Here is a 115,343-nt window from a genome sequence, read left to right on the forward strand (position 1 = left end):
GTGAGGTTGGCGAAGCCGGTGAGGTTGGCGAAGCCGGTGAGGTTGGCGAAGCCGGTGAGGTTGGCGAAGCCGGTGAGGTTGGCGAAGCCGGTGAGGTCGGCGAAGGCACCCCAGCCGACCCCGCGGACCCGACCGGCTCAGGCTCAGCCGCCTCGGGCGACTCAGACGCCTCGGCCGATTCGGGCACCTCAGCGGGCGCCTCCGACCCACTCGACACACCCGACCCACCGGGCTCGACTGCTTCGGCCACCCCGGCCACCGCGGCCACCGCGCCCGCTCCAGCGGCCCCGGCAGTCCTGGCGCCCCCAGCAGCCCCGGGCACCTCGGCAACCTCCCCCACCTCGGTCGCCTCCAAAGGCTCAGCCGTACCCGTCCCCCCGCCCACTCCCGCGGGCCCCCCGCCCGCCTCCGCGGCCTCGGTCGGCCCGCCGGCCGTACCCGTCGTCGTCCTCGCCATCTGCACCCTCTCCGACACCGCCGCGTCCGCCGCCACGTCCGTCGCCCGGCCCGCCGCGTCCCCCGCCACGTCCGTCCTAACGCTTCGTCGCGCCGCGCCCGGTCCGTTCGTCGTCTCCCCGGGGCCGCCGTCAGCCGGCACTGCGCTCTGCCGCCTCGACCACGTTGACGAGGAGCTGGGCCCGGGTCATGGGGCCGACGCCGCCGGGGTTGGGGGAGATCCAGCCGGCGACCTCCGCGACGCCGGGGTGGACGTCGCCGACGATCTTGCCCTCGGCGGAGCGGGAGACACCGACGTCGAGGACGGCGGCGCCCGGCTTCACGTCCTCGGGCCGGACGAGGTGGGCGGAGCCGGCCGCGGCGACGATGATGTCCGCCTTCCTGAGGTGCGCGGCCAGGTCACGCGTGCCGGTGTGGCACTGGGTCACCGTCGCGTTCTCGCTGCGCCGGGTGAGCAGCAGCGGCATCGGGCGGCCGATGGTGACACCGCGGCCGACGACCACGACCTCGGCGCCCTTGATCTCGACGCCGTACTGACGGAGGAGGGTGAGGACACCGTTCGGGGTGCAGGGCAGCGGCGCGGGCTCGTTGAGGACGAGGCGCCCGAGGTTCATCGGGTGCAGACCGTCCGCGTCCTTGTCGGGGTCCATCAGTTCGAGGATGCGGTTCTCGTCGATGCCCTTGGGCAGCGGCAGCTGCACGATGTAACCGGTGCACGCGGGGTCCTCGTTCAGCTCCCGCACCACCGCCTCGATCTCCTCCTGGGTGGCGGTCGCGGGCAGTTCACGCTGGATGGAGGCGATACCGACCTGCGCGCAGTCGCGGTGCTTGCCGGCGACGTACTTCTGGCTGCCGGGGTCCTCGCCGACCAGGATCGTGCCGAGTCCGGGCGTGACGCCCTTCTCCTTCAGCACCGCCACGCGGGCGGTCAGATCGGACTTGATCGCGGCTGCGGTGGCCTTGCCATCGAGAATCTGGGCGCTCATGGCCCCAATCTTCGCGGATGACCCGCGCCCGGTTCCAATCCGGTCACCTGACGGACGCCCCCACGCCCTCGCCACGCCCTCGCCGAGTCCTCCCCACGCCCTCGCCCCACCCTCCCCGCGCCCCTCCCCACAAGATCGGATGTGTTGCACTTGCACAACACCCGATGAATCTCCCTGGACATCCGACCGGGCATATAAAACGATTGGGGCACAGTGCCGCGGGCACTGCCGGGGGGCGTGACCATTTCAGAAGATTCAGGGCATTCCTCCGAACCGTGCCGCGCGTCCCCGCACCAGGCAACGGAGGAAACCCCGCATGAGCTTCGGCGACCCGAACAACCCGTACGGCCAGCCCCAGCAGCAGCCGCCCGCCCAGCCGTACGGCTACCCGCAGCAGACCCCGCCCCAGCAGCCGGGCTACGGCGGCTATCCGGCCGCCCCGCCGGTCTCCCAGGGCTACGGCGGCTACCCGAACGCACCCGAGACCATGCCCAGCACGGTGAACGCGGCCCGCATCATGCTCTGGGTCATCGTCGGCCTCCAGGTGATCGGCGTGCTCCTGTACGGCATCGGCGCGATCGGTGTGGCCGCGGCCAGCGACAGCGCCGAGGACCCGGCCCTCGCGGAGGCGCTCGGCGACATCCCCACCGGCCAGATGGTGGCGATCGCGATCTTCGCCACGGCCTGGCTGGTCTACGCGATCATGCTGGCGGTCAAGTTCAAGTCCGGCGGCAACGGCGTACGCATCGCGGCCCTGGTCTTCGGCATCATCACCGCGATCCTCGGCGTCTTCCCGTTCTTCCTGATCGGCCTGGTCCACCTGGTCCTGGGCATCCTGATAGCCGTCTTCGTCGGCAACGCGAACGGCAAGGCGTGGTTCAACCGCCCGCGTTACTGAGCCGCCGCCCAATCGACGTGAACCGGCGGAGCGTCAGCGGGAAGGCCCCGGCCACCCGTGCGCGCTCCGCCCGGCGCGTCCGATCCGCCCGATCCGCCCGGTGCGCCTGATCCGCCCGATCCGCGGACGCGAGGCCGGTCACCGGTGTCACCGCGCGTCGGTCGACGCGTCCGCGGCGGCCCGCAGCATGGTCGCCCCCGCCGGTGTGAGGGTGTGCAGCATGGTCGCACCGCGCCGGACGCTGGTGATGAGGCCGGCGTCCCGCAGCGTGGTGGCGTGTCTGCTGGCGGAGGATGTGGCCATCCCCGCCCCCCGGGCGATCTCACCGGTCGTGGCGCCGGCCGCCGCCACGGTGCACAGGGCCGCCGCCCGCGCACGCCCCAGCAGGGCCGCCAGGGACGCCCCGGCGAGATCGGCCGCCCCTCCCGGGCTGTCGGCGGGCCGGGGGGCCGCGGGCTCGCGGCACAGCGGATAGACCAGGACCGGTGGCAGCGTGGGGTCGGCGAGAGTGACCGGTCGCTGCCAGTTGAAGTACGACGGAACCAGGGTGATCCCGCGGCCGTCCAGACGCAGATCGCGGTCCACGGCAGGGCTGTAGTCGACGTGCAGGACGGGGCGTTCCCAGCGCATGGCGGGGCCGAGGCCTGCCAGCATGCCCTCGACACCGCTGTTCATGAGGCCTCGGCAGCGCGCCGCCCGCTCGGCGTCGACACGGGCCTGAATCAGGTCCTCGTACGGGGCTACGGCGGCCCTGTGGTAGGCACGCAGTACCCGGACCAGCTCCCTGCGGGCCGACGGCCCGGCCAGTTCCGCCGCCCACGAGGGCGCTCCGACGACGCGGTCTAGGTGGGCCATCTCCCGCAGGACCCTGCGCGGAGGGGTGGCCAGGATGCCTTCCAGGCCGGCGTCGAGCCCGTCTGCGGCCTGGAAAGGTGTCAGGAAGTCCGGGAAGTAGGCGGCCCGCGGGAACAGCGGCAGCAGCACGTTGCGTACGGCTGGTTCCAGGCCCGTCTCCCGCAGCCGTCGCCGGGTCGTGCGGTACCACTCGGCGTAGGCCCAGCGCCCCTGTCGGCTCTGAAGCCGGTGCAGACTGGCGGCGATCTCCCAGAGCGGGTCCGGCGCGGCGGACAGTCTGGTTCTGGCAAGGTCGGCATCGCTGAAATGGACGCGTAGCACCTCGTTCTCCCCCGATGAACTCAGCTCGTGCGGTCCTTCGACGGTAACGCGGCCTTTCTGCGCCGATGTCCCTGAAGAGTTCCAGGTACCGCCACCGGGGCGGCTGACGTACGCGCCGGACACGGACCCTCCGCTTCCGCCCCGTATCGCCCCCCTCTCCGCGCTGAGCTGCTCCTTTGCGTCCAGCCGCAACAACGTGGCCGGGCGGGACGTACCTCGGTCATCGTTCTCGGCATGCGCCGGCCACGGGGGGCCGCGCCGGACGAACGGGGTCGCACCACCATGAAGCGAGCATCCGCCGCCGTCTGCGTGAGCGCCGCCATCGTCGCTGTCACCGCGGCCGGCTGCACGACGGACGTGAGCCGTCAGCCCGGCGCCGGCGCCCCCACGCGGCAGAACACCGCGTCCGTGGGCCGGGAGCTGACCGACGCCGAGCGGCTCCTGGTCCGGCGCGCCGAAGGACTGCTCGTCAAGAAGTGCATGGCGGCGGCGGGTTTCGCGTACTGGGTGGAGCGGCAGCCGACCGCCGACGAGCTCAAGGGCGGCGGTTACGTCCTGACCGATGTCGACTGGGCGAAGCGGAACGGCTACGGCAGCCGGATCGACCGGAGACTCCAGGACTTCCAGCGCGACGACCCCAACACCGCGTACGCCAACGCGCTGCCGGACAAGGAACGCGTCCGCTACGGCAAGACGCTCGAAGGCGGTCCGTCGGTCGGGATGCTGACGGCTGAACTGCCCGGCGGCGGCACCGTCCAGACCCCCCGCGAGAGCTGCCTGGCCGACGCCAAGAACGAGCTCTACGGCGACTTCGAGACCTGGTTCAAGGCCGAGAAGACCGCCACCGGCCTCACCTCGCTGTACGTACCGGAACTCCTCAAGGACAAGCGTTTCGTCGCCGCGGTCGAGAAGTGGTCCGCGTGCATGCGCGAGGCGGGCCACGACTACACCGATCCGCCGGCGCTCCAGAAGAAGCTGCCGCGGCTCACCGAGGGGCTGGGCGTCGACGAGGCGTACGCGGTCGAGGTACGGCTCGCGGTCGCCGAGGCCACCTGCGCCACCGAGACCCCGCTCGCCGCCACGGCCTGCGCCCTGGACACCGAGTATCGCGAGAAGCAGCTCGGCACCTACGGCGAGGAGGTCGCCGCGTACCGCCGCATGAGCCTCACCGCCCTGGCCCGCGCCGAGGACATCACCGGCTCGACCGTGTGAAGGACGGCAGCCGGCTGCCGACTCCCCCGCGCACCCCCAGACTTCCGCCGCATCTCAGCCGCGGACGATCCAGCACCACAACCGAACGACACGCCACACACGACACCACACGACAAGGAGCGATCCACCATGCGCAAGATCCTCGCCACCGCCGCCACCCTCGGCCTCGCCGGCCTCGGCGTACTCGTCCCCGTCAGCGGCGCGCAGGCCTCCACGGCATGCGACAACGCCTGGAACGCCGCGGATTCGGGCTACTTCTACGCCTACAACGCCGACAACTGCAGCGGCTACATGGGCAAGACCGAGGGTGCCGACACCCACTGGGCCGACAGCGTCGGCCCGTTCCAGGGCGCCGAGAACGACGACGCGGAGTCGATCCTGCACAAGGGCACCTCCGGCATGGCCGTCAAGGTCTACCAGCACGCGAACTACGGTGGCGGCCACAGCTGCCTCAAGAAGTCCGAGTTCTACATGAGCAGCCTCGCCGGACAGACCTACACCAACGGCGTCAGCGTGGACAAGAGCATCAGCTCCCACAAGTGGGTGTGGGAGTCGGAGTGCGACAAGTTCCTGGACTCCTGACCCGACCGGGTCCATCCGCGGCCGACCCCGTGTGAGCACCGTGGCCCGCCGTCTCCCGGCGGGCCACGGCCCGTTAGGCGATTCCACGACACAAGGAGCGATCACCATGCGCAAGATCCTCGCCACCGCCGCCACCCTCGGCCTCGCCGGCCTCGGCGTACTCGTCCCCACCACGGGGGCACAGGCCTCCACGGCTTGCGACAACGCCTGGAACGCCGCGGTCCCGGGCTACCTCTACGTCTACGACCTCACCGACTGCAGCGGTCTGCTCGGCCGCACGACGAGCTGGGACTCGGACTGGGGCGACAGCACGGGCCCGTTCCAGGGCAGCGACACCGACAGGGCGTCCGCCATCCTGCACAGAAGCACAGCCGGCACGGCCGTCATGGTCTTCAACGGTACGGGGCAGGACTGGGGCGGCGGATCCGCGTGCGTCCGCAGGTCCGAGGGCCACATCAGCGACCTCTCCGAGCACACCTTCTCCGACGGGACCGACATGGACAACGCCATCAGTTCCCACAAGGGGGTGTGGGAGTCGGAGTGCGACAAGTTCCTGGACACCCAGGGCGCGTGACCGACGGTGCGGTTCGCCCGGTCGGGCAGGCCACTCCAGTACACCCTGGGGCCGCCCCATCCGGGTAGACACGCCCTTTTTTACATACTCTTGGGCGGCTCATGCTCCGTTCCTTACCCTGATGTCAGTTTCCGTCGGGGGAGGCCCACAGCATGCACAGCATCATCGTCGTCCCTGCGCACAGCGTCGGCCCGGAAGACCACATACGTCTCGGTCCGTGCGAGTCCCTGCCGTTCGGCCGTACGCCACAGTCGAACGGCCCCCACCTCACCATCGCCCACGAAGGTGTGTCCCGCGAGGCCGGCGAGATCACGGCGGCGGGCGCCTACTGGAGGCTCAGCAACCTCAGCCGTGGCCAGACCTATGTCGTCGAGAACCCGGAAGGCGCGGGTGAACACGTCAAGGTCTCGCCCGGACGGCTCGATGCCCCGGTCCCGTTCGAGTTCTCGCGTGTGGTCCTGCCCGCGGGGAGCGATCTGCTGAGTTTCGAGGTATGGGCGCCACGCCACGACTTCCTGGACCACACGGGCCCACGGCACGGCGCCCCCACCGAGTGCGCCTTCCCGCTCGACCGCGGCAAGCGGTACTTCCAGGTACTCGTCGCCCTGTGCGCGCGGCGTCTGCGCGACGAACCGCATGCCGCGCCGCCCACCGCCGACGAACTGGTGAAGTCGCTGCGGCCCAGCTGGCCGACGGTCTCGCGGACGTCGGTGCAGTGGAACATCGACTACCTCGCGGTCAAGCTGCGGCTGAAACCGATGCCCGACACGACACCGGGCGGCGGCCCGCGCCTCAACGGCAAGAAGGACCGTCTGGTCTCCCTGGCCCTGCGGTTCGACCTCGTCCGGGAGGACGACCTGGCGCTGTTGAAGGAGAGGGCCGCACCGTGAACGAGTGGACGACACACGCCGTACCCGTTCCGCACGGATACCGCGTCGGAGCCTGGGAAATCCGCGAACCCATCGCCTCCGGGGGCTTCGGCACGGTGTACGCCGCCCGTCGCGTGGAGCCTGCCGGGGGACTGCCGGCCGAGGCCGCCCTGAAGTTCCTGCCGACCGGTACCCGCACACCCCGCCAGCTGCGCCATCTCCAGGAACTCGCCGAACGGGAGACGGAGCTGCTGCGCCGCCTTCAGCGCCCCCGGCTCATCCGCATGTACGAGGCCCTGACCGTGGACGATCCGTCCGAGCCGCTGCTCGACGGAGCCACCGTCCTCGTGCTGGAACGCGCCGAGGGTTCCCTCGACCAGTTACTCGAACGGCTCGGGAAGCAACGCCCGGGCCGGTCCGACCGCGCGGTCGCCGTCCCCGGTGGCCCCTCGCTGCTCGCCCAGATCTGCGAGGGGGTGGCCCACCTCCACCACGCGGGGTGGGTCCACGGCGACCTCAAGCCGGCCAACGTCCTGCTGATGGCCGACGGTTCGGTCCGGCTGGCGGACTTCAACCTGGCCGCCGAGATGCAGGGAACCCACGCCTATTCCCCCGCGTTCACCACCATCGACTGCACCCCGCCCGAGCTCCTGTGGGCAGAGATCGGCGAACACGGCCACCGCACCCGCCCCACCGCCGACATCTGGGCCTTCGGCGTCCTCGCCCACCTGGTCCTGACCGGCGGTCCGCCGTTCCCGGGGGCGACCCAGGCCGCCCGCCGTGATGCGGTCCTGCGCTACGCCAAGGGCCATGAGGAGCTGCGTCTGTCGCCCGAACTGCCGGGCCTCTGGCGGCAGATCGTCACCGACTGTCTGGCGCCCACGCACGAGGCCCGTGCCGTCCACACCGCCCAGTCCCTGCTCCGCAGGGTCGAACCCGCCGCCGACGCCGCCCGCTCCCCCCGGCTGCCCCGGCTCCAGCCGCGACGCGGCCCCCATCCGGCCCTGCTGGGCGGACTGGCCGCGATCACGGCGGTCTCCCTCGTCACCGCGGGCCTGCTGGCGATGCGCGAACCCGCCCCACAGGGGTGGGCGCGCTGTGCCCGAGGGGACATCTGCTTCTTCTCAGAGGCGGACGGACAGGGCGACATGTGCAACTGGTACGACTACGACCTCGACTGGCACGACGAGTTCATCCCCTGTGCCTGGGCGAAGGACAGCAGGCCGGAGTCGGCCTTCAACAACGGCTACATCGACCCCGAGTTCATCGTCGTCCAGCTCTTCAGCGACCCCGACTACAAGAACCCGAGCGGCTGCGTCAGGGACCAGGCCAAAGTCAACTACCGGGGCGACGGCCCACTCGTCCGCTCCCACAAATGGGCCCCCGAGTGCATGCCGGGCACGTCCTCCTGAACCTCCGCCTGAACGAACGCCAAGGGGGCGCGGCGCTTCGAGTGCCGCGCCCCCTTGGCGTACGAGCCGTCGACGGGGCGACGGGGCCCCGTCGCCCCGTGGCGCGACTCAGTGGAAGAAGTGCCGCGTCCCCGTGAAGTACATCGTCACGCCCGCCTTCCGCGCGGCCTCGACGACCAGCTCGTCACGGACCGAACCGCCCGGCTGCACGACGGCCTTGACGCCGGCGGCGGTCAGGATCTCCAGCCCGTCGGGGAAGGGGAAGAACGCGTCGGAGGCAGCGTACGAGCCCCGCGCGCGCTCCTCCCCGGCCCGCTCGACCGCGAGCTTCGCGGAGTCGACGCGATTGACCTGCCCCATGCCGACGCCCACGGAGGCGCCGTCCTTGGCCAGCAGGATCGCGTTGGACTTGACGGCCCGGCAGGCCTTCCAGGCGAACGCCAGCTCGGCCAGCTCGTCGGCGGAGAGGGCGTCCCCGGTCGCGAGGGTCCAGTGGGCGGGGTCGTCGCCGTCGGCCTGGAGCCGGTCGGTCACCTGGAGGAGCGCGCCGCCGTCGACCGGTTTGAGCTCGACCGGCGCGGCGGGCGCGCCGGGGGCCTTGAGCACCCGGATGTTCTTCTTCTTGGCGAGGGCCTCCACGGCCCCCTCCTCGTAGTCGGGCGCCACGATGACCTCGGTGAAGATCTCCGCGACCTGCTCCGCCATCTCCTTGCTGACCGGCCGGTTGACGGCGATCACACCGCCGAACGCGGACAGCGGGTCGCACGCGTGCGCCTTGCGGTGCGCCTCGGCGACGTCCGCGCCGACCGCGATCCCGCAGGGGTTGGCGTGCTTGATGATCGCGACGGCCGGCTCGTCGTGGTCGTACGCGGCACGGCGCGCGGCGTCCGTGTCCGTGTAGTTGTTGTACGACATCTCCTTGCCGTGCAGCTGCTCGGCCTCGGCGAGACCGCCGGTCCCGGAGACGTACAGCGCGGCCGGCTGGTGCGGGTTCTCGCCGTAGCGCAGGGTGTGCGCGCGCTCCCAGGTGGCCCCGAGGAAGTCGGGGAACTGCGAGTCGTCGGCGGGCGCGTAGGACGAGGCGAACCAGGAGGCCACGGCGACGTCGTACGCGGCCGTGTGCTGGAAGGCCTCGGCCGCGAGCCGCTTGCGGGTGGCGAGGTCGAAACCGCCGTCCTGGACGGCGTTCAGGACATCGGCGTACCGGGCCGGGCTGGTGACGACGGCCACCGACGGGTGGTTCTTCGCCGCCGCGCGGACCATCGACGGGCCGCCGATGTCGATCTGCTCGACGCACTCGTCGGGGGTGGCACCCGAGGCGACGGTCTCGCGGAAGGGGTACAGGTTGACGACGACGAGATCGAAGGGGGCCACGCCCAGCTCGTCGAGCTGCTGCCGGTGGCTGTCCAGCCGCAGGTCGGCGAGGATGCCCGCGTGCACCTTGGGGTGCAGGGTCTTGACCCGGCCGTCCAGGCACTCGGGGAAGCCGGTCAGCTCCTCGACCTTGGTGACGGGGACGCCGGCCGCGGCGATCTTCGCGGCCGTGGAGCCGGTGGAGACCAGCTCGACACCGGCCTCGTGCAGCCCGCGCGCGAGCTGCTCCAGCCCGGTCTTGTCGTAGACGCTGACGAGCGCCCGGCGAAGGGGCCGCTTGTTGCTGTCGGCGGTCACTGGATAACTACCTTTCGTCCCTCAATGCGATAGCCGTTGCGGGCGAGCCGCCCCACGACATCGACGAGCAGCCTTCGCTCGACTTCCTTGATGCGCTCGTGCAGAGCGCTCTCGTCGTCCTCGTCCCGGACCTCCACCACGCCCTGCGCGATGATCGGCCCGGTGTCGACGCCGTCGTCGACGAAGTGGACGGTGCAGCCGGTGACCCGGGCGCCGTACGCGAGCGCGTCCCGCACCCCGTGGGCCCCGGGGAAACTGGGGAGCAGCGCCGGGTGGGTGTTGACGAACCGGCCGCCGAACCGTGCCAGGAACTCCTTGCCCACGATCTTCATGAACCCGGCGGACACGACGAGATCCGGCTCGTACGCGGCGACGGCCTCGGTGAGCGCCGCGTCCCACTGGTCGCGGGTCTCGTGGTCCTTGACCCGGCAGACGAAGGTCGGCAGCCCGGCGCGCTCGGCACGGGCGAGCCCCTCGATGCCACCGCGGTCGGCTCCGACGGCCACGATCTCGGCCCCGTAGGCCTCGACTCCGATGGTCTCGATGCCGTCCAGCAGCGCCTGGAGGTTGGTGCCGGATCCGGAGACCAGCACGACGAGGCGCTTGGCCACGGGCTTGGCGGCCACGGTGGGGCCCTTTCTACGGGTACCCATACAGGTACGGGTACGGGGACTTGCACTCTTGTACGTTCATACGAATGCTTCGCGTCCCTCGATACGGGGAAGTCTACGAAGCGGCCGACCGTCAGCAACGATACCGGCACACCGGACGGCCCCCGTGGGACGGGGGCGTGGCCGGAAGGTAGCGTTCGCGAGGAGTGGGCTCGGGAACGCGGTCGATGTGCGGGGCGTTCACGGAGTGACAGCTCATGCGCCACCAGTAGATTTCACCGCCGAGCACACTTCCTGGTTCCTAGATCGCCTAGTTCCTTCATCGCCGTATTCACCACCTCGCCGTATTCACCAAGGGGAAGACGCACTCCTGATGCCGGACCGCAGCCTCCGCTTTCCTTCGCTCCTGTCGCGCGAGCGGAGTTCCTCGCCCACGCCTCCGCGCGAGAGCGAGGACGCCCCCGAGCAGTCCGGGCAGCCCGGGCGGGGCCGGGGCGCGGGCTCCTCGGACGACAATCCGTTCGCGCCGCCGCCCGAGGGCACGCCCGACCGGCCCTGGCAGCCGCGCCGGCCCGACGGCCAGGGTTCCGACGACGGGGCGGGGCGGGGCGGTGGTCATTCGCCGTGGGGCAGTCAGTGGAGCGACCGGCAGCCCGGCCGCTCCTCCGGCGGACCCTTCGGTCAGCGTCCCGGTGGCCAGGGCGGACCGGGTGGACCGGGTGGTTCCGGTCAGGGGCCCGAGGGCGGTCCCGGCAGCGGACTGCGCTGGGACCCGACGGACCCCGCCCAGCGCCGCGCTCGGTACTCACTGCTCTGCGGCATGTGGGCCTTCTTCTTCGCGCTCTTCGCCTGGCCGTACGTCGCCCTGCTGCTCGGCTCGCTGGCCGTGTACTGGGCGGTCAGCGCGCTGCGGGCCAAGCCGCAGTCGCCGGACCCGTCCCGGCCCGCGGCGCCCGAGCCGAGTGGGCGCCCCCAGAGGACGGCGGCCATCAGCGGGCTGGTGACCTCCACGATCGCCCTCGCCATCGTCGCGATCACCTTCACGGCCCAGTTCGTCTACCGCGACTACTACACCTGCGTCAACGACTCCCTCACCACCACCTCCGCGAAGTCCTGCAAGGACCTCCTCCCCGAGGGCCCCCTCCGCGAAATCCTGGGCGCGCAGTAGCCTCACGCCCCCACCACCCCCGAAGACGCCCCGAATCCCCGGCAGCACCTTCACCCCGTCAGGGGGCTTCGCCGGGGGTGGGGTCGGGGGCGGCTTCGGGGTTGCGCGCAGGGGCCGCGTCGGGGCGCTGATGCTCTCGCCGGTCGGCCGAGTCCGCCTCACGCAGTGCCGCCCAGCGGGCCGTGCGGGAACCCGAGTCCCAGGCGGGCGGGGGTGCGGGTGTGGGAGCGGTGGACTTGTAGGCGTACGGGTCGAGGGCGTCGTACGGCGTGAGGGCGTCGGTGGGGTCGCTGCCGGAGCCGTGTGGGGCGCTTGAGCCGGGGGTGGTCCCTTGCCCACGGCCGCTGCTGTGCCCGACTCCGGTGCCGTGCCCGATGTTGGTGCCGTGCCCGAGGTCAGGCCCCAGACCCGTGCCAGGACCACGACCGCCGCCAGGCCCTAGGCGAGTGCCGGTACTGGTGCCGTGCGCGAGGCCGGTACCGGAGCCATCGCCAGTGCCGGGCCCGGGGCCAGGCCCCACACCCGCGCCAGGACCACGACCGCCGCCAGGCCCTAGGCGAGTGCCGGTACTGCTGCCGTGCGCGAGGCCGGTACCGGAGCCATCGGCAGTGCCGAGCCCGAGGCCAGGCCCCACACCCGTGCCAGGACCACGACCGCCGCCAGGCCCTAGGCGAGTGCCGGTACTGGTGCCGTGCGCGAGGCCGGTACCGGAGCCATCGCCAGTGCCGAGCCCGAGGTCAGGCCCCAGACCCATGCCGGGACCATGATCGCCGCTGGCCCCGAGGCGAGGGCTGGCGCTGGTGCTGTGCGCAAGGCCGGTGCCGGGGCCATCGCCGCTGCCGAGCCCGAGGCCGCCGACCCCGACCCCAGCACCGGCTCCGCCAGCACCCGCCGCACCTGGTCCAGATGCTGGCCGGGAACCGGTGTTCGGGCCGGTGTTTGTGGTCGGCGTCGGAGTTCCCGGCGTTGGCCGCTCGGCGGGGCGCCCCCTCGCCTTGGAGAGCCATGCCGGGAACCGGCGCGAGCGTCGCGGAGGAGGTGGGAGAGGTTGCGGCTGCGTCGGGGAGGTCGATGTCGTGGGCCGTTCGGGCGCCCGGGAGCCGGTTCGGGGCTCGTCTGGTGTGCGCTTCGACGTCACGCCGTTCGCACCGCCGACCCCACTCCCCGGGACGGCCCCGGCAGTCGTCCCCCGCAGGTCAGCGGAGGCATCCCCGGGCCTGGCCCCCCGCCGGAACACCCTCGCCACGATCGATCTCCCCCACCCACCCCCAGCCCTCTTCCCAGAACCCGCCCCAGCCCCCGTCTCCGGCCCGGTGTCCGCAGCCGCCCCCGCCCGCTTCTCCCCCCGCCCGGCACCCACGCGCACCTCCGCCTGATCGGTCCCCCGCGCCCCAGGCACCCCACCCGCGCCCGTCCGCCGGGCCCCCACTGTCACGTCCGCTCTCGCGCGCGCCCGCACACGCCCCCATCGCGCCCCGAGGGCCACCGGCACTCCCACCGCACTCACCCACGCCCAGGTCGCACCGCCCGTCTGCCACCACACGGGGCCGAAGTCGGCCAGGGCGGCGAGGCCGAGGGGGCCGCCGGAGAGGACGGTGAGGAGGGCGAAGGCCGCGGCGCAGAGGAGGCCCGCGAGGAGGGTCGCACCGGCCGTCCGCCACGCGGACCACGGCGCCACCCGATCGGCCGCGGCCCGCGCCGCGGTGAACCACCCGACCGTCACCCCCGCGGCCAGCGGCACCGCCCCCACCGCCCAGTACACCGGCGTGCCCCCACCCTCCGGAACCGCCGCGAGCAGCGGAAACGGCGGCAGCAGGACCGCCGCGGCCGGAGCCGCCACCTCCAGCGGCGCGACGGTGTGCCCGCCGCCCAGCACGAACCCGGGACCGAGCGCGTAGGCCGCCGCCCACAGCGCCGCGTTCGGCACGAGGGCGAGGCAGAGCAGCAGTACGGCGAACCGCCCGGACAGCGCCTCGGTCAGCTGGAGGAAGGAGTCGCGGGCCGCGCCCCCGTGCCAGACCAGGGACACGGCCACCAGCAGCGCCCCACCGCCCGCCAGCACGAGCACCCCCGCCCCGGCGGCCCGCCCGGCGGCGGCCACGAGATGCCGCCGCCACGCCGTCGCCGGGGTGCCGCCGAGGAGCGCGGGCAGGGGCAGCCGGGGGCGCCCGCGTCCCGCCCACACCCCCGTACCCGCCGCGAGCGCCGCGAGCAGCGGCACGCACAGCGCGGCCCACCACCACCGCGGCCGCAGCACCCCACCCGAGGCGTACAACGTGACCACCGCGCCGACCGCCGCGTAACCGATGACGAGCCCCGCCCACATCGCACGGGCGCTCACCGCCGAGCCCTCGCCCGCATGGTCACGGGCCGACCGGTGCAGCAGCACCGTCGGGAGGGCGAGCAGGAAGAGAGGGACGAGGCCGACCGGGGCGGGGGCGCCGGAGAGCGTGTCGGTACGGATGAGCTCCACGCCATGGGAGAGCAGCCACAGCACCGCCGCCACGTGCAACGCCCCGCCGGGCCCGCTGTCCGGGTACGGCGAGCTGATCCACAGCATCATCACCAGCGCGACGAACGCCCCGAGCCCGAGCCCCGCCGCCAGGGCCCCGCCCAGCATCCCGGCGACCAGCTTGGACGACCGCCGGCGCGCCCGCCTGATCAGTGGCGACAGCGGAGACCTCGGCGAGGACGCGTAAAGGGACGCCGTCGGTGCCATGGCCCTCGGCTCGTTCGGCTCGTTCGGCTCATTCGGGTCGGTCGCGTGAGTCACGTCGGCCATGCTCCCAACGACACGCGCTTTACCGGCGTAACGAAGGTTTCGTGCACGTGTCGCCCAATATGTGCTTATGTGCTTTTTCGTACGAAAGTTGCTCCGACAGAGGTCGCTACGGCGGGAGGCGATCCGGTGACCGGGCCTGGGGCCGGGACCACCGGGACGGGGACCGGGGCCGAAGCCGGGCCCTCCGGGCAGCCGTACGAACCACACGAGCTGCACGAACCGCACATGCCACACGAGCCGCACGCTTCACACGCGCCGTCCGCGCCGTCCGCGCCGAGCAGTACCGAGTGGTACCAGCAGCCCCTCGGCACCGACTGCGCCACCGACAACGGCACCGACAACGGCACCGACAACACCCCAGCCCCCCGTACCGGCGCCCATCCCACCACCGGCGCCGACGATCCGACCCGGCCCCGCACCCCGGCCCCCCTGACCCCCGCCCAGGCCTTCGACGCCCTGTACGCGTACTGCGCCCCCACCCTCGTCCAGCAGACGTACCTGCTCACCGGGCGGCGCCACCTCGCGCGCGAGGCCGTGGAACGCGCCTTCCAGCTCGCCTGGCACCGCTGGCCGGAGGTGGCCGTCGACCGCGACCCGGCGGGCTGGGTGCGGGCCGCGGCCCACGACTACGCCCTCTCCCCCTGGCACCGTCTGCGCCCCCGCCGGCACCCCGAACCCCAGCCGGCCGACCCCACCGGCCGCGCCCTGCTGACCGCACTGCTCGAACTGCCGCCCCCGTACCGCCGCACCCTGCTCCTCTACGACGGTGTCGGCCTCGACCTTCCCGACACGGCCGCCGAGACCGAGGCCAGCACACCCGCGGCGGCGGGCCGCCTTCTCTACGCCCGCGCGACCGTCGCCGCACGCCTCCCCGAGCCGGTCGCCCCCGACGACCTCAACCGCCTCCTGGCCACGCTCCCCTCCGGCATCCGCCCGGGCCCCACGAGGCCCCCCGCCCTCCGCGCCCGGGCCGACCTGCGCGCCCGCCGCTGGATCCACGCCGCCATCGCCTTCACCACCGTCCTCCTCACCACCACCGCCCTCACCCTCCACACCGCCCCCGACCACTACGAACCCCCGGTCCCCCCGGGCGCCCCCGTCCAGGGCATCCCCCCGAAAGCGGCCCCCGGCCCCCTCTCCAAAACCGAACAGAAACTCCGCACCAAACTCAGATCGGCGACGGCAGCGGGCCCGGAACGCCTCCACCCAGAACCCCACTGAGCCGCTACACCCGTACCCCCGAGAGACGCCAACGGGCCCGCACCCCACCAAGGGGTACGGGCCCGTGAAGGCTCGGCCGAGCCGAAGAGACGATCAGCCGTTGAGGATCTCGCGCGCGAGCTTCGCCGTCTCGGTCGGGGTCTTGCCCACCTTGACGCCGGCGGCCTCAAGGGCCTCCTTCTTCGCGGCGGCCGTACCGGAGGACCCGGAGACGATGGCACCGGCGTGGCCCATGGTCTTGCCCTCGGGCGCGGTGAACCCGGCGACGTAACCGACGACCGGCTTCTTCACGTTCGCCTTGATGAAGTCCGCGGCCCGCTCCTCCGCGTCGCCACCGATCTCACCGATCATCACGATCAGGTCGGTGTCGGGGTCGGCCTCGAACGCGGCAAGCGCGTCGATGTGCGTCGTACCGATGACCGGGTCGCCACCGATGCCGACGGCCGAGGAGAAGCCGATGTCACGGAGCTCGTACATCATCTGGTACGTCAGCGTGCCGGACTTCGAGACCAGACCGATGCGGCCCGGCTTGGTGATGTCACCGGGGATGATGCCGGCGTTCGACTGACCGGGGGTGATCAGACCCGGGCAGTTCGGGCCGATGATCCGGGTCTTGTTGCCCTGCGACACGGCGTACGCGTAGAACGCGGCCGAGTCGTGGACCGCGATGCCCTCGGTGATGACGACCGCGAGCGGGATCTCGGCGTCGATGGCCTCGACGACGGCCGCCTTGGCGAAGGCCGGGGGTACGAAGAGGACGGACACGTTCGCGCCCGTCTTCTCGATCGCCTCGGCGACCGTGCCGAACACCGGGATGTCGGTGCCGTCGATGTCGACCGACGTGCCCGCCTTGCGCGGGTTCACGCCACCGACGATGTTCGTGCCGTCGGCCAGCATGAGCTTGGTGTGCTTCATGCCCGTGGCACCGGTCATGCCCTGGACGATGACCTTGCTGTCCTTGTTCAGGAAGATAGCCATGGCTGTTCTGTCCCTCTTCCCTTACTTCGCAGCCGCGAGCTCGGCGGCCTTGTCGGCCGCGCCGTCCATGGTGTCCACGCGCTGGACCAGCGGGTGGTTGGCGTCGGAGAGGATCTTGCGACCCAGCTCGGCGTTGTTGCCGTCGAGGCGGACGACGAGGGGCTTGGTGACTTCCTCACCCTTGTCCGCGAGCAGCTGCAGCGCCTGCACGATGCCGTTGGCGACCTCGTCGCAGGCGGTGATGCCACCAAAGACGTTGACGAACACGGACTTGACGTCCGGGTCGCCGAGGATGATCTCCAGGCCGTTCGCCATGACGGCGGCGGAGGCGCCACCGCCGATGTCGAGGAAGTTGGCCGGCTTGACGCCGCCGTGGTTCTCACCGGCGTACGCGACGACGTCCAGGGTGCTCATGACGAGACCCGCGCCGTTGCCGATGATGCCGACCTCACCGTCGAGCTTGACGTAGTTGAGGTTCTTCTCCTTGGCGGCGGCCTCAAGGGGGTTGGCGGCCGCGTGGTCGACCAGTTCCTCGTGGTCGGGGTGGCGGAAGTCCGCGTTCTCGTCCAGGGAGACCTTGCCGTCGAGGGCGAGGACGTCGCCGGAGGCGACCTTCGCCAGCGGGTTGACCTCGACGAGGAGGGCGTCCTCGTCGATGAAGGTCTTCCACAGGGTGACGAGGATGTCGGCGACCTTGTCGGCGACCTCGGCCGGGAAGTTCGCGGCCTCGACGATGCCACGGGCGACCTCGGGGGTCACACCCACGTTGGCGTCGATCGGGGTCTTGGCGACGGCCTCGGGGCGGGTGGCCGCCACCTCCTCGATCTCCATGCCGCCCTCGACGGAGGCGATGGAGAGGAAGGTGCGGTTGGTGCGGTCGAGGAGGTAGGAGACGTAGTACTCCTCGACGATTTCCGGAGCGGTCTCGGCGATCATCACCTTGTGGACCGTGTGGCCCTTGATGTCCATCCCGAGAATGTCCGTCGAACGGGCGACAGCCTCGTCCGGGGTGGCGGCGAGCTTGACGCCGCCGGCCTTGCCTCGACCACCGACCTTCACCTGAGCCTTGACGACAGACTTGCCGCCCAGCCGCTCGGTGATCTCGCGCGCCGCCTCAGGCGTGTCGATGACTTCACCGGCCAGCACCGGTACACCGTGCTTGGCGAAGAGGTCCCTCGCCTGGTACTCGAACAGGTCCACGCGCTTCCGTCCCTATCAGTGATCGCGGTTCGTCTGATGCGTGGGCGTGCCGCGAAGGGCAACGTGACGTCCGCCGAGAGTCACAAGGGAGGCGCACACGGTGTCCGAGCGCGCGGCATGTCCGTCTCGCAGGTTATCGCTGCTTCCGGAGGGCCCCTAAATCGAGGGTCACACCTGAGCGGTGATACCTGTCACATGATGCCGCGCTCACTGGCACCGCGTGCCGCGCGTGCGGGACCTCACCGGACGGGGGTACGTCCGGTGAGGCCCCTCCGAGGCCCTTCACCTCTTCCGACACCTCTTCCGAAGGGCCCCTCGGCGGGTGATCTCCTCCCCATTGGGAGACCATCCGCCACCGCCCCCACGCTCCCACCCGGACCAGGCCGACGGCTTTCGGCCGTCCGGGTTTCAGCCGCTGGGACGGTCGTCCACAACCGCCCTCGGGCAGCCGCCCGTAGGCAGCCGCTCGTAGGCGACCGCCGCACGGGGTCAGGGCCCGCGGGCGGCACGGCCGATCGCCATCACGCCGGGGCGGCGGAGGGCACGGGAAGCATGGGGAGCGCGGGGGGCGCGGGGGGCGCGGAGGGCGCGGAGGGTGCGGGAAGCGCGGGGTTCGTTGTTCATGCGGGCGTCAGTTCCTTGGGGGATCCGAGTGCTGGGGAGCCGTACGGGACCGGGACCGGCGGGTGCGCGGTCGGCGAGACCGGCGCTACCGGCGGTGCCGGGCCGTCATGCCGACGAGGTCGCGGCCGTGGCTCCGAGGGGCTGGCGTCCGGGCCTCCGGGACGGCGGGCAGGCCTGTCCCGCCCCCGCGCGAGCGTGCGGCGGGGGTGGAAGAACCGGCTCTAGCCGGGGAACTCGGGGATGTCCCGGTGCCGGTCCCGGGTTCCGTCCGGGGCGTCGGCCACGGGGGCGCCGGGCACGAGGCTCAGCGGCGCCCGGTCGAAGGAGGCGACGGTGTACGGCTCGGCGTGCCGGGGCCCGCCGTTGTCGACGGCGGAGTGCCGGCCGAGGGCGCCGGTCGGAGGACCGTCGGGGTTCTGCTGCGCGGGCACCCGCACGAGGGACGGGCCCCCGACACTGGTGTCCCGGCGAGGAGCCGATACGTCCACCGCGCCACCAGCGGCGGCATGCGGGCCGTATCCGACAGCGGCATGGGACCCGGGGGCCCGCTCGCCATCACGCCCGCCCTTGCCGTCGGTCGCTGCGGCCCGGCCCGGCCTCTCGGCCGCCGCCCGCCCCGGCTCCAGCGGTGTCACCGCGACGGGCGCCGTCTCCACCGGCAACGTGGTCCAGCCGGGCAGTTCCGGCAACTCCGGAAGCCCCGGCACCCCGGGCAGCGACGGCAACCCGCTCACCGGCGGAAGCTGCGACGTCACCCCACCGAGCCCCTCGGTCACCGACTCCACGACCTCCCCCACCGGCACCACGACATGCTCGGTGACCGGCCGCACCACCGGAACGACGACCGAATCGACGACCGGAGCGACCACCGACTCCACCACTGGATCGACCACCGGATCGGTGACCGGTCGGACGATGTCCTCGACGACGGGCGCGACGACGTCCTCGGCGACCGGTCGTACGGCCTGCTCGGCGAGCGGCTGTACGACGCCCCCGGCGACCGGTCGCACGACGCCCCCGGCGACCGGCCGGACGATCCTTTCGCCGGCCGGTGCGACCACATGGCGCCCGGCCGGGGCGACGAGGCGCTCCTCGACCGGAGGCACCACGGCGCCGACCTGACCGGCGCCCTGACCGGCGACCGCGCTGACGCCGGCGGTGACGGCGGACAGGGGTGGTGACGAGGTCGAGGCCGGTGTGCCCTCCGCCGCGTTCGCGCGGGCCCCGCAGAGGACGCCCAGGACGAACAGCCCGCCCACCAACAGCGCGACCCGCACCGAACGACGCCCGACGGCCCCGCGCGTCACGCGCAGGGCGGCACCGGCACCGGCACCGCGCAGCGCGGCTGCTGACGTCAGGACGGACAAGGCGGGCGAGACGGCCAAGACGGGGAGGACCCTCCCGTGCGGCGGAACGGCGGAGTACGCGGCGGAGTTGCGGAAGTTGCGCGAGATGCGAACACCCGTGTGAAGGGTGTGAAGCGTTGCCGATCCTCGCACGGGACTCCCGCCCTGGCGCAAGCCCCGGGTTACCGATGCGCTGTCATGTCCTCTTTTCAACCTCCCCTGTCCGGTTACCGACTGCCGTCAGACGGAGTCCGGTATCGGCAACGGCCGCTTCTCGATCGCCGCCGCCATCACCTCCGGGAACAGGTCGGGCGTGCAGGCGAACGCCGGTGCGCCGAGGGCCGCGAGAGCCGCCGCGTGTTCCCGGTCGTACGCCGGCGCCCCTTCGTCGGAGAGCGCCAGCAGGGTCACGAACTGCACCCCCGAGGCCTTCATCGCCGCCACCCGCTTCAGCATCTCGTCCCGTATCCCGCCCTCGTACAGGTCGCTGATCAGCACGACCACCGTGTCGGCGGGCCGGGTGATCCTCGACTGGCAGTACGCGAGCGCCCGGTTGATGTCCGTACCGCCGCCGAGCTGTGTGCCGAAGAGGACGTCGACCGGGTCGTCGAGCTGGTCGGTGAGGTCGACGACGGCCGTGTCGAAGACGACGAGCCGGGTGCTGAGGGACCGCATGGACGCCAGCACCGCCCCGAACACGGACGCGTAGACGACGGACGCCGCCATCGACCCCGACTGGTCGATGCAGAGGACGACCTCCTTCTTCACCGACTGCGAGGCCCGCCCGTATCCGATGAGCCGCTCGGGCACGACCGTCCGGTACTCCGGCAGGTAGTTCTTGAGGTTGGCCGCGATCGTGCGGTTCCAGTCGATGTCGTGGTGGCGCGGCCTGCTGACGCGGGCGCTGCGGTCGAGGGCACCGGTGAGCGTGGCCCGGGTACGGGTCGCGAGCCGCTTCTCCAGGTCCTCGACGACCTTCCGTACGACGGCCCGCGCGGTCTCCTTCGTCGTCTCCGGCATGGCCTTGTTGAGGGAGAGGAGGGTGCCGACGAGATGGACGTCGGCCTCCACGGCCTCCAGCATCTCCGGTTCGAGGAGCAGCGCGGAGAGGCCCAGCCGGTCGATGGCGTCCCGCTGCATGACCTGGACGACGGAGGAGGGGAAGTACGTCCGGATGTCCCCCAGCCACCGGGCTACGGACGGCGCCGACGCCCCGAGCCCCGCCGAACGGTCCTGCCCCGCCCGCGCCTTGTCCCCCTTCCCCTTGCCGTTCCCGTACAGCGCGCCCAGGGTCTGGTCCATCGCCGCGTCCCGCGCGCCCAGCGTGCACCCCGTACCGTCGGCCGCGTCCCCGCCCAGCACGAGCCGCCAGCGCCGCAACCGCTCGTCGGCGGCGTCCCCGCCCGCGCCCAACTCCGACCCCGCCTCCGTCGTCATCCTTCGCGTCATCCGCGCACCCCCGCGCGAGGCCGGGCCCAGAGGGGCATCACCGTCACGGTCGTCGGGCGGTCGCCCGGCCGTGCCACGCGGCCACGCACCGGCCCGTCCCCGGCGTCGATCGTCTCGGTGGTCCGCCTCGGCTCACGCGAGCGCAGTCCGTCGGTCGTCATCCCGCCACCCCCACAAGGTCGTTCACCAGGTCGTTGTCGTCGGCGGTCGCCCGCCCCTCACCGTCCAGGCCCAGCAGCAGCCGCACCACCGGCAGCACCGCGTCCGCGCGGTCGGCGTCCAGGTCGTCGGCGTAGCCCGGTATGCCGCCGGACCCGACGGCCATCGCGCCGCCCCGCCGCGCCGGCCCGCGCCGCACCAGCTCGCCGAGCGTCCGCCGCACCCCCGGCTCGTACGCCGAGAACGTCCGCCGCAGCAGCGGCAGTACGTCCGTGAACGCGTCCCCCGGCACCCCGGTGAGCCAGGCGTCCACCAGGCCGAGGAGCCGTTCGTCGTGCACGAGCAGCATTCCGCCGCCGGAGCCGCCGCCGACGAAGCCTTCGATCCACGCCGCCGCGTCCGCCGGTTCCGTACCCGGCGACAGCACGAGCCCCATGAGCCGCGCCGCCTCGTCCTGCGCCAACTCCCCGTCGTCCAACAGCAGTCGTACGGCCCGCCCCCGGATCACCCCGGGCACCGTGTCCCGCGCGGTGAGGACATGGAGCACCGAGTGCCAGCGGCCCCGTATCCCGCCCCTGGTCCCCGGCCCTGCCCCGGTCCCGCTTCCGCCGGCCCGTGCGGTGTCGTCCTCCGAGACGTTCGAGGCGGTCGGGACAGTCGGGGCGGTCTCGCCGAGCAGGCCCACCGCCCCGTGCACGGCCTCCACATGACGGCGCATCTCCTGGGCCGCCTCCGCGTCGAGCGCGGCGCACGCGGGCGGCAGCCCGACGAAGACGCGCTCGGCGAGCCCGGCGGCGACCTCGGCCAGTGCCCGGGTGTCGGTGGCGCGGACGTCGCCGTAGCGAAGGGAACGCACCAGGGCCGGGAGTGCCTGGGCGAGGTGGCCCACGTCGGCGTCGAGGGCGGCGCGGTCGGCGAGCACCCGCACCACCACGGGGAGGACGTCGGGGAGTCCGGCCAGGAGGCAGTGCTCGGCGAGGCCGGTGATGTCGGCGAGGGACCGGGCCGTGACGGCGTCCGCCTCGGCCTTGGCGGTCGCGGCGGAGAGCACCGTGGTCCCCCACACCCCGGCCTCGGCGACCCGCACCGACAGCTCCGGCTCCCAGCGCAGCCGCCAGGTCTCCCGGAACGTGCCGGTGCTGCCGCGCGAGGTCGTCGGCTCGCCCCATCCGACGCCGAGCAGCCGCAGCCGATGCAGCAGCCGGCTGCGTTCGGCGTCGTTCTCCTTGCGCAGGTCCAGCTCCACCTCCCGCTCCAGCGCCTCGGGCTTGAGCCGCAGCCGCCGCTGGAGCCGGGTGAGGTCCCGCTGCAGGGGCACCGCCGGCGCCGACTCGGGTACCTCTCCGAGGACGTCGCCGACCACCAGCCGGTCCCGCACCAGCGACAGCGGTACGTCGGAGCCGTCGCACATCACCGCCCGTACGGCGTCGGTGGTCTCGGTCAGGCCCGGCAGCGGGCGCCCGCGCATCGCGGCGAGTGTCTCGGCCAGCCGCACCGCCTCGATGACATGGGCGGAGGAGACGATCCGGTCCTCCTCGCGCAGCAGTCCCGCGACCTTGGTCAGCCACCGCTCCACGGGACGGTCCGGGGCGTCGAACAGATGCCCGTACCAGCCGGGTGAGTCGATGCCCGCGCCGTAGCCACCGGCCCGGGCGAGCCTCCGGTTGGTCCATGGCACCCAGGTCATGTCGGTCCTGACCTTGGGCAGCCCCTTCAGCAGTGCCCGGTCGGCGGCCACGGTCCGCTTCTCCCGCAGCGCGGGCACATGCCAGGCCCCGCACACGACGGCCACCCCGTTGTCCCCGAACTCCTTCTGCGCGGCCCGCAGTTGCAACCGCATGTACGCCTCGCGCGCCGGGTCCCGGTCGCGTCCCCCGGTCCCGTACACCTCCCGGAGCGCGCCCATGGCCTCCTCCAGCACGGTGAACGGGGCGAAGACGTCCTCGCCCGTCCCCCGGTGCTCGACCACGTCCTCCCACCACCGCTCGGCATCGTCATACCCGGCGGCCTCGGCGAGCGCGGCCAGCGGATCACCCCGGACCACCTCGCCCGACGCCGCCTCTGCCTTCGTCGCCTCCGCCTTCGCCCCCTCCGTCTTCGGCCCCTCGTCCTCCGCCTCCTCGGCCGGGGCCGCCTCCTCTTCCTCGTCCCTCCCCCAGGCCAGCGTGTGCGTCGCCGGAAGGTCGATGAAACGGGCCGGAACGCCATGGGCGAGGGCCCACTTGAGCGCCACCCACTCCGGGGAGAACTCGGCGAACGGCCAGAAGGAGCACCGCCCGGGCTCGTCGACCGCGTGGGCGAGCAGCGCGACCGGCGGCCGCATGCCCTCGTCGCAGGCCAGCGCGATCAGCCCGTCCGCCTCCGGCGGCCCCTCGATCAGCACGACCCGGGGCCGGGCCGCCTCCAACGCGCCCCGCACGGCCCGCGCCGACCCGGGCCCGTGATGCCGCACCCCGAGCAGCAACGGCCCGCCCCCGGCACGTGCACCCACCCCGTCGGCCCCGTCGGCCACCGCACCGCCGCCGGACTCCGCCGTCTCCTCCCCCCTCCCCCTCACGCGCTCGCCTCGCGGCAGGCCCGGTAGAAGTCGGTCCAGCCGTCGCGCTCGCGGACGACCGCTTCCAGGTACTCCTGCCAGACGACACGGTCGGCGGCCGGGTCGCGGACGACGGCGCCGAGGATCCCGGCGGCGACGTCGGAGGCCCGCAGGACGCCGTCGCCGAAGTGGGCGGCGAGGGCGAGCCCGCCCGTGACGACGGAGATCGCCTCGGCGGTGGACAGCGTGCCGCTGGGCGACTTGAGCTTCGTACGGCCGTCCGTCGTGACGCCGTCGCGCAGTTCGCGGAAGACCGTGACGACGCGGCGGATCTCGTCGACGCCGTCGGGCACGGCCGGCAGGTCCAGGGAGCGGCCGATCTGGTCGACGCGGCGCGAGACGATGTCGACCTCGGCGTCGGCGCTCTCCGGCAGCGGCAGCACCACGGTGTTGAAACGGCGGCGCAGCGCGCTCGACAGGTCGTTCACCCCGCGGTCGCGGTCGTTGGCCGTGGCGATGAGGTTGAAGCCGCGGACCGCCTGTGTCTCCTGACCCAACTCCGGTATCGGCAGCGTCTTCTCGGACAGGATCGTGATCAGCGTGTCCTGGACGTCGGCGGGGATGCGGGTCAGCTCCTCGACGCGGGCCGTCATGCCCTCCGCCATGGCCCGCATGACGGGGCTGGGCACGAGCGCGTCGCGGCTGGGGCCGTGGGCGAGCAGCTGCGCGTAGTTCCAGCCGTACCGGATCGCCTCCTCCGGGGTGCCCGCAGTGCCCTGTACGAGCAGGGTGGAGTCGCCGCTGACGGCTGCCGCGAGGTGCTCGGACACCCAGGTCTTGGCGGTGCCGGGCACGCCGAGCAGCAGCAGGGCGCGGTCGGTGGCGAGGGTGGTGACGGCGACCTCGACGATGCGGCGCGGCCCGACGTACTTCGGGGTGATCACCGTGCCGTCCGGCAGCGTGCCGCCGAGCAGATAGGTGGCGACGGCCCACGGCGAGAGCTTCCAGCGGGCCGGCCGGGGCCGGTCGTCCTGGGCGGCCAGCGCGGCCAGTTCCTCGGCGAAGGCGTGCTCGGCGTGCGCCCGCAGCACCTCACCGCCCGTGCGCACGCTCTCACCGCCCGCACAGGCGTTCGCGGGCGCGGACTGGTTGTGGCTCGGGTCGACAGTGGTCGTTCCAACGGACACAGGCATGGCTGAGTCCCCCTCCAGCTCGGCCGGTTCGGATCTGGTGACCACCCTGCACCACGCCACTGACAATCCAGTCTGACCTGCGGAAATTGGATCGCGCAAGCCAATTGTCAGTGGTGGGATCTACCTTCAGAACATGACTCAGCAGGGGGTGCGCTGGACGGCTGAGCAGGTGCTGGCATTGGCACCTGACGCAGCGTCGCGCAAAGCCGGAAGCAAACTCGCCGTGGCAGGGCCGTGGTCGAGTGCTGGCAGTTCGGACGAGGGGACGGTGTGGGGACTGTGCAAAGGAAGTGGCAGCAAGCCGTATCAGACGATCATCGACGTGGCGGACTCCTCCGGGCCTGCCTACAACTGCAGTTGTCCGAGCAGGAAGTTCCCGTGCAAGCATGCGCTGGGGCTGCTCCTGCTCTGGTCGGGCGACGACACCGCGGTGCCGCCCGGACCGGTGCCGGACTGGGCGGAGCAGTGGCTGTCAGGCCGCCGCACGCGCGCAGCGGCGAGGACGACGAGGACGGACGCGGCATCTGGGGCCACGTCCGCTGATCCCGAGGCGGCGCGCCGACGAGCGGAGCGGCGCGCCGACCGGATCACCGCGGGCGCGGCGGAGCTCGAACAGCGTCTGACCGACCTGTTCCGCGGCGGCCTGGCCGCCGCGGAACAGGCGGGGTACGGGCTATGGGAGGAGACGGCGGCCCGGATGGTCGACGCCCAGGCCCCCGGACTGGCGGCGCGAGTGCGGGAGTTGGGCGCGATACCGGGCTCGGGTCCGGGCTGGCCGGTCCGGCTCCTGGAGGAGTGCGCCCTGCTCCACCTTCTCGACCAGGGCTGGCTGCGCCGCGCTCTGCTCCCGGACGGCCTCGCGGCCACGGTCCGTTCCCGTATCGGCCTGACCGGCTCCCCGGACGGCCCACCGGTCCGCGACCGCTGGCTCACGCTGGCCCAGTACGACACGTCCGACTCCCACCTCACCACCCGCCGCATCTGGCTGCACGGCACCGGGTCGGGCCGTACGGCGCTGCTCCTCTCCTATGGAGCCGCCGGCCGCGCCCCCGAGCTGTCACTGCCGGTCGGGCTGGCGTTCGAGGCCGAGATGTCGGCCTACCCGGGCGCGGGACAGCCGCGTTCGGCCCTCGGTGAGCGTTTCACCGCGCCCGAGCCCACCGCCGTACGACCGCCGGGGATCACTCCGGCCGAGGCGGCGGCCCGCTACGGCACGGCCCTCCGGGACGACCCCTGGCTGGACTCCTCCCCGGTCACGCTCACCCGCGTCATCCCCACCCCGGACGGCGACTCCTGGCAACTGGCCGACGCCGACGGCGACCTGGCCCTCCCCCTCACCCCCTCCGCCCGCTCCCGCCCCGGCCTGTGGCGCCTCATAGCCCTCTCCGGCGGCACACCGGTCACGGTCTTCGGCGAGTGCGGCCACCGCGGCTTCACACCGCTGACGGCGTGGGCGGAGGAGGACGCGCGGCACTCGGCGGGGCAGGCGGTGTCGCTGTGCTGAGGGGGAGAGCGGAGGCATCGGCGGAAGCTGTCGCCCGAGAGACGACGGCGACGACAGCGGTGGCAGCGGTTCACGCCCAGACGGCACACGGAAGGAACCTCATGACCGGTACCTCTGAGGCTTCGGCGGGGCTCTCCTGGGAGGAGTTGGTCACGACCGCGCTGCTCGGGACGGACCGGCGTACGCCGCCGGGGGCGACGTCGGGCCGGGAGGCGCCCGTGGCGTTGCTGGACGCGGCGGCCGTGGAGACCGTGCGGCGCCGGGCGGGCATCCGGCCGGTGCGGGCGGCGGCGCGACCGGAGCCGGCGGCGCCGGACCTGCGTTCCCCGCTGCCGCCCGCCGCGGCACGACGGCTGACGACGTTGCTGACCGACCGGCCCGGCACCGGCGGCGGTCGGCGGGGCACGGCTCCCGATCTGATGGAACTGCTGCCCCAGTGGCTGGCGTTGGCCAACGCACACGGTTACACGGCGCCTCCGGAGGCCCTGCCCGCGCTGCTGGACGCGGCGCGTGGCCGTACGGATCTGCGTCCCGCCGTCCTGGCCTTCGCGGGCCCGCGGGCGCTGTGGCTGGCCCGGCTGAACCCGGACTGGCGTTTCGCGCTGCGGGCCGTGCCCGGCGGGGGCGCGGCGCTGCCGGGTCCGGACGAGCCCGAGCGGGTGCGACGACTGTGGCAGGAGGGCCTGTTCGCGGAGCGCGTCGCCCTGCTCACGGCGATACGGGCCCGGGACGCCGCCTCGGCCCGTGAGGTGCTGTCGGCCACCTGGCCGACCGAGCGGGCCGAGGACCGGCTGATGTTCCTCGACACACTCCGTACGGGACTGGAGCCGGCGGACGAACCCTTCCTGGAGGCCGCGTTGGCCGACCGCAGCCGCAATGTGCGGGCCACGGCGGCGGAGTTGCTCTCCGCGCTGCCCGACTCGGCGCTCGCGCGGCGCATGGCGAAGCGGGCGACGGCGTGTGTCGCCGTCGACCACCCGGACGGCACCCCCTCGGCCGCCGGGACCCCCACGCTCGTCGTCGAGGCCCCGCACGAGTGCGACCCGGGCATGGAGCGCGACGGTGTGCTGTCCAAGGCTCCGGCCGGGCGGGGCGAACGGTCGTGGTGGCTGGGCCAGTTGGTGGAGGCGGCACCGCTCGGGGCCTGGTCGCGGCGGTTCGGGGGGCGTACGCCGGGGGAGATCGTGGCGCTGCCGGTCGCGGACGACTGGCAGAGCGAGCTGCACGGGGCGTGGTGCCGGGCGGCGGTGCGGCAGCGGGACCCCGGCTGGTCGCGGGCACTCCTGGGCGCGCCCTCCACGCCGGAGGCGGGCGGTCCGGGGGCCGTGTCCCTGGCCGAACGGGCGAGGCTGCTGGCGACGTTGGAGGGTGCGGAGCGGGCCGAGTGGGTGGCGGGGTTCATCGCCACGCACGGCTTGTCGGAGGCGTTTCAGCTGCTCGGGGTGTGCGCGGTGCCGTGGGCTCCGCCGCTGGGGCGGGCCGTGGTGGACGCGCTCAACATCGCTCGGGACGCGGGGAGTTATCCCTGGAGTTTCAGCGGGGTGATGGGGCTGGCGGAGCGGTGCCTGGATCCTGCGGAGGCGGTGCGGCTCCAGCCGCTGACTGCTGTGCCGGAGGACGCGGAGGATGCGGCGCCGGGGGCGGGTGGGTACTGGGCCGAGGCGTTTCAGCGGCTCGCGACGACGTTGCGGTTGCGGGCGACGATGCGGGCGGAATTGGAGCCGCCGGGCGCGTCATAGCTCGGGGGTGCGGCATTCGTTGGCGGGTGCGGGTGAGTGGGGGTTGCTCGCGCAGTTCCCCGCGCCCCTTAAGGGCCGCGGGCCCTTGCGGGCCTACTACGGCTCTTTCGGGCCGAAAAAGCAGGGGCGTAGCCCCGCTTTTTCAGGGGCGCGGGGAACTGCGCGAGAAGCCCCACGCACCCGCACCCGCCCAACCGACCCGCACCCCCGAGCTATCAGGCGCAGCCAGAGCGCCGCGCATGCCCCCGCACCCACTCCACGATCGACGCCGTCGTCGCCCCGGGCGTGAAGATCTCGGCGACTCCCTTGTCCTTGAGCGGAGCGATGTCCGCCTCGGGAATGATCCCGCCGCCGAAGACGAGAATGTCCTCGGCGTCACGCTCCTCGAGGAGTTCGATGACGGCGGCGAAGAGCGTGTTGTGGGCGCCGGAGAGGATGGAGAGACCGATCGCGTCGGCGTCCTCCTGGATCGCGGTGTCGACGATCTGCTCGGGAGTCTGGTGAAGGCCGGTGTAGATGACCTCCATACCGGCGTCGCGCAGCGCCCGCGCGATCACCTTGGCCCCGCGATCGTGACCGTCGAGTCCCGGCTTGGCCACCACCACACGGATCGGACCGGCTGCCACACCCATCACTGCCTCCACGAAACGACTACATCAACCCATAACGAACACTGGCGCACCTGGACCGCGAATCGCCCACACCACGCACACCACCGCTCCAGGTTCGGGTCCAGGTCCAGATCCAGGCCCAGGTCCATGGAACCCCTCCCCACCGAACCCGGGGAAAGTAAACGAACGTTCTCTCCAGCATCGTGCAAGCGGCCGTTTCGCGGTGCCGGGCGAGGGGGAAATCACACGGTGGGACACGTTCGCCGCGCACCGCTCCCGGTTTCCGCGGCTCACGCGTCACGGGGACCGAGGTGATCACGGAGGTGATCGCGGCATCCGGACCGTTTCCGGGCCGCCGGCCAGAGGCTCCCGTGGCGTGCGCGCCACGAGGAAGCGTGCGCAAGGAGAGCCGTCGGAAGGATGCCGCACCGCACCACCGCCCCACCACCCGAGAGAGGCCGGGGCGGCGGAGTGAATCGGCACCGGCAGACGGCGGAGGGCAGGGCAGCGGGGAGCCGGAAGGGCCGAACCCCCGCCGCGTGAGCGGCGCTTCACACGTCGCGCACGCACCGCACGTCACGCACGCCACACGCACCGCGTCACGTCGCATCGCCCCGCCGACCGCCGCCCGCACCGGGGCTCTTCACTAGGGCACACGGGGGACAGAGACGTCCGCCCGTCTGCCGACGGGAGGTCGGGCATGAAGGTCACCAGGGCGGTCGCGCCCCTTCTTCCGCTCTGCGAGCGGTTCCTGCCCACCCAGCTGCCAGGTCTTTCCATGGCTCTTCTCAAGGCGACCGCCCTGGAGTTGGCGATCCTCGCCGGGCATCTGCTGCTGTACCCCTCCGGGATGACACAGGAGCGCCGGCTCACGCCCACCCTCCCGCCGGCCGACGCACCCCGGCTGCCGACCGAGGAGAAGCCCCCGGTCGTCCTGCTGCACGGCTTCATCGACAACCGCTCGGTCTTCGTCCTGCTGCGCCGCTCCCTGGCGCAAGCCGGCGGCCGGCACCTGGAGTCGCTCAACTACTCACCCCTGACCTGCGACATCCGCGCCGCCGCCGAGCTGCTCGGCCGGCACATCGAGGACATCTGCGAGCGGACGGGCCAGGAGCGGGTGGACGTCGTCGGGCACAGCCTCGGCGGGCTGATAGCCCGGTACTACGTGCAGCGGCTCGGCGGTGACCTCCGCGTCCGCACCCTTGTCACCCTGGGCACCCCGCACGGCGGCACCCGGGCCGTGCCGCTGGCGGACGCGCACCCGATCGTCCGCCAGATGCGGCCGGGTTCGGACGTGCTGGAGGAGCTGCGGGAGCCGGCGCCGGGCTGTCGTACCCACTTCGTGGCGTTCTGGAGCGACCTCGACCATGTGATGGCGCCGCTGGAGACGGCCTGCGTCGACCACCCGGACCTGATGGCACAGAACATCCGGGTCACCGGGATCGGCCACCTCGCCCTGCCCGTGCACCCGGCCGTCGCCGCCGGAATCCGGGAGGCCCTCGACACCTCGCGGACAGGCACCCGCGCCACCGCCCGCCCCGGCGGCCTGACCGTGGCCTGACCGGGCCTCACCGGGGCCGGCCCCCGACAAGCGCAGTGACGTGACGTGCGACACAGGGCGGCGAAACACGGACATACGGCGCCAAACATGACGCACGCCCACGCGCCCCCGCCACGCACCCGACGCGCGACGCCCTCCCGACGACATCAACGCGCCCCCGCCCGACGCACCGCCACCCGGCGAAACGTCTCGCCCCCGGCGGCACGGGCGTCTCACGCCCCTCACACAGCCATCCGCTTTCGAACAGCTCTCGAACGCAAGGCCAAGGTCGTGCCCACAGACCGCCGAAAGACGCTCGAATGCCCGTTTCCTGCGCGCGTGAAACCCGTTGAAGATTGTCGCGCCCGCATACCGCCGGGTACAGTCACCGCACTGCTCTGCCAGCCCCTGTCGTCGAGGCGAAAGAGAAGTTGGTGAACGATCGTCACCCGTCGGGGACCGCAACACCCCCGGCTCCGGCTTCCGAAGCCGACCCGGCGCACTACGCGTCGTACGGCCACCAGGAAGCCACGTACGGCGACTTCACCACGTACGGCGACTACTCCGCCACCGGTTTCGACTCCGGCAACGGCGCCCAGGCGACCGTCACCGGGACCTTCGCGACCGACCCGCTCTTCGGTGACCTGCCCGGCAACGACTCCGGCACCGGCACCGGCACCTATGACGCCTCCCAGTGGTCGACGGGCAGCCATCAGACGCCGAACTACGACTCGTACGCCGCGCAGCACCAGGCCGCGTACGACACGGGCGGCTACGACACGACGTCCTGGTCGGCCGGTTACGAGCACCTCTCCCAGGTCCCGACGCAGTCGACGGGGCCGGACGCGAGCGGACAGTGGGACGCGAGCGGCTGGCTGCAGGCCGAACAGTCCGACGAGTCGGGCCAGTTGGGTTCGTCCGACCAGACCCAGCAGTGGATCGGCACCCAGCACTTCGACACGGGCGCGTTCGACGCCACGCAGTGGAACAGCGACGGCACCCCGGCGGCTGACGAGCACGGCGGCGACGCGCACGAGCACCCGCAGACCGTCATGGTGGACCTGTCGGGCGTGGACCTGTCGGCCGAGGCCGCGGACTTCCACCAGCAGGCGACCGCCACCTTCGAGCAGATCGCCCCGTACGACCAGGACGAACACCTCCCCGCGGACGGCGAGTTCGAGAACGGCGACGCGGACCGCGGCGCCGTTCTCCTCGACGGCGAGGAGGAGGTCACCCCGGCCACCGCCGGCGGCGCGAGCCCCGGCCGGGCGGCCACCCGCGCGGCATCGCGGTCCCGCCGGAAGGCTCCGGCCAAACGTTCCGCCCTGCTGACCGTGGCCGTTCCCTCGGCCTGTGTCATGGGGGTCGCGGGCATCGCGGCGGCCTCGGTCGGCGCCACCTCGGACGACACGGAGACGACGGCGTCCGTCAAGTCGGACGCCACCGCCGTGAAGCCGTCCATGGCCAACAACCAGCTCGACACCCAGCTGGAGAGCCTCTCCGCCGAGGCCGACGACTTCGCGGACCGGGCCAGCCGGACGCAGGAGCGCATCGACCTCAAGGCCCAGCAGGAGCTGGAGCAGAAGAAGGCGGCCGCCGAGGCGGCCCGCAAGGAGCGCCTGCGGCCGAAGTTCGCCCTGCCGGTCGCCCGCCACGGACTCAGCGCGTACTACGGACAGTCCGGCGTCAACTGGATGTCCCTGCACACCGGCATAGACTTCCCGGTCACTTACGGCACCCCGGTGATGGCCGCGACCGACGGCACCGTACGCACCCAGTGGAACAGCGCCTACGGCAACATGGTCATCGTGACCGCCAAGGACGGCACCGAGACCTGGTACTGCCACCTCTCCACGTACAAGGTCGCCTCCGGTACGACCGTCAAGGCCGGCGACACCATCGCCTACTCGGGCAACTCGGGCAACTCGACCGGCCCGCACCTGCACTTCGAGGTCCACCCGGCGGGCGGCTCCGCGATCGACCCCCTGCCGTGGCTGCGCAGCCACGGGCTGGACCCGACGTAACCGCGACGGACACAAAACCAAAGACCGGGCCCCTGCTCAGCAGGGGCCCGAGTCATGTCACCTCACCGGCGGACCGTCGGCTACAGCTTCTCCACCGGCGCGTACCGCAGCAGCAACCGCTTCGGCTTGGCGTCGCCGAAGTCGATCGTCGCCTCCGCGTTGGCGCCCGCGCCCCCGACCCCGACGACCGTGCCGAGGCCGAACTGGTCATGGGTGACGCGGTCGCCCACCGCGAGCGAGACCACCGGCTTCTCGTCACCGCGGCGGGTCGCGAAGCCGGACGCGCCGGAGGCCGAGGAACGGGAGCGGGACGAGGACAGCGAGGACACGATCCCGGCGGCCGGGCCCGAGGACACCGGCGCGGAGGCACCGGTGCGCTTCCACTCCAGATGGGTGGCCGGGATCTCCTCCAGGAACCGGGAGGGCGGGTTGTACGAGGGCTGGCCCCAGGCGCTGCGCAGCGACGACCGGGTGAGGTAGAGCCGTTCACGGGCACGGGTGATGCCCACGTACGCGAGACGGCGCTCCTCCTCCAGCTCCTTGGTCTGGCCGAGGGCGCGCATGTGCGGGAAGACGCCGTCCTCCATGCCGGTGAGGAAGACCACCGGGAACTCCAGGCCCTTGGCGGTGTGGAGGGTCATGAGCGTGATGACGCCCGAGCCGTCCTCCTCTTCGTCCGGGATCTGGTCGGAGTCGGCGACCAGCGCCACCCGCTCCAGGAAGGCGGCGAGGCCGGCGGGTGCCGCGGCCGGCGCGTCGCCCTCGGTCTCGCCTTCCGCGGCCCCGGCCTCCTGCTCGAACTCCAGGGCGACGGCGGCGAGTTCCTGGAGGTTCTCGATCCGGGTCTCGTCCTGGGGGTCGGTGGAGGCCTGCAACTCGGCGAGATAGCCGGTGCGTTCGAGGACCGCCTCCAGGACGGTCGCCGGTCCGGCCCCGGACTCGACGACGGTCCGCAGGTCCTCCATCAGCGTGTTGAACCGCTTGACCGCGTTCGTCGACCGGGCCGCCATGCCGTACGCCTCGTCGACGCGCTTCAGGGCCTGCGGGAAGCTGATCTTCTCGCGCTGCGAGAGGGCGTCGATCATCGCCTCGGCGCGGTCGCCGATACCGCGCTTGGGCACATTGAGGATACGGCGCAGCGGGACGGAGTCCTCCGGGTTGGCGAGAACGCGCAGATAGGCGAGGACGTCCCGGACCTCCTTGCGCTCGTAGAAGCGGACACCGCCGACGACCTTGTAGGGCAGGCCGACGCGGATGAACACCTCTTCGAAGACTCGGGACTGGGCGTTCGTCCGATAGAAGACCGCGACATCTCCGGCCTTCGCGTCGCCCGCGTCCGTCAGCCGGTCTATCTCGTCGGCCACGAACTGGGCCTCGTCGTGCTCGGTGTCGGCGACATAGCCGGTGATCCGCGCGCCCGCGCCCGCGTTGGTCCACAGGTTCTTCGGGCGGCGGGACTCGTTGCGCTCGATGACCGCGTTGGCCGCGGAGAGGATCGTCTGCGTGGAGCGGTAGTTCTGCTCCAGCAGGATCGTCGTCGCGTCCGGGTAGTCCTCCTCGAACTGGAGGATGTTGCGGATCGTCGCGCCGCGGAAGGCGTAGATCGACTGGTCGGCGTCACCCACGACACAGAGTTCGGCGGGCGGTACGTCCCACTCGTTGGGCGGTACGTCGACGGGGTGCTCGGAGGTGCCGACCAGCTCTCTGACCAGGGCGTACTGGGCGTGGTTGGTGTCCTGGTACTCGTCGACCAGGACATGCCGGAAGCGGCGGCGGTAGTGCTCGGCGACGTCCGGGAAGGCGCGCAGCAGATTGACCGTCGTCATGATCAGGTCGTCGAAGTCCAGCGCGTTCGCCTCGCGGAGGCGCGACTGGTACATCGCATAGGCCTGGGCGAGGGTCTTCTCGAAGCCGTCGGCGGCCTGCGCGGCGAAGTCCTCCTCGTCGATCAGCTCGTTCTTCAGGTTCGAGATCTTGGCGCTGAAGGACTTGGGCGGGAAGCGCTTGGGGTCGAGGTCCAGATCACGGCAGACGAGCGCCATCAGCCGCTTGCTGTCGGCGGCGTCGTAGATCGAGAAGGAGGAGGTGAAGCCGAGCTTCTTGCTCTCCCGCCGCAGGATCCGTACGCAGGCGCTGTGGAAGGTCATGACCCACATGGCGTGGGCGCGCGGTCCGACGAGCTGCTCGACGCGCTCCTTCATCTCGCCGGCGGCCTTGTTGGTGAAGGTGATCGCGAGGATCTGGCCGGGATGGACCCGCCGCTCGCCGAGCAGATGGGCGATGCGGTGGGTGAGCACCCGGGTCTTGCCGGAGCCGGCGCCGGCCACGATGAGCAGGGGCGAGCCCGCGTGGACCACGGCCGCGCGCTGGTTGTCGTTCAGCCCGTCCAGGAGCGCCGCCGCGTCGATCGCGGGGCGGGGGGCGCCGTCGCGGTAGTACGCGTCCCGGTCCGGGGGCGCGTCGAACTTCCCGCCGAACAGATCGTCCGGAAGCGGCTCCGGTACGTGATCGTCCTCGGGCGGCGGCGGGGGCTCCTCCGCGTGGCCGCGGGGGGCCTGGAGGTCCGCCAGGAAGCTGTCGTCAAAGAGGCTGCTCATCGCTCTCCGAGTCTAGGCGCCCCCACTGACAGCGAGAGGCCGCCCCGGGAAGTCCACATCCGCCACGCACCGCGACCGCCGTACGACGGTGAGCGATCGAGCCTACCGCCTGTCGCGCCGAAGAGGCTAAGGTCACGAAAACGTATCGGGCATATCGAACATCAACCTTCACACGGGCCACACGAGTTGGCTAGCTTCTTCCCTAGGACCGTACGACCCAACCGGCGAACGTCGCCGGGCCGCACGGCCTCCGCCGAGTCCGGTACGCCTTACGTGGGCGCCGGAGCCGGGGACCCACCGACCTCCGGGGTGAATCGGCCCGACCGCCGCACGCGGCAAGGGTCGTAGGGCAAACCTTCCGAAGCTTGCGCCCGAACCCGACAGCTAACTCGGTAGGCGGACAACGGAAGGAGACGCCGAACCATGGCGCCGCACCGCAAGCCGCGTCCGGCCGGCCGGACGCGCGCGGGCATCCGCACCCCCGCCCTCGCCACCGCCGCACTCACCTCCGTGGCCCTGCTCTCGCAGACGGCCGCGGCCTCGCCCTCGACCGACGACAAGCCGAGCCTGGAGGAAGTCGAGAAGAAGGTCGACGACCTCTACCGCAAGGCCGGATCGGCGACCGAGAACTACAACGCGGCCAAGGAGCGGACGACCAAGCAGAAGAAGCAGGTCGAGACCCTCCTCGAAACCGTCGCCAAGCGCCAGGAGAAGCTCAACGAGACGCGGGAGGAGCTGGGTTCGTTCGCCGCGGCCCAGTACCGCGACGGCGCGGCCGCCCCCGACCAGGCCTCACTGCTCCTGGCGGACGACCCGCAGGCCTACTTCGACCAGAACCAGCTGATGGACCGGTTGACGGACCGTCAGCAGGAAGCCGTCGACGCATACGTCACCGAGCAGGCCGAGGCGACGGAGCAGCGCCAGGAGGCGAGCGACAGCCTCGAACAGCTCACCGAGTCGCAGAAGACCCTCAAGGCCCGCAAGGCCACGGTCCAGGCGAAGCTGGCCGAGGCCCGCGAACTGCTCTCCACCCTCACCGCCGAGGAGAAGGCCCGGCTCGCCGCGATCGAACAGCGCGAGCAGGAGGAGGCCGACCGCAAGGCCGAGGAACTCGCGCGGCAGCAGGCGGCGGCACAGACGGCCCAGGGGACCCAGGGCGCCCAGGGAACCCAGGGAACCCAGGGGACGGTCCAGGAGAAGCCCTCCACCGGCACGGAGGCGTCGACCGGCACCACCACCGAGACCGCCGCCACCGCCGAGGACTCCACGTACGCCTCGAAGGCCGCCAAGGCCCTCGCCTTCGCCCGCGCGCAGATCGGCAAGCCGTACGTCTGGGGCGCCACCGGCCCCGGCTCCTACGACTGTTCCGGCCTCACCCAGGCCGCCTGGAAGGCCGCCGGCGTCGACCTCCCCCGCACCACCTACGACCAGGTCGACAGCGGCACCACCGTCTCCCTGGCGAACGCCAGGCCCGGCGACCTGATCTTCTTCTACGACAACATCGGCCACGTCGGCCTCTACATCGGCAACGGCATGATGATCCACGCCCCGAAGCCGGGCACGTACGTCCGCGAGGAGTCGGTCTTCTACGACGGCGAGTCGTCGATCCACAGCGTGGTGCGACCGGCGTAGCGGCGGGGCCGCGGATGGTCGGCGCGGGGCTGGGCTGGGCGGGTCCGTCAGGTCCAGAGCACCGCGATGAAGATGTTCGCGACGGTCAGGGCGCCCACGAGTCCGAACAGCGGCTTCTCCACCGTCTCGTCGTCCCGCTTCACGTAGACCAGTCCGAGGATCACGATCAGCAGGGCGAGTTTGACGCCGATCTTGATGTTGTTCACGGGCTGGTCGTCGGCCTGGTTGAGGCCGACGAGGAGGGCGCCGGTGACCAGCATGGTGAGGGCGCCGTGGAGCATGGCCGGGACGAAGCGGGCGGTGCCCTGCCCCATGGCCTTCATCTGGGTGAGGAAACCGCCCAGGAGCGAGGCGATGCCGATGATGTGGAGGGCGACGAGGATGTGGATGAGGACGTCCATGCGCGGAGCCTAATGAGAGGCCCACGCCCCGCCGGGCACCGGGGCGGCCGAGACGCTCTGTCGATCTTGCATATATGCGCCGCATAGCACCGCCACACCCCCGCTTGGTCCGAAATCACCGCATCGGTCATCGCACAGCGTGAAGTCGGCGGCGCCAGGACGGGATCACGGTCACATACGGTCACCTCACGGTCGGTGCACGCCACTTCCGTACAACGCGTTACCGGACCCTCACAGTCAGGTTTAGCGTCCTCCCTCAGGTGACCGGCTCCCCACCGCCGCCCGGGCCAGGGGCGGCAGTCGGCCACCCCCGCCGAGAAGGTCCGGCGGCGTCCCGCTCCCCCTGTGCGGGCCGCCGCCGGACGTGTCACCGCTCCCCCCAGGCGGTCCGTACGGGCAGACGATGTCCGTACCGCGGACGGCGGTCGTACGGAGAGGACACGCACCCCACGTGGCAGCGCACCGCAAGCCCAGACAGCGCTCACTCGGCGGCCACACGGTCCGCACGGCCGCGACGTTCGCCCTCGCGGGCGCGGCGACCGCGACCGGTTTCGACGGCACCGGGCACGCCGATCCACAGCTCACGCCCGACCAGGTCAAGGCGAAGGTGGACAAGCTCTACCAAGAGGCCGAGGTCGCCACCGAGAAGTACAACGGCGCGAAGGAGAAGGCCGACAAGGCCCAGGAGAACCTCGAAGAGCTGCGCGACCAGGCCGCCCGCCGCACCGACCGGCTCAACTCGTCCCGCGACGAACTCGGCTCGGTCGCGGCCGCGCAGTACCGCGGCGGGGGCATGGACCCCTCCTGGCAGCTCGCGCTCTCCGCCGACCCGGACCGGTACCTGGACGGCGCCGCCCTCGCCGAGCGCGTCGGCAGCCGGCACTCGGCCGACGTGGCGAGCGTACGGAAGCAGCTCCTGGAGATCGAACGGCTGCGCGGCGCCGCCCGCGTCGAACTCGGCACGCTCAAGACCCGGCAGACGGAGCTGAAGCGGCACAAGAAGACCGTCACCTCCAAACTGACCGACGCCCGTCAGCTGCTCGACCGGCTCACCACCGAGGACCGCGCACGGCTCGACGCCCCGGGCGGCACCCCCGGGCACGCCTCGCGCTCCTCAGCCTCGGCCCGCCGCGACCTCACCGGCCCGGTCTCCCCCGTCTCCGCCTCCACCGAGGCCCCCAACTCCCGCGCCGCCGCGGCCGTCTCCTACGCCTACTCCAAGCTCGGCAGCCCCTACGTCTGGGGCGCCACCGGCCCCAACGCCTTCGACTGCTCCGGCCTCACCCTGGCGGCCTACCGCGCCGCCGGTGTCTCCCTCCCCCGCACCACCTACTCCCAGATCGACGCCGGCCGCCGCGTCGCCCGCTCCGAACTCCGCCCCGGCGACCTCGTCTTCTTCTACTCCGGCATCAGCCACGTGGGCATCTACGTCGGCAACGGCCAGATGATCCACGCCCCGAACCCTTCGGCCCCGGTACGCGTGGCCCCTCTCGACGAGATGCCCTACGCGGGGGCGACGCGGGTGGCCTGAAGCGGACGGCCTGAGCGCGGGCGGCACGGGCCGGGCGGGGGTGCGCACCGACGGGCGGGCGGGGGCGGCGCCCGACCGGCCGCCCTGCCCTCAGACCAGGCGCCGTGCCGTCGCCCATCTCGTCAGCTCATGCCGGTTGGAGAGCTGCAACTTCCGCAGTACGGCCGAGACATGGGACTCCACCGTCTTCACCGAGATGTAGAGCTGCTTGGCGATCTCCTTGTACGCATAGCCGCGGGCGATGAGACGCAGCACCTCGCGCTCGCGCTGGGTGAGCCGGTCGAGATCCTCGTCGACGGGCGGGGCGTCGGTGGAGGCGAAGGCGTCCAGGACGAAGCCGGCCAGGCGCGGGGAGAAGACCGCGTCGCCCTCCTGAACGCGGAAGATGGAGTTCACCAGGTCCGAGCCGGTGATCGTCTTGGTGACATAGCCGCGCGCACCGCCCCGGATCACACCGATCACATCCTCCGCCGCATCCGACACGGACAGGGCGAGGAACCGCACGGGCTGCTCGGCGTCCGCCATCAACGCCGAGCAGCGGCGCAGCACTTCGACCCCACCGCCGCCGGGCAGATGCACATCGAGGAGCACCACCTCGGGCCGCGTACTCGTGATCACCGAGACCGCCTGGTCCACGTCGGGCGCCTCCCCGACGACCTCCACCCCCGTGTGGTCCGTCTGCCCGATCTCGGCCTGGACTCCCGTGCGGAACATCCGGTGATCGTCCACGAGCACGACCCGGACATGCCGCCCGGGCCCGGAGACCCCGACCCCAGCACCGGCACCGGCACCGGGCTGAGCAGCTCCGGCCTCGGCCTCAGTCCCAGCTCCGGCTGCGGCCGTGGCGGGCGGCCCGGCCGTGGCGGATGCGTCGGGCCCGCCCTCGGCCGCACGCGTGCCCCGCGCGGCCGGACCTCCCTGGCCCCCGTCCGGGCCCGTGCCCGAACCGCCCTGTGCGGCAGTGTCGTTCGCCCCGTTCGCGTCACTCATGACGTCGTCTCCGCCCTCTCCATCTCCAGCTCGACCTCCGTGCCGCCGTCCGGTACGGCGCGGAGCCGTGCCGTACCCCCGTTGCGCTCCATACGGCCGATGATCGATTCTCTGACGCCCATGCGGTCGGCGGGTATCGCGTCGAGGTCGAAGCCGGGGCCGCGGTCCCGGACGGACACGAAGACCGTCCTTCCCTCGACCTCGGCGAAGACCTGCACGGCGCCGCCCTCGCCACCGTACTTGGCGGCGTTCACCATCGCCTCGCGCGCGGCCTGCATCTGCGCGGTCAGTCCTTCGTCGAGGGGGCAGTCGCCGACGACGACCACTTCTATGGGGACGCCGTGCTTGTCCTCGACCTCCGCCGCGTTCCGCCGCACGGCCTCGGCGAGCGTGTCGGGCTCATCGGCCTCGTCCTTTCCTGTGCCCTCGGGTTTGTACAGCCAGTTCCGCAGGTCGCGCTCCTGGGCGCGGGCGAGGCGGCGGACCTCGTTCGGGCTGTCCGCGTTGCGCTGTATCAGAGTCAGCGTGTGCAGCACCGAGTCGTGGACATGGGCCGCGACCTCCGCGCGCTCCTGGGCGCGGATACGCATCAGGCGCTCCTCGGAGAGGTCCTGGGTCATGCGGACGAGGTACGGGCCTGCCAGCAGCGCTATACCCACGATGACGGCGAGCGCGGCCTGCAGCACCGAGCCGAGGTGGGCGGCCGAGCCCTGCAGAACGAATATCCCGGAGACTCCCGCGGTGACCAGCAGGACACCGGCCACGGAGCGGAGCAGCGTGATCGTGCGCCGACGCCGGCCGACCTCCGCCCAGCGGGCCCGCCGCGCGTTGTCCGCCTGCCGCCAGACCAGGGCGACACCGGCCGCGACGAGCACGGTCGGCCAGAGATACGCCCTGGCGCCCTCCCCCAGGTTCACATTGCCGACGAAGACCATGGCCACGACGACCATGAGCAGGAGGGCGACTATCTGACCGCGGTCGGGCTTGCGGGCCACGAGTCTGCGGCGGCCGTCGGGGGAGGTCTCGGTGGCGATGGCCGGGGGCCGCTGATTGTCGACGCCTCCCACGCCGAGCGGGACGAAGAACCAGAACGCCGCGTAGACCAGGGCGCCGAGGCCGTCCGCCAGGAAGAGGCCGGCGAACACGAGCCGCACCCAGGTCACCGGCAGGCCGAGATGTCCGGCGAGCCCTCGCGCCACTCCTCCGAGCCAGCGTCCGTCGCTGCTGCGGTAGAGCTTGCGCGGGGGCCGCGGAGTGTCGACTGGCAGTGCTGCGGCTTCCGGCATGCCATCGATGTTCACACGCACGGCCGATCGAGGCATCAGGGTCGACCCCCGAGACGCCCCTGATCTTCGGCCCACCATGATCGAACGCATCCCGGGGCGGATATCAGGGTTCGACCAGGGTCATCCCGACTGCCATCGGACCGGCTCGGCGGTCACGATGGACGCATGACGGATCACCAGCACGCGGCAGCGGAGCCGGGCCCCGGCTCGGGTCCGGACGCCCTGCGGCCCCCCACCGAGCCGCAGGACGCCGTGCCCCCACCGGGCACGGGGGCAGAGGAGCCGCGCGCACACGGGGACGCGGGCACGGACCCGCACACGGACGCGGCCAGGCGGACGGGCGGGCAACCGCGCACGGGCGCGGGCTCGCGCGGGGGCACGCAGGCGGGCCCGGACGCGCCCACGGATCAAGCGGCCATCGCCGGTCCTGCCGGAGGCACCGGGTATCCGGCAGGAGCTGCCGGGGCTGCCCGGGCTACCGGGACTACTGGGGCTGCCGGCAGCCCCTCTCCCGGAGTGTCCGGCGCATCCGGCACGTCGGGAACGTCCGGCCCCGAATCGGCGGGGCTGCTCAACCCGGACGACCCGGATACTCCTGACGTCGGTCCGGCCGCCCCGCACAAGTTCCGCCGCGATCGGCGGTACAAGATGCTGGGCGGTGTCTGTTCCGGGCTCGGGCGGCAGTGCGACATGGACCCGGTGATCTTCCGGGTGGTGCTCGCGGTCCTCGCCGCGACCGGTGGCCTCGGTCTGCTCTTCTACGGCTTCGCCTGGCTGTTCGTGCCCTACGACGACGAGGAGGAGAACGAGGTACGCAAGCTGCTGACCGGCCGAGTCGGCGGCCACGCCCTCACCGCCGTGCTCTTCGCGCTGGTCGGCTGCGGTGTCTTCCTCACCTTGCTGAGCAACACCAGCGTTCTGACCTTCTCCGTGGTGCTCTCCCTGCTCCTGGCCGGCGCGGGGTACTGGTCGCGGCACCGCGGCGCCCCCGACCCCGATCCGCTCGCCGCGCAGGCCGTGGCCGACGCGCCGCCGGAGGCCCAGGCGCCGCCCGTGGCCTCCGCCTACCCCTCCTGGTGGCGCGACCCGATAGTCAAGGACGGGACGCATGTGGGCGGCACAGGCTATCTGTGGGGGCCTTGGGGGACCCGCGACCGGGACATGGCGGCGGCGTTCAACATCGCCCACGGCACGCCGCCCTCCCGCCAGGGCATACGCACCCCGCGCCCGCCGAAGCCGCGCGGTCCGCGCTGGACAGGCGGCTGGATCTTCCTGCTCGCGCTGCTCGCCGGCGGTATCGGCACCGGCGCGACCTGGGAGGACCGCGCTCTCGCCGCCAGCCTGCAGACCGGCCTGGCCTGCGCGCTGACCGTGTTCGGCCTGGGAATAGCCCTGAGCGCCTTCCTGGGCCGTACGGGAGCGGGGTCGATTTTCCTGGCCCTGGTCACGGCGGGACTCCTGGCGTGCACGGCGGCGCTCCCGACCAACATCACCACGGACTGGGTCCGTACGGAGTGGGCACCGCGGAACGCGGAGAGCGTGGCGGCCCGCTACGAGCTGGGGACGGGTGTGGGCACGCTGGACCTCTCCGGGGTGGACCTGGCCAAGGGGGACACGCTGACCACGAGCGTGGAGGTGGGCGCGGGCAAGGTGAAGGTGGTGGTGCCGCCGGACGTCACCGTACGGCTCGACGTCGAAGTGGGCCTCGGTGACATCCAGTTGCCGGGTGACGACAAGGAGGACGTGGACGTGGCACCGGACAAGAGCGATCGGCTGACGCTGACCCCCGAGAAGGGTTCGGCCGACGGCGGCACACTCACCATCGACCTCGAAGTCGGTCTGGGGCAGGCGGAGGTGGCCCGTGCTACGTCATGAGTTCCGACCGGGCAAGCTCGTCGCCGGCCTCGTCCTCACCACCGCCGGTGTCCTCTACCTCGGCGACGCGGGAGCTGCCTGGGAGACCCCGTGGTTCGTCGTGATCCCGCTCGTCGTCGGAGGGCTGTGTCTGGCGGGTGCGCTGGGCTTTCTGGATCACGCGATACGGGGGCGGCGGGGAGCTGGGTGGAAGGGGCCGACGGGGCCGATGGGCGGGGCCACGGCTGGCGGGGCCGGGTCGGCTGGGCCCACCGGGGAGACGGGGCCGATAGGTGCGGCGGGGAGCGCGGGAAAGGGCGGCGCGGAGGGGGCGGCGGGGTCGAGAGGGCCGGCGGGGTGAGCGGAGGGGGTAAGTGCGAGCGGGCGGGGAGGTGAGATGCATCGGGGGCAGCCGGACGGGGCTGCTCGGCCGGTGGCAGAGGAAGGGAGCCGGAGCCGAGCCGGGGTCGGACCGGCCGGCTACGGGGTTCCCAGTGCGGGGCGCCGGAGTGTGACCGGAGCCCGCACCCGGCCAGATGAGATGAGGGGCGCGCTGCAGAGGGCACGCCGCGCAACCTGAGACGAGCGGTGCTGGAGGCAAGCGGTGGTGGCGGTCGCGGGCGGGGGGCCGGGGCCTCGTCGGGGTTGACCTCGACCGGAAGCGTGTCCAGGGGCCGTTGGCGTACTGCTCGGGCGTACGGCGTGGGCGTACGGCGTGGGCGTACGGCACGGACAAGGCGGGCGGGCGACGCGGACGGACGACGCGGACGGACGACGCGGGCGGCTCAGCCTGTTGGGGTGGGCGGGCGGAGTGGGCCTGGGGTGGAGTCGGGGAGCGGTGGGGACGGCGCGGCCGCCCCGGGTCGGTTCTTCGGGGCGGCGGTGATGGGAGGTGAGGGGTGGTCGCGGGCGCGGTTCGGCGGCGGCTCGTGGGTCAGCGGTAGGAGTTCGCGCGGTGCCTGCTGCTGCCGCCGTGGCGGCGGGAGCGGATGGCCGCGTCCACGGAGAGGACCGGGGCGCCGGCGAGGATCAGGGGGATCCAGGCCATGAGGTAGGGGAGGTCGTTGCCGTAGTAGTACGGGGAGGCCGACCAGCTGACCGTCAGCCAGAGGCTGAGGGAGATCAGGGCGCCGCCGACCGCGGCGAGGCGGGTGAGGAGGCCGAGGAGGGTGCCGATACCGACGGCGAGTTCGCCGAGGGCGATGGCGTAGCCGAAGCCGACGGGGTTGTTGAGGGCCATGTCGATCAAGGCTGGGATGGCGGAGGAGTCGCGGGCGGCGCTCATCATGTCGCCGATGGAGCCGGAACCGGAGTCCGCCATGAAGGCGCTGTCGGTGAGTTTGTCCAGGCCGGCGTAGATGAAGGTGACGGCGAGGAAGATGCGTAGGGGCAGCAGGGCGTAGCGGGTGGCTGAGTCCCGCCAGTCCGAGCCGCCGTCGGAGTAGGGGGTGTGGGAGTCCGAGCGAATGTCGTGAGTCATGGTCTGCGCCGCCTCTTGTCCGCCGTGCCGTTGACCCCTCAACAGACGATACGTTCGGAGGGGTGGGGGTGCTCAATGGTTCGGGCGTGTTTTTCCGAGTCGGGGTGCCTTGTCGAGGGGCGGGTTGTGGCCTCGAAAGCCTTTTTCCTCACCCCGCCGCCCCGACCCGTCCGAGAGCCCTGGCCCCAGCCCCAGCCCCAGCCGGACGAAGTCGCCGCACGGTCGTTGGTCAGTCGGCTGAGACCTCGATCGTGTAGCGGGGGGTTTCGACGCCGGCGGCGGTGACGACCTGGACGTCGACCTTGCCGGGTTCGACGTCGGCGGGGACGGGGGCGGTGAGGACGGCGTCGGTGGGGTTGCTGAAGCCGCCGGCGACGGGGACGAGGGGGACGTGGACGTGGACGGGGCCGATGCGGACGACCATGCGGGAGAGGTGGTCGGCGGTCTGGGCGCCGGGTGGGACGAAGCCGGAGCCGCGGATCTCGATGTCGTCGCCGTTGCGGATGGGGGCGTCGAGGTCGCCGGCCTCGCGGGCGCGGACCACGGAGAGGATGACGGGGCGGCCGCCCTCCGCGTACTTGCCGGCGACGTAGGTGGCCGCGGAGACGAGGACGAGGAGGGCGAGGCCCCAGGGAAGGTCGGGGAGCTGGTCGGGGCGGCGGGCGAGGCGGACCGCCGCGAAGGTGAGGGCGACGGCGCAGACGATGACGTACTGGATGTCCGTGAAGCTGCCCCGGCCCGAGTCGTCGGTGAGGAGGTCGGCGGCGCGCGGGCGGTGGGCGCGGACCTTCTGCAGGCGTTGGGACAGGACGCGGAGGCCGACCACGCGCCGGACCAGGACCGCGATGCCGCAGACGACCGCCAGGACGGTCACGATGCCGGCGCCGCGGGCGAGGTCGAGGCCGGCGATGAGGGCGTCGCGTTCACGGTGGTCGGAGGCGGCGGCGAGGCGGCCGACGAGGACGAGGACCGCGAAGACGACGAAGAGCACCCAGCCGGCCGCGATCGCACGGGATGTGGAGAGACGGTTGTCCTCGCCGATGACCGGGGCGAGGGCGCCGCCGCGGGCCCGGTGCAGATATCCGGCGCCCGTCAGGGCCGCGCCCACCAGCAGGGCGGCGAGCAGACCGGCGGTGCGGGCGACCGTCCAGCCCGCGCCGATCGCGGTGAGGGACTGGACGAGGAGGAGGGTGACGACCGCGACCCAGACGACGATCGCCGTGCGCAGCCAGAGGCGGGCGAGCCAGGCCTCGCCCTCGACCCGGCCGCGTTCGGCGACGAGGGCCGCGGACTGGGTGAGTTCGTCGGAGACCCACTGCCGGGAGGCGGACGCGGAGTGGGCGACGGCCGCCGGCAGCCCCTGTCCCGACGCGAACTCCTCCCGCTTCAGCAGGAACTCGGCGACCGCGCGCCGGTGTCCCGCGCGGGCGCCGTGCGGGCAGTCCCCGCAGGCGCACCCGCCCTCATGGGCACCGGCGCTCATGCCCATGCCCCCTCTAGCCTCCTGCACCGCCACGCCCGAGCCCGCCTTCCCGCGTCGCGTCCGCCTCCGCGTCCGCGTCCCTCGGCATCCGCCGTCATCGTCCTTGCTGTCGACATCGCTGTCGAGAAATCGCCATCACTACCGCACCCGCTACCGCTGCCGGATGCCGCTGCCGGATGCCGTACATGCGTCCGCTCACTACCACAGCCGTGCCGCCGTACAACTGCCCTGCGATGACAGCGAATTGTGCCGTACGGAACACCGTCCGCGTCCGGCAGGTCCGCTCCGTGCAAGTGATGCGCGGGGTGAAGTCCCGGCGCCCGTGTTGACCCGGCTGCGAGAATCCTCCTATGGCCGAGATCATCCAGCGGGACGGGACCTGGGCCTTCGACGGCAGCACGGTCCGGATCACGCCGGGCCTGCACCGTTCCGTGGCGCTGTTCCGGCAGACGTACGGGGAGGTCGCGGTGCCCCTGGAGGCGGTGGCCGGTGTCGTCTACGAGCCCGAACGCAAGCGCGGGCGGCTGAGGTTGCGGCTTCGCGAGGGCAGTGATCCGCTGCTCCAGGCCACCGGGGGACGGCTCCCGGACGCGGCCGACCCGTACCGGCTGACCGTCGATCTCGACCGTTCCGGGATCGCCGAGTACGTGGCGGAGGAGATACGGCAGTCGATGCTGCTGGAGCAGACGCCGAAGGAGCCCGCCCGGGTCTATCTCCTGCCCGGGCCGCCCGTGCCGGTGTCGGTGCGGTCCAGCGACGGCACCGTCTCGTTCGACGGTACGCGGGTCCGGATCGACTGGAACGACACCTCCGACCGGGTCAAACGCGCGACCGGCCCGCGGATCATCGACGTCACCGAACTGATGCGGGTCGAGTGGCTGCCCAACTCCGGTTACGAGGACGGGTTCCTGCGGTTCGTGACGCGGGAGACCGTCTTCTCGAAGCTGCCGCCGGAGCGGGACCCGTTCGCGCTGGACCTGTGGGGCAGTACGCGCCGGGATTTGCTGACGGCGCTCGTCGCCACGGCCGTCACGGCACGGCTGCCCCATCCGTCCACCCTCGGTACCACCGATCACCCGGACCACTCCCGACTCACGGAACCCTCCGCCTCATCACGACCCGCCCCGGCCGCCCCGGACCATCACGACGTACTGCTGCGCCGCCTCCGTGAACTCGGCGAGCTGCACCGCGACGGCGTCCTCACGGACGAGGAGTTCGCGGCCACGAAGGCGGCGGTGCTGCGCGGCTTCTGACCGAAAAACGCGAAGAAAATGCCGCTCAGCTCAGCAGATCCGGCTCGCTCCGGCTGATGTCCTGCCACAGCGGCTGGTAGTTGATCCATGCCACCAGGTCGCCGCCGGCCTGCTCCCGTGTCGCCACCGCCTGCCGGTGTTCGATGAGGAGCGGGCGGCCCGCCGCCTTCGCGGTGAGCTGTACCTGGGCCGAGCGTTCCATGGACAGGAACCACCAGGCCGCCGCGTCGACCGAGTCGCCGACCGTCAGCAGTCCGTGGTTGCGCAGCACGAGCGCCTTGCGGCTGCCGAGCACGCCGGCGATACGGCGGCCCTCGTCCGCGTCCACCGCGACGCCCGTGTAGTGGTCGTAGAGCGCCTGGTCCTCGTAGAACGCGCAGGACTCCTGGGTGATCGGGTCGAGCAGTTCGCCGAGGGCGGCCAGCGCGCGGCCGTGCACGGAGTGACAGTGGGCGACCGCGACGACATCGGGGCGGGCGGCGTGCACCTGGGCGTGGACGGTGAAGGCCGCCTGGTTCACGTGGTAGCGGCCCTCGATCACCTGGCCGTCCTGGTTGGCGAGGACCAGGTCACTCACCGTGACGTGCTTGAACGGCATCCCGAACGGATTGACCCAGAAACAGTCACTGAACTCCGGGTCGCGCGCGGTGATGTGCCCCGAGACGCCCTCCTCGAACCCCTGTCGCCCGAAGATCCGCAGGGCCCCGGCCAGCCGTTCCTTGCGGTGCCGCCGCTCGTCCTCCGCCGACTCGTGCATCGGCGGCATGGCGAACCGGAGCTGGTCGGTGGGTAGGGGCAGGGGCGGTGTGGGCCCGTGCATGTGTCCTCCAGAGTGACTTCCTTTACGAAGCGGAAGTTACCGTCGGTCCCCCGCGCAGAACAGGTCCGTCCGGTGAAGAGAGTGCGCAACCGTTACGCAAGTCACGGAAGCGAGTCAGGGGGCGCGCCCCCCGGCCGGGTCGGGCAGTGTCGTACGTCGCTCGGGGTAATCGGACAGTGGTTGTCGGGTATCCGCGCGAGACTCGACGTATGCCGGAGAATCTTTCGCAGGTGAATCCCTCCCAGGTGAACTGGGGCGCCTTCGTGGCCGCCGAACCTGAGTTCGCACAGACCGTCGAGGCGCGTTTCGGGGCCTTCACCCATCACGTCCTCGCCACCCTCCGCCGGGACGGCTCCCCGCGGACGACCGGGCTGGAGGTCCGGTTCGTGAACGGGGAGCTGTGGCTGGGGATGATGCCCGACTCGCTCAAGGCGCTCGATCTGCGCCGCGACCCCCGCTTCGCGCTGCAGGCCAACCCCGGGCCCGGTACGGAGATGGGCGGCGGTGACGTACGGGTGAGCGGGCGGGCGGTCGAGGTCGAGGATCCCGCGGTCAAGGCGGCGTACGGCGAAGAGGTGGAACCGCCGGAGCCGTTCCACCTCTTCCGCACCGAGCTGACGGAGGTCGTACGGACCTCTGTCGAGGACGACAAGTATCTGGTCGTCCAGGTCTGGAAGCCCGGAGAGCCGGTGCGCACCCTCAAACGGACCTGAGCCTCACCGGGGGAAAGCGGAGCTGAGCCTCTCCCCGGAAAAAGGGCTCACTCCCACTCGATGGTGCCCGGCGGCTTGCTCGTCACGTCGAGGACGACGCGGTTGACGTCGGCGACCTCGTTGGTGATCCGGGTGGAGATCTTCGCGAGGACGTCGTACGGCAGGCGCGACCAGTCGGCGGTCATGGCGTCCTCGCTGGACACCGGGCGCAGGACGATGGGGTGGCCGTAGGTGCGGCCGTCGCCCTGGACTCCGACCGAGCGGACGTCGGCCAGCAGGACCACCGGGCACTGCCAGATGTCACGGTCGAGGCCGGCGGCCGTCAGCTCCTCGCGGGCGATGGCGTCGGCCTCGCGGAGCAGGTCGAGGCGGTCCTTGGTGACCTCGCCGACGATCCGGATGCCGAGGCCGGGGCCCGGGAACGGCTGGCGCTGGACGATCTCCTCCGGGAGCCCCAGCTCCTGGCCGACCATCCGGACCTCGTCCTTGAACAGCTTGCGGAGCGGCTCGATCAGCTGGAATTCGAGGTCTTCCGGCAGGCCACCCACGTTGTGGTGGGACTTGATGTTGGCCGTGCCGGTGCCGCCGCCGGACTCGACGACGTCCGGGTACAGCGTGCCCTGGACGAGGAACGCGACCTCGGGGCCCTCGTCGGCGATGATCTCCGCCTGGGCCTGCTCGAAGACGCGGATGAACTCGCGGCCGATGATCTTCCGCTTCTGCTCGGGGTCGGAGACCCCGGCGAGCGCCTTCAGGAACCGCTCCTCCGCGTCGACGACCTTCAGCTGGACGCCGGTCGCGGCGACGAAGTCCTTCTCGACCTGCTCGGTCTCGTTCTTGCGCATGAGGCCGTGGTCGACGTACACGCAGGTCAGCTGGGAGCCGATGGCCTTCTGTACGAGGGCCGCGGCGACCGCGGAGTCCACGCCGCCGGAGAGGCCGCAGATCGCGCGCTTGTCGCCGACCAGCTCGCGGATGGCCTCGACCTGCTCCTCGATGACGTTGCCGGTGGTCCAGGAGGGGGTCAGGCCCGCGCCGCGGTAGAGGAAGTGTTCGAGCACCTGCTGGCCGTGCGTGGAGTGCAGGACCTCCGGGTGGTACTGGACGCCGTACAGCTTCTTCTCGTCGTTCTCGAAGGCGGCGACCGGTACGACGTCGGTGGCGGCCGTGACGGTGAAGCCCTCGGGGGCGGCGGAGCAGGCGTCGCCGTGGGACATCCAGACGGACTGCTCGGCGGGGGTGCCCTCGAAGAGGGTGCTGCCGGACTTGGAGACATGCAGGGGCGTACGGCCGTACTCGCGGGCGCCGGTGTTGTCGACGGTGCCGCCGAGGGTGGTGGCCATCAGCTGGAAGCCGTAGCACATGCCGAAGACGGGGACGCCTGCCTCGAAGAGGGCGCGGTCGAGGCGGGGGGCGCCCTCGGCGTAGACCGAGGAGGGGCCGCCGGAGAGGATGATCGCCGCCGGGTTCTTGGCGAGCATCTCCGCGACCGGCATGGTGCTCGGCACGATCTCGCTGTAGACCCGGGCCTCGCGGACCCGACGGGCGATGAGCTGGGCGTACTGGGCGCCGAAGTCGACGACCAGGACGGTGTCGGGGGCGGCGGCAGCGGGGTTCGCTGATGACACGGGGTGCCTTCCGGCGGTTGGGCGGGGGTCTTGTGCCGTCGAGTCTACCGGGGTGCGCTCTCACGAGGCGGCCCGACCGAGGGCTCCGCCCGCGGCTCCGCCCCCGGGCCCGGGTAGCTGCGGGGCGTGGCATACTGGCCCGCATGTTCACGCAGGCGACCTTCCTCTTTAGCTATGGCAACCGGCCCACCGGCTGCCATGGTCGTGTTGCTTGAGCTACTGACTAGCGACTTCCCCAGGCGCCCCGGGCCGACAAGGTCCGGGGCGTCTGGCGTTTTCCGGGTCTTGCCGCTTCGGGGAGCCGATTTCGACTCTGATGTGCGACTTCCGACGAGGAGAACCCCTGATGACCATGACCGCGACCGACGTGACCGGCGCCCGTACCGCCGAGGCCGCCGACGTGATCAGCGGTGCGCGTGAGCGCATCGACGCGCTGGACGACCGGATCATCGGCCTGATCCAGGAACGCGTGGCGGTCTCCGCCGTGATCCAGGACGCCCGGATCGAGTCCGGCGGCCGGCGCGTGAACCTGTCCCGCGAGATGGAGATCCTGGCCCACTACCGGGACGCCCTCGGCAAGCCCGGCACCGCGCTCGCGATGACCCTGCTGGAGCTGTGCCGGGGTCGCATCTGACCGGCGCACGTACGTACGCCTGCCGTCTCACCCGTACGGCGCGTGACCGTCGTCCGACACGCTTCGTTGGTGTCGGTGTCCGTGCCAGCCAGGCCCGGGCCCGAAAGAACCACGCGTGGCTCCGCTGGAGCGATGAGGCGTCCGGATCGTGCCGTGCGCCGTGGGACCTCGCTCCAGGGTTGTGACCGGACGGCAGGGGACAGCAGCCCGGTCACCCAAGAGAACGGTCGGCTCCGGGGACGCCCGGGGCCGGCCGGCGGAACCGTTCCAGGGCGGGCAGACCGGTTGCGGAGGCCGTTCTCCCCCTCACGATGCGGAACGAACCGCCGACTCGACCGGGCGAAGAGAACACGGCCGGGCGCAGAGAAACGGCAGGGCCCCGCGGTCGGCTGCGTTCCAGCCGCCCCCCGGGGCCCTTCGTCGCACCGCGTCCGGTCAGCCGGCGACCTTCTCCACCTTCGCGACCTGCGTCTCCAGGACGTCGGCCGGCACCTCGGCCTTGTCCGCGTCGAGCATGTTCATCGACGAGAACGTGATGAGCGTCGAGCCGCTGCGCACCACCGTGAAGGACATCGGGATCTTCGAGCCCTCGATGTCGCCCTTCAGCTTGTACGCGACGGCCTCGTCGCCCTGCTTCGGAGCGGTGAGGGTCTCGATGTCGGTGTACTTGTTGCCGACCTGCTCGTACCCGTCGCAGCTCTCCGTCGCCTCGCGCAGGTCGGCCATGACCTTCTCGGCGTCGCTCTGCTCGTGCGCGGCGAGGGCGACGGCCAGCACGGTGGCGGACAGCTCGTCCACCGCGGTGACCCTGCGTCCCGTGCGGTCCTTCGCCTGCGGGTCGGAGGTGAAGAAGAACATGTTCGCGAGGGACTGGCAGGCGGCCGGCTCCGCGGGAACCGGCACGGCGGGCATGTCGTCCGCCGGCATCTCGGAGATCGTGTAGCCCTTCACGTCCCCCTTCGCGAGGGCCGCCTCCTTCAGCTGGGCCTCGGTCAGCGCGGGCTTCCCGGCCGCGTCCTTCCCGTCCCCGGCGGCCGAGGCGCTGCCGGCGGCGGACGGCTTCGCGTCCGCGGCCTTGTCCTCGTCGCCGCCCCCACCACACGCCGCGGTGAATCCCAGCGCGACCGCGACCGATACGGCCACCGCCGCCCGCGACATCGTCGACTTCATGTCCCCCACCTTCATGACTTTCGTTTTCCGGATCACAGGGGCCCCACAGGCCCCATCGAACATGAATGTGACGGCGCAGCGTGCCCATGGGTTGTGCGATTCCAGCCACCTTTTCCTGTGTCTCAGGTCACACGAGAAAACTGTTATCGCAAGGGCAACCCTTTGCCCCACTCGCCGGTCACACCTGGCACACGAGAGAAGGACCCGCGCTCGGAGGGGGGTGCGGGTCCTTCTCCGCTGTCATTCTCCGTGCCGCTTCCGCCGGCCGGCGGGCTACTTCTTCGGCGGCACCGTCGGCACCGGTACCAGCGGCAGCCGCAGCGCGCCGAACGCCTCCGCCGGGACCGCCGGGTGCAGGGGCTCCACCGGGGCGAGGCGTGCGTAGGCGGCGCCGGAGGCCGGGCGGTGGTCGGGCTCGCCGTTGTTGGGCCAGTACGACATCGCGCGCTCGGCCTGGGCGGTGATGGTCAGGGACGGGTTCACGCCGAGGTTCGCGGAGACGGCCGAGCCGTCGACGACGGAGATACCGGGGTGGCCGTACAGCCGGTGGTACGGGTCGATGACGCCGTCGGCGGCCGTGGCACCGATGGGGCAGCCGCCGAGGAAGTGCGCGGTGAGCGGGGTGCCCATCAGCTCGCCCACGTTGCTGCCGGCGAAACCGTTGATCTCCGCGGCGATGGTGGAGGCGGCCCGTGAAGCGGCCTCGATCTGCTTGGGGTTGGGCGCGCCATGGCCCTGACGTGCCGTCAACAGACCTTTGCCCAGGCCCTTCGACTTCAGGTGCGTCGACAGGGAGTTGTCCAGGGACTGCATCACCAGGCCGATGATGGTCCGCTCCGACCAGCGGCGGTTGGACAGCGAACGGGCCACCAGCAGAGGGTGCCTGGCCGCGGACGCCAGCCAGCCGAGGACGCGGGTGGCGCCCGACGCGGTGCCGCCCGCGTACGGGACCTGGAGGATCGACAGCCCGCCCATCGCGTTGGAGCCCTTACCGTAACGGACCGGCTCGATATGGGTGTTCTCGTCGGGGTGGATGGAGGAGGTGATCGCCACGCCCCGGGTGAAGTCGACCTCGGGTACACCGTGCGCCTTGCGGTAGCGGCGGTTGTCGGTCTGGGCGCCGACCAGGGCCTCGGAGTTGGTACGGGTCAGCATGCCCAACCGGTCCGAGATGTGCGGGAGTTGGCCGTTCTCCTTCATCCGGTGCAGCAGGGTCTGGGTGCCGTAGGTGCCGGCCGCGAGGACGACTCGGCGGGCCCTGAGCACCCGGCCCTCACCCTTCCTCCGGTTGTCGGTCGGGAGGGTCGTGACGGCGTACCCGCCCTGGGAGTCCTCGGTGAGGGCGACGACGGTGGTCATGGGGTGGACGATCGCGCCCGCCTGCTCGGCGAGGTGGAGGTAGTTCTCGTTGAGGGTGTTCTTGGCGCCGTGGCGGCAGCCGGTCATGCATTCGCCGCACTCGGTGCAGGCGTTGCGGGCGGGGCCCGCGCCGCCGAAGTAGGGGTCCGCGACCCGGTCCCCGGGGGCGGCCTTGGCCTTGCCATCGGCGTCCTCGCCGTCACCGAAGAAGACGCCGACCGGGGCGAGGTGGAAGCTGTCGCCGACGCCCATCCGCTCGGCGGCGGCCTTCAGGTGTACGTCGGAGGGCGTCATCGTCGGGTTGAGCCGGACGCCGAGCATACGGCGGGCCTGGTCGTAGTACGGCTTCAGCTCCTCCTGCCAGTCGGTGATGTCCTTCCACTGCGGGTCCTCGAAGAACGGTTTCGGCGGGACGTAGAGGGTGTTGGCGTAGTTGAGGGAGCCGCCGCCCACGCCGGCTCCGGCCAGCACCATGACGTTGCCCAGCAGGTGGATGCGCTGGATGCCGTAGAGCCCGAGTGCGGGCGCCCACAGGTAGTTCTTCAGGTCCCAGGAGTTCTTCGGGAGCGAGTCGCGCGTGAAACGGCGGCCCGCTTCGAGCACGCCGACCTTGTAGCCCTTCTCGGTCAGACGCAGGGCGGTGACCGAGCCGCCGAAACCGGATCCGACGACGATGACGTCGTAGTCGTGGTCGTACGACACGTGCTCTCCTCGTTGAGAACGGTGGGCGGGCGGGACCGAAGGCCTAACGGAGCCGGAGTGCCTTCATGGCCCTCAGGCTGCGGCTCATGAACTGGGCGTACTTCTCGTCGTCCATGCCGAGGGACGGGGCCATGGGCAGCAGGCGCTGCTGGGCGACCGTCTGGGCCTCGGTGTACTTGAGGATGCCCTCGGAGCCGTGGCGGCGGCCGAGGCCGGAGTCCTTCATGCCGCCCATGGGGGACTGGACGGAGCCGTAGGCGGAGGCGTAGCCCTCGTTGACGTTGACCGTGCCGGCGCGGACGCGGGAGGCGACCTCGCGGCCGCGGCGGCCGTCCTTGGTCCAGACGGAGGCGTTGAGGCCGTACGCCGTGGAGTTGGCCTCCTCGATGGCCGCGTCCTCGTCCTTGAAGCGGTAGACGGAGACGACCGGGCCGAAGGTCTCCTCCGTGCAGACGGACATGGGTTCCGTGACGCCGTCGAGGATGGTCGGCTCGTAGAAGTAGGGGCCGATGTCGGGGCGGGCCACACCGCCCGCGACGACCGTGGCGCCCTTCTCCACGGCCTCCTCGACGTGGCGGGTGACGGTCTGAAGCTGGCGTTCGCCGACGAGGGAGCCCATCTCGGCGCCGTACGCGAGGGACGTGCCGAGGCGCATGGCCTTCGTGCGGGCGGCGAAGCGGTCCAGGAAGGCGTCGGCGACGGACTCGTGGACGTACAGCCGCTCGATGGAGATGCAGAGTTGACCGGCGGAGCTGAAGCAGGCGCGGACGGCGCCCGCCGCCGCCTTGTCTATGTCGGCGTCCTCAAGGACCAGCATCGCGTTCTTGCCGCCGAGTTCGAGGGAGACGCCGACGAGACGGGCGGCGGCGCCCTGGGCGACCTCGCGGCCGGTGCGGGTGGAGCCGGTGAAGGAGACGTAGTCGGCGTGCTTGACGACCTCGGGGCCGATGACCGGGCCCTCGCCGAGGACGACCTGGAAGACGTCGGCGGGCAGACCGGCCTCGATGAGCAGGTCACGGGCCCACAGGGCGGTCAGGCAGGTCTCGGTGTCCGGCTTCATGACCACCGCGTTGCCCGCCACGAAGGCCGGGATCGCGTCGCCCACGGAGAGTTCGAGGGGGTAGTTCCAGGGGGCGATCTGGCCGATCACGCCGCGCGGGTGGCGCAGTTCGGTGACCTTGGTGAGGGTCGGTACGGCGCCGGTGTGCCGCTTCGGCTTGAGGTAGAAGGGGGCCTTGCGGCCGTAGTGGCGGGCGGCGACCGCGACGGCCTGGACCTCCTCGTGGGCGTGCAGACGGGCCTTGCCGGTCTCCAGCTGGATGAGGTCGAGGACCTCGGCCTGGCGCTCCAGGACCAGGTCGTGGAAGCGGAGCAGGACCGCGGCGCGCTCACGCACCGGCACCTTCGCCCACACGGCCTGGGCGGCACGGGCCCGCTCGTAGGCCTTCTCCACGTCCTCGGGCGTGGACTCCGGCAGGTCGGCCAGCTTCTCACCGGTGAACGGCGTGTGGTTGGCGGTACGGCCGGTGCCGACGACACCCTTGGTGAGCTGGGCGACCAGCTCCGGGGTGACCACGTCGGCGGCGGTACGGGCGCCCTGCGGGGCCGCCGCGAGGGGGTTGGTGCCGGTCGTTCCCGTGGTGGTCGTGCCGGTCTTTTCGGGGGCCTGCGAGTCCGTCATGACGCGCAGGGTATTCCGGACCGGACGACTTTGGGTACCCGGCGGTAACAGGGTTTCACCGGGCGCACCCACCACGCCAGTGATCGCTGGCAACGAAGTCGCTGATCAGCGGGGCGGGGCGCGCGGTGCGGCCGCGAATGCGGCGTGGATCACCTCCCCAGAATCCCGCCGCCGCCTCCGGCCGGCCGCGCTTCGCATCGGGCTTCGGCTGGCCGCCGGGTGCGCGCCGGGCTTTGGCCGGCGTGCTGCCGCCGGGCTTCGGCCGGCTTCCCGCCAATCGGCTTTGAGCTGGCCCGGTGCGCGTCGGGCTTCGGCTGGCCCGGGGCCCCATCGGTCTTCCGTCGGCTTCAGCTTGCCTACTGCCCTTCGGGCTTTGGCCGGCTTCCCGCCAATCGGCTTCGGTCGGCCTTCCGCCGGTCGCGCTTCGGGCGGCCTGCTGCCCGCCGGGCTTCGGCTTCCCGCCCGTCGGCCTTGAGCCGGCCCAGTGCGCGTCGGGCTCAGGTCGGCTTTCTGCTCATCCGTCTTCGGCTCGCCGTCGATCGCCGATCTTTCAGGAAGTGGCACCGGGCGACTCGCCCCCGCGTCAGCTGTGTTCGGGTGCTCTTCTCTGTCTCGCGGGTGACGGTATGCGGCCGGTCGTGGGCGGGGCCTGCGGTGGCGTCGGCTTCGGTGCGGGGCGGCCCCCGGCTATCGGCCGGAGCGCCGCCGTCACCTCGTCGGCGTCGGGTCGGGACGCCGGGTTCTTGGTGAGGAGGCGGAGGAGCAGGGGGGCGAGGGGGCCGGCGTGTTCGGGGGGCGGTGGGTCGGCGGAGAGGATCGCGGCGCGGGTGGACTCCGGGGTCGTACGGCGGAACGGGGACGCGCCTTCGACGGCGGCGTAGAGGAGGACGCCGAGGGACCACAGGTCGGAGGGCGGGCCGGCGGTACGGCCGGACATGCGCTCGGGGGCGACGAATTCGAGCGAGCCGATGGCATCGCTGGAGTCGACGGTGCCGATGGAGTCGGCGGAGTCGGCAGAGTCGATGGAGTCGACGCTCGCGGTGTGGGGTTCCTCGGCCTCGCTCGGCGCGTGCGCGGTGCCGAAGTCGGTGAGGACGACGCGTCCGTGCGGGCCGAGGAGGACGTTGGCCGGTTTGACGTCGCGGTGGACGATGCCGACGCTGTGCGCGGCGTGCAGCGCGCCGACGACGGCGAGCCCGATCCGCGCGGACTCGGCGGGGGTGAGCGGGCCGCGCCGGAGCGCCTCGTGGAGGGACTCGCCGCGGACCCACTCCATGACGATCCAGGGGTGGCCGTCCTCGATCACGACGTCGTGGATGGTGACGGCGGACGGGTGGTCGACTCGGGCGGCGGCCCGCGCCTCCCGGTAGAGACGGTGGGCGGTCCGTCGCCGCGCCTCGCTCTCGGGGTCGTCCGGCCCGTCCGGCGGCGGCCCGGAACCGACCGGGATCCCCGGGTACCCCGAACCACCCGGTAACCGGGGCTGTTTGACGGCCACCTCACGCTCGACGAGCTGATCGACGGCCTTCCAGACCGTGCCCGTACCGCCGGACCCGATGCGCTCGGTGAGCCGGTAGCGCCCGTCCACCAACCGCCCGCCGTCCACCAACCGCCCGCCGCCCTCCAAGCCCCGGCCACCGCCCTCCACGCCCCGGCCCGCACCCTCCACGCCCCGGCCCGCACCCTCCGCGCCCCGACCGCCGCCGCCGCTCATGACACCCCGACGGCCACCCCTCTCCGTACCCTGCCCCGCACCCCAACCGTCGTACTGGTGTGCGTCGTGCGGATGTTCGCCGTCGTCGCTCATGCCCCATCACTACCACCCGGTGCGGCGGACGGCTAACGCCACCTGTCCCACAACTGCTGGGCCCAGCCGTACCGTTCGCGGTGCTTGGGCAGGGCCGTGCGGCCGACCGCGGCGGCGAGCTTGCGGAGCCGGCGCCAGTCGAGGGGCGGCTTGGGCTCGGGGACGCCGGGCCGGTCGCGGGGCACGCGGACGCGCAGGGCCTTCGGCGAGACCCGGCAGTGGACAGGCGTCGGCAGGACGAGCGCCTCGCCGTCGACGCCGACCTCGATCTCCGGCTGGTCGGCCTCGACCACGATCTCGTCGGCGACGAGAAGGCTGAGGCCGGGGGCGTTCGGGCCGAGGACCATGCCCGCGGCCTCGGCGGCGCTGTCGACCCGGACGCCGACGACACCCAGCACCCCGGCGTCCAACCGCTCGCGGCGGCCGAGGCCGACCAGGTCGTCGCTGCGGTAGACGTTGTTGCTGACGAGCACGGCCTGGGGCGCGTCGATGACGGCGTCCCCGATCCGGGCGGTCAGCCGCGGCCCCCGCTGGTGCGTGAGCAGTTCGGGCAGCAGCTCCAGCGTCGTACGGACCTTGTCGTCACGGTAGGCGGGGCTCTGCACGACGGCCGCGTACGCGCCGAACGAGGCGTTGTTGACGAAGGGGTGGCCGCTGGCGTAACCGAGGTCGACGTGGAGTTCGACGCCCTTGTCGGTGAGGGCGTCGAGGCAGGCGGCGGGGTTCTCGCGGTCGAGCCCGAGGTCCATGGCGAAGTGGTTGCGGGTGCCCGCGGAGATGACGAGCAGCGGGACGTCGTACGCCGCCGCGATGGCCGCGACCTGGGCCTGGGTGCCGTCGCCACCGGCCACGCCGAGCAGGTCGGCGCCGTTCCTGACGGCGTCGCGGGCGAGTACGGCGACGTCCTCGTGGTGCGCGGGGTCGAGCAGATGGACGGTGGCGCCGAGGCGTTCGGCGCGCTCCTTCAGCCGGAAGCGTTCGACCTTCCCGCCCCCGGACTTGGGGTTCATGATGAGGAAGGGGCGCGTGGGGGCGGGGGTGCGGTGCTCCGGTACCTGCACCACATGGGACTTGGTGCTGCTGAGGGCGAACTTGCCGGACCAGACGGCGACGGCCCACAGCGCGGCGGAGACGATCACGACCCAGAGCAGGTTGACGGCGGCGAACCACCAGACGACACCGACCGGCGCGGCCACGGCCAGCGTGCCCGCCGCGATCCGGGCGGCGCCGCGGTGCACCAGCACCCACCACAGCGAGGCCACGGTGAGGCCGGCGCCCAGGACCACCCCGGCGACGAGCAGAAGACTCGCCCCGCGCGCGTAGCCGAGCGGCAGCAGGACGGCGAGGACGGCGCAGCCGAGTGCGGCCCTGGCCGCCCAGCGCTGTCTCGCGTGAGCCCGCACGTCCAGGTGTTCGATGCCCACGCTCGCTCGCCCTTCGCGCCGATCATGCACTTGACACGGCATGTTAGGGGCAAGGAGCCCGGCAAGGCGATGGCTCCCGGGCTCCGGCCACGTCGCCGCGCGGCGCTCTTCCCCCTTGCTCTCCCCCCTGCCCCCCTTGCCCCGCTTGGCACATGTGCGACCGCGCCGCCTATAGTCCGATGACTCACGTAAGCGGGTTGGCGGGTTGGCGGGTTGGCGGGTTGGCGGGTTGTACGGGCGATCGTCAGGTCGTTGGAAGGGCAGGTAGTGGTGCGTCGGCTCTGGGGTTGTCTCGTTCTCTGCGCCGCCGCCGTCGCGACCCTGCTCGTCTGGGACATGCGCGACAGCGCGGCGGCGGCCCGCAACGAGGCCACGTACTCCTACGGATCGCACACCCGGCAGACCCTCGACGCCTACTGGAACGCCGCCGGTGAGGAGCGCGAGGGGAAGCAGCCCGGCATCCTGATCCTGCACGGCGGCGAGTGGTCCAGGGACACCGGCTGGGCCGGCTGGTCGCGCACCTTCGCGGACGCCGGGTACGCCGTCTTCGACGTCGACTACCGGCTGAACGCCGACGCCCCCTGGCCGGCCCAGCGTACCGACGCCCTCTCCGCGCTCGACTGGATCCGCGACCACGCCGCCGACTTCGACCTCGACACCAACCGGCTGATCCTCCTGGGCTCCTCCACCGGTGGCCAGATTGCGACGAACATCGCCACCTACCGCTCCGGTGCCTACCGCTTCGACGGCGTGGTCGCGCTGTCCCCCGTGGTCTCCCCGTACCGCGCCTGGCAGGCCGGCAACGCGTCCACCGCGACCGACTGGCAGCGCGGGCTCCGCGACAACGCCGTGCTCCTGGCCCGCTGCTCCCCGACGGACGCGTACGCCACCGCCCCCGCCGCCTCCCCACAGCCCGGCTGCCGGGACACCTGGGACGACATGGCCGCCGGGAGCCGTGCCTCCGGCGCCGACGACGCGCCCATGTTCCTGCTGCACTCCAAGAACGACCCCGTCCCCGTCCGGCACTCGCGCGACCTCGAAGCGGCCGAGGAGACCGATCACAACATGCCCGCGAACGGGGTCACCGTGAAGACGGTGGCCGGTTCCTCGCACGGCGGAGCGCTGCTGGACGAACCGGGGGTGGCGGACCGGGTCCTGGCCTGGATCACGGAGAGGACGCACTGAGAGGGCAGACCGCGAGGCGCTACATCTGATCGATCTTCAGATTCGTGATGGCCGTACGGGCGATCTCACGGCCCTGCTCGGTGAAGTGTCCCTTGCCCGGATAGTCGATCCAGATCCGGTACATGTCACCGTTGCCCGCCTTGTAGTACAGGACCCGGGCCTCGCGCAGCCGCGGGGCCTGGCTGTCCGTGGTCGTGTACACGATGGTGTTCTCGGCGGCCTCGTGCTCCTGGAACGTCGTCTCCTGCGGCCGCCCCTTCGGCGCGGGGTCGCTCGCGACGTCCAGCGTGTACTCGCCGTCCTTGACCAACTCCCAGTCCGCGTACGCCCTGTCCAGCGCGACGCCCGGGATCTCGTTCTCCTTGTCGTCCATCTTGACGTCCCGGTCGATGTTGATCCGGATCAGCCCGCTCGGGTCGCTGTACTGCGCGAACGTCCCGTCGGTCTCGTCCGGCGCGAAGCGGTCCTTCACGAAGTCCCCGGGCACGCCGACGCTCGCGGCGACCTTAGAGCCGAGGTCCCGCTGCTTCCAGCCTTCCGGCAGGGGCCCCGCGAAGGGGTCGGCGATCACCACGTACGCCGTCACCGCCGCCGCCACGCCCAGCACGCCGAGCCCGGCGACCGCCGTCGCCACGACGGCCGCGCCGACCCCGGCGAGGGTCTTGGCACCGATCCTGATGCCCTTGCCCTCCGCCGCCGGGGGCGTGACGATCTGCTGGACCACCTGGGTGGGCGCAGGCACCGGCGGGTTGGCGGCCGTCTCCAGGAGTTCGCGGACCCGGGCGGCGGTGGGACGGCGCGCCGGGTCCTTCTGCAGCAGGCCGTTGATGGCCTCGGCGAGCGGGCCGGTGGCCGAGGCGGGCGCCGCGGGCGTGGCGTTGAGCACGGACTGCAGGGTCGCGGGCGTGTTGCTGCGCCGGAAGGGCGACACGCCCTCGGTGGCTGCGTAGAGGACGACACCGAGCGACCAGAGGTCGGAGGCGGGGCCGGGCCGCTGGCCCAGCACGCGCTCGGGGGCGATGTACTCGGGCGAGCCGACGAAGCCGCCGGTGTCCGTCAGGTTCGTCTCGCCCTCGATCTGGGCGATGCCGAAGTCGGCGAGGACGACCCGGTCGTGGCGGCCGAGGAGGACGTTGTCCGGCTTGACGTCCCGGTGCAGGATGCCCGCCGCGTGCGCGGCCTCCAGCGCGCCGAGCACGTCGAGGCCGATTCTCGCCGCGTCCCGCACCCCGAGGGTGCCCTCCTGGAGCGCGTCGCCCAGCGAGCGCCCCCGCACCAGCTCCATCACGATCCACGGCTGGCCGTCCACGACCGCCACGTCATGCACGTTCACGACCGACGGATGATCGAGCCGGGCCGCCGCACGGGCCTCGCGGCGCATCCGCTCGAAGGCGTTGGCACGTTCACGGTCGGGAAGATGCTCCGGTACGCGGGGCTCCTTGACGGCGACCTCACGATCCACCGTCTCGTCCTGCGCCCGCCACACCGTCCCCATCCCGCCATGGCCGAGCTTGGCGAGCAGCCGGTAACGCCCCGCGATCAGCCGCCCGGTGCCGGGGTCCGGCGCGGGCTCGGAGGGCTGCGCCGCCACCTGGTCCGTCACCTGAGCCGGTACCTGGCCCGTCGCCTGGGCCGGCTGCGCGTACGGGTTCCCCGGGTACGGCGCACTCGGCCGCGGTGGTTGCAGTCCGAAACTCGTCGGCTCGTCGGGTCCGTAGCCGGGCCCCGGCCCGGATCCGTAAGGGGCGCCCCCGTTGCTGCTCATACGCTCATCTGTATCGCGGCAAGCGCTTCGGCAGCCACCCCCGTCGCTTTCCGGTCACAGACCCGTGACGCGGAACACCACTTATCTCCGGTTTAGTGACGAACGAACGTGTCCACCGCCACGTCGAAGTACTCCTTCGCCTCGCTCACCCGCCCGACCGGCGCCGACACCCACACGTCGTACAGCCGCCCGTCCTGCTCCCAGCACAGGTCGTACGTGTGCCGGGGCCCCTCCGTCGCGCTGAAACCGTCCCAGGTGAACTCCCAGAGCGCGGCGGGCCGTCCGTCGTGCGCGGTCTCCCTGACCCGGCCGTCGCGGTAGCCGGGGTTCGTGGAGGGCCCCTTCTCATGGGCGCGCCGCATCACCCCGACGGGACCGCCCGCCGCCGGGTCGTCGAACTTGACGCCGATACGGATCGCCTGCCCCGGCGACATGTAGAACACCCGCTCTCCCTGCGGCTCCCGGGTGAAGTCGTCCGGCACGGCGAGGCTGAAGCCCTGGTCGTCCTCGGCGAGCCGGTACCCCGAGGGCACGGTCGGCGCGGTGGCCGCCCGCGAACGCGTGACGGTGGGCGTGGCGTCGGAGTGCCCGGACCCGCCCGAGACACCCGACGTACCCGACGTACTTGATGTACTCGGCGAGGCCGACCCATCGGTCTCACCGGTCTCACCGGTCTCACCGGACTGGCCCGGCTGTCCCGGCTGGCCCGACTCGCCGGGCCGGCCCGACTGGCCCGGCGTCTCCGGTGCCGAACTGCCCGGCGTGCCGCCCTCGCCGCCCCCTTCCTGCATCAGCAGCGCCGCCGCCGACACGCCGGCCCCGGCCATCGCCGCCACCAGCGCGGCGGCGACCAGCACGCTCCGGGTGGAGTGCTGCCGCTGCGGCGCGGGCTGTTCCGGCGGGGTGGCCGCGGGTCCGGGAGCGGGCTGCCCGGGCGGGGACTGCCCGGCCGAGGCGACATCCTCGGCGGCGGCCCCGGAGGCGGCGGCAGCGGCAGCGGCCGTACGCTGCGCGTCCCGCCCGGGGCGCGGCACGTCGCGCCGGGTCGGCGTGTACCCGGTCGACGCCCTGGGGCTTTTCGTGATCCGCGGTGTCCGGCCGGTCTCCCGAAAGGCCCGCAGCAGCCGCTCCGCCTCCACCGCGTCGAGCCGCCGGTCCGGGTCGCGCTCCAGCAGCCCCCGTACGACGGGGAGCAGCGGCGCGGCCTGCGGGGGCGGCCGGATCTCGTCGACGACGACGGCGTGCAGGATGCCGCCCAACGAGTCCCGCCGGAACGGCGATTCGCCGCTGAGCACGGCGCAGAGCAGCGCGCCCAGCGACCACAGGTCGGACTCCGGCCCGGTGCGGACGCCGGACATCCGCTCCGGGGCGGTGTACTCCGGCGAGCCGACGAAGGACCCGCTCTCGGTCAGTGTGGTCGCGCCGGCGACCTGGGCGATACCGAAGTCGGTGAGGACCACCCGGTCGGTGCCGGCCTCCATCAGGACGTTCGCCGGTTTGAGGTCGCGGTGCAACACGCCGGCGTCGTGGGCCCGCCGCAGCGCGCCCAGCAGATCGATCCCGATCCGCGCGGCCTCCCGCGCGTCGACGGGCCCGTGCTCCGCGATCCGCTCCGCGAGCGAGCCGCCGTCGATCAACTCCATGACAATGTACGGGCGTTCGTCCTGCTCGACGACGTCGTGCACGACGATGATGTGCGGGTGGCCGAGCCGGGCGACCGCCCGTGCTTCCCGCAAGGTGCGCTCACGGCGCTGCCGGGAGCGTTCCTCCGGGAGCGAGTCGTCGAGGGCCAGTTCCTTGACCGCCACCTGCCGACCGAGGAGTTGGTCGGTGGCCCGCCACACGATGCCCATACCGCCGCGGCCGATCCTGGCCTCCAGCCGGTAACGCCCGGCTATGACACGGACGTTCTCCCCCTCGGTCCCCATGAGCCCCATCATGCCGCACCGGACCAAAACCCTCCGCTCCCCCGCAACCCCCTGGCCGACAACCGACGCCCCGCGGGGACCGCGCGCGAGCTGGTGTGTGGGTGGCCGGGGTCGGCGCCTGAGACAGGGACGTCGGGGTCGGTGTGCCTGGGACAGGCGTACCCGGAAGCAGGCGTGTGGGGGCGATGTATCTGGGGGCACGTGCTCCGGGGCCGGTGCACCGGGGACAGGCGTGTCCGGGGCCCCCAGGGGCAGGTATGTCTGGAGCCGGGCAAGCCCGGAGGCCAGTGTGCCCGAGGCAGGTGCGTCTGGGCTGATCCCGGAGCCGGGGTGCCCGGGAGCAGGTGCACCCCCGCCGGGGCGCGCGGAGGCGAAAGCCCGGCGGCAAGCGTGCCCGAGACAGGCGTGTCTGATCTGGCCCCGGGGCCAGGGCGCAGGAAGCAGATACGCCCCCGCCGGCGCGCGCGGAGGCGATGGCCGGACGGCAACTGTGCCCGAGCAGGAGGTCTGGGCGACCCCGGATCCGGCGTCCCCACGAGCAGGTACGCCCCCAACCGCTGCGCCCGAAGCCGCCGGCGCCCAGCAGCAAGTGTGGCCGGGACAGGCCTGCCCCTGGCCGAAGTGCCCTAGCCGATGTGCCCCTGGACGATGCCCCCACCGCCGGTGCACCCCAACCGGTGCGCCCGGAGCCGCCGGCGCCCGGCAGCAAGTGTGCCCGAGCAGGAGGTCTGGGCGACCCCGGATCCGGCGTCCCCACGAGCAGGTACACCCCCAACCGCTGCGCCCGAAGCCGCCGACGCCCAGCAGCAAGTGTGTCCGGGACAGGTCTGCCCCTGGCCGATGTGCCCTGGCCGATGTGCCCTAGCCGATGTGCCCCTAGCCGATGTGCCCCTGAACGATGCAGCCCTAGCCAATGCCCCCACCGCCGGTGCACCCCGAGCCGATGCGCGAGCCCGGCGTGTGCGGCCCGGCGCGTGTGGCCCGGCGTGTGCGGCCCGGCGTGTGTGGCCCGGCGCACGGTCCACCTGACCAGCCGGGTGTCAGGCCGCAAGCCCCCTCCCCCGCAGCCCACGCCGGAGGCGCCCCCGCAACCGGCCCTCACCGGCGCCTCACCCGCAGCAGACCAAGGCTCCACCAGTGCCCCATCCACAGCAGACCAAGGCTCCACCCCCAGCCCACCGACCCGCCACCGACGCTCACCGGCGGCCCACCGACCCGCCGCCGGCGCTGCCCGGCGGCCCCCGGTCACGGCGCCCTCCTCCCCGCCCGGCGCGTCCTCACCTCACGCCTGCGGTGCCCGCCAGCTGCGGAGGACCGCGTAGAACCGTTCCTCCGCCGTCTTCCAGTCCGCCGCGGGCGAGGACATGTAGATCGTGTACTCGACACCGTCCCGGGAGAGATACATCTGCTCGATCGCCCGACGCGGCCCGGGGAACTCCGAGTCCTTCTCCCGCGCGGTCCAGGTGAAGTCCCACAACGCACCCGGCCGGTCGCGGTAGATGTTCTCCTTCAGGCTCACCCGCTCGTACTCCGCCCGCGTCCTCACCTGCTCCTCCAGGTCGAGCTGGTGGTGGTACGGACTGTCGAAGTCCGGCGAGTCGTCCACGGCGACCCGGAGGAAATGCTCACCGCCGTCCGGCGTGTAGTCGATCTGCGACCCGTCCACCTTCCGCTCCCACCCCTTGGGCAGAGCAAGGCTGAAACCCTCCGGGTCCTCGACCCGCTCCCACCCCTCCGGCACCCCGTCGGCCGACTGATCCCCGTCCTCCGATCCGTTCGCGCCGGAGCCGCCCCCCGCGCTCCACCCGTCCGCGTAGTGCAGCGCGACGGCACCACCCCCACCGACCAACGCGGCCAGCAGAAGAACCACCGCGGCCTTACGCCCCCACCCGCGCCGCTTGGCGCCCCGCGCCCCGGCATCGCCCGTACCGCCCATTCCGGCACCGGCGGCAGAACCGACAGAGCCGAGCTGATGCCCACCCCCCGGCACCGGCGCGACCGGCGTACCGGTACCGCCCTCGAAGACGCCGGCCGCCTGCCCCCCGCCCGAAGCCGCCCCCACGGTGGACCGCCCGGACCCCCACGCACCGTCGCCCCCCGACGTACCGCGCGCACCCACAACACCCTGCGCGCCCTCTACGCCGTGCGCGCCCCCCGCACCCCGCACATCACGCGAACCCCACGCCCCCGACCCACCCGCGGCCCCTGAGACTCCTTGAGAACCCCCACCCGAACCGCCGGAACCCCCAACACCACCGGCACCACCCACGCCACCAACACCACCAGCACCCCCCGACTCCGTAGCCACAAACGCCCGTGCCCCCCGCGGCCGTCGCCCCTCCGCCGCCTCCGCGAGCATCTGCTCGGCCTCGTCGGGGCCGGGCCGGACAGCCGGGTCCTTGCACAGCAGCGCGGTGATGACGGGTCCCAACGGCCCCGCGGCCACGGGCTCCGCGGCCTCCTCGCTCACCACGGCCTGCATGGTGGTGAGCGGAGTGGTGCGCCGGAACGGCGACGTCCCCTCGACCGCCGTGTACAACGTGGCCCCCAGCGACCACAGATCGGACGCGGGCCCGGGCTCCTGCCCGCGCACCCGCTCGGGGGCTATGTAGTCGACGGAGCCGACGATCTCGCCGGTCCGGGTGATCGTCGTATCGCCCTCGACCTGCGCGATGCCGAAGTCGGTCAGCATGACCCGCCCGTCCTCGGCGATCAGCACGTTCCCCGGCTTCACATCGCGGTGCAGGACACCGGCCCCGTGGGCGGCACGCAGCGCGCGCAGCACCCACATCCCGATCCGCGCCGCCTCCCGCGCCTCGACGCGCCCCTGATCCCGGACCGCGTCGGCGAGCGAGACGCCCTCGACCAACTCCATGACGATCCACGGCCGGTTGTCGTGCTCCAGCACATCGTGCACGGTGACGACGGCCGAGTGGTTGATCCGCGCGGCCGCCCGCGCCTCCGCCCTGGTCCGCCGCAACAGGATGGCCTGCTCGTTCTCCGAGACGTAGAGAGCGGCCGTCAACTCCTTGATGGCGACGGCCCGGTGCAGCACCTCATCGTGCGCACGCCAGACCCGGCCCATACCGCCGCTGCCGATGGTGTCGACGAGCCGGTAGCGCTCCGCGAGGAGCCGGCCCTGCATCTGATTCACGTTGCCCCGCAATATTCTTGACAGGGTCACATTAGGGAGCGGCCCGCGCCCCGGGGAACCGGCCCGCCCGCACAGAGACAGCACTGTGACGGTTCTCGCTTCCGCGACCGGAGTACAACCTTCCGCCGCCGCCCCGAACAGCCGCCGCCCGTTCGCACGGCCGAGACCCGGCAGACCCCCGGCTGACGCCCAGCAGACGCACCCAGCCCCCAGCCCTAGCCCTAGCCGGTCACCTTGTACGTGGCCGCCGCCTGCTCGTACAGCCGCGTGACCTCGTCCCGCTCCGCCTCCGGCCCGCGCAACTGCACCACGTGGTACCGCCCGTCGAGGAGTATCGCGAGATTCCGTACGAAGACGCCGCGCCCCTCGGAGTCCTGCCAGGTGAACTGCCCCTCGGCCGAGGTGACTCCGCCCACCTCGATCAACCGCATCCCGGTGGACGTGGCCCAGGAAGAGTCCCGGAACGGCTGCAACTCGCGCTCGTCCTCCCGCTGGTACTTCAGCGGATCACTGCCGAACGTCTGCGCGCTGTCCCGCCCGGGGACGAGGATCAGCTCGAAGTCGCCCTGGGAGTACACGATCTGGCCGCGTCCGTTCTCGCCGCCGCGGTCCCAGCCGGCGGCGACGGCGACCTGGAAGCCCTCGGGGTCCTTGCGCAGGGTGAACCCCTGGGCGACCTCGGGGTCCCCGGTCTGTGTCTGCGTCGAGCCGGACGACTCCGACGGCGACGGGCTCGCCCCGCTCGTCCCCTCCTCGCCGCCGTCGGGCGAGTTCGCGTTCTGGTCGGGCCGGGACTCGCTGCTCGCCTCCGGCGCCGCGCTCGGCTGCCCGGCACTCTCCGTACGGCTGCCGGTGTCACCGCCCTCGCTGCTCGGCGTGGCCTTCGGCAGGAACACCATGGCGTACGTGATCGCCGCCACCAGCGCGAGCAGGATCAGCAGCAGGAGGTTGCGGCCGAGCTTGCGGGGCTGCGGGGGCTTCTCGCGGGTGCGCTTGTGGCGGGCGTGCGCGCTGGTCGCGGGCAGCCCGGCCCGGCGCCTGCGGACCAGTTCGCCCCGCCGCCGTACGATCGGCAGCCGACTCGCGTCCACGGGCGGCGCGGGCACGACATGCGTACCGGCCTCGGGTTCGGGCGCCGACCGCACCAGGGAGCGCAGCCAGCCCCGCAGTTCCTCGAAGTCCAGCCGCTCGGTGGGGTCCTGACGCAGCAGCGACTCCACGACCGGCCGCAGCGGCCCGCACTCCTCGGCGAACGCGGGCGGCTCGGCGCACACCATCTGCACCAGCTCGGCGGTGTTCTCCTCCGGGTAGGGGGCATGCCCCTGGACGGCCCGGAAGAGCAGCGCCCCGAGCGCCCACAGGTCCGTCGCCGGACCGATCGGTGCCGCCAACTGCCAGTTCTCGTGCACCGGCCCGGCCTGCTCCGGCGCCCAACGCTCGGTGACCGGCCCGACGACAGCCATCCGCGCCTGCCGCGCCCGCTCAGCGGCAAGCGCGGTCGCGGGCCCCCGCCGAGGAACGTCCGTGACCCCCGCACCACTCCAGGGGGCGGCGTCCGCCACACCCCCCGGGACCGCCGCACCACCGGGCTCCGGGCCACCAGTACCCGGCGCGGCGTCGGCGTAGGCACCAGCACCAGCACCAGCACCAGCACCGCCGACGCCCTTCACATGGTCCCGGTATGCACCGCTCCCCTGGGCCCGGCCGCCGTAGCCGTGTCCCGCATCGCCGTATCCAGCGCCGGTCCGCACACCGCGCGCGGATGCCACATGCGGCCCGGCCCCGCCCACGTCCAAGGGGGCGCCGTCATCTTCCCCGCCGTCATCCCGGCCGTCGATCCGCGAGGAGGCACCACCGTACGACGCCCCGCCGGGCGCCCCGCTCCCATAGGCACCGCCGCCGTTCGCACCGCTGTCGCCGGAACCGGCACCACCGGCCCCAGCCGTCCCGCCCCGCGGCAGCGCGCCGTGCCAGGCGCTCGTGGCGCCGCCGTTCGCGAGGACGCCGTAGGGGTCGGCGATCTGGTGCAGCGGCACCGGACGGGCCGCCCCGCCGGAGGTCGCCGCCGTACCCGTGCCGTCCTGCGGCGCCGGCCGCTGCGCGGGCAACGCCGTCCCCGGCTCGCCCCGTTGATCGTCCTGCACCCGGGCCGCGGCCCGCGCACCCGCGCGGTACGCCGCGATCGCACCCGCCCGCGCCGCGCGGGCGTCCCCGCCGGACTCCAGCGCGCGCTGCCCTCCGGAGGGGTCCGTGCCCGGAGCCGCCGCGCTCCCCGCCCGCGCCTCTATGGCGGCCCGCCGGGCCGCCTCGGGATCCTCGACCGCCCCACCGGACACACCGGGCCCGACGGCCCCCACACCACGGGCTCCGCCGAACGTACCGCCGCTCCCCCCGGGCAGTGCGCCACGCGCACCGGGAACGGCGACCCCACCGGGCGGCACCGGTTCCCCCCGCACGCCGTGGCCGGCCTGACGCCCGCCGGACCCCAGGGCAGGCGCTCCCGCGCCCCCGGCGGGCCCCGCGGGCGGCCAGTCCTCGAACTCCCGCGCGGGCACCGGGTCGTAGCCGCACAACGCCTCTTCCGCCGCCCCGGCCGCCAGCCCGGTCAGCATCACCCGGCCGTCGTCGCAGACCAGCACCGTACGGGCGGTGATGTTGCGGTGGACCCAGCCATGGGCGTGCAGCGCCCGCAGCGCGGTGAGCACGTCGGAGGCGACCTCGGCCGCGCGGTACGGGGTCAGCGGCTGCTCCGCGAGCAGCGCCTCCAGCGTCCGTGCGGACACCAGTTCGCTCACTATCCACAACGAGCCGCCCTCGGCGAACACGTCGAAGACCTGGTCGAGCCGTGGATGGTCGGGGATCTGCGCGGCGGCCTGCGCGGCCTCGATGGCCCGCCGTACGGCCGGGTCCGTGGACCGGCGCGTGGCCCGCGCCGCGCCCCGGCGGCCCCCGGCGTCCCGGGCCACGTACCCCTCGGGCAGTCCGTCGGCGTCGAGCATCTCCGCCTCGACGACCTCGGGCAACGGCACCTGCCGTACGAGGACTTCCTGCCCGCTGTAGGTGTCGAAGGCCCGCAGCTCGGAGGCGATCTCGTACTCGTCGGAGGGCGGCAGCGGCAGGCGATAGCGGTCGGCGAGCACTCGCCCCGCGTATTCGTCCACAATGCCCTCCCCCGGCCGCCCGATCGGTCAATTCCGCTCGCCCCGCGACCCGTTCCGTGCTGGATGCGTACGGTCCGCAGCCCTTCACGATACGTGCCGGAGGCAACTCACATTGACTCGATGCGATATCTCGTTCGTCTCGAATGCGCTCGAACGCATCCGATCTTCCCCGGAGGGCCCGTCCCTGAACTCACCCGGCGGGCACAACTCCCGAAGCCGAGCTCACATCGAGAGCACTCACCCCGACCCGCGCCCCCTCACGCCCCCGGACGGCACCCCGAGCTGAGGCACGAAACCGCACACGCGCACGGCCTCGAACGCACCGGCGCACACCACTCACCCACACGCGCCCCTGCGCACATCCCCACACATCACCACGTCACGACTTCGGCTCGAACGTCCCCGTGAACGTCTTCCACGTGTCCTTGCGCAGCTCACCACTCCACTTGGCCGCCTTCGCGGTGTACATCAGCGCGTATCCCTGCCGGGAGTCGACGACGAATCCACGGTCGATCGACCGGTTCTTCGTACCGCTCTCCACATAGGTGAACTCCCAGTCGGCCGCGTTCCAGCCCCGGTAGTCCACCGCCTGTATTCGGATCCGCTTGTACTGCGCGCGCGTCATGTACCGCTCTTGGTTCTTCCAGTCCGCGACCGGGTCGTTCTTCGGGGTGGTCGTCCACCCGACGAGCAGCCGCTGCCCGTCGGGGCCGGAGAAGCGGGCCCCCGCCGCGTCCGTGGACTGGTACTTCCACCCATCGGGCAGCCCGATCGAGAACCCCTGACCGCTCTTGTACGTCTGGGTCGCGATGTCCCCCGAGCCGCCGGAGCCGTCTCCGTTCACCGAACCGTTCGACCCGCCCGAAGGGCTCGGCGAACTGCCGCCGGACCCGCCCGAACCGCCGGCCTCGTCCGTGACGTCGCCGTCCGGACTGGGGTCGGACCCCTTGTCCGTGCCCTTGGAGGTGCCCTTGGACGTGTCCTTGTCCGCCGTGTCGTCGCCCGTGTCCTTGCCGTCGGCGTCGCTCCCCGACGCCGCCCCGCTGGACGCGGCCGCCTTGGTGTCGGCGCCCTTGCTGTCGTTCGAACCGCCGTCGTCGCCACCGAGGGTGAGGGCCAGGACGGTCCCGAGGACGACCAGCACCACGGCGACCGCGATGACGGCCAGCGTCCGCCGCGACACCACGTCGGTGATCGGCGCCCTGGGCACCGGACGCGGCGGCAGATCCGGCGGCGGCATCTCGGGCCACCCGGAAGTCCGCCCCGCCGAACCGGAGTTTCCCGTACCGACGCCCGTGCCCCCACCGGCGCCCCGCGGACCGGGCACCCCGGCCGCCGGCTTGCCCGTGGTCCGCGCCGAGCCACCGCCGGCCTTCGCGGCCTCGGCACCCGAGGCCACCCCGACGGAAGCGGACCGGGTCGTCACGACCGCCGGAGACCCGGCCGCGGACTTCGCACCGCCCCCGACTCCACCGGAAGCCCCACCGAGCACCCCGCCAGAAGCCCCGCCGGAACCACCACCGGAACCACCCCGCGAGCCCACCGCCCCGGAACCAGAACCAGAGCCGGAAGAAGCCGAACCGGAAGAACCGGAACCAGCCCCGCCGACACCACCGCCGACAGCCCCGGACCCGACGGCCGCGACCCCGGCCCCCGCTCCGGCGCCCGCCGCCGCCCCGGCCGCGTTCTTCCGCATGGACCACCGAGGCGCCCGCGGCCGCTCACCGCCACCGCCCTTGCTCCCGGAACCGGCCCCGGAGCCGCCCTTCTTCGGACGCTCCTCCGGCACCGGCGGCAACGGCACGACCCGCGTCGCGTCGACCGGGTCGACCTCCTTCGGATCGGGCGCGTGAATGACGGTGTTGAGCATCGCCCGCGCACCGGCGTCGTCGAGCCGCCGCTCGGGATCCTTGGTCAGCAGCCCGAAGATGACGTCCTTGAGGGCCCCGGCGCGCTTCGGATCCGGCACCGGCTCGGTCATCACCGCGGTCAGGGTCGCTATGGCCGACCCCTTGTCGTAGGGCGGCACCCCCTCGACCGCCGCGTAGAGCAGACCGCCGAGCGACCACAGGTCGGCCGCGGGGCCGGGCTTGTGCCCGCGCGCCCGCTCCGGCGAGATGTACGAGGGCGCGCCCACGAGCATGCCGGTCGAGGTGATGGAGGGGTCGCCCTCGACCTGGGCGATACCGAAGTCGGTGAGGACGACCCGGCCGTCGTGCTTGTCGATGAGGACGTTCGACGGCTTCACGTCCCGGTGCAGGATGCCCTCGCGGTGCGCGGCCCGCAGCACGTCGAGGATGGCGAGGCCCACCTCGGCGGCGCGCCGCGGTTCGAGCACCCCGTCCTCACGGATGACCTCGGCGAGCGACTTGCCCTCGACGAGCTCCATCACGATCCACGGCCGGTCGTCCTCGTGCACGACGTCGAACACCGTCACCGCGGCGTTGTTACGGATCCGCGCGATCGCCTTGGCCTCGCGCAGCGTGCGCGTGATCAGCCGCCGCTTCTCGTCCGCGTCGATGCTCGACGGGAACCTCAACTCCTTGACGGCGACCGTACGGCCCAACGTCTCGTCCTCGGCACGCCACACCGTGCCCATACCGCCGCGACCGAGGACCCCTCCCAGCCGGTACCGCCCGGCGAGGAGACGTGCGTCCTTGTCCTGACGGGAATCCCCAGCCCGCTCCGCCTCCGACATGCGTCCCCTCATACAACCCGCCCTGACAGAGCCTCCATTGTCACCCACCCGCCAACCGCCCCACGCCCAGGGCCCCCTCAACCAGCCACGGCCCGCCCCGATCCAGCCCGATCGAGCCCGTCCGGCGTTCGAGGACGAGCCCGAAGGGCGACAGGCAGGCGGCTACAGCGGCACGATGTCCGGCGCCCCCAACCGAGCCGCGTCCGCCGTCAGATCGTCCGGCTGCCGCTGCGACTCCCGCTCCGCCTCCACCCTCTTCTCATAGTGCTGCACCTCCCGCTCGATCTGGTCCGCGTCCCACCCGAGCACCGGAGCCATCAACTCCGCCGCCTCCCGCGCACTCCGCGTCCCCCGGTCGAACGTCTCGATCGAGATCCGTGTCCGCCGCGTCAGCACGTCGTCGAGATGCCGCGCCCCCTCGTGCGAGGCCGCGTACACCACCTCGGCCCGCAGATAGTCGTCGGCTGCCTGCAGCGGCTCCCCCATCGACGGATCGGCCGCGATCAGATCGAGCACCTCCTCGGTCGCCGACCCGTACCGGTTCAACAGGTGCTCCACGCGCACCACATGAAGCCCCGTACTCGCCGCGATCCGGGCCCGCGCGTTCCACAGCGCCCGATAGCCCTCCGCCCCCAGCAGCGGCACATCCTCGGTGACACACTCCGCGACCCGCTGATCCAGCCCGTGCACGGCGGCGTCCACCGCGTCCTTGGCCATGACCCGGTACGTCGTGTACTTGCCGCCGGCCACCACCACCAGCCCCGGCACCGGATGCGCCACGATGTGCTCGCGCGAGAGCTTGCTGGTGGCGTCGGACTCCCCCGCGAGCAACGGCCGCAGCCCCGCGTACACCCCTTGTACGTCGTCCCGCGTCAGCGGCACCGCCAGCACCGAGTTCACATGCTCAAGGAGATAGTCGATGTCCGCGCTGGACGCCGCCGGATGCGCCTTGTCGAGGTCCCAGTCGGTGTCGGTCGTCCCCACGATCCAGTGCCGCCCCCAGGGGATCACGAACAGCACGGACTTCTCGGTCCGCAGGATCAGCCCGGACGTGGAGTGGATCCGGTCCTTCGGTACGACCAGATGGATGCCCTTGGAGGCCCGGACGTGGAACTGCCCGCGCTCGCCGACCATCGCCTGGGTGTCGTCGGTCCACACCCCGGTCGCGTTCACCACCTGCCGGGCCCGGATCTCGTACTCCCCGCCGCCCTCGACGTCCCGCACCCTGGCCCCGACGACCCGCTCACCCTCCCGCAGGAACCCGGTCACCCGCGCCCGGTTGGCGACCTTCGCCCCGTACGAGGCGGCCGTGCGCACCATGGTCGCCACATACCGCGCGTCGTCCATCTGCGCGTCGTAGTACTGCAGCGCCCCGACCAGCGCGTCCTTCTTCAGACAGGGCGCGATCCGCAGGGCGTGGTGGCGGGTCAGATGACGGTGGACCGGCAGCCCGCGCCCGTGCCCGCGCGCCATGGACATCCCGTCGTACAACGCGACGCCCGAGCCCGCGTACCACCGCTCCCAGCCCTTGTGCTGCAAGGGATAGAGGAACGGGACGGGCTTCACCAGATGCGGCGCCAGGCGCTCCAGCAGCAGCCCGCGCTCCTTCAACGCCTCGCGTACGAGGGCGAAGTCGAGCATCTCCAGATAGCGCAGCCCGCCGTGGATCAGTTTGCTGGACCGGCTGGAGGTGCCGGACGCCCAGTCACGCGCCTCGACCAGGCCCGTGGACAGACCGCGGGTCACGGCGTCCAGGGCCGTGCCCGCGCCGACCACACCACCACCCACGACCAGCACGTCCAGTTCGCGCTCGGCCATACCCGCCAGTGACTCGGCCCGCTGCGCCGGTCCCAGTGCCGCTGTCCTCACCGCTGCCTCCTGTTGTCCGTCGCGCCGGCCCCATCCGTCTCCCCTGCCCAGAATTCTGACCGTGTTGCCCGACTTCGGCCACCACCAGCCCGCAGCCTGTGGATAACTCCGCAGGACGCGCACAGAAAAACAAATCCCCAATCCCGCATATCGGTCATATTTACTCCTAGTGTGACATTGCGCTCGCTCATCCAGTCCACCGGGCTTGCGCACCTGTCCCGCTTCGGTTACTGGGAAGGACGGCCACACGCCATGCCCGCAGATCTCGCCGTCATCGGACTCGGCCAATTGGGGCTGCCGCTGGCGCAGGCCGCCGTCGCCGCCGGCATCGCCACGCTCGGTTACCGCACCGGCCCCGACTCCGGCTCCCTCACCCCCGGCGAACTGCGCCGCATGCTGGCCCGCGGCTTCAAGCCCACCACCAGCCCCGCCGAACTCTGCCGCGTCCGTACGGCGGTCATCTGCGCCCCCACCGCCCCGGGCGCCGACGGCTCGCTCGACCTCAGCCAGGTCGAGGAGGCCGCCCGCACCCTGGCCGCCCGGCTGCGCCCGCACACCACGGTCATCCTGGAGTCCCCGGTCCCCCCGGGCACCACCGAGGAACTCCTGCGCCCCCTCCTCGAAGAGGGCTCAGGCCTGCGCGCGGGCCGCGACTTCCACCTCGCCTACTCCCCGCCCCGCGTCGACCCGGGCAACCGCGCCTTCGGCCCCGCCAACACCCCCAAGGTGATCGGCGGCCTCACCCCCGCCTGCACGGAATCAGCGGCAGCCTTCTACGGCCGCCTCACCGACAAGGTCGTACGCGCGCGTGGGCTGCGCGAAGCGGAGACGGTCCACCTCCTGGAGACCAACTACCGCCACGTCAACATCGCGTTGGTCAACGAGATGGCCGCCCTCTGCCACGACCTGAACATCGACCTCTGGGACGTCATCCGCTGCGCCGAGACCAAGCCCTTCGGCTTCCAGGCCTTCCGCCCCGGCCCCGGCGTCGGCGGCCACGCCCTCCCCCAGGACCTGTCGGGCCACGCCCCCCGCTCCCTGCGCATGGTCGAACTGGCCCAGCGGGTCAACCACCGCATGCCCCAGTACGTCGTCCAGCGCGCCGCCACCCTCCTCAACGAGCACGGCAAGTCGGCCCGGGGCGCCCGTGTCCTCCTGCTCGGCGTCACCTACAAGCCCGACGTCCCCGACCAACAGGGCACCCCCGCCGACGAGATCGCCCGCCGCCTCCTCGAACTCGGCGCCCACGTCAGCTACCACGACCCGCACATCCCCACCTGGAGCGTCCTCGACCGCCCCATCCCCCGCGCCGACTCCCTCTACGAGGCCACCGCCGACGCCGACCTGACGATCCTCCTCCAGCAACACCGCACCTACGACCTCCAGGGCCTGTCGGTGAAGGCGCAACTCCTGCTGGATACGCGGGGGGCCACACCCACGGGGGCGGCGCACAGGTTGTGAGAGGGGGCGCACGCCACAGCCCCGGCCACCGGGGCTGGTGGCAGACCCCGCCCCACCCCGGTACCGTACGGAAACAAGTGAAGCCTGCCGCAGTGGCCACTGCGGCAGTCTCCTGGATGGATCACGGAGTGTCCGCCCCTATTTGGCGTGGGGGCGGCCGCTCACCATCTCACCAACAAGGCGGAGCCCACCGCAGCGGTCACTGCGGCAGGCTCCTGGATGGATCACGGAGTGTCCGCCCCTAATCGGTTTGGGGGCGGCCGCTCACCATCCGAAAATCCGCAAGATCCACCTCCTCCGGCACTGCACCATCCGAAGACGGACTCGGTCCCAGCGGGTGGGCTTGCGGTGACGTCCCATGGGCGCCCCCTTCCACGACACCGCCCATTGACCCGGTAGGCGGTCCGTCGGAATCGGTCCGGGCCCCGAGGGCGGGGTCCGGACCATGTCCTTGGAAGGGGGCCCCAGCCGAACTGGGGCGCCGGACACGAACGCTATCGCCCGGCTACGCCCATTCGGCCCACATTCGTCCCGAACACCCCCACGCGCCCCCACCCCCGCAACTCACGCCCCCACCACCCCACTTGGGCACGCAAAAGGGCTCAGTCACCCGAAGGCGACCGAGCCCCAAGAGCCCCGCTCAAGCCGAGCGCGGCGTCACGTCACCGCATGTGCTGCGAGTCCGCCACCGTGACCTCGACCCGCTGGAACTCCTTCAGCTCGCTGTACCCGGTCGTGGCCATCGCCCGCCGCAGCGCACCGAAGAGGTTCATGGAGCCGTCGGGCGTGTGGGAGGGCCCGGTGAGGACCTCCTCGATCGTGCCGACGGTCCCGAGGTCGACCTTCTTGCCGCGCGGCAGCTCCTCGTTCACCGCCTCCATGCCCCAGTGGTTGCCCTTGCCGGGCGCGTCCGTCGCGCGGGCCAGCGGCGAGCCCATCATCACCGCGTCCGCGCCGCAGGCGATCGCCTTCGGCAGGTCGCCGGACCAGCCGACACCGCCGTCGGCGATGACGTGCACGTACCGGCCGCCGGACTCGTCCATGTAGTCCCGGCGGGCGGCGGCGACGTCGGCGACCGCCGTGGCCATCGGCACCCGGATGCCGAGCACGTTGCGCGTGGTGTGCGCCGCGCCGCCGCCGAAGCCGACGAGGACGCCGGCCGCGCCGGTGCGCATCAGGTGCAGGGCGGCCGTGTACGTGGCGCAGCCGCCGACGATCACGGGGACGTCCAGTTCGTAGATGAACTGCTTCAGGTTCAGCGGCTCGTGCGAGCCGGAGACGTGCTCCGCCGACACGGTCGTCCCGCGGATGACGAAGATGTCGACGCCCGCGTCCACGACGGCCTTGGAGAACTGGGCGGTGCGCTGCGGCGAGAGCGCGGCGGCGGTCACCACACCCGAGTCGCGCACCTCCTTGATGCGCTGCCCGATCAGCTCCTCCTTGATGGGAGCGGCGTAGATCTCCTGGAGGCGCCGGGTCGCGGCCTCGTCGGGCAGGCCGGTGATCTCGTCGAGCAGCGGCTGCGGGTCCTCGTACCGCGTCCACAGCCCTTCGAGGTTGAGGACGCCGAGGCCGCCCAGCTCGCCGATGCGGATCGCGGTGGCCGGGGAGACGACCGAGTCCATGGGGGCGGCCAGGAACGGCAGCTCGAAGCGGTAGGCGTCGATCTGCCAGGCGATCGAGACCTCCTTCGGGTCCCGCGTACGGCGGCTGGGGACGACGGCGATGTCGTCGAAGGCATACGCCCGGCGGCCGCGCTTGCCGCGCCCGATCTCGATCTCAGTCACGTCTGTGGCCTTTCCCTGATGCGTTCAGCGTCTACCAGTATCGCCGACGGGCACGACGAGGGCGGCCCCGCATGCACCGAGGCCGCCCCCACCAGGTCAGCTGTCTACTTACGGCTGTAGTTCGGCGCCTCGACGGTCATCTGGATGTCGTGCGGGTGGCTCTCCTTGAGCCCCGCGGAGGTGATCCGGACGAACCGGCCGTTGGCCTGGAGGTCCGGGACGGTACGGCCGCCGACGTAGAACATCGACTGGCGCAGGCCGCCGACCAGCTGGTGGACGACCGAGGAGAGCGGGCCGCGGTAGGGCACCTGGCCCTCGATGCCCTCGGGGACGAGCTGCTCGTCGGAGGCGACGCCCTCCTGGAAGTAGCGGTCCTTGGAGAACGACTTGCGGTCGCCGCGCGACTGCATGGCACCCAGCGAACCCATGCCCCGGTACGACTTGAACTGCTTGCCGTTGATGAAGAGCAGCTCGCCCGGCGACTCGGCGCAGCCCGCGAGCAGCGAGCCCAGCATCACCGTGTCGGCGCCCGCGACCAGGGCCTTGGCGATGTCGCCGGAGTACTGCAGACCACCGTCGCCGATGACCGGGATCCCGGCCTCCTTGGCGGCGAGGGATGCCTCGTAGATGGCGGTGACCTGCGGGACGCCGATACCGGCGACGACACGGGTCGTACAGATGGAGCCGGGGCCGACGCCGACCTTGATGCCGTCCACGCCGGCGTCGATCAGGGCCTGGGCGCCGTCACGCGTGGCGATGTTGCCGCCGATGACGTCGACGCCGGAGGAGTTCGACTTGATCTTGGCGACCATGTCGCCGACCAGCCGGGAGTGGCCGTGGGCGGTGTCGACGACGATGAAGTCGACGCCGTTGTCGATGAGGGCCTGGGCGCGCTCGAAGGCGTCGCCGGCGACACCGACGGCCGCGCCGACGAGGAGGCGGCCCTCGCCGTCCTTGGCCGCGTGCGGGTACTTCTCGGCCTTGACGAAGTCCTTGACCGTGATGAGGCCCTTGAGGATGCCCGCGTCGTCGACCAGCGGCAGCTTCTCGATCTTGTGCTTGCGCAGCAGCTCCATGGCCTCGACGCCGGAGATGCCGACCTTGCCGGTGACCAGCGGCATCGGCGTCATGACCTCGCGGACCCGCTGCTGGCGGTCGGTCTCGAAGGCCATGTCGCGGTTGGTGACGATGCCGAGCAGCTTCTTGTTGCCGTCGGTCACCGGGACGCCGCTGATACGGAACTTGGCGCAGAGCGCGTCGGCCTCGGCGAGCGTGGCGTCCGGGTGCACGGTGATCGGGTCGGCGACCATGCCGGACTCGGAGCGCTTCACCAGGTCGACCTGGTTGGCCTGGTCCTCGATGGACAGGTTGCGGTGCAGGACACCGACGCCGCCCTGGCGGGCCATGGCGATGGCCATCCGGGACTCGGTGACCTTGTCCATGGCGGCCGAGAGCAGCGGGATGTTCACCCGCACGTTCTTGGAGACGTACGAGGCGGTGTCGATCTCGTCGGGCGCCATGTCCGACGAGCCCGGCAGCAGCAGCACGTCGTCGTAGGTCAGCCCGAGCGTCGCGAATTTATCGGGCACTCCGTCGACGTTGGCAGTCATGACACCTTCCCCAAATGGCCTTGATCGGTGCGGATGTCCATGCTAACGGGAAGCGCGGGGCACACATTCCACGGTACGAAGTACTGCCGGGCTTCGTATGTTCGTACGGAAGCTGTGCCGGTACGTACGGAAAAGGCGCCCCACCTGTTCAAGCGGGACGCCCCAAGAGCCCGTGCGACTACTGCTCCGCCAGTGCCCGGAGCCTGCTGAGTGCCCGGTGCTGGGCCACCCGGACCGCGCCCGGTGACATCCCCAGCATCTGTCCGGTCTCCTCGGCCGTGAGCCCCACCGCGATGCGCAGCAGCAGCAGCTCCCGCTGGTTCTCGGGGAGGTTGGCCAGGAGTTTCTTGGCCCACTCGGCGTCGCTGCTGAGCAGGGCGCGCTCCTCGGGGCCCAGGGAGTCGTCGGGGCGCTCCGGCATCTCGTCGGAGGGAACGGCCGTCGACCCGGGGTGGCGCATCGCGGCGCGCTGCAGGTCGGCGACCTTGTGGCCGGCGATGGCGAAGACGAACGCCTCGAACGGCCTTCCGGTGTCCTTGTAGCGCGGCAGCGCGAGGAGGACGGCGACGCAGACCTCCTGCGCCAGGTCCTCCACGAAGTGCCGCGCGTCGCCCGGCAGCCGGGACAGACGGGTGCGGCAGTAGCGCAGCGCCAAGGGATGGACATGGGCGAGCAGATCGTGCGTGGCCTGCTCGTCCCCGTCGACCGCGCGATGCACGAGCGCACCGATCACTGTCGTCTCGTCGTCGCGCATCGGTCCATGGTGCCTTGCGGCCGTCCGGTCCGTGGCGCCACGTCCGTGGTTGTGCACCGAAGCGTTATGAGCAGGCGCGCCGGAACTCATCTCCTGCGCCCTCCCCTCCCGCTCGTTCGACTGCTCCCCGAGGAACTCCACACCTCAAGGATGCGGCATCCGCGGCGAAACCAGCAGCGGGCACCCGCCCGGCCCCGCCCACCCGGGCGTGCGCACCCCGGCTCACCTGCCGGTAAGCGCCCCCGCCCGCCTCACGGCAGGCGGGGATTCCCGAACCCCCGTCGCGGCTCACCTAGCGAACCAGACCCCAGCGGAAGCCGAGCGCCACCGCGTGCGCGCGGTCCGAGGCGCCGAGCTTCTTGAACAGACGCCGCGCGTGGGTCTTGACGGTGTCCTCGGAGAGGAACAGCTCGCGCCCGATCTCGGCGTTGGAACGGCCGTGGCTCATGCCCTCCAGCACCTGGATCTCGCGCGCCGTGAGGGTGGGCGCGGCACCCATCTCGGCGGAGCGCAGCCGGCGCGGGGCGAGCCGCCACGTCGGGTCGGCGAGGGCCTGCGTCACCGTGGCACGCAGCTCCGCGCGGGAGGCGTCCTTGTGCAGATAGCCCCGGGCGCCGGCGGCGACCGCGAGGGCCACGCCGTCCAGGTCCTCGGCGACGGTGAGCATGATGATGCGCGCCCCGGGGTCGGCGGACAGCAGCCGCCGTACGGTCTCGACGCCGCCCAGACCGGGCATGCGTACGTCCATCAGAATCAGGTCCGAGCGGTCGGCCCCCCAGCGGCGGAGGACTTCCTCGCCGTTGGCCGCCGTGGTCACGCGCTCGACGCCGGGCACGGTCGCCACCGCGCGGCGCAGCGCCTCTCGGGCAAGCGGGGAGTCGTCGCAGACGAGGACGGATGTCATGGCCGCCCTCCGCAGCTGATGCGCGTCACCTTGAGCCTCCAGGCTGGTACGAAATCGTCACCTGTGCGGTCGACACTCACGAGCGGACACGAACGCCTGCCCGAGCGCTTGTTCTTTCAACCGCCTCCGCCCGTCTCAACGACGGTCACTCGAAAGAGTTACGGGATGGCTGGTCACCTTCGGCACTCTACGTGAGGGCGCGCACACGGTGCAGACATGCACAACGGACCCTCAACGTTTCACCACAACCTATGCCCCATTCAGCCGTTTTTCTTCCCATTTGTTGGTGTCTGAGGCTAGATTCGCAATGAGTCATATTTTCATCTCCTTAGATAGTCGATGTACGGTCATGGGCAACATCTCCTACCAGAACGGCAACAAGGAGACACGTAATGGCAGATTTCTCCCGCCTTCCCGGACCGAACGCTGATCTGTGGGACTGGCAGCTCCTCGCGGCCTGCCGTGGGGTCGACAGCTCACTCTTCTTCCACCCCGAAGGAGAACGCGGTGCGGCACGGAGCGCTCGTGAGAACTCGGCCAAAGAGGTCTGCATGAGATGCCCGGTCCGCGCGCAGTGCGCGGCCCACGCCCTCGCGGTGCGCGAGCCGTACGGCGTGTGGGGCGGGCTGACCGAGGACGAGCGCGAGGAGCTCATGGGCAGGGCGCGCCACCGTCTGGTGACGGCGTCCGCGTCCGGGACCGACGCCGGTTCGAACACCTGAAGGAACGTTTTTTCAGAGGCGGTCACCCATTCGCCTCCAGCGCGGGCCCTACCGCGCGGCCGCTCCGGCCAGCCGGTCCAGCGTCGCCGCGACCGTGGGCACCTGAGCCAGGTCCGGCAGCGTGAGCGCCACGATCTCCCGGCGCACCGCGGGCTCGACCGCCACCGTCCGCACCCCCTCGGTACGGACGGACTCGATGGCCAGCTCGGGCAGGACGGCGACGCCGAGACCCGCGCCCACCAGGCCGACCACCGCCGGGTAGTCGTCGGTCGCGAAATCGATACGGGGCGTGAAGCCCGCGCTCTCGCAGACCCGCACCAACTGCCCCCGGCAGCGCGGGCAGCCGGCGATCCAGGGTTCCCCGGCGAGTTCCCCGATGCCGACGGTCCCCGTACGCGCCAGCCGGTGCCCCTCGGGCACGAGCCCGACGAGCCGGTCCGTGAGCAGGGGGCGCACGACCAGGTCGTCCCACTCCCCCACCGCCTCCCCCGCGTCCGCGGCGCCCTCGTAGCGGAAGGCCAGCGCGATGTCGCAGTCGCCCTCGCGGAGCATCCCGACCGAGCGCGGCGGTTCGGCCTCCTCCAGGGAGACGCGGGTGCCCGGGTGCGCGGCGCGCAGGGCGGCCAGGGCGGTGGGGACGAGGGTGGAGCTGCCGCTGGGGAACGAGACCAGCCGGACCCGCCCGGCGCGCAGGCCCGCGATGGCGGCGACCTCCTCCTCGGCCGCGGTGAGCCCGGCGAGGATGCCGGCCGCGTGCCGCACGAGCGCCTCGCCGGCCTGGGTCAGCCGCATCTCCCGGGCGCCGCGGACCAGCAGCGGGGTGCCGACGGAGGACTCCAGTGCCTTCATCTGCTGACTGACGGCGGGCTGGGTGCAGCCGAGTTCGCGTCCGGCCGCCGAGAAGGAGCCGGTGGCGGCGACGGCGCGCAGGACACGGAGATGTCGGGCCTCGATCACAGGGCCGAGCATAAGCGGAGCTTGGACAGCGTGCCGAATATCGCGTCGACGCTTTGACCTCCGGCCGCATACCGTGCCCTTATGAAGCTTCTGTCACTGAATGTGGGGCGCCCCGAGGCCGTCGACGTCGTGGAGGAGTCGAAGCGGGTCTCGGGCATCGACAAACGGCCGGTGGACGGGCCGGTGCGGGTGTTCGCGCCCGGGCCCAAGGGCGTCGGTGCCAGCGGGGTGGCCGGGGACGCGGTGTGCAACACACAGCACCACGGCGGCGACGACCAGGCGGTCTACGCCTTCGCCCGCGAGGACCTGGACGGCTGGGAGCGCGAACTGGGCCGTACGCTGCCCAGCGGGGTCTTCGGCGAGAACCTCACCACCGAGGGGCTCGACGTGTGCGGCGCCCTCATCGGCGAGCGTTGGCGGATCGGCTCCGAGGTGGTTCTGGAGGTCACGTCCGGCCGCGTCCCCTGTCTCAACTTCCAGCGCCACCTGGGTGAACGGCAGTGGGTCAAGCGCTTCACGCGCCAGGGCGCGCCCGGCGCGTATCTGCGGGTGATTCAGCCCGGCGAGATCCGGGCGGGCGACCCGATCGAGATCGTCCACCGCCCCGGTCACGACATCACCGTGGCGTTCTCGTTCCGCGCCACGATGACCGAACACAGCCTGCTGCCAAGGCTGTTGGAGGCCGGCGAGGCGCTGCACCCGGAACTGCTGGAGATCGCGCGGAAGTACGTGGCGGCGCAGGGATGACGGGCCGGTCGGGTGCGGGGCGCCGGTGAAGGTGCCGCGCCGGGGCGGGTGTTCACCGGAAGGCCCGCGAAGTCGCTGGTGAACGTGCGGTGGAGCACACGGATGCGCACAGTCCCGGTCACTACGCTTGCGCCATGACAACGGCTCTGATTACGGGATCGACCGCGGGGATCGGTGCCGCCTTCGCGCGGCGGCTGGCGGCGGACGGGCACAACCTGGTGCTGGTGGCGCGTGACACCAAGCGGCTGCGGGAGCAGGCGACCGAACTGCACGACCGGCACGGCATCGAGGCGGAGGTGCTGACGGCGGACCTCGCGGAGGACGACGGCATCGAGACGGTGGCCCGGCGGCTGGCCGACCGCAAGAACCCGGTCGACCTGCTGGTCAACAACGCCGGCTTCGGCAACAAGGGCCGCTATCTCGACGTCTCCATGGCCGACGAGCTGCGGATGCTCAAGGTGCACTGCGAGGCGGTGCTGCGTCTGACGTCGGCGGCGACCGAGGCCATGCGGGAACGCGGTCGCGGCGGGGTCGTCAATGTCGCCTCGGTCGCCGCGTTCGTGCCGCGCGGTACGTACGGGGCGTCGAAGGCCTGGGTCGTGCAGTTCACGCAGGGGGCCGCGCGCGATCTGGCCGGCACGGGGGTCCGGCTCATGGCCCTGTGCCCCGGGTTCGTCCGCACCGAGTTCCACGACCGGGCCGGTATGGGCACCGACAACATCCCGTCCTGGATGTGGCTCGACGCCGACAAGCTCGTCACCGCCGCCCTCGCCGACCTCTCCCGCAACCGGACCGTCTCCATTCCCGACCCCCGCTACAAGGCCCTGATGGGGGTGGTGAAGGTGGTGCCGCGCGGTCTGCTGGGCGGGATCAGCTCGAAGACGGGGCGGAAGTACGGACCGCAGTAGCCGTGGTCGCGGCGCCAGCGGGTGAGGGGGAGGGGGCGCCGCGGGACAATGGAGTCGTTCATCCGGACCAGGGGGGTCGGGAGGCGGCGCATCATGACATTCGTGCAGCTCATCGACTGCAGGACCAGTCGGTTCGACGAGATGAACCGGCTGATGGACACATGGGTCGAGCAGACCAGGGGCAGGCGGACGGCGACGCACAGTCTGATCGGGAAGGACCGGTCGGACGGGGCGCACTTCGTGGAGATCGTGGAGTTCCCCTCGTACGAGGAGGCGATGCGGAACTCGAAACTGCCGGAGACGGACCGGATCTTCCAGGAGATGGTGGCGCTCTGCGACGACGTGCCCACGTTCACGGATCTGGACGTGGTGCGGGACGAGCAGCTGTACGCGGCGACCGCGCGGCGGTTCTTCGAGACCCTGGCGACGAAGGGCGAACTGCCCCCGTTCAACGACCTGTTGGTGGAGGACTACCACGACCACGGCAACGAACCGGACACCCTGGGGCTCGACGCGTTCCGGCGGGAGGCCGAGATGTGGCGGGCGGGCTTCGACTTCTCCTTCACGGTCGACGACCAGATCGCGCAGGGTGACCGGGTGTGCACCCGCTGGGCCTGGAACGGCCGGCACAAGGGCGAGTTCCTCGGCATCGCGGCGACCGGCCGGGACGTCACCATGACGGGCACGACGATCCACCGGTGCATGCCCGACGGCCGGATCGCGGAGGCGTGGTGGGAGTACGACCGGCTGGGGCTGATGCACCAGCTGGGGGCGCTGGACGCGCTGGAGCAGTAGTCGCGGGGACAACATGGGGAAGCCCCCGTTCCGCCGGGCGGAACGGGGGCTTCTCTCGCTGGGGCGGTGCCTCAGTGGGCGTGGCCGTGGCCGCCGTGGCCCGCGTCGGCCGGCTCCTCTTCCTTCTTCTCGACGACCAGGGTCTCGGTCGTGAGGAGGAGGGAGGCGATGGAGGCGGCGTTCTCCAGGGCGGAGCGGGTGACCTTGACCGGGTCGATGACACCGGACTTGACCAGGTCGCCGTACTCGCCGGTCGCGGCGTTGAAGCCCTGGCCCTTGTCGAGCTCGGCGACCTTGGAGGTGATGACGTAGCCCTCCAGGCCGGCGTTCTCGGCGATCCAGCGCAGCGGCTCGACGGCGGCCTTGCGGACGACCGCGACACCGGTGGCCTCGTCGCCGGTCTTGCCGAGGTTGCCCTCCAGGACCTTCACGGCGTGGACGAGCGCGGAGCCACCACCGGAGACGATGCCCTCCTCGACCGCGGCGCGGGTCGCGGAGATGGCGTCCTCCAGACGGTGCTTCTTCTCCTTCAGCTCCACCTCGGTGGCGGCGCCGACCTTGATCACGCACACGCCGCCGGCCAGCTTCGCGAGGCGCTCCTGGAGCTTCTCGCGGTCCCAGTCGGAGTCCGTGTTCTCGATCTCGGCCTTGATCTGGGCGACGCGGCCCTGCACGGCACCGGAGTCACCGGCGCCGTCGACGAGCGTGGTGTCGTCCTTGGTGACCGTGACGCGGCGGGCGGAGCCGAGCACGTCCAGGCCGACCTGGTCGAGCTTGAGGCCGACCTCCTCGGAGATGACCTCGGCGCCGGTCAGCGTCGCCATGTCCTGCAGCATCGCCTTGCGGCGGTCGCCGAAGCCGGGGGCCTTGACGGCGACCGCGTTGAAGGTGCCGCGGATCTTGTTGACGACCAGGGTCGACAGGGCCTCGCCCTCGACGTCCTCGGCGATGATCAGCAGCGGCCGGGAGGCGTTGGACTGGATGACCTTCTCCAGCAGCGGCAGCAGGTCGGCGATGGCGCCGATCTTGCCCTGGTGGATGAGGATGTACGGGTCGTCGAGGACGGCCTCCATACGCTCCTGGTCGGTGACGAAGTAGGGGGACAGGTAGCCCTTGTCGAAGGCCATGCCCTCGGTGAAGTCCAGCTCCAGACCGAAGGTGTTGGACTCCTCGACGGTGATGACGCCGTCCTTGCCGACCTTGTCCATCGCCTCGGCGATCAGCTCGCCGACCTGCTGGTCCTGGGCGGACAGACCGGCGACGGCCGCGATGTCGGACTTCTCGTCGATCGGGCGGGCGGTCGCGAGGAGCTCCTCGGACACGGCCTTGACCGCGGCGTCGATGCCCTTCTTGAGGGCGGCCGGGGAGGCACCCGCGGCGACGTTCTTCAGGCCCTCGCGCACGAGCGCCTGGGCGAGCACGGTGGCGGTGGTGGTGCCGTCACCCGCGATGTCGTTGGTCTTGGTCGCCACCTCCTTCACCAGCTGGGCGCCGAGGTTCTCGTACGGGTCCTCGACCTCGACCTCGCGGGCGATGGTCACACCGTCGTTGGTGATGGTGGGGGCGCCGAACTTCTTGTCGATGACGACGTTGCGGCCCTTGGGGCCGATCGTCACCTTGACCGTGTCGGCAAGCTTGTTGACGCCGCGCTCGAGGGCGCGACGGGCGTCCTCGTCGAACTTCAGGATCTTCGCCATGGGAGCGGTTCAGCCCTCTCGGAAAACGTGGGTGAAACGAACTGCGCCCCTCACGCCCGGCTGATTATGGTCGCGGGGGCCAGGGGCGCAGCTCAAAAGCAAGGTGCTTCGGTGCTTCGGTGAGGAAGCGGTGAACTACTTCTCGATGATCGCGAGGACGTCGCGAGCCGAGAGGACGAGGTACTCCTCGCCGTTGTACTTCACCTCGGTGCCGCCGTACTTGCTGTACAGCACGATGTCGCCGGTCTTGACGTCGAGCGGCAGGCGCTCGCCGTTCTCGAAGCGGCCCGGGCCCACGGCCAGGACGACGCCCTCCTGGGGCTTCTCCTTGGCGGTGTCCGGGATGACCAGGCCAGAGGCCGTGGTCTGCTCGGCGTCGAGCGGCTGGACCACGATGCGGTCCTCGAGCGGCTTGATGGCAACCTTGGAGCTGGTGGTCGTCACGATCCGACCTCCCCCTTCGGAGATCTCACGGGGTTAACTGTCTGAGGTGGCGACCAGGTGGATCCGTCGTCGCGGGTGCCGGACCTGCCCGTCGCGTAGTTGGCACTCTCCAGGGGGGAGTGCCAGACCTGAGACTATGACCGCGATTAGCACTCGGTCAAGCGGACTGCTAATTCCGACCGCTGATGGCGTGGGGCGCGGGGGCCTCCTGCGTGGGCCGCGGCGGTCTTCTCCGTGGGGCGCGGCGGTCGCCGTGGCGCGTCAGAGGCAGTCCTTCAGAGGTAGCCCTTCAGAGGTAGTCCTCCAGGCGTCCGACCGTCAGGCCCTGCGCCTGGATGCGGCGCAGCAGCCGGGTCGTCATCTCCGTGAGGGTGGTGCCCTTCAGCTGCTCCGGGCCCCGGAAGTGGGCGAGGACGATGTCGCCGGGGCGGAGGCGGTCGCCGACCGCGTAGCGGAGGTCGTTGATCTGCATGGACGCGCGCCAGAGGACGACGGCCGTGATGCCGCAGTCGGCGGCGGCGCGGAGCGTGGTGGTGTCGTAGACGCCGTAGGGCGGGCGGAACAGGGTCGGCCGGATGCCGAAGCGCTGCTTCAGCTTGTTCTGCTGGCCGCAGATCTCGGCGCGCTGCCCGGCGTACGGCAGGCCGCGCAGGCCGGTGTGGTCGAGCGTGTGGTTCTGTACGGTCGCGCCGACCGCCCGCAGCCGTGCGAAGTGGCCGTATCCCGGCCCCACGACACTGTCCGTCAGGAACATGCTCACCGGCAGCCGCAGCTCCCTGACCATGTCGACGAACCGGGGGTCCTTCTCGGCCCCGTCGTCGTACGTCAGGAACACCACCTTGTCGCGCGTCCGCACCCGGTCGACGACGGGCGGCAGCCCCGGGCCGGCCGTACGGGGCTCGGGAGGCCGGTCGGGGGTCTCGGGCGCGGGGTCGAGGGGGGCGGGGAGACCCCAGCGGCGGTACGGGGGTTGGTGGGGGCGGTGGGTCGTGGAGTGGGGGGTGGTTGCGCGGGAGCCGGGGGTGGAGGGGAGCTTCGACGCGCCGCCCTCGGAGAGTGTCGCCGCGGCCCCGGGGCGCCCCTCCGCCCGGTCCGCGCGGTCGGCGGGATCGGTGGTGCACCCGGCGAGGAGGAGCACAGCGAGGGCCGTGAGAGCGGAGAGGGCGGCCCAGGCGCGGGCGCCCGGCGCAGGGGCCATCGGTGCGCCGGTGAGCGACACGGGAACCGCCGGTACGCACGCGCCCGGCGTGGAGGCCACCGTCGCACACGCCCCCGGCGCCCGGCCCGTCGCGCCGCTCACACCACGACCTGTCACGCGCGCTTCCTGGACGGGACGGGCCACCCCACGCGCCACCGAGGCCCGACGGCGCGCCCGGCGCTCGTCCGGGACCCCGGGGAGCACCACACGCCGTTCCCGGGCCCCATGCCCTCCGCCCGCCCGGCTTGCCGCCCCCGCCACGCTCTCGCCCCGCGCCGAGCCTTCCTCCGACGCCGCACGCCCTCTTCGCACCACACGCCGGCCCCGGGCCAGAGACCCGGTCCAGGCCGCGCCCCCGCCTCGCCGCAGGTCACGCCCTCCCCGCGCCACACCCCGTCGTTCTTGCCCCGCGCCCCCTCCCCACCCCCGGCTCCCCCCGCCACCCCTCACAGGTAGTCCTCCAGCCTCGCCACCGCGTAGCCCTCGGCGGTGGCGTGGTCGAGGAAGCGGCGGATCATGTCGGGCATGGTGCCCTTCCAGTCGGAGGGGCCGCGGAAGTGGGTGAGGACGATGTCGCCGGGGCGGAGTTCGCGGTCGGATTCCCGGTGGTCCCAGCGGTCGACGAAGACCTCCTCGTTCCAGAGGGGGACGGCCTCGATGCCGCAGGCCTTGGCGGCGCGGAGGGTATCCCGGTCGTAGTTGCCGTACGGCGGCCGGAAGAGGGTCGGCCGCTTGCCGTACCGCTTCTCGATCACGTCCTGCATGCCGCAGATCTCGCGTTTCTGGGCGGTGTAGGAGAGGGAGGGGAGGTGGCGGTGGTGGAGGGTGTGGTTGTTGAGGGTGACGCCCTTGTCCCGCATCCGCGCGAAGTAGCCGTAGTCCTCCTTGACCAGGTAGTCGCTGAGGAAGGCGGTGTAGGGGATCTTCAGCTCGCTCATCATGCGCAGGAACTCGGGGTCCTTCTCCGCGCCGTCGTCGATCGTGAGGAAGAGGACCTTGTCGCGGGTGGGGACGGTGGTGAAGACCGGCGGGAGCCCGTCCTCCTCGTGGCCGTCGACCTCGAATCCCTTGCGGGTGGTCAGCTCCGGCTTCCGCGCCGGCGGCGCGGGCGCGCTCAGCGGCACCTCGGCCAGCCTCCAGCGCTTCGCGGCGGCGACCCGCGCGGCGTGCGCCCGGCGCACCTTCCCGGCGTACGAGTCGAGCGCGCGTGCGCCGGGCGCGTCGAAGTGCCGTGGCCCGTGCTCACGGCTCAGTTCCTGGCCCCGCTCCTGGCCCTGCTTCTGCCCCCGCTCCTGGCCGTGGGCCGGCCCGGCGGTGTCGGGAGCGGCCTCCCCCGCGGTCCCCCGGCGCTCGGCCGGGCCCCGCCCCGAAGCCTCCTCGCCGCCCTCGCCGACGTCCGCGCACCCGGACACGATGACCGCCGCGGCGAGTACGGCGACGTGGCCCCGCACGCCACCGAGGCCGGCGCCGCCGCCCCTCCCGCCCAGGAATCCCGCCCGCTTCGCACTCTTTTCGTCATTTTGTCGTACGAATCGCATGGCGCTGCATCCTCGCAGGGCAACCCCTCCCCGCCGCCCCGACACCGCCGCCGGGCCCCGACCATCCACCGAGTGGCCCACACCCCCGGCCCCTGACCGACAATGACCCGGTGAACGACCTGGACCCCGCCACCTTCCTCACCCCCCTGCTCACCCCCGAGGGGCATGCTCTCCTCGACGAGGTGCGCGACACCGAACCGGCGCGGGAGCTGGCCGTGGCGACCCGGCTGCGCCGCGACCACCCGGCGGAGCTGGTCACGGCGGCCCTCGCCCAGGCGCGGCTGCGGCAGCGGGCGGTGGCGAAGTTCGGGGCGGCGGACGCGGGGCGGATGTTCTTCACGCCGAACGGGGTCGAACAGTCGACCAGGGCGACCGTGGCGACGTACCGCGCGGAGCGGATGCGCGCGCTGGGCGTGACCTCCGTCGCCGACCTGTGCTGCGGGATCGGCGGGGACGCGATCGCCCTCGCCCGGGCCGGGATCCGGGTGCTGGGCGTCGACCGCGACCCGCTGACGGTGGCGGTCGCCCGCGCCAACGCCGACGCGCTCGGTCTCGCCGGGCTGATCCAGGTGCGCGAGGCGGATGTGACGGAGGTGGACACGGCCGGGTACGACGCCGTGTTCGTCGACCCGGCCCGGCGCTCCTCCGGGCGGGGCCGGATCTTCGACCCCGAGGCGTACTCGCCGCCGCTCTCCTGGGCCGTCGCCACTGCGCTCAAGGCCCCGCGTGCCGCGCTGAAGATCGCGCCGGGCGTCCCGCACGAGGCGGTACCCGCCGAGGCCGAGGCCGAGTGGATCTCGGACGGGGGTGATGTGAAGGAGGCGGTGCTGTGGTTCGGCACGGGAACGGAGGGGGTGGTGCGGGCGACGCTGCTGCCCGGCGGGCGGAGCCTGCGCGGGCGGGGGTTGCCGGACCCCGGGGTCCGTTCCGTGGGGCGGTATCTGTACGAGCCCGACGGTGCCGTGATCCGCGCCCATCTCGTCGCCGAGGTCGCCGAGAAGCTGGCGGGTGGGCTGATCGACGCCACGATCGCGTACATCACCGCCGACGAGCATCGTGTCACCCCGTTCGCCACGGCCTATGAGATCACCGATCAACTGCCCTTCAACGTGAAGAAGTTGAAGGCGCTGTTGCGGGAGCGGGGGGTGGGGGTGCTGACCGTGAAGAAGCGGGGGTCGGCTGTCGAGCCGGAGGAACTGCGGAGGAAGGTCAAGCCGCAGGGGCGTCGTTCGGCGACGGTGTTTCTGACGCGGGTGGCGGGGGCGCCGGCGATGCTGATCGGGCACCCGGTCTGAGGGCGCCGTCACGGGCCCGTCGTTCGGGTGCGGCGCCGTCGTGGTTGATCGCGCAGTTCCCCGCGCCCCTTCAGGGCGCGAACCGCCGTCGTTCGGGTGCCGCGCCGTCGTGGCTGGTCGCGCAGTTCCCCGCGCCCCTGCCACAGCGCGGCCCAGCCGCCACCCGCACCCGGCGATGCCCCGCGACCTGCCACGAGAGGCCGTCGATCGGGTGCCGCGCCGTCGTGGTTGATCGCGCAGTTCCCCGCGCCCCTTCAGGGCGCGAACCGCCGTCGTTCGGGTGCGGCGCCGTCGTGGCTGGTCGCGCAGTTCCCCGCGCCCCTGGAGGGCCTGCGGCCCATCCGGGGGCGCGGTCGGGTGATCGCTCAGGTCTCCCCACCGGCCCCCTCCGCCCGGGCTCGCAGCAGGGTCCGTTCCTGTTCGTTGCGGGTCAGGTCGGCCGCTCGTGTGAACTCTTCTCGGGCCTCTTCCGTGCGGCCGAGGCGGAGGAGGAGGTCGCCGCGGACGCTGGGGAGCAAGTGGTAGGCGCGGAGGGTGGGTTCGGTGGCGAGGTGGTCGATGATTTCCAGGGCGGGGGCGGGGCCCTCGGCCATGGAGACGGCTACGGCTCGGTTCAGTTCGACCACGGGGGACGGGGCGCGGGCCGCCAGCAGGGCGTAGAGGGTGGCGATGCGGGGCCAGTCCGTCTCCTCGTACGTGTGGGCCTGGGCGTGGCACGCGGCGATGGCGGCCTGGAGCGCATACGGGCCCGGGGCGCCGGACGCGGCGGCGGTGGCGCGGCCGAGGGCGGTGAAGCCGCGGGCGATGAGCAGGCGGTTCCAGCGGCGGCGGTCCTGGTCCCGCAGCAGGATCGGCTCCCCGGCGGGCCCGGTGCGGGTGGCGGCCCGTGACTCCTGGAGCTCCAGCAGCGCCACCAGACCGTGCACCTCGGGCTCCTTGGGCATCAACTGGGCCAGCACGCGCGCCAGTCGCAGGGCGTCCTCGCAGAGCGCGGGGCGCAGCAGGTCGTCACCGGCGGTGGCCGCGTACCCCTCGTTGAAGATCAGGTAGATGACCTCCAGGACGGAGTCGAGGCGGGCCTCGCGGTCGGGACCGTACGGCACCTCGAAGGCGACGTTCTTGGTCGCGAGCGTGCGCTTGGCGCGGACGATGCGCTGGGCGATGGTCGCCTCGGGGGCCAGGAAGGCGCGGGCGATCTCGGGTGTGGTGAGGCCGCCGAGGAGCCGGAGGGTGAGAGCGATCCGGGCCTCGGCGGACAGCACCGGATGGCAGGCCGTGAAGACGAGGCGCAGCAGGTCGTCGTCGATGTCGTCCGGGTCGGACGGCCGGTCGAGATGCGGTCCCGCCGCCTCCAGGTCCCGCCCCACCTCGGCGAGCTTGCGCGCGTACCGCTCCCGGCGGCGTACGAGGTCGATCGCCCGGTGCTTGGCCGTGGCCGTCAGCCAGGCCGCCGGGTTGTCCGGCACCCCGTCGCGCGGCCACTGCTCCAATGCCGCGACCAGCGCGTCCTGGGCCAGTTCCTCCGCGATCCCGACATCCCGCACGATCCGCGCGACCCCGGCGATGATCCGGGGCGACTCCATACGGAAGACGGTCTCGACGAGCGTGTCCGGGGCCGGGTCGGGGGCGGAGGGGGAGGCGGCGGTGGGCTGTGGGGTCACAGCCCACCATCAGACACCCGGAGGGCGGCCCCGCCAAACAGGCGGCCGAGGAGGCTCAGCCCTCCATGAGCTCCCGCACCTCACAGGTGACCGTCCACTCCTCGCCGTGCACCTTCACGAACCGCTTGGTCCACTCGATCGCCTCGGCCATGTCCTTGCACTGCATCAGCGCGTAGCCGCCGACGACCTCCTTGGACTCGGTGAACGGCCCGTCCGTGACGGAGATCTTCCCGCCCTCCCAGTGCACCCGCGTCCCCTGCGCGGTCGGCGTCAGCCCGGCCGTGTCGAGCATGACCCCCGCCTTGGTGATCTCCTCCAGCAACTCCCCCATCCGCTCCATCAGCTCGGGGCTGGGCCCCTCCGCCGGGGCGGTCTTCTCGTCGATCTGGACCAGTGACAGATAGCGCGGCATGGTGACTTCCCTTGCATCGGCGAGCGGGGCCTGTCCCCGACTCTCACCCATGCGTCGAACGGCCGCACCCCGGATCGACACGTCCGCCGAACTTCTTGAAGAAACTTTCCCGCCGCCGCTCAGACAGGCGTGCGCCGCTACTTCAGCACTTGAGCACCGCTACTTCAGCGACTCCCACAGCTCACTCGCCTCCGGCTCGTCCGCGACCACCCGGTTGCGGTCGTAGGGGGCGGGGACCACCGGCATCATGACCGTCCTGGTGTCGGCCGAGGTCAGGTTCCGCAGGCTCTCGCCCAGGCTCGTCAGCTCACCCAGCGAATCCAGGCCGGTGTCCGTCGTCAGGCTGCCGGTGATGGCGTCGGCGGCGCGGTAGAGCTGGGCGGGGTTGGTGAGGAGGTCGGTGGAGGAGATCTGGTCCAGGAGGGACTTGACCAGTTGCTGCTGGAGGCCGATGCGGCCGAGGTCGCTGCCGTCGCCGATGCCGTGGCGGGTGCGGGCGAGGGCGAGGGCCTGTTCGCCGTCCAGGTGGTGGGTGCCGGCGTCCAGGGTCAGGTGGGAGTCCTCGTCGTCGATGTCCTCGTCCGTGGTGACCGTGACGCCGCCGAGCGCGTCGACCAGCTTCGCGAAGCCGGAGAAGTCGATCTCGACGTAGTGGTCCATGCGGACATCCGTCATCGACTCGACGGTCTTGACCGCGCAGACGGGGCCGCCGACCGCGTACGCCGTGTTGAACATGACGTTGTACGCGACCGATGTCGAACCGCCCGACTCCAGCGGGCAGGACGGGCGGGTGACGAGGGTGTCGCGGGGGATGCTGACGACCGTCGCCTCGGTGCGGCCCTCGTCGATGTGGACGACCATCGCCGTGTCCGAGCGGGCGCCCGAGCCCTCGCCACCGCCGCCGAGTTCGGCGTTCTCCTTGCCGCTGCGGGAGTCGGAGCCGAGGACGAGGATGTTGAGCGCGCCGCTCGGCAGCGGTGCGGTGGAGGCGGAGGCCGCCGCGGAGGGCTCGGTGGCGGACCGGGCCTTCGCGGGGCGGTTGTCTCCGAGCGCGCTGTCGATGTCGACGCTCGTGATGTTGTCGTTGAGCCGCCAGAACGCCCAGCCCGCCCCGCCCGCGCCGAGGACGAGAACGCCGGCGAGCACGCATCCGGCGACCTTCAGCCGGCGCCGCCGTCGTCCACCGACGCCCTCGCCGTGGTTCTCGGCGTCCCCGAACGCGCTTTCTTCACCATTCACGCACAGGAACTTACGTCCGAATTGTTACGGGCAGAACCTCCTGGCGGCATTCCTTCGGAAATTCTCAGACTTCTCAGCCCAGCGTCACCGTCGGGACCGGATTGCTGCCGCTCCAGGTGCCGTTGAAGCCGAAGCTCACCGAACCGCCGCTCGGCACGCTCCCGTTCCAGGAGGCGTTGGAGCAGGTGACGGCCGCGCCGGTCTGGGTGCAGGACGCGTTCCAGGCCTGGCTGACCTGCTGGCCCGCGCCGAACGTCCAGGCGACCCGCCAGGAGGAGAGCGAGGATCCGGCCGCGCAGCTGATCGTGACGTTGCCCGTGAACCCGGTGTTCCACTGGTTCGCCACGCTGTACGCCGCCGAGCAGCCGGCCGGGACCGGTGGTTCGGTCACCGTGCCGCCGAGGGCCGTCGCGATGCCGTGGTACGCGGGTTTCGGCGCGTAGTTCTCGTCGTACGGGGTGGCCGCGCCCTGGCCCGGGAACGTGTCCGGGATCCAGGAGTCGGAGTCGGTGAAGCCCCAGACGGTGACGCCGGTGCAGCGGGTCACGGCCACGCAGGCCTTCACCACGGCGTCGTACTCAGTGCGCTGCTGGGCCAACTTGGCGGCGGTGGACGGCAGTTGCATCCGGATGTCGAGTTCCGTGATGGCGACGTCCACGCCCAGGTCGGCGAAGCGCTGGATGTTCTGCTGGAGGGTGGAGGGGACCTGGCCGAGGATCAGGTGGGCCTGGAGTCCGACGCCGTCGATCGGGACGCCGCGTGCCTTGAGGTCGCGGACCAGGTTGTAGAGGGCCGTGCTCTTCGCGTTGACGCCCTCGACGTTGTAGTCGTTGATGTAGAGCTTCGCGGCCGGGTCCGCGGCGCGGGCGGCGGTGAGGGCCTGGGCGATGTAGTCGGCGCCGAGGCCGTTGTACCAGAGGGTCTGGCGGTAGGTGCCGTCCTCGTTGAAGGGTTCGTTCACCACGTCCCAGGCGGCCAGGCGGCCCTTGTAGCGGCCGACTTCGAGCGCGATGTGGTCGTTCATCAGCGTGCTGAGCTGGGCGGGCGTCCAGGTGCCGTTGTCGAGCCAGCTCGGGTTCTGACTGTGCCAGACGAGGGTGTGGCCGCGTACGTCCTGGTCGTGGGCCTCGGCGAAGGCGACGATCTGGTCGGCCTCGGTCCAGTTGAAGTTGCCTCGGGTGGGTTCTACGGAGCCCCACTTCATGGCGTTGCCGGGGGTGAGCCAGTTGAACTCCCGGCCGGCGATGTCGCCGTAGGTGCCGGTGAGTTTGGAGCCGGTGACGGCGGTGCCGATGGCCTTGCCCTTGGCTGCGGCGAGGTCGCGGAGGGGTGGGTCGGCGGCGTGGGCGGTGGGGGCGGCGAGGAGGAGGGCGGTGAGCATGGAAGCCAGGGACAAGCCGGTTCTCAGAGATCTCATGCGGGTGCCTCCGAAAGTTTCGGTGGTGCATCCGATTGGCTTCGGAGGAGTGTGGAGAGAGTTGCCCCAGTCGTCAATACAGCAACTTCCGGCCACGCGTCTGCCAGGTTCGGTCCATTGCCGACTGCAGCTTCCGTCGTGGCTGATCGCGCAGTTCCTCGCGCCCCTAAAGGGGCGCGGGCCCCGTGCTGCTCCGCACCACCAAGCTCGTCGCCAGCTCCACCCGCGTCGCCGTCGAGGGACCCCCGTCCTGGCGGCCCAAATCAAGCACCAGCCGGGCCGCCGCCTCCGCCATCTCCATCAGGGGCTGGCGTACGGTCGTCAGGGGCGGGCCGACCCAGCGGGCGACCGGGAGGTCGTCGAAGCCGACGACGCTGAGGTCCTCCGGGATGCGCAGGCCCAGTTCGCGGGCGGCTTCGTAGAGGCCGAGGGCCTGGAGGTCGTTGCCGGCGAAGACGGCGGTGGGGCGGTCGGGGCGGCGCAGCAGATCGAGCCCCAGGCGGTAGCCGGTCTCGTGGTGGAAGTCCCCGGCCTTGATCAGATCGGCGGCCACCGGCAGCCCGGCCGTCTCCAGCGCGGCCCGGTAGCCGTCGACCCGGGCGCGGCTGCACATCATCCGTGAGGGGCCGCTGATGGCGCCGATCCGCCGGTGGCCCAGCTCGACCAGGTGCCGGGTGGCGGCGAGGCCGCCCTGCCAGTTGGTGGCGCCGATCGAGGGCACGTCGTCGCCGGGGTCGCCCGCCGGGTCCATCACCACGAACGGGATGGAACGGCTGGTCAGCAGCGCGCGCTGCGACTCGTCCAGCCCCGACAGGACCAGCACGACGCCGTGCGGGCGCCGGGCCGCGACCTGGTCGGCCCAGGTGCGGCCGGGGGTGAGCCGCCCCGCGCTCTCGGACAGGACGACGCTCAGCCCCTCCTCCCGCGCGATGTTCTCCACGCCCCGGATGACCTCCATCGCCCAGGCGCTCTCCAGCTCGTGGAAGACCAGGTCGATCAGGGGGGATCGGGTCGCCTCGGCGCGCCGACGGCGGTAGCCGTACTCGCGCAGCAGGTCCTCGACCCGGGTACGGGTGGCGGGGGCGACGTCCGCACGGCCGTTGAGCACCTTCGAAACAGTCGGAGCCGAGACGCCGGCCTGGCGGGCGATCTCGGCGAGCGTCGCGGTCTGCGTGGACTGCGGGACACGCGCTCTTGTCTGGGTTTCCTCTGGCTTCGCGGGCTTCATGAGCGGGATCGTATCCCTGCGCGACCTCTTGACGAACCCTTTCGACGGCCATACGTTCCCGGAACATTCGAAGTCCCATCCGAAACATTCGTACGCCCGCATGCAACGTCGAACATTCGCGAAGGGTGCTCACATGGAGTCGAGTAGAGGCCTGGGTCCCGGCAACAGTGCTGGTGGCCGGCCGTTCAGCAGGCGCTGGTTCCTCGGCGCCGGTTCCGCCTCACTGCTCACCGCGGGACTCGGCACGGGCCTCACCGCCTGCGGCTCCGGCGGCGGCGCGGGCGGCGGGGACGGCAAGACGCTCACCGCGTTCGTGTACGGCGACGACGCGGTCAAGGTCCAGCAGGCGGGCGTCGACCGGTACAACAAGTCGGCCGCGGCGAAGAAGGCCGGCGGCACCGTCAAGCTGCAGAAGGTCCCCGGCTCCGACTACTCCCCCAAGCTCCGTACGGCCATGGGCTCCCCGAGCGCCCCGGACATCTTCTTCAACTGGGGCGGCGGCTCCATCAAGCCGTACGAGGAGGCGGGCAAGCTCGTCGACCTCACCGACATCATCGAGGGCGACCCGGTCCTCAAGGACGGCTTCCTGCCCTCGGTCCTCGCCGCCGGGGACCTCCAGGGCCGCCACTACGGCATCCCGATGCGCGGCATGCAGCCGGTGATCCTCTTCTACAACAAGTCCGTCTTCACCGAGCACAAGCTCCAGCCGCCCACCACCTGGGACCAACTCCTCGACATCAACGCCAAGTTGAAGAAGGCGAAGATCACCCCCTTCGCCCTCGGCGGCTCCGACGTCTGGCCCGAGCTGATGTGGCTGGAGTACCTGGTCGACCGGATCGGCGGCCCCGAGGTCTTCAAGCGCATCCAGGACGGCGACGCCGAGGGCTGGGGTGACCCGGCCGTCCTCAAGGCCGCCGAGCTGGTCAAGGAACTCATCGACGACGGCGCCTTCGGCTCCAAGTTCACCTCGGTGTCGTACGTCAACGGCGGCGCCCCCGCGGTCTTCGCGCGCGGCAAGGCGGCCATGCACCTGATGGGCTCCTGGGAGTACTCCACGCAACTCGGCAAGTTCCCGGACTTCGCCAAGAGCAACCTGGGCTGGGCCGCCTTCCCGACCGTCGAGGGCGGCACGGGCGACGTCCGCAACGTCGTCGGCAACCCCACCAACTACTGGTCCATCAACGCCCGTACGAAGAACAAGGACCTCGCGGTCGGCTTCCTCAAGGACTGCGCCTCGGAGGCGTACGCGCAGGCCCTCATCGACAACGGGGACGTCCCGACCACCTCGAACGCGGCCGATCTGCTCTCCTCCGCGCCCAACCCCGAGTACGCGAAGTTCCAGTACGACATGGTGGAGAAGGCCCCGGCCTTCACACTCTCCTGGGACCAGGCGCTGGGCGACGGCCTCGGCACCAAGATGCACACGGAGATAGGCAAGCTGTTCGCGGGCCAGTCCTCACCGACCGACTTCGTGACGGCGTGCAAGGGGCTGAAGTGACCGTCACGGTCGACAAGCGCCCTCCTGCGGGGAGCGCCCCCGCGCGAACCGCCCCCGCGCGCGGGTCGCGCGCCGGTCGCCCGCACGCCGCCTGGGCGCTCCCCGGCGTCCTCTTCTTCACCTTCTTCGCGGTCGTCCCGATGGCCCTCGCCCTCTATCTCTCCTTCACCAGCTGGGACGGCCTCGGCGACCCCCGGCCCGTGGGCCTCGACAACTGGCGGAAACTGCTCGACGACCCCCGGATGACCCAGTCCCTCTGGCTGACCGTCGTCCTGACCGCCGCCAGCTGGGTCTTCCAGACGGTGATCGCGCTTCTCCTGGGCGTCTGGGCGGCGGGCCGGCAGCGCAACCGCGCGATCCTCTCCGCGGTCTTCTTCGTCCCGTTCCTGCTCTCCTCCACCGCCATCGCGATCCTGTTCTACGCCCTCCTCGACCCGAACTTCGGCATCATCCAGCGGGACACCCTGGGCTCGCAGAGCGGCGCGTTCCTCGCGATCGTGTTCGTCGGCGGCTGGCAGTTCATCCCCTTCCACACCCTGATCTACCAGGGCGGGGCCCGCCAGATCCCCGAGGTCCTCTACCAGGCGGCGGCCATCGACGGCGCGGGCCGCTACCGCCAGTTCTTCTCGATCACGCTCCCGCAGCTGCGCCACACGATCACGACGTCCACGGTCCTCATGGTGGTCGGCTCCCTGACGTACTTCGAGACGGTCCTGATCCTCACCAAGGGCGGCCCCGGCACGGACACCGCGATCCTGCCGTACCTGATGTACGAGGCGGGCTTCAAGACGTACGACTTCGGCTACGCCAGCGCCATCGCGTCCTCCCTGGTCATCGCCGCGACGGGGCTCTCCCTCGTGCTGGTCCGGCTGACCGGTTTCGGCGCCATGCGCAGCACGCGTGAAGGGATGTGACGGAGCGGAATGTCCCACGACACACTGGCGGCGCCGCCGAAAAAGACGAACGAGCCCGCGCACGCGCCGGTGACATCAGCGCTCCGGCGCCGCCCACGCCACTGGAGCAGGCGCGCCAACCCGGTCGCGGGCCTCGGCGCGTTCATCTGGCTGGTCATCGTCCTGATCCCGATCTACGCGATGCTGTCGGCGTCCCTCACGGGCGCGGACAAGGCCCTCACCGGCAACCCCCTCAAGCCGCCCACGGACCCGACCCTCGACAACTACAACACCGTCCTGACCAGCGGCTTCGGCCACCTCCTCGCCAACACGGCGATCGTCGCGGTCTCGGTCGTCGGTATCGTCCTGGCCCTCTCCATCCCCCTGGCGTACGTCACCGTCCGCACCCGCGACCGCTGGTCGAACGCGGCGTTCCGGCTGTTCCTGCTGGGCGTGGCGATCCCGGCCCAGGCGGTCGTGGTCCCCCTGTACCTCCTCATCGCGAAACTCGACCTCTACGACACCCTCCTGGCCGTCATCCTCCCGACGGCGGCCTTCGCGATGCCGGTCTCGGTGCTGGTCCTGGTGGGCTCGCTGCGGGACGTGTCGGAAGACCTGTACGAGGCGATGGCCCTGGACGGCGCGTCCCCGCTCCGGATGCTGTTCCAGCTGACGATCCCGCTCGCCAAGGGCGGCATCAGCACGGTCGTCATCTTCTCCGCGCTCCAGGCCTGGAACGGCTTCCTCTTCCCGCTGATCTTCACGCAGTCCGACGGCCCCCGGGTCCTCACACTCGGACTGTTCAACTACGTCAGCCAGTTCGGCGTCAACATCCCCGCCCTGCTCGCCTCGGTCGTCCTCTCCGGCATCCCGATCTTCGCCGTGTATCTGGTGGCGCGCCGGGCTCTGGTGGGCGGGTTGATGGGCGTGGGCGGCAAGTGAGCCGACCGTGCGTCGTTACCACTGAAACTCACCGACCCCTGACAGTCCTGACAGGAGTTTCATGACCACCGCTTGGCGTGACCGCGCCCTGCCCGCCGCCGACCGGGTCGAGGATCTGCTCTCCCGGATGACCCTGGAGGAGAAGACTGCCCAGCTGTACGGCGTGTGGGTGAAGGCCGACTCGAACGGCGAGGACATCGCCCCCGACGAGGAGGAGATGCGGGAGGCCTTCGACTTCGACGAGCTGATCACCCGGGGCCTGGGCCAGCTCACCCGCACCTTCGGTACGGCGCCCGTGGACCCGGCGCTGGGCGCGCGCGCCCTGGCCCGCGCCCAGCGCCGCATCATGGCCGCGAACCGCTTCGGCATCCCGGCGGTCGCGCACGAGGAGTGCCTCGCCGGCTTCACCGCCTGGCGCGCGACCGCGTACCCCGTCCCGCTGGCCTGGGGCGCGACCTTCGACCCCGCGCTGGTGGAGGAGATGGCCCGGCACATCGGCCGCGACCTGGCCTCGGTCGGCATCCACCAGGGCCTGTCCCCCGTCCTGGACGTGGTCCGCGACCCGCGCTGGGGACGGGTCGAGGAGACGATCGGCGAGGACCCGTACCTGGTGGGTACGGTCGGTACGGCGTACGTCCGGGGTCTGGAGTCGGCCGGGATCGTGGCCACGCTGAAGCACTTCGCCGGGTACGCGGCGTCGGTCGGCGCCCGCAACCACGCGCCCGTACGGGCAGGGGTACGGGAGTTCGCGGACGTGACCCTCCCCCCGTTCGAGATGGCGTTGCGCGAGGGGGGCGCGCGCTCGGTGATGGCGGCGTACACGGAGACGGACGGCGTCCCGGTCTCGGCGGACCCCGGGCTGCTGACCGAACTCCTGCGCGACGCCTGGGGGTTCACCGGCACGGTCGTCTCCGACTACTTCGGCGTCGGCTTCCTGGAGACCAACCACCGCGTGGCGGGAGACCGCGCGCAGGCGGCGCACGCGGCGCTGTCCGCCGGCGTGGACGTGGAACTCCCCACGCTCCGCTGCTACGGCGAGCCCCTGGTGGAGGCCGTGCGCGCGGGCGCGATCCCCGAGGCGCTGGTGGATCGGGCTGTACGCCGGGTTCTGTCGCAGAAATGCGAGCTGGGCCTGCTGGACGAGGACTGGACCCCGGAGGTGGCCGGTTCCGCGGGCCCCGGCCGGATCGACCTCGACTCGACGGCGAACCGGGCCCTGGCCCGGCGCCTCGCCGAGGAGTCGATCGTGCTCCTGGACAACCCGGACGCGGTGCTGCCGCTGGCTCCCGACATCCGCATCGCCGTGGTCGGCCCCCGCGCGGACGACCCCCTGGCCATGCTCGGCTGCTACTCCTTCCCCTCCCACGTCCTCCCGGCCCACCCCGGCACCCCCCTGGGCATCGAGATCCCCACGGTCCTCGACTCCCTCCGCACCGAACTCCCCGACGCGAAGATCACGTACGCGGCGGGCAGCGACGTGGACGGCGACGACACCGGCGGCTTCCCCGAGGCGGTCGCACGCGCGTCCGAGGCGGACGTCTGCGTGGCGGTCCTCGGCGACCGGGCCGGCCTCTTCGGTCGCGGCACTTCGGGCGAGGGCTGCGACGCGGAGGACCTCCGGTTGCCCGGGGTCCAGGCGGAGCTGCTGGACGCGCTCATCGCCACGGGTACGCCGGTGGTGGCGCTGCTGCTCACCGGGCGCCCGTACGCGCTCGGCCGCTGGCACGGTCAACTGGCGGGCGTGGTGCAGGCGTTCTTCCCCGGGGAGGAGGGCGGCCCGGCGGTGGCGGGAGTGCTGTCGGGCCGCGTCTCCCCCTCCGGGCGCCTGCCGGTGAGCGTGCCGCGTCGCCCCGGGGGCCAGCCGTGGACGTACCTCCAGCCGCCGCTGGGCCTGCTCGGCGCGGCGAGCAATCTCGACCCGACGCCGCTGTACCCGTTCGGATACGGCCGCTCGTACACGACGTTCGCGTGGACGGACTTCGAGGCCGGGGGCGACGAGGGCGATGAGGGTGGGGATGTGTCGGTGACCGTCCGCAACACGGGTGAGCGGGCGGGGGCGGAGGTCGTCCAGCTGTACCTGCACGACCCGGTCGCCTCGGTGACCCGCCCCGACGTACGCCTGATCGCCTACCAGCGCCTGGAGTTGGCGCCGGGCGCCGCGTCCCGCGTGACGTTCCGCTTCCACCCCGACGTGTCGTCCTTCACCGACCGCGCCGGGCGCCGCGTGGTCGAACCGGGCGCGCTGGAACTGCGGTTGGGCGCGTCCAGCACCGACGTACGCCACCGGGTTCAGCTGACGCTGACGGGACCGGTACGCGAGGTGGGCCCGGACCGCCGGTTCCACTGCGGGACGGAGGTCCGGGCCGTGGAGTCCTGAGGATCAGCCCGCCTGGGCCGCCGCGTGCACGACGAAGGCGGCCCAGGCGGTGGGGCCGAGGCCGAGGTGGGGGCGGGTGGTGTCTTTGGAGTCGCGGATGTGGATGGTGGTGGGAGTGGTGGCGACTTCGACGCAGCTGTCGCCTTGGGGGCTGCTGTGCGTGGACTTGCGCCAGCCGAGGGCGACTTCGACGCAGTCGTCGCCCTGCGGGCTGCTGTAGCTGCTCTTGAACCACGTGAGATCGTTGGTCATAGCGCTCCTCGGATGTGCCTCAGCAGGTCCTTGGAGTCACCTGGCGGCAAGGCCTGCGAACGCAGTGTCGCATAACGCTGGCCAAGGGTAACGACCTCTTTTACGTCCGCGATCAGCCGACCATGCTGTTGCCCTTCGACGTACGCGTACCGCCTGCCATCCTCCGTCTCCAGCAACCGGAGCGGGCCGGCCAGACAGGCATGCGCCTCGAAGGCCATCGGCACGATCTGCACATGCACGTTGCGGGCATCCATGCAGGCGAGAACATAGTCCAACGCCGCGTCCATGACTTCCGGCCCGCCCAACCGACTCCGCAGCACGGCCTCATCGATGATGAAGCTGAACGAAGTGCCGGGGCGCTCCCTCAATAGCTGCTGCCGCTCCAGCCGTGCACGAACCAAGACCTCCAACTCCTCATCGATGAGGAGCGGAATGTTGTTGGCGAACGCGGCCCGGGCGTACGCCTCCGACTGCAACAGCCCCGGCAGGATCCGGCACTCGTACGTGTCGAGGCTCATCGCCTCCCGCTCAAGCCTTGCCCACATCCGGAACCACGCTGGCAGCCCCGGCTGCCGAGTCATGTGCTTGAAGGCACCCCTGACCGCCCCCGTATTCCCCGTCGCATCCTCCGCCAGCTCCACGAACCGCTGATCCGCCAGCCGCCGCCCCAACTCAATGGAAGCCACCGAGTGCTTGGACAAATGCACCCGCGCCCCGAACTCCTCCCGGCTCAACCCCGCATGCTCGCGCAGAGCCTGAACCACCGCCCCGAACGCCTTCATGCTGTCCGACGACTCGGGCTCACCACCCGGCCCCTGCGCAGCCCACTCCACACCGTGCACCATCAACCCAGAGTGACGGCCCGATCACCGTACTGTCCACCGAACAGCCGTGTACTCCCCCCTCAGTACACGCCGCACCCGCCCTTACCCCACGTTCACGGAACAGGGCTATAACAACCCGATGAGCAACGGAATCGAGCGGGAGTACCGAAGACGGCGCATAGCCCCCGCCTCCCTCGTCATGCTGGCAGCGGCGGCACTGATCACCGCCATGGCGGTGAACACGATGGTGACGTTCGGCCCGTCGACAGGGGACGCGCTGGCCGTGGCGGCCTGGCTGACCGTCGCCACCCGCGTAGTGCTGGAGCAGTTCAGGGCGCGTACGTCCGTCACGGCCGAAGGCGTCACCGTACGCGGAGCGATCCGCACCCGCACCTGGGCCTGGTCCGAGATCTACGGCATCCGGGTCGAGGACATCAAGTGGGGCGCCCCGCGCTGGTCGGGATACCTCTACGCCACCGACGGCAGCCGGGCCCGCCTCCCCCACGTCGACGAGTACCAACTCACCGACCCCATCGCCGAGATGGCCGACCTGTGCGCGGCCGCACTCCACCTCGGGCTGACCTCACTGGACACGCGACCGGGCGTGGAGGACCGCATCGCACGCGGGACGCGGCGCCGCAAGGCATGGCAACGGGCGGCCGTTGCGAGCGCGGTACTCATGGTCGTCATGCTCGTCGTCGACTTCGCGCTGGTTTTCACCGACCGGCCGACGCACACCTACCTGCTGCTCCTGGGCGTCCCCCTGGTCTGCGCGCCGTTCCTCTTCCTGGCCCTGGACCGCATCGGTGAACGCCAACACCGACACACCCTCACGCCCCCCACCGCCGCACCGCCCGCCTGACCAACTCCCCACACCACGCGGGCCGTTCACGCTCGGTACTCGTCGTAATACCTGCGCAGCCGGGGGGATCGTATGGCGGGCAGGCCGAACAGGGTGTGCACGAAGGCTTGGTGGTGAGGCCGCAGGAGGTACAGGGGACGCGACGGCAGCGGATAGTCGTCGCGCAGGACGCCCTCCGGGAGCACCCCGGTGACGGGCAGCGGCGAGATCTCGTCCGGGTGGGCGAGGTACGCCCAGACCCCGCTGTCCAGCGGCACCACGGCCGCCTCGTCGCCGTCGCCGTCGCCGTCGCCGTCGCCGGGCGGACGCCACGGCGTGCCCGTGAGGGGATGGCGGGGGACGAGGAGGACATCGGGGCGGGGCCGGGACACGGGGAGTCCCGGGCCTGCCAGGCCCACGGAGCGGGCGTCGGGCCCGGCGGGGAGATACTGCCCAACGGCGTGGCCGAGCAGCTCGGCGACGGGCCCGGCGGGCAGCACCACCGGGCGGCCCCCGGTGACCGCCACGAGGTGGGCCAGCGCGACCCCGACCGCGGCCTCCCACCGGAAGCTCCACCACCCGTCGGGGTCGACGGGCGGGACACGATGCTCGGCACGCTCCAGGTCGTCCCAGTCGGGAGGCGGACCGGCGGGGAGCCCGGAGGGGCGGCGTACGACCGCGTCGGGCTCCAGCCACACCGTCTGCCACAGTCCGCAGTCGTCCATGCGCGTGGCCACGGCCCGCCCGCACCCCTCGCAGGCCAGATTGGGCCCGGCCCTGCCGTCCACACCCCGGCAGTAGCCCTCGCACTTCTCGGGGATCAGGACCATGGACCGCGAGTCGCCGGGGGCGATGACGATCCGGTTCCGCGCCCCGAAGGAGACGCGGTACACCGGCGCGTACACGCCCTGCCGGGCGGCCGCGTCCTCCCCGACCTCCTCCCACGACCGCCACGGCGGTCCGGTGGGCCGGGGTTCGACGGCGTACGTCGCGGGCTCCATCAGCGGCGGATGCAGCTGCTCCCAGCCCCCGTGATGGGTGTGGACGGGGAGGGCGACGCGGGACACCGGCGCCGTCAGCTCCGCGCCGCACCCGGCACACGCGAACACGTCCACCCAAGCCCCCTCGCCCCGGCCCCCGGGGTCAGTCCGCCCCCACCGACTCGAACCTCCACCGGTGCACCGCCCGGCCGACCAACTCCCCGTCCGGCTCGGGCAGTTCGGGCAACTCGGCGTCGTACTCCGCGTCCCACCACGTAACAACCAGCACCCGGTCCTGCGGCGCCCGGAAGACCTCGCGCCGCAACGGCCGTACGGCAAGCTCCTGGACCTGCCCCCGAGCCCAGGCGAGGAGTGCCTCCCCTCCCCCGTCGACCGCCCGCGCCTCCCACATCAGCGCGACCGTCACGAGTACAGGTTCTCCTTGCTGACCTCGTGCACATGATCGTGGCCATGACCGTGACCATGACCGTGGCCGTGCTCATGCCCGGCCGGGCGGCCCGGCACATGTGGATCCGTCACCGGCAGCGACGAGTCCGCCGACAGATCCCAGTCGGACGCGGCACGCCCCCGCGCCACCATCTCCGCACCCAGCGCGGCCACCATCGCCCCGTTGTCCGTACACAGCTTGGGCCGGGGCACCCGGAGCCGGATACCGGCGGCCTCGCAGCGCTCCTGGGCGAGCACCCGCAACCGGGAGTTGGCGGCGACCCCGCCCCCGATCATCAGATGATCGACACCCTGGTCCTTGCAGGCCCGCACCGCCTTGCGCGTCAGCACGTCCACCACGGCCTCCTGGAAGGAAGCCGCCACATCCCGCACCGGAACGTCCTCCCCGGCCGCCCGCTTGGCCTCGATCCAGCGGGCCACGGCGGTCTTCAACCCGGAGAAGGAGAAGTCGTAGGCGGGGTCGCGGGGCCCGGTCAGCCCGCGCGGGAAGGCGATGGCCGTGGGGTCGCCCTCCTTCGCGTACCGGTCGATGACCGGCCCACCCGGGAACCCGAGGTTCAGCACGCGCGCGATCTTGTCGAAGGCCTCGCCCGCCGCGTCATCGATGGTGGCCCCCATGGGCCGGACGTCCGACGTGATGTCGGTCGACAACAACAGCGAGGAATGCCCCCCGCTCACCAGCAGCGCCATCGTCGGCTCGGGCAGCGCCCCGTGCTCCAGCTGGTCCACGCAGATGTGGGAGGCGAGGTGATTGACGCCGTACAGCGGCTTGCCCAGCGCGTACGCGTACGCCTTGGCCGCCGAGACACCCACCAGCAGCGCGCCCGCGAGCCCGGGCCCGGCGGTGACGGCGATCCCGTCCAGATCCCTCGCGCTGACCCCCGCCTCCTTCAACGCCCGGTCGATGGTCGGGACCATCGCCTCCAGATGCGCGCGGGAGGCCACCTCGGGCACCACCCCGCCGAACCGGGCGTGCTCGTCGACGCTCGACGCGATCGCGTCGGCCAGCAGGGTCGTCCCGCGCACGACACCCACCCCGGTCTCGTCGCAGGAGGTCTCGATCCCCAGCACGAGGGGTTCGTCAGCCATTGCCCTAGCCATTGATCTCGGTTCCTTGTGCGGATACGGAAGTGGAGGGGTCGTTGAGGCGCATGACCAGCGCGTCCACGTTCCCCGGCTGGTAGTAGCCCCGGCGGAAGCCGATCGCCTCGAAGCCGAAGCGTTCGTAGAGCTTCTGGGCGCGGACGTTGTCCACCCGGCATTCGAGCAGCACCTGGGCGCACTCGAAGGTGGTGGCGGCCCGCAGCAGCTCGGTGAGGAGCAGCGCGCCGAGGCCGGTGCCCCAGTGCTCACGGGCCACGGCGATGGTCTGTACGTCGGCGGTGTCCCCGGCGGAGGCGAGGCCGCCGTAGCCGATGATCCGCCCGTCGCCACCGCTGTCCTCGGCCACGTAGTACCGGCGGGTGGCGTTCGGCCCCCGCGCGTGGGCGAGGTCCGACCAGAACATGCCCCGGGACCAGGCATCCTCGGGGAAGAGGTCCTTCTCCAGCTCCAGGACGGGCTCGATGTCCCACCAGCGCATCTCGCGCAGCACCGGGGTCGTCACTTCGGGGTGACCACCTTGTAGTTCTTGGGCACCTGGGCGTCCGGCCGGCGCAGATACAGCGGCCGGGGCGCCTCCAGCTCCTCGCCCGCCGCGAGCCGTTCGGCGGCGAGCGCCGCGAGGGCGGCGGCGGAGACGTGCTCGGGCGCGCGGGCGTCGGGGAAGGTGTCGGGGTAGAGAACCGCCCCCGCCCCCACCGCCGGCAGCCCGGCCACCAGCTCCGCGATCTCGGCGGGCCGGTCGACGGCGGGCTCGGTCACCCGCGCGCGGGGGCCCTCGTATCTCGCCCAGTACACCTCTTTGCGCCGGGCGTCGGTCGCCACCACGAACGGCCCCTCCACCGTGCCCTCCGCCGCGTAGGCGAGGCCGTCGAGGGTGCACAGGCCGTGGACGGGGACCCCGAGGGCGAGGCCGAAGGTGTCGGCGGTCATGAGGCCGACGCGCAGCCCGGTGTACGGGCCGGGACCGATGCCCACGACGATGCCGGTGACGGCGTCGAGGCGGGTGCCCGCCTCGGCGAGGACCCGGTCGACGGTGGGCAGCAGCAGTTCCCCGTGGCGCCGCGCGTCCACCTGGCTCGACGCGGCGACGACGTCGCTCCCGTCGTGCAGCGCGACGGTGACGGCGGGGGTGGCGGTATCCAGAGCGAGCAAGAGCACGCAAACAGCCTACGGCGCTTCGGCCCGGCAGACTGCCGACCCGGTGCACGTCCCCGCTGCTGCTACCGTCACAGCACAGAGGTCTTTCACAGGCGTACATGGGTACGAGAGGTGGGCTCAGAAGGTGGCGAGTAGCAGCTCGGTAGTCGTGGCCGGGCTCACCGCGGCGGCCATCGCCGCAGTCGGTTTCCTCACCTACCAGGCGTCGGCGAACGCGCCGGACGACCTGGGGAAGCCGTCCCCCTCCAAGTCCTCGGCGCTCCCGAAGTCCAAGACCCCGGCGGAACGGGAGAAGGAGACCGAGGAAGTCCTCCCCGACGACTCGGGCACCGGCGAGCGTGTCGTCTACTCCCTCGACGACGACCGCGTCTGGCTGGTCGGCGCGAACGAGAAGGTCACCCGCACGTTCGAGGTCTCGCCGAGCACGGTCGACCCGGCGCCCGCCACCTACACGGTCTCGTCCCGCTCGGCCGCCGTCACCGGCTCCGACGGCACCCCCATCGAGAACGTCGTCCGCTTCGCCTCCGTCGACGGCATCACCATCGGCTTCAGCGCGGCCGTCGACGGCTCCACCCCCGAGCCCGACCCCACCACCAAGACCGGCGGCATCCGCGAGTCCCGCAAGGACGGCAAGGCCATGTGGGAGTTCGCGGGCATCGGCACGAAGGTGGTCGTGGTCGAGTAGGGGGACTTTCTAGTCACCGGGAACGGAATCGCCGGCCCTTTTGCCTTTAGGGGCGCGGGGAACTGCGCGACCAGCCCCCACCGACCCGCGGCCGCGATACGACCCCGAACCCCCCTCCGGTGGCGTGGAAATCACCTTCGCCGCCGCACACGAAGCCAGAAGGTCCCGCATCGATACCCCGCCCGCCCCAGAAGGCGTACGTTCCGCTGTCGACATGGACGACGCCTCCTCATGCCACCGGGCAAGCCAAGTTAGGCAGACCTAACCACGGCCTGGCTACCATGTGACCACGCCGAGGACCACCACCGCAACACTTACCGACACCTTGTCGGAGCAGTGGCCGCGCAGCGTCACGCCGACAGCACACCCAGCTCCACGGAGGCCCACCGCCGCCCCAGCCCGGCAACCGTCACCCGCCGCACCTCGTCGGCCGTGTCACCGACCGCCCGGTGGATGACCACGTTCAGCCGGTCGTCGGTCAGCTCCTCGACCTTCCCCTCGCCCCACTCCACCACGATCACGGATTCCGGCAGCGAGACATCGAGATCGAGGTCCTCCATCTCGTCCAGCCCGCCGCCCAGGCGATACGCGTCGACATGGACGAGCGGCGGCCCCTGGACCAGCGACGGATGCACCCGGGCGATGACGAAGGTCGGCGAGGTGACCGCACCCCGCACCCCGAGCCCCTCCCCGAGCCCCCTGGTGAGGGTCGTCTTCCCGGCGCCCAACTCCCCGTTGAGCATCACGAGATCCCCCGCCCGCAACAGCTTCGCCAGGCGACGGCCCAGCTCCAGCATCTGGTCGGGGGACGTTACGGTGATCCGCAGAGACGCCCCGGACTCACCCGGGCCGTGCGGTGCTGCTGGCGCTTCCATAACCACTAACCGTAGCCCCCGCCGGCACCGCCCCCGCCCGGGTGAGCAGGTCGGCGAGCCGGTCGGTCACCACCTCGGGATGCTCCAGCATCACCAGATGCCCGGCGTCCGGGACGAGCACCAGCTCCGCGTCCGGCAGCAGATCGGCGATGGCCTCACTGTGCCCGCTGGGCGTGACGAGGTCCTTGACCCCGGCCAGCACGAGCACCGGCAGCTCGGCGAACTCCGCGAGCGCCTCGGTCTTGTCGTGCTCGGTGAACGCCGGATAGAACTCGGCGACCACGTCGATCGGCGTGCCCTCGATCATCCGTTCGGCGAACCGCGCGACCGCCGGATCGACGTCCCGCGACGCGAACGAGTACCGCTTGATGATCCCGGCGAACAGATCGGCGGTCGCCCGCCGCCCCCGCTCCACCAGCGCGGCCTGCTGCCCCAGCGCCTTGAGCACCCCGGGCAGCACCCGCCGCACCGCGTTGACGCCCGCGACCGGCAGCCCGAAGTTCACCTCGCCGAGCCGCCCCGACGACGTACCGATCAGTGCGACGGCGACGACCCGCTCACGGATCAGCTCCGGGTAGTGCGCGGCCAGTGCCATGACGGTCATGCCGCCCATGGAGTGCCCGACGAGCACGATGGGCCCCTCGGGCACCGCCGCGTCGATGACGGCCTTGAGGTCGCGCCCGAGCTGGTCGATGGTGACCGGCAGCCCGTCCTGCGCCTGGGCCGCACCCCGCCCGGAGCGGCCGTGGCTGCGCTGGTCCCAGTGCACGGTCCGTACGACGCCGCGCAGCGCGGCCCGCTGGAAGTGCCAGGAGTCCTGGTTGAGGCAGTAGCCGTGGCTGAAGACGACGGTGACCGGGGCCGGGGCCTTGCGGCCGAAGAGGCGGCGTCTGCGGGGCGAGAGACCGGCCTCGGGCTCGATGTCGTCGACCTCGTAGTACAGCTCGCTGCCGTCGTCGGCGTACGCCTTGGCGGGGGTGCCGCGCAGCGCCCCGTACGGGCCGGTGGAGTCGAGCGCGAGACGGGCCTTCCTGCGCATGCCGCGTCCGACGGTGAGCCGCTCTATGGCGACACCGGCCGCCGCGCCCGCCGCGACCACGCCTATCGCGGCCCCCGCGACCCCGGCCCGGCGCCAGATCCCGTCGCCGGACGGGGCCGAGGCGGCGGCCGCGCTCACGACGGCCTCCACGGCCTCCGCGCTGCTCTCGCTCACGTCCCGCTCCTCTTCGCCGACCTGTCCGGTCTCACCATGGATCCCGCTGTCGCCGCAGATCCCGCTGTCGCTACGGATCCTGCTGTCGCCGCAGATCCCGCTGTCGCCGTCGCTCCGCACACCTGTACGGAGTTACCCGTCTCGTCCGTCTTTCACCTACTCGGGCGCCCGCCCATGATCGGGCGCCCGGGATCACATCCTCACGGGCCCCGACCGTACGCGCCCGTTCACGCGCCCGTTCACGCGCCCTTGTCGACATAGACGCGTGGAACGCGGGTTCCGATGCGCGTCACGATCTCGTACGCGATGGTTCCGGCCGCCTTCGCCCAGTCCTCGGCGGTGGGCTCGCCCCCGTCACCGGCCCCGAACAGCACGACCTCGTCCCCGGCGGCGGGTTCGTCCCCGCCGAGGTCGACGACGAACTGGTCCATGGCGACCCGGCCCGCGACCGTCCGCCACTTGCCGCCGACGAGGACGGGCCCGGTCCCGGAGGCGTGTCGGGGGATGCCGTCCGCGTAACCGACGGGCACCAGGCCGAGGGTGGTGGCGCCGGGGGTGACGTAGTGGTGGCCGTAACTGACGCCATGGCCCCCCGAGACGTGCTTCACCAGCGCGAGCGAGGCGCTGAGCCGCATCACCGGCCGCAGCCCGAGATCGGCCGAACTGCCCAGCTCCGGGCTGGGCGAGATGCCGTAGACCGCGATGCCCGTCCGTACCAGGTCGAAGTGGGCGTCCGGGCGGGTGAGGGTGGCCGGCGAGTTGGCGATGTGCCGCACCTCGGGGCGGACGCCCTGGTTCTCGGCGTACGCGACCATGTCCCGGAAGCGGGTGAGCTGGGCGTCGATGGAGGGATGCCCCGGCTCGTCGGCGCACGCGAGGTGCGACCAGAGCCCGGTGACCTTCACCAGCCCCTCGGCCTCCGCGCGCAGTGCCTCGGCGACGAGTTCCGGCCAGTCGCCGGGCTGGCAGCCGTTGCGCCCGAGCCCGGTGTCGGCCTTCAGCTGCACCCGCGCGCACGCACCGGCCGCACGGGCGGCGTCGGTGACCTCCCGCAGCGCCCACATCCCGCTGACGGCGACATCGAGGTCCGCCTCGACCGCCTCGCGCCAGGGGCCGCCCGGCGCCCACAGCCAGCACATCAGCCGCCCGGACAGCCCCGCCGCCCGCAGCGCCAGCGCCTCCTCAGGCGTGGCCGTCCCCAGCCAGGTCGCCCCCGCCTCGACCGCGGCCCGCGCACACCGCACCGCACCGTGGCCGTACGCGTCCGACTTGACCACGGCCATCAGTTCGGCACCCGGCGCCAGGGCGCGCAACGTCCGCACATTGGCCCGCAGGGCATCCAGATCGATCTCGGCACGGGCCCGAAGGGGCGCGCTCCGCTCAAGTGCTGTCTCACTCATGTCCGCCCCAGTCTCTCAGAGGGCCGCCCGCACAGAGCCATGGAGCCCGCCGGGGCTCACGGAACGCCACCCAGTCACGTACAGTCACACTCGGCACACGACAGGTCGCGAACGGCACAACAGTGGGGTTGATATGTGCGGAATCGTGGGATACGTCGGCTCGCAGTCCGCGCTGGACGTGGTCCTCGCCGGTCTGAAGCGGCTGGAGTACCGGGGGTACGACTCCGCGGGCGTGGCGGTGCTGGCCGACGGAGGCCTCGCCGCCGCCAGGAAGGCCGGGAAACTGGTGAACCTGGAGAAGGAGCTGGTCGGCCGCCCACTGCCGGCCGGCTCGACCGGCATCGGCCACACCCGCTGGGCCACCCACGGCGGCCCCACGGACACCAACGCCCACCCGCACCTGGACAACGCGGGCCGCGTCGCCGTCGTCCACAACGGCATCATCGAGAACTTCGCCGCGCTCCGCGCCGAACTCACCGAGCGGGGCCACGATCTGACCTCCGAGACGGACACCGAGGTCGTCGCCCACCTGCTCGCCGAGGAGTTCTCCTCGTGCGACGACCTCGCGGAGGCGATGCGGCTGGTGTGCCGCCGTCTGGATGGCGCGTTCACGCTGGTCGCGGTGCACGCGGACGCGCCGGACGTGGTCGTGGGGGCCCGCCGCAACTCACCCCTTGTGGTCGGCGTCGGAGAGGGCGAGTCCTTCCTCGCCTCGGACGTCGCCGCGTTCATCGCCCACACGCGCTCCGCGATCGAACTGGGTCAGGACCAGGTGGTCGAACTCCGCCGCGACGGCGTGACGGTGACCACCTTCGACGGCCGGCCCGCCGAGGTCCGCTCGTACCACGTCGACTGGGACGCGTCGGCGGCGGAGAAGGGCGGCTACGACTACTTCATGCTCAAGGAGATCGCCGAGCAGCCGAAGGCGGTCGCGGACACGCTCCTCGGCCGTATCGACGCGGCGGGCACGCTCTCCCTGGACGAGGTCCGCATCCCCGACGCCGAGCTGCGCGAGCTGGACAAGGTGGTCATCGTCGCGTGCGGTACGGCCTTCCACTCGGGCCTGATCGCCAAGTACGCCATCGAGCACTGGACCCGGATCCCCTGCGAGGTGGAGCTGGCCAGCGAGTTCCGCTACCGGGATCCGATCCTCGGCCCGCACACCCTGGTCATCGCCATCTCCCAGTCCGGCGAGACCATGGACACGCTGATGGCCCTGCGGCACGCCCGCGAACAGGGCGCCCGGGTCCTCGCCATCTGCAACACCAACGGCTCGACGATCCCCCGCGAGTCCGACGCGGTCCTCTACACCCACGCGGGCCCGGAGGTCGCGGTCGCCTCGACGAAGGCGTTCCTGACGCAGCTGGTGGCGTGCTACCTGGTGGCCCTGTATCTCGGCCAGGTGCGCGGCACGAAGTGGGGCGACGAGATCCGGGCCGTGGTCCGCGACCTCTCCCGGATCTCCCGCGAGGTGGAACGGGTCCTCGAAACGATGGAGCCGGTACGGGAGTTGGCCCGCACGCTGGCCGACAAGAACACGGTCCTCTTCCTCGGCCGGCATGTGGGCTACCCCGTCGCCCTGGAAGGCGCCCTGAAACTCAAGGAGTTGGCCTACATGCACGCGGAGGGCTTCGCGGCGGGCGAACTGAAGCACGGCCCGATCGCGCTGATCGAGGAGGACCTCCCGGTGGTGGTCGTGGTCCCGTCCCCGGCGGGCCGCTCGCTCCTCCACGACAAGATCGTCTCCAACATCCAGGAGATCCGGGCGAGGGGTGCCCGCACGATCGTCATCGCGGAGGAGGGCGACGAGGCGGTGGTCCCCTACGCCGACCACCTGATCCGCATCCCGGCCACGCCCACGTTGTTGCAGCCGCTGGTCGCGACGGTCCCCCTCCAGGTCTTCGCCTGCGAACTGGCCACGGCGCGGGGGAACGAGGTGGACCAGCCGCGGAACCTGGCGAAGTCGGTGACGGTGGAGTGAACTGATTCGGCTTCGGCCGGGTCTCTGGGGCTAGGGTGCGGATCATGCCCATCATCGGAGTCGGCATCGACGTCGCCGAGATCGACCGCTTCCGTGCCTCCCTGGAACGCACGCCCAGCATGGCCGACCGCCTCTTCCTCCCCACCGAACTGCTCCTCCCCAGCGGCGAACGCCGGGGCATCGCCTCCCTCGCGGCCCGCTTCGCAGCGAAGGAGGCCCTCGCGAAGGCCCTCGGCGCGCCGAGCGGCCTCCGCTGGACGGACGCCGAGGTCTACGTCGAACCCTCCGGCCAACCCCGCCTCCGAGTAACCGGCACGGTCGCCTCCCGCGCCTCCGAACTGGGCGTCAAGTC

General features: G+C 72.0%; 89 protein-coding genes and 1 riboswitch (1 of these 90 cut by a window edge). Of the genes, 33 read left to right on the forward strand and 56 right to left on the reverse strand.

Annotation, left to right across the window (positions count from 1 at the left end):
• Positions 1-587 precede the first annotated feature (587 nt).
• The gene (locus ACZ7MG_RS08635; RefSeq protein WP_319068106.1) at positions 588-1,442 is read right to left on the reverse strand and encodes a bifunctional methylenetetrahydrofolate dehydrogenase/methenyltetrahydrofolate cyclohydrolase; all 855 of its coding nucleotides are present in this window, start codon (positions 1,440-1,442) and stop codon (positions 588-590) included.
• A gap of 316 nt (positions 1,443-1,758) precedes the next feature.
• On the opposite strand from ACZ7MG_RS08635, the gene ACZ7MG_RS08640 reads away from it, so the two are divergent.
• On the forward strand, positions 1,759-2,340 hold the full coding sequence (locus ACZ7MG_RS08640) for a hypothetical protein (protein ID WP_471385536.1): 582 nt from the start codon (positions 1,759-1,761) through the stop codon (positions 2,338-2,340).
• Between the two features lie 147 nt (positions 2,341-2,487).
• Here ACZ7MG_RS08640 and ACZ7MG_RS08645 read toward each other — a convergent pair whose 3' ends face one another.
• Complete coding sequence (locus tag ACZ7MG_RS08645; protein ID WP_471946121.1) at positions 2,488-3,516, reverse strand: ArsR/SmtB family transcription factor; 1,029 nt, start codon at positions 3,514-3,516, stop codon at positions 2,488-2,490.
• 282 nt (positions 3,517-3,798) lie between these two features.
• On the opposite strand from ACZ7MG_RS08645, the gene ACZ7MG_RS08650 reads away from it, so the two are divergent.
• The 5 genes from ACZ7MG_RS08650 to ACZ7MG_RS08670 all read left to right on the forward strand — a co-directional run bounded on the left by ACZ7MG_RS08650 (position 3,799) and on the right by ACZ7MG_RS08670 (position 8,165).
• Positions 3,799-4,728 carry a hypothetical protein gene (locus ACZ7MG_RS08650; RefSeq protein WP_471385531.1) on the forward strand — a complete coding sequence of 310 codons (930 nt, stop codon included), beginning with the start codon at positions 3,799-3,801 and terminating at the stop codon, positions 4,726-4,728.
• Positions 4,729-4,857: 129 nt separating this feature from the next.
• Positions 4,858-5,310: a peptidase inhibitor family I36 protein gene (locus ACZ7MG_RS08655; protein ID WP_471385529.1), complete on the forward strand. Its 453-nt coding sequence runs from the start codon at positions 4,858-4,860 to the stop codon at positions 5,308-5,310.
• Positions 5,311-5,416: 106 nt separating this feature from the next.
• Positions 5,417-5,884: a hypothetical protein gene (locus ACZ7MG_RS08660; protein WP_471385527.1), complete on the forward strand. Its 468-nt coding sequence runs from the start codon at positions 5,417-5,419 to the stop codon at positions 5,882-5,884.
• A gap of 152 nt (positions 5,885-6,036) precedes the next feature.
• The gene (locus tag ACZ7MG_RS08665) at positions 6,037-6,774 is read left to right on the forward strand and encodes an FHA domain-containing protein (protein ID WP_471385525.1); all 738 of its coding nucleotides are present in this window, start codon (positions 6,037-6,039) and stop codon (positions 6,772-6,774) included.
• On the forward strand, positions 6,771-8,165 hold the full coding sequence (locus ACZ7MG_RS08670; protein WP_471385523.1) for a protein kinase domain-containing protein: 1,395 nt from the start codon (positions 6,771-6,773) through the stop codon (positions 8,163-8,165). The genes ACZ7MG_RS08665 and ACZ7MG_RS08670 overlap by 4 nt, the downstream gene beginning before the upstream one ends.
• A gap of 108 nt (positions 8,166-8,273) precedes the next feature.
• Here ACZ7MG_RS08670 and purH read toward each other — a convergent pair whose 3' ends face one another.
• On the reverse strand, positions 8,274-9,836 hold the full coding sequence (gene purH, locus ACZ7MG_RS08675) for a bifunctional phosphoribosylaminoimidazolecarboxamide formyltransferase/IMP cyclohydrolase (RefSeq protein ID WP_471385521.1): 1,563 nt from the start codon (positions 9,834-9,836) through the stop codon (positions 8,274-8,276).
• A complete protein-coding gene (gene purN / locus ACZ7MG_RS08680) occupies positions 9,833-10,462 on the reverse strand; it encodes a phosphoribosylglycinamide formyltransferase (protein ID WP_471385656.1) in 630 nt (209 codons plus the stop codon). Before purN ends, purH begins: the two co-directional genes overlap by 4 nt.
• A gap of 358 nt (positions 10,463-10,820) precedes the next feature.
• Between purN and ACZ7MG_RS08685 the strand changes: the two genes are divergently transcribed.
• Entirely contained in the window at positions 10,821-11,615 is a 795-nt protein-coding gene (locus ACZ7MG_RS08685) for a hypothetical protein (protein ID WP_471385519.1), read from the forward strand.
• Between the two features lie 58 nt (positions 11,616-11,673).
• On the opposite strand, the gene ACZ7MG_RS08690 is transcribed toward ACZ7MG_RS08685, so the two are convergent.
• The gene (locus ACZ7MG_RS08690; RefSeq protein ID WP_471385517.1) at positions 11,674-14,397 is read right to left on the reverse strand and encodes a cell division protein PerM; all 2,724 of its coding nucleotides are present in this window, start codon (positions 14,395-14,397) and stop codon (positions 11,674-11,676) included.
• 225 nt (positions 14,398-14,622) lie between these two features.
• Between ACZ7MG_RS08690 and ACZ7MG_RS08695 the strand changes: the two genes are divergently transcribed.
• Positions 14,623-15,618, forward strand: coding sequence for an RNA polymerase sigma factor (locus ACZ7MG_RS08695; protein WP_471385515.1), 996 nt, complete (start codon positions 14,623-14,625; stop codon positions 15,616-15,618).
• A gap of 93 nt (positions 15,619-15,711) precedes the next feature.
• On the opposite strand, the gene sucD is transcribed toward ACZ7MG_RS08695, so the two are convergent.
• The 7 genes from sucD to ACZ7MG_RS08730 form a co-directional block, all read right to left on the reverse strand.
• On the reverse strand, positions 15,712-16,596 hold the full coding sequence (gene sucD / locus ACZ7MG_RS08700) for a succinate--CoA ligase subunit alpha (RefSeq protein WP_471385513.1): 885 nt from the start codon (positions 16,594-16,596) through the stop codon (positions 15,712-15,714).
• Positions 16,597-16,617: 21 nt separating this feature from the next.
• Positions 16,618-17,796: an ADP-forming succinate--CoA ligase subunit beta gene (gene sucC, locus ACZ7MG_RS08705; protein WP_471385512.1), complete on the reverse strand. Its 1,179-nt coding sequence runs from the start codon at positions 17,794-17,796 to the stop codon at positions 16,618-16,620.
• Positions 17,797-18,641: 845 nt separating this feature from the next.
• Entirely contained in the window at positions 18,642-19,805 is a 1,164-nt protein-coding gene (locus ACZ7MG_RS08710) for a hypothetical protein (protein WP_471385510.1), read from the reverse strand.
• Positions 19,806-20,006: 201 nt separating this feature from the next.
• Positions 20,007-21,215 (reverse strand): VWA domain-containing protein, encoded by a 1,209-nt coding sequence (locus ACZ7MG_RS08715; protein WP_471385508.1) that lies wholly within the window; start codon positions 21,213-21,215, stop codon positions 20,007-20,009.
• The gene (locus tag ACZ7MG_RS08720) at positions 21,212-21,376 is read right to left on the reverse strand and encodes a hypothetical protein (protein ID WP_471385506.1); all 165 of its coding nucleotides are present in this window, start codon (positions 21,374-21,376) and stop codon (positions 21,212-21,214) included. The genes ACZ7MG_RS08715 and ACZ7MG_RS08720 overlap by 4 nt, the downstream gene beginning before the upstream one ends.
• Positions 21,373-23,886, reverse strand: a complete 2,514-nt coding sequence (locus ACZ7MG_RS08725) for a DUF5682 family protein (RefSeq protein WP_471385654.1) — start codon at positions 23,884-23,886, stop codon at positions 21,373-21,375. Before ACZ7MG_RS08725 ends, ACZ7MG_RS08720 begins: the two co-directional genes overlap by 4 nt.
• 41 nt (positions 23,887-23,927) lie before the next feature.
• Positions 23,928-25,103 carry an ATP-binding protein gene (locus ACZ7MG_RS08730; RefSeq protein ID WP_471385504.1) on the reverse strand — a complete coding sequence of 392 codons (1,176 nt, stop codon included), beginning with the start codon at positions 25,101-25,103 and terminating at the stop codon, positions 23,928-23,930.
• A gap of 133 nt (positions 25,104-25,236) precedes the next feature.
• Between ACZ7MG_RS08730 and ACZ7MG_RS08735 the strand changes: the two genes are divergently transcribed.
• Positions 25,237-26,607 carry an SWIM zinc finger family protein gene (locus ACZ7MG_RS08735; RefSeq protein WP_471385502.1) on the forward strand — a complete coding sequence of 457 codons (1,371 nt, stop codon included), beginning with the start codon at positions 25,237-25,239 and terminating at the stop codon, positions 26,605-26,607.
• A 101-nt stretch (positions 26,608-26,708) separates the two neighbouring features.
• Entirely contained in the window at positions 26,709-28,346 is a 1,638-nt protein-coding gene (locus ACZ7MG_RS08740; RefSeq protein WP_471385500.1) for a DUF5691 domain-containing protein, read from the forward strand.
• A gap of 215 nt (positions 28,347-28,561) precedes the next feature.
• On the opposite strand, the gene ACZ7MG_RS08745 is transcribed toward ACZ7MG_RS08740, so the two are convergent.
• Positions 28,562-28,978, reverse strand: coding sequence for a cobalamin B12-binding domain-containing protein (locus ACZ7MG_RS08745; protein WP_471385498.1), 417 nt, complete (start codon positions 28,976-28,978; stop codon positions 28,562-28,564).
• Positions 28,979-29,657: 679 nt separating this feature from the next.
• Between ACZ7MG_RS08745 and ACZ7MG_RS08750 the strand changes: the two genes are divergently transcribed.
• Positions 29,658-30,518 (forward strand): lipase family alpha/beta hydrolase, encoded by an 861-nt coding sequence (locus tag ACZ7MG_RS08750; RefSeq protein ID WP_471385496.1) that lies wholly within the window; start codon positions 29,658-29,660, stop codon positions 30,516-30,518.
• A gap of 413 nt (positions 30,519-30,931) precedes the next feature.
• Positions 30,932-32,521 (forward strand): M23 family metallopeptidase, encoded by a 1,590-nt coding sequence (locus ACZ7MG_RS08755; RefSeq protein ID WP_471385494.1) that lies wholly within the window; start codon positions 30,932-30,934, stop codon positions 32,519-32,521.
• Positions 32,522-32,601: 80 nt separating this feature from the next.
• Here ACZ7MG_RS08755 and pcrA read toward each other — a convergent pair whose 3' ends face one another.
• The gene (gene pcrA, locus ACZ7MG_RS08760) at positions 32,602-35,118 is read right to left on the reverse strand and encodes a DNA helicase PcrA (RefSeq protein WP_471385492.1); all 2,517 of its coding nucleotides are present in this window, start codon (positions 35,116-35,118) and stop codon (positions 32,602-32,604) included.
• Positions 35,119-35,359: 241 nt separating this feature from the next.
• Positions 35,360-35,532: riboswitch (cyclic di-AMP (ydaO/yuaA leader) on the forward strand.
• Positions 35,533-35,541: 9 nt separating this feature from the next.
• On the opposite strand from pcrA, the gene ACZ7MG_RS08765 reads away from it, so the two are divergent.
• Positions 35,542-36,750, forward strand: coding sequence for a C40 family peptidase (locus ACZ7MG_RS08765; protein ID WP_471385490.1), 1,209 nt, complete (start codon positions 35,542-35,544; stop codon positions 36,748-36,750).
• 47 nt (positions 36,751-36,797) lie between these two features.
• Here ACZ7MG_RS08765 and ACZ7MG_RS08770 read toward each other — a convergent pair whose 3' ends face one another.
• Positions 36,798-37,151, reverse strand: coding sequence for a hypothetical protein (locus tag ACZ7MG_RS08770; protein ID WP_471385488.1), 354 nt, complete (start codon positions 37,149-37,151; stop codon positions 36,798-36,800).
• A gap of 451 nt (positions 37,152-37,602) precedes the next feature.
• Between ACZ7MG_RS08770 and ACZ7MG_RS08775 the strand changes: the two genes are divergently transcribed.
• Positions 37,603-38,682: a C40 family peptidase gene (locus ACZ7MG_RS08775; RefSeq protein ID WP_471385486.1), complete on the forward strand. Its 1,080-nt coding sequence runs from the start codon at positions 37,603-37,605 to the stop codon at positions 38,680-38,682.
• Between the two features lie 90 nt (positions 38,683-38,772).
• On the opposite strand, the gene ACZ7MG_RS08780 is transcribed toward ACZ7MG_RS08775, so the two are convergent.
• Both ACZ7MG_RS08780 and ACZ7MG_RS08785 read right to left on the reverse strand, forming a co-directional pair.
• Positions 38,773-39,672: a LuxR C-terminal-related transcriptional regulator gene (locus tag ACZ7MG_RS08780; protein WP_471385484.1), complete on the reverse strand. Its 900-nt coding sequence runs from the start codon at positions 39,670-39,672 to the stop codon at positions 38,773-38,775.
• The gene (locus ACZ7MG_RS08785) at positions 39,669-40,994 is read right to left on the reverse strand and encodes an ATP-binding protein (RefSeq protein ID WP_471385482.1); all 1,326 of its coding nucleotides are present in this window, start codon (positions 40,992-40,994) and stop codon (positions 39,669-39,671) included. Before ACZ7MG_RS08785 ends, ACZ7MG_RS08780 begins: the two co-directional genes overlap by 4 nt.
• A gap of 381 nt (positions 40,995-41,375) precedes the next feature.
• Here ACZ7MG_RS08785 and ACZ7MG_RS08790 point away from each other — a divergent pair, with 381 nt between their 5' ends.
• Positions 41,376-42,833, forward strand: coding sequence for a PspC domain-containing protein (locus ACZ7MG_RS08790; protein WP_471385652.1), 1,458 nt, complete (start codon positions 41,376-41,378; stop codon positions 42,831-42,833).
• 913 nt (positions 42,834-43,746) lie between these two features.
• Here the strand turns inward: ACZ7MG_RS08790 and ACZ7MG_RS08795 are convergent.
• Complete coding sequence (locus tag ACZ7MG_RS08795) at positions 43,747-44,292, reverse strand: DoxX family membrane protein (protein WP_471385480.1); 546 nt, start codon at positions 44,290-44,292, stop codon at positions 43,747-43,749.
• A 229-nt stretch (positions 44,293-44,521) separates the two neighbouring features.
• Positions 44,522-45,775 carry a hypothetical protein gene (locus ACZ7MG_RS08800; RefSeq protein WP_471385478.1) on the reverse strand — a complete coding sequence of 418 codons (1,254 nt, stop codon included), beginning with the start codon at positions 45,773-45,775 and terminating at the stop codon, positions 44,522-44,524.
• 350 nt (positions 45,776-46,125) lie between these two features.
• On the opposite strand from ACZ7MG_RS08800, the gene ACZ7MG_RS08805 reads away from it, so the two are divergent.
• Positions 46,126-47,028, forward strand: coding sequence for a DUF4429 domain-containing protein (locus ACZ7MG_RS08805; protein ID WP_471385476.1), 903 nt, complete (start codon positions 46,126-46,128; stop codon positions 47,026-47,028).
• 25 nt (positions 47,029-47,053) lie between these two features.
• Here the strand turns inward: ACZ7MG_RS08805 and ACZ7MG_RS08810 are convergent, their stop codons facing one another.
• Positions 47,054-47,848 carry a class II aldolase/adducin family protein gene (locus tag ACZ7MG_RS08810; protein WP_471385474.1) on the reverse strand — a complete coding sequence of 265 codons (795 nt, stop codon included), beginning with the start codon at positions 47,846-47,848 and terminating at the stop codon, positions 47,054-47,056.
• Between the two features lie 209 nt (positions 47,849-48,057).
• Between ACZ7MG_RS08810 and ACZ7MG_RS08815 the strand changes: the two genes are divergently transcribed.
• Positions 48,058-48,561 (forward strand): pyridoxamine 5'-phosphate oxidase family protein, encoded by a 504-nt coding sequence (locus ACZ7MG_RS08815; protein WP_471385472.1) that lies wholly within the window; start codon positions 48,058-48,060, stop codon positions 48,559-48,561.
• Between the two features lie 47 nt (positions 48,562-48,608).
• Here ACZ7MG_RS08815 and guaA read toward each other — a convergent pair whose 3' ends face one another.
• Positions 48,609-50,189, reverse strand: coding sequence for a glutamine-hydrolyzing GMP synthase (guaA, locus tag ACZ7MG_RS08820; protein ID WP_471385470.1), 1,581 nt, complete (start codon positions 50,187-50,189; stop codon positions 48,609-48,611).
• 352 nt (positions 50,190-50,541) lie between these two features.
• On the opposite strand from guaA, the gene ACZ7MG_RS08825 reads away from it, so the two are divergent.
• Positions 50,542-50,823, forward strand: coding sequence for a chorismate mutase (locus ACZ7MG_RS08825; RefSeq protein ID WP_471385650.1), 282 nt, complete (start codon positions 50,542-50,544; stop codon positions 50,821-50,823).
• Positions 50,824-51,258: 435 nt separating this feature from the next.
• Here the strand turns inward: ACZ7MG_RS08825 and ACZ7MG_RS08830 are convergent, their stop codons facing one another.
• The 5 genes from ACZ7MG_RS08830 to ACZ7MG_RS08850 all read right to left on the reverse strand — a co-directional run bounded on the left by ACZ7MG_RS08830 (position 51,259) and on the right by ACZ7MG_RS08850 (position 58,966).
• Complete coding sequence (locus ACZ7MG_RS08830) at positions 51,259-51,993, reverse strand: hypothetical protein (protein ID WP_471385468.1); 735 nt, start codon at positions 51,991-51,993, stop codon at positions 51,259-51,261.
• A 273-nt stretch (positions 51,994-52,266) separates the two neighbouring features.
• On the reverse strand, positions 52,267-54,054 hold the full coding sequence (locus tag ACZ7MG_RS08835) for a GMC oxidoreductase (protein WP_471385466.1): 1,788 nt from the start codon (positions 54,052-54,054) through the stop codon (positions 52,267-52,269).
• A gap of 43 nt (positions 54,055-54,097) precedes the next feature.
• Entirely contained in the window at positions 54,098-55,735 is a 1,638-nt protein-coding gene (locus ACZ7MG_RS08840; RefSeq protein ID WP_471385465.1) for a succinic semialdehyde dehydrogenase, read from the reverse strand.
• Between the two features lie 583 nt (positions 55,736-56,318).
• Positions 56,319-57,542, reverse strand: a complete 1,224-nt coding sequence (locus tag ACZ7MG_RS08845; RefSeq protein WP_471385463.1) for a serine/threonine-protein kinase — start codon at positions 57,540-57,542, stop codon at positions 56,319-56,321.
• Positions 57,543-57,574: 32 nt separating this feature from the next.
• Entirely contained in the window at positions 57,575-58,966 is a 1,392-nt protein-coding gene (locus ACZ7MG_RS08850; protein ID WP_471385461.1) for a diacylglycerol/lipid kinase family protein, read from the reverse strand.
• A gap of 252 nt (positions 58,967-59,218) precedes the next feature.
• Here ACZ7MG_RS08850 and ACZ7MG_RS08855 point away from each other — a divergent pair, with 252 nt between their 5' ends.
• The gene (locus tag ACZ7MG_RS08855; protein WP_471385459.1) at positions 59,219-60,151 is read left to right on the forward strand and encodes an alpha/beta hydrolase family protein; all 933 of its coding nucleotides are present in this window, start codon (positions 59,219-59,221) and stop codon (positions 60,149-60,151) included.
• A 19-nt stretch (positions 60,152-60,170) separates the two neighbouring features.
• Here the strand turns inward: ACZ7MG_RS08855 and ACZ7MG_RS08860 are convergent, their stop codons facing one another.
• The 6 genes from ACZ7MG_RS08860 to ACZ7MG_RS08885 all read right to left on the reverse strand — a co-directional run bounded on the left by ACZ7MG_RS08860 (position 60,171) and on the right by ACZ7MG_RS08885 (position 74,726).
• Positions 60,171-61,916, reverse strand: a complete 1,746-nt coding sequence (locus ACZ7MG_RS08860; RefSeq protein WP_471385457.1) for a serine/threonine-protein kinase — start codon at positions 61,914-61,916, stop codon at positions 60,171-60,173.
• A gap of 92 nt (positions 61,917-62,008) precedes the next feature.
• Positions 62,009-63,844 (reverse strand): serine/threonine-protein kinase, encoded by a 1,836-nt coding sequence (locus tag ACZ7MG_RS08865; protein ID WP_471385455.1) that lies wholly within the window; start codon positions 63,842-63,844, stop codon positions 62,009-62,011.
• Between the two features lie 1,282 nt (positions 63,845-65,126).
• Positions 65,127-66,989, reverse strand: a complete 1,863-nt coding sequence (locus ACZ7MG_RS08870) for a serine/threonine-protein kinase (protein WP_471385648.1) — start codon at positions 66,987-66,989, stop codon at positions 65,127-65,129.
• A 230-nt stretch (positions 66,990-67,219) separates the two neighbouring features.
• Positions 67,220-70,159: a protein kinase domain-containing protein gene (locus ACZ7MG_RS08875; protein ID WP_471385453.1), complete on the reverse strand. Its 2,940-nt coding sequence runs from the start codon at positions 70,157-70,159 to the stop codon at positions 67,220-67,222.
• A gap of 379 nt (positions 70,160-70,538) precedes the next feature.
• Positions 70,539-72,857 (reverse strand): serine/threonine-protein kinase, encoded by a 2,319-nt coding sequence (locus tag ACZ7MG_RS08880; protein ID WP_471385451.1) that lies wholly within the window; start codon positions 72,855-72,857, stop codon positions 70,539-70,541.
• 162 nt (positions 72,858-73,019) lie between these two features.
• Positions 73,020-74,726: a glycerol-3-phosphate dehydrogenase/oxidase gene (locus ACZ7MG_RS08885; RefSeq protein WP_471385449.1), complete on the reverse strand. Its 1,707-nt coding sequence runs from the start codon at positions 74,724-74,726 to the stop codon at positions 73,020-73,022.
• A gap of 252 nt (positions 74,727-74,978) precedes the next feature.
• Here ACZ7MG_RS08885 and ACZ7MG_RS08890 point away from each other — a divergent pair, with 252 nt between their 5' ends.
• Positions 74,979-76,187, forward strand: coding sequence for a nucleotide sugar dehydrogenase (locus ACZ7MG_RS08890; RefSeq protein WP_471385447.1), 1,209 nt, complete (start codon positions 74,979-74,981; stop codon positions 76,185-76,187).
• Between the two features lie 662 nt (positions 76,188-76,849).
• Here the strand turns inward: ACZ7MG_RS08890 and ACZ7MG_RS08895 are convergent.
• The 4 genes from ACZ7MG_RS08895 to ACZ7MG_RS08910 form a co-directional block, all read right to left on the reverse strand.
• Positions 76,850-77,974 (reverse strand): GuaB3 family IMP dehydrogenase-related protein, encoded by a 1,125-nt coding sequence (locus tag ACZ7MG_RS08895; RefSeq protein WP_471385445.1) that lies wholly within the window; start codon positions 77,972-77,974, stop codon positions 76,850-76,852.
• Between the two features lie 104 nt (positions 77,975-78,078).
• Entirely contained in the window at positions 78,079-79,584 is a 1,506-nt protein-coding gene (guaB, locus tag ACZ7MG_RS08900; RefSeq protein ID WP_471385443.1) for an IMP dehydrogenase, read from the reverse strand.
• Positions 79,585-79,762: 178 nt separating this feature from the next.
• Entirely contained in the window at positions 79,763-80,338 is a 576-nt protein-coding gene (locus ACZ7MG_RS08905; protein WP_005481141.1) for a sigma-70 family RNA polymerase sigma factor, read from the reverse strand.
• Positions 80,339-80,630: 292 nt separating this feature from the next.
• Positions 80,631-81,242 carry a response regulator transcription factor gene (locus ACZ7MG_RS08910; RefSeq protein WP_003948568.1) on the reverse strand — a complete coding sequence of 204 codons (612 nt, stop codon included), beginning with the start codon at positions 81,240-81,242 and terminating at the stop codon, positions 80,631-80,633.
• A 392-nt stretch (positions 81,243-81,634) separates the two neighbouring features.
• Between ACZ7MG_RS08910 and ACZ7MG_RS08915 the strand changes: the two genes are divergently transcribed.
• Positions 81,635-81,964, forward strand: a complete 330-nt coding sequence (locus ACZ7MG_RS08915) for a WhiB family transcriptional regulator (protein WP_086751501.1) — start codon at positions 81,635-81,637, stop codon at positions 81,962-81,964.
• Positions 81,965-82,012: 48 nt separating this feature from the next.
• Here the strand turns inward: ACZ7MG_RS08915 and ACZ7MG_RS08920 are convergent, their stop codons facing one another.
• Complete coding sequence (locus ACZ7MG_RS08920) at positions 82,013-82,921, reverse strand: LysR family transcriptional regulator (RefSeq protein WP_471385441.1); 909 nt, start codon at positions 82,919-82,921, stop codon at positions 82,013-82,015.
• An 81-nt stretch (positions 82,922-83,002) separates the two neighbouring features.
• On the opposite strand from ACZ7MG_RS08920, the gene ACZ7MG_RS08925 reads away from it, so the two are divergent.
• The 3 genes from ACZ7MG_RS08925 (at position 83,003) to ACZ7MG_RS08935 (ending at position 85,371) form a co-directional block, all read left to right on the forward strand.
• Complete coding sequence (locus ACZ7MG_RS08925; protein ID WP_471385439.1) at positions 83,003-83,668, forward strand: MOSC domain-containing protein; 666 nt, start codon at positions 83,003-83,005, stop codon at positions 83,666-83,668.
• Positions 83,669-83,802: 134 nt separating this feature from the next.
• Positions 83,803-84,576, forward strand: a complete 774-nt coding sequence (locus ACZ7MG_RS08930) for an SDR family NAD(P)-dependent oxidoreductase (protein ID WP_471385437.1) — start codon at positions 83,803-83,805, stop codon at positions 84,574-84,576.
• Positions 84,577-84,669: 93 nt separating this feature from the next.
• Positions 84,670-85,371, forward strand: coding sequence for an ester cyclase (locus tag ACZ7MG_RS08935; protein ID WP_471385435.1), 702 nt, complete (start codon positions 84,670-84,672; stop codon positions 85,369-85,371).
• Positions 85,372-85,442: 71 nt separating this feature from the next.
• Here the strand turns inward: ACZ7MG_RS08935 and groL are convergent, their stop codons facing one another.
• The 4 genes from groL to ACZ7MG_RS08955 all read right to left on the reverse strand — a co-directional run bounded on the left by groL (position 85,443) and on the right by ACZ7MG_RS08955 (position 90,248).
• The gene (gene groL, locus ACZ7MG_RS08940; RefSeq protein WP_471385433.1) at positions 85,443-87,068 is read right to left on the reverse strand and encodes a chaperonin GroEL; all 1,626 of its coding nucleotides are present in this window, start codon (positions 87,066-87,068) and stop codon (positions 85,443-85,445) included.
• Between the two features lie 135 nt (positions 87,069-87,203).
• Positions 87,204-87,512, reverse strand: coding sequence for a co-chaperone GroES (gene groES / locus ACZ7MG_RS08945; protein WP_003998759.1), 309 nt, complete (start codon positions 87,510-87,512; stop codon positions 87,204-87,206).
• 289 nt (positions 87,513-87,801) lie between these two features.
• Complete coding sequence (locus tag ACZ7MG_RS08950) at positions 87,802-88,710, reverse strand: polysaccharide deacetylase family protein (protein ID WP_471385646.1); 909 nt, start codon at positions 88,708-88,710, stop codon at positions 87,802-87,804.
• Between the two features lie 446 nt (positions 88,711-89,156).
• Positions 89,157-90,248: a polysaccharide deacetylase family protein gene (locus ACZ7MG_RS08955; protein WP_471385431.1), complete on the reverse strand. Its 1,092-nt coding sequence runs from the start codon at positions 90,246-90,248 to the stop codon at positions 89,157-89,159.
• A 110-nt stretch (positions 90,249-90,358) separates the two neighbouring features.
• On the opposite strand from ACZ7MG_RS08955, the gene ACZ7MG_RS08960 reads away from it, so the two are divergent.
• Positions 90,359-91,543: a THUMP-like domain-containing protein gene (locus ACZ7MG_RS08960; RefSeq protein WP_471385429.1), complete on the forward strand. Its 1,185-nt coding sequence runs from the start codon at positions 90,359-90,361 to the stop codon at positions 91,541-91,543.
• A 365-nt stretch (positions 91,544-91,908) separates the two neighbouring features.
• Here the strand turns inward: ACZ7MG_RS08960 and ACZ7MG_RS08965 are convergent, their stop codons facing one another.
• The 5 genes from ACZ7MG_RS08965 to ACZ7MG_RS08985 all read right to left on the reverse strand — a co-directional run bounded on the left by ACZ7MG_RS08965 (position 91,909) and on the right by ACZ7MG_RS08985 (position 97,500).
• Entirely contained in the window at positions 91,909-93,204 is a 1,296-nt protein-coding gene (locus ACZ7MG_RS08965; protein ID WP_471385427.1) for an RNA polymerase sigma factor, read from the reverse strand.
• A gap of 55 nt (positions 93,205-93,259) precedes the next feature.
• On the reverse strand, positions 93,260-93,616 hold the full coding sequence (locus ACZ7MG_RS08970) for a YciI family protein (RefSeq protein ID WP_471385425.1): 357 nt from the start codon (positions 93,614-93,616) through the stop codon (positions 93,260-93,262).
• A gap of 159 nt (positions 93,617-93,775) precedes the next feature.
• Positions 93,776-94,855, reverse strand: coding sequence for an LCP family protein (locus ACZ7MG_RS08975; protein WP_471385423.1), 1,080 nt, complete (start codon positions 94,853-94,855; stop codon positions 93,776-93,778).
• A 73-nt stretch (positions 94,856-94,928) separates the two neighbouring features.
• On the reverse strand, positions 94,929-96,272 hold the full coding sequence (locus ACZ7MG_RS08980; protein ID WP_471385421.1) for an endo-1,4-beta-xylanase: 1,344 nt from the start codon (positions 96,270-96,272) through the stop codon (positions 94,929-94,931).
• A gap of 166 nt (positions 96,273-96,438) precedes the next feature.
• Positions 96,439-97,500, reverse strand: a complete 1,062-nt coding sequence (locus ACZ7MG_RS08985; protein WP_471385420.1) for a LacI family DNA-binding transcriptional regulator — start codon at positions 97,498-97,500, stop codon at positions 96,439-96,441.
• A gap of 133 nt (positions 97,501-97,633) precedes the next feature.
• Here ACZ7MG_RS08985 and ACZ7MG_RS08990 point away from each other — a divergent pair, with 133 nt between their 5' ends.
• The 4 genes from ACZ7MG_RS08990 (at position 97,634) to ACZ7MG_RS09005 (ending at position 103,210) form a co-directional block, all read left to right on the forward strand.
• Positions 97,634-98,998 (forward strand): ABC transporter substrate-binding protein, encoded by a 1,365-nt coding sequence (locus tag ACZ7MG_RS08990; protein ID WP_471385418.1) that lies wholly within the window; start codon positions 97,634-97,636, stop codon positions 98,996-98,998.
• Positions 98,995-99,912: a carbohydrate ABC transporter permease gene (locus ACZ7MG_RS08995; RefSeq protein WP_471385416.1), complete on the forward strand. Its 918-nt coding sequence runs from the start codon at positions 98,995-98,997 to the stop codon at positions 99,910-99,912. Before ACZ7MG_RS08990 ends, ACZ7MG_RS08995 begins: the two co-directional genes overlap by 4 nt.
• Before the next feature lie 9 nt (positions 99,913-99,921).
• Positions 99,922-100,833, forward strand: a complete 912-nt coding sequence (locus tag ACZ7MG_RS09000) for a carbohydrate ABC transporter permease (protein ID WP_471385414.1) — start codon at positions 99,922-99,924, stop codon at positions 100,831-100,833.
• Positions 100,834-100,894: 61 nt separating this feature from the next.
• On the forward strand, positions 100,895-103,210 hold the full coding sequence (locus tag ACZ7MG_RS09005) for a beta-xylosidase/alpha-l-arabinosidase (protein ID WP_471385412.1): 2,316 nt from the start codon (positions 100,895-100,897) through the stop codon (positions 103,208-103,210).
• Between the two features lie 3 nt (positions 103,211-103,213).
• On the opposite strand, the gene ACZ7MG_RS09010 is transcribed toward ACZ7MG_RS09005, so the two are convergent.
• Together ACZ7MG_RS09010 and ACZ7MG_RS09015 are read right to left on the reverse strand one after the other, a co-directional pair.
• On the reverse strand, positions 103,214-103,462 hold the full coding sequence (locus ACZ7MG_RS09010) for a DUF397 domain-containing protein (RefSeq protein WP_471385410.1): 249 nt from the start codon (positions 103,460-103,462) through the stop codon (positions 103,214-103,216).
• The gene (locus ACZ7MG_RS09015) at positions 103,459-104,307 is read right to left on the reverse strand and encodes a helix-turn-helix domain-containing protein (RefSeq protein ID WP_471385408.1); all 849 of its coding nucleotides are present in this window, start codon (positions 104,305-104,307) and stop codon (positions 103,459-103,461) included. Before ACZ7MG_RS09015 ends, ACZ7MG_RS09010 begins: the two co-directional genes overlap by 4 nt.
• A gap of 118 nt (positions 104,308-104,425) precedes the next feature.
• Between ACZ7MG_RS09015 and ACZ7MG_RS09020 the strand changes: the two genes are divergently transcribed.
• Positions 104,426-105,148 (forward strand): PH domain-containing protein, encoded by a 723-nt coding sequence (locus tag ACZ7MG_RS09020; RefSeq protein WP_471385406.1) that lies wholly within the window; start codon positions 104,426-104,428, stop codon positions 105,146-105,148.
• Positions 105,149-105,174: 26 nt separating this feature from the next.
• Here the strand turns inward: ACZ7MG_RS09020 and ACZ7MG_RS09025 are convergent, their stop codons facing one another.
• From ACZ7MG_RS09025 to tsaB, 5 genes are read right to left on the reverse strand one after another with little or no spacing between them, the layout of a single operon-like run.
• Positions 105,175-106,242 carry a hypothetical protein gene (locus tag ACZ7MG_RS09025; RefSeq protein WP_471385404.1) on the reverse strand — a complete coding sequence of 356 codons (1,068 nt, stop codon included), beginning with the start codon at positions 106,240-106,242 and terminating at the stop codon, positions 105,175-105,177.
• Positions 106,243-106,270: 28 nt separating this feature from the next.
• A complete protein-coding gene (locus ACZ7MG_RS09030; RefSeq protein ID WP_471385402.1) occupies positions 106,271-106,534 on the reverse strand; it encodes a hypothetical protein in 264 nt (87 codons plus the stop codon).
• Positions 106,531-107,664, reverse strand: coding sequence for a tRNA (adenosine(37)-N6)-threonylcarbamoyltransferase complex transferase subunit TsaD (gene tsaD / locus ACZ7MG_RS09035; RefSeq protein ID WP_471385400.1), 1,134 nt, complete (start codon positions 107,662-107,664; stop codon positions 106,531-106,533). Before tsaD ends, ACZ7MG_RS09030 begins: the two co-directional genes overlap by 4 nt.
• A 4-nt stretch (positions 107,665-107,668) precedes the next feature.
• On the reverse strand, positions 107,669-108,181 hold the full coding sequence (gene rimI / locus ACZ7MG_RS09040) for a ribosomal protein S18-alanine N-acetyltransferase (protein WP_471385398.1): 513 nt from the start codon (positions 108,179-108,181) through the stop codon (positions 107,669-107,671).
• Positions 108,178-108,837 (reverse strand): tRNA (adenosine(37)-N6)-threonylcarbamoyltransferase complex dimerization subunit type 1 TsaB, encoded by a 660-nt coding sequence (gene tsaB / locus ACZ7MG_RS09045; protein ID WP_471385396.1) that lies wholly within the window; start codon positions 108,835-108,837, stop codon positions 108,178-108,180. Before tsaB ends, rimI begins: the two co-directional genes overlap by 4 nt.
• Before the next feature lie 124 nt (positions 108,838-108,961).
• Between tsaB and ACZ7MG_RS09050 the strand changes: the two genes are divergently transcribed.
• Complete coding sequence (locus ACZ7MG_RS09050) at positions 108,962-109,522, forward strand: hypothetical protein (RefSeq protein ID WP_471385395.1); 561 nt, start codon at positions 108,962-108,964, stop codon at positions 109,520-109,522.
• Positions 109,523-109,872: 350 nt separating this feature from the next.
• Here the strand turns inward: ACZ7MG_RS09050 and tsaE are convergent, their stop codons facing one another.
• The 3 genes from tsaE to alr form a co-directional block, all read right to left on the reverse strand.
• Entirely contained in the window at positions 109,873-110,397 is a 525-nt protein-coding gene (tsaE, locus tag ACZ7MG_RS09055; protein ID WP_471385393.1) for a tRNA (adenosine(37)-N6)-threonylcarbamoyltransferase complex ATPase subunit type 1 TsaE, read from the reverse strand.
• Positions 110,363-111,610, reverse strand: coding sequence for an alpha/beta fold hydrolase (locus tag ACZ7MG_RS09060; protein WP_471385391.1), 1,248 nt, complete (start codon positions 111,608-111,610; stop codon positions 110,363-110,365). The genes tsaE and ACZ7MG_RS09060 overlap by 35 nt, the downstream gene beginning before the upstream one ends.
• Positions 111,611-111,849: 239 nt before the next feature.
• A complete protein-coding gene (alr, locus tag ACZ7MG_RS09065; protein WP_471385389.1) occupies positions 111,850-113,010 on the reverse strand; it encodes an alanine racemase in 1,161 nt (386 codons plus the stop codon).
• Between the two features lie 133 nt (positions 113,011-113,143).
• On the opposite strand from alr, the gene glmS reads away from it, so the two are divergent.
• The gene (gene glmS, locus ACZ7MG_RS09070; RefSeq protein WP_471385387.1) at positions 113,144-114,991 is read left to right on the forward strand and encodes a glutamine--fructose-6-phosphate transaminase (isomerizing); all 1,848 of its coding nucleotides are present in this window, start codon (positions 113,144-113,146) and stop codon (positions 114,989-114,991) included.
• Between the two features lie 44 nt (positions 114,992-115,035).
• Positions 115,036-115,343, forward strand: the 5' portion of a protein-coding gene (locus ACZ7MG_RS09075) for a holo-ACP synthase (protein ID WP_471385385.1). The gene runs 64 nt beyond the window's last position; 308 of the gene's 372 nt are visible here — the first part of the coding sequence; the start codon lies at positions 115,036-115,038; its stop codon lies off the right edge, out of view.

This window comes from Streptomyces sp. NPDC107538 (assembly GCF_055657445.1).

What these genes read in the sequence shown, in the direction of transcription:
- ACZ7MG_RS08785 (WP_471385482.1), bottom strand. Translation starts at nt 40,994, where the DNA reads ATGCCTCGATCGGCCGTGCGTGTGAACATCGATGGCATGCCGGAAGCC.
- ACZ7MG_RS08830 (WP_471385468.1), bottom strand. Translation starts at nt 51,993, where the DNA reads ATGAAGTCGACGATGTCGCGGGCGGCGGTGGCCGTATCGGTCGCGGTC.
- ACZ7MG_RS08930 (WP_471385437.1), top strand. Translation starts at nt 83,803, where the DNA reads ATGACAACGGCTCTGATTACGGGATCGACCGCGGGGATCGGTGCCGCC.
- ACZ7MG_RS08970 (WP_471385425.1), bottom strand. Translation starts at nt 93,616, where the DNA reads ATGCCGCGCTATCTGTCACTGGTCCAGATCGACGAGAAGACCGCCCCG.
- ACZ7MG_RS09010 (WP_471385410.1), bottom strand. Translation starts at nt 103,462, where the DNA reads ATGACCAACGATCTCACGTGGTTCAAGAGCAGCTACAGCAGCCCGCAG.
- ACZ7MG_RS08840 (WP_471385465.1), bottom strand. Translation starts at nt 55,735, where the DNA reads ATGACGGACTCGCAGGCCCCCGAAAAGACCGGCACGACCACCACGGGA.
- ACZ7MG_RS09000 (WP_471385414.1), top strand. Translation starts at nt 99,922, where the DNA reads ATGTCCCACGACACACTGGCGGCGCCGCCGAAAAAGACGAACGAGCCC.
- ACZ7MG_RS08880 (WP_471385451.1), bottom strand. Translation starts at nt 72,857, where the DNA reads ATGTCGGAGGCGGAGCGGGCTGGGGATTCCCGTCAGGACAAGGACGCA.
- ACZ7MG_RS08780 (WP_471385484.1), bottom strand. Translation starts at nt 39,672, where the DNA reads ATGAGTGACGCGAACGGGGCGAACGACACTGCCGCACAGGGCGGTTCG.
- ACZ7MG_RS08650 (WP_471385531.1), top strand. Translation starts at nt 3,799, where the DNA reads ATGAAGCGAGCATCCGCCGCCGTCTGCGTGAGCGCCGCCATCGTCGCT.
- ACZ7MG_RS08745 (WP_471385498.1), bottom strand. Translation starts at nt 28,978, where the DNA reads ATGGGTGTGGCAGCCGGTCCGATCCGTGTGGTGGTGGCCAAGCCGGGA.
- ACZ7MG_RS09015 (WP_471385408.1), bottom strand. Translation starts at nt 104,307, where the DNA reads ATGGTGCACGGTGTGGAGTGGGCTGCGCAGGGGCCGGGTGGTGAGCCC.
- glmS (WP_471385387.1), top strand. Translation starts at nt 113,144, where the DNA reads ATGTGCGGAATCGTGGGATACGTCGGCTCGCAGTCCGCGCTGGACGTG.
- ACZ7MG_RS09020 (WP_471385406.1), top strand. Translation starts at nt 104,426, where the DNA reads ATGAGCAACGGAATCGAGCGGGAGTACCGAAGACGGCGCATAGCCCCC.
- ACZ7MG_RS08800 (WP_471385478.1), bottom strand. Translation starts at nt 45,775, where the DNA reads ATGAGCGCCGGTGCCCATGAGGGCGGGTGCGCCTGCGGGGACTGCCCG.
- ACZ7MG_RS08665 (WP_471385525.1), top strand. Translation starts at nt 6,037, where the DNA reads ATGCACAGCATCATCGTCGTCCCTGCGCACAGCGTCGGCCCGGAAGAC.
- ACZ7MG_RS08870 (WP_471385648.1), bottom strand. Translation starts at nt 66,989, where the DNA reads ATGCAGGGCCGGCTCCTCGCGGAGCGCTACCGGCTCGTCGACACCATC.
- ACZ7MG_RS08635 (WP_319068106.1), bottom strand. Translation starts at nt 1,442, where the DNA reads ATGAGCGCCCAGATTCTCGATGGCAAGGCCACCGCAGCCGCGATCAAG.
- ACZ7MG_RS08950 (WP_471385646.1), bottom strand. Translation starts at nt 88,710, where the DNA reads ATGGCCCCTGCGCCGGGCGCCCGCGCCTGGGCCGCCCTCTCCGCTCTC.
- ACZ7MG_RS08980 (WP_471385421.1), bottom strand. Translation starts at nt 96,272, where the DNA reads ATGAGATCTCTGAGAACCGGCTTGTCCCTGGCTTCCATGCTCACCGCC.
- guaB (WP_471385443.1), bottom strand. Translation starts at nt 79,584, where the DNA reads ATGACTGCCAACGTCGACGGAGTGCCCGATAAATTCGCGACGCTCGGG.
- groL (WP_471385433.1), bottom strand. Translation starts at nt 87,068, where the DNA reads ATGGCGAAGATCCTGAAGTTCGACGAGGACGCCCGTCGCGCCCTCGAG.
- ACZ7MG_RS08810 (WP_471385474.1), bottom strand. Translation starts at nt 47,848, where the DNA reads ATGCACGGGCCCACACCGCCCCTGCCCCTACCCACCGACCAGCTCCGG.
- ACZ7MG_RS08815 (WP_471385472.1), top strand. Translation starts at nt 48,058, where the DNA reads ATGCCGGAGAATCTTTCGCAGGTGAATCCCTCCCAGGTGAACTGGGGC.
- ACZ7MG_RS09005 (WP_471385412.1), top strand. Translation starts at nt 100,895, where the DNA reads ATGACCACCGCTTGGCGTGACCGCGCCCTGCCCGCCGCCGACCGGGTC.
- ACZ7MG_RS08925 (WP_471385439.1), top strand. Translation starts at nt 83,003, where the DNA reads ATGAAGCTTCTGTCACTGAATGTGGGGCGCCCCGAGGCCGTCGACGTC.
- ACZ7MG_RS08740 (WP_471385500.1), top strand. Translation starts at nt 26,709, where the DNA reads ATGACCGGTACCTCTGAGGCTTCGGCGGGGCTCTCCTGGGAGGAGTTG.
- ACZ7MG_RS08825 (WP_471385650.1), top strand. Translation starts at nt 50,542, where the DNA reads ATGACCGCGACCGACGTGACCGGCGCCCGTACCGCCGAGGCCGCCGAC.
- ACZ7MG_RS08805 (WP_471385476.1), top strand. Translation starts at nt 46,126, where the DNA reads ATGGCCGAGATCATCCAGCGGGACGGGACCTGGGCCTTCGACGGCAGC.
- ACZ7MG_RS08715 (WP_471385508.1), bottom strand. Translation starts at nt 21,215, where the DNA reads ATGACGCGAAGGATGACGACGGAGGCGGGGTCGGAGTTGGGCGCGGGC.
- ACZ7MG_RS08750 (WP_471385496.1), top strand. Translation starts at nt 29,658, where the DNA reads ATGAAGGTCACCAGGGCGGTCGCGCCCCTTCTTCCGCTCTGCGAGCGG.
- ACZ7MG_RS08770 (WP_471385488.1), bottom strand. Translation starts at nt 37,151, where the DNA reads ATGGACGTCCTCATCCACATCCTCGTCGCCCTCCACATCATCGGCATC.
- ACZ7MG_RS08985 (WP_471385420.1), bottom strand. Translation starts at nt 97,500, where the DNA reads ATGAAGCCCGCGAAGCCAGAGGAAACCCAGACAAGAGCGCGTGTCCCG.
- ACZ7MG_RS08660 (WP_471385527.1), top strand. Translation starts at nt 5,417, where the DNA reads ATGCGCAAGATCCTCGCCACCGCCGCCACCCTCGGCCTCGCCGGCCTC.
- ACZ7MG_RS08640 (WP_471385536.1), top strand. Translation starts at nt 1,759, where the DNA reads ATGAGCTTCGGCGACCCGAACAACCCGTACGGCCAGCCCCAGCAGCAG.
- sucD (WP_471385513.1), bottom strand. Translation starts at nt 16,596, where the DNA reads ATGGCTATCTTCCTGAACAAGGACAGCAAGGTCATCGTCCAGGGCATG.
- tsaE (WP_471385393.1), bottom strand. Translation starts at nt 110,397, where the DNA reads ATGGAAGCGCCAGCAGCACCGCACGGCCCGGGTGAGTCCGGGGCGTCT.
- alr (WP_471385389.1), bottom strand. Translation starts at nt 113,010, where the DNA reads ATGAGTGAGACAGCACTTGAGCGGAGCGCGCCCCTTCGGGCCCGTGCC.
- ACZ7MG_RS08695 (WP_471385515.1), top strand. Translation starts at nt 14,623, where the DNA reads ATGCCACACGAGCCGCACGCTTCACACGCGCCGTCCGCGCCGTCCGCG.
- ACZ7MG_RS08730 (WP_471385504.1), bottom strand. Translation starts at nt 25,103, where the DNA reads ATGCCTGTGTCCGTTGGAACGACCACTGTCGACCCGAGCCACAACCAG.
- ACZ7MG_RS08685 (WP_471385519.1), top strand. Translation starts at nt 10,821, where the DNA reads ATGCCGGACCGCAGCCTCCGCTTTCCTTCGCTCCTGTCGCGCGAGCGG.
- ACZ7MG_RS08860 (WP_471385457.1), bottom strand. Translation starts at nt 61,916, where the DNA reads ATGAGCAGCAACGGGGGCGCCCCTTACGGATCCGGGCCGGGGCCCGGC.
- ACZ7MG_RS08795 (WP_471385480.1), bottom strand. Translation starts at nt 44,292, where the DNA reads ATGACTCACGACATTCGCTCGGACTCCCACACCCCCTACTCCGACGGC.
- ACZ7MG_RS08955 (WP_471385431.1), bottom strand. Translation starts at nt 90,248, where the DNA reads ATGCGATTCGTACGACAAAATGACGAAAAGAGTGCGAAGCGGGCGGGA.
- ACZ7MG_RS08655 (WP_471385529.1), top strand. Translation starts at nt 4,858, where the DNA reads ATGCGCAAGATCCTCGCCACCGCCGCCACCCTCGGCCTCGCCGGCCTC.
- ACZ7MG_RS08890 (WP_471385447.1), top strand. Translation starts at nt 74,979, where the DNA reads ATGCCCGCAGATCTCGCCGTCATCGGACTCGGCCAATTGGGGCTGCCG.
- ACZ7MG_RS08915 (WP_086751501.1), top strand. Translation starts at nt 81,635, where the DNA reads ATGGCAGATTTCTCCCGCCTTCCCGGACCGAACGCTGATCTGTGGGAC.
- pcrA (WP_471385492.1), bottom strand. Translation starts at nt 35,118, where the DNA reads ATGAGCAGCCTCTTTGACGACAGCTTCCTGGCGGACCTCCAGGCCCCC.
- tsaD (WP_471385400.1), bottom strand. Translation starts at nt 107,664, where the DNA reads ATGGCTGACGAACCCCTCGTGCTGGGGATCGAGACCTCCTGCGACGAG.
- ACZ7MG_RS08735 (WP_471385502.1), top strand. Translation starts at nt 25,237, where the DNA reads ATGACTCAGCAGGGGGTGCGCTGGACGGCTGAGCAGGTGCTGGCATTG.
- ACZ7MG_RS08865 (WP_471385455.1), bottom strand. Translation starts at nt 63,844, where the DNA reads ATGGGGACCGAGGGGGAGAACGTCCGTGTCATAGCCGGGCGTTACCGG.
- ACZ7MG_RS08910 (WP_003948568.1), bottom strand. Translation starts at nt 81,242, where the DNA reads ATGACATCCGTCCTCGTCTGCGACGACTCCCCGCTTGCCCGAGAGGCG.
- ACZ7MG_RS08935 (WP_471385435.1), top strand. Translation starts at nt 84,670, where the DNA reads ATGACATTCGTGCAGCTCATCGACTGCAGGACCAGTCGGTTCGACGAG.
- ACZ7MG_RS08990 (WP_471385418.1), top strand. Translation starts at nt 97,634, where the DNA reads ATGGAGTCGAGTAGAGGCCTGGGTCCCGGCAACAGTGCTGGTGGCCGG.
- ACZ7MG_RS08765 (WP_471385490.1), top strand. Translation starts at nt 35,542, where the DNA reads ATGGCGCCGCACCGCAAGCCGCGTCCGGCCGGCCGGACGCGCGCGGGC.
- ACZ7MG_RS08845 (WP_471385463.1), bottom strand. Translation starts at nt 57,542, where the DNA reads ATGAGCGACGACGGCGAACATCCGCACGACGCACACCAGTACGACGGT.
- ACZ7MG_RS08905 (WP_005481141.1), bottom strand. Translation starts at nt 80,338, where the DNA reads ATGCGCGACGACGAGACGACAGTGATCGGTGCGCTCGTGCATCGCGCG.
- ACZ7MG_RS08720 (WP_471385506.1), bottom strand. Translation starts at nt 21,376, where the DNA reads ATGACGACCGACGGACTGCGCTCGCGTGAGCCGAGGCGGACCACCGAG.
- ACZ7MG_RS08690 (WP_471385517.1), bottom strand. Translation starts at nt 14,397, where the DNA reads ATGGCCGACGTGACTCACGCGACCGACCCGAATGAGCCGAACGAGCCG.